This window comes from Arthrobacter sp. 10T416, assembly GCF_056394165.1.
Map to the genome: position 1 here is coordinate 1 of NZ_JBFTHI010000015.1, position 87,457 is coordinate 87,457.

Here is an 87,457-nt window from a genome sequence, read left to right on the forward strand (position 1 = left end):
CCGCTGGTGGGCAGCACGTGGTTGGACCCCGCGCAGTAGTCGCCCAGGCTCACCGGACTGTAGTCACCCACGAAGATGGCGCCGGCGTTGCGGATCCGGGCCGCCACACCGGCGGCGTCGGCGGTCATGATTTCGAGGTGCTCGGCAGCGTAGGCGTCGCAGGCAGCGATCCCCTGCTCCAGGTCCTCAACCAGGACGACGCCGGATTGCGGTCCGGAGAGGGCCTGCCGGACCCTGGCGCTGTGCTTGGTGGCGGCGGCCTGGACCTCGAGCTCGTCCCGGACTGCGGCCGCGAGGGCCTCGGAGTCGGTGAACAGCACGGAGGCGGCCTGCGGATCGTGTTCGGCCTGGCTGATGAGGTCGGCCGCGACCAGCGACGGGCGTGCTGTGGCGTCGGCCAGGATGGCGATCTCGGTGGTGCCCGCCTCGGAGTCGATGCCCACGGCGCCCTTGACCAGCCGTTTGGCCGTGGCCACGAAGATGTTCCCGGGCCCGGTCACGACGTCGACCGGGTCGATGCCGGGCCCGTCCTCCGCTCCCCCGGGAATACCGTAGGCGAAGGCGGCGATGGCCTGGGCGCCGCCGATCGCATAGACCTCGTCGATGCCGAGCAGGCATGCGGCCGCCAGGATGGTGGGGTGCGGCAGCCCGCCAAAGTTCTTCTGTGGCGGCGAGGCCAGGGCGATGGATTCGACGCCGGCTGCCAGCGCCGGGACGACGTTCATGATGACCGAGGACGGGTAGACCGCCAGGCCGCCCGGGACGTAGAGGCCCACGCGGGCCACCGGAACCCAGTTCTGGCTCACCACGGCGCCCTCGCCGAGTTCTACGTCGGTGTCCGCCGGGCGCTGGGCGTCGGCGAAGCGCCGGGCCCGGCGGATGGACTCCTCAAGCGCGGCGCGCACGGCGGGATCAAGCCCGTCCAGGGCTGCCTTCAGCGCCTCCGCCGGGACCCGCGGATGGGACTGTTCCACGCCGTCGAACGCCAGCGCGAGCTCACTGAGCGCCGCGAAGCCCCGCGACCGGACCGCGGTGATGATGTCCTGGACCTTTTGCTCGGCGTCGGCCACGGTGCCGTGCTGCGCCCGCGGAACGGCGGCCCGCAGCCCCGCGAGGGAGAGCCGCTGGCCGCGCACGTCGACGGTGCGGAAGTCTAGGGTGGGGGCTGTGGGCGCGGCGGCGGAAGGGACGGTGCTGTCAGCAGATGGGGTCACTCGTCCATTTTACGCGCCGCTGCGTTGGCCTCCGGACGCTGCTACGCGGCGCAGGGCCGCCCGCGGTTCAGGCGTCCGGTCCCGGTCCGGGCTCGGACTTGGCAAAGACCGTGGAGAAGAAAATCGCGAGGGCGATGGCGGCTGGCCAAATGACCAGCATGGCGTAAGCCCGGAGCGAGAACGCGATGCTGGCGCTGGCCGAGGTGTCCTCGGCCGCGCCCCAGATGCTGCCCGCCAGAACCCCGGTCCCCCACGCCAGCAACGCGCCGGCGGCGCCGGCTGCGACGGCCAGGATCACCGTCGCAGTCCCCAGCCGGGCGGGCCGGTTGCCGGCGAGGAAGACCCCGGACAGGCAGCCTGCCAGCAGGAACAGCCCGGCGAGGACGAGGTCCCGGGGCAACCAGGCGGCGGGGTTGCTTCCCGCCCCCAGCGCCGGGTCCCGGGTGATGAGGTTCAGGCCCGTGGGTGCCAGCAGCCACCACAGCAGCCCGACCGGAACACCGGCCGCAGCGATCACGGCCAGCGCCCGCCACGGAACGCGGTGGAAGTCCGGGCCGGGCACAGCGGAGCCCGGGGCGCCGTCGTGGTGGTCAACGGGAACGTGCACCGCGGGTTGTGTCATGCAACAAACCTTAACAAAGGTTTCCGGGCCGCAGGACATTACACCGGCGCCCGATACGTGACGCCCGGATGACTAAATGGTGAAGGCCGAATACCGCGGGCCGCCCTGCCGGAATACGCTGGCAGTGAGTACCAGTCGCAAGCGCAGGGAGATGAACCACAGTGGCATCAGCCGAAGAAGCCTTTGAAGGAACTTTCAAGGAGATGTTCCGCCGGCACGCGGCGGGCGTCGCCATCATTACGGCGAACCTGGATGGCGTGCCCTACGGTTTCACTGCAACCTCGGTAGCCTCCCTGTCCGCCCGGCCGCCACGCTTCACCTTCAACATGGCCCGCACCTCCAGCTCCTGGCCCGCGGTGGCCAACTCCAGCTATATCGGCGTGCATATGCTGGGGCTGGAGAACCAGGAACTCGCCGACCGCTTCGCAAGGACCCGGAACCGCTTCGAGGGCGACCACTGGGAGCTCGGCCCGCACGGGGTCCCGGTCCTCAAGGACGTGTCCGGCTGGCTGATCGGCAAAATCCAGATGCGGCTGTCCTTTGAGAACAACGCCGTAGTAGTGGTCGAGGTGGTCGACGGCGCCATCGGCGGCGAGGGCGCCCCGCTGCTCTATCACGGGGGCAGCTACAGCCAGCCCGTGCCGCTCGATTACGAGATCTAGCCGGTAGGCGGGCCTAGCTGTCCAGGCAGGTCGGGCCGAGGAGAACCTTCAGGTCCCCGAACAGGGACGGGCTGGGGTTGACGCGCAGGTGCACGGGCAGGCCCATAACCTCCACGCGGGAGTCGCCGTGCAGGTGCAGCCGGACCTCCGACTTGCCGCGGTGGGTCCGCAGCACGTCACCGAGTTCGTTGACCACGGCCTCGGTGGCCTTGTGCGTCGGCATGGTGATGACCAGGGGCCCGTCGAGGCCCTCGCTGAGGTCCGGCACGGAGAGTTCCATGCAGTTGAGGGCGACGGCGCCGTCGTCGCGCCGCTGCAGCCGTCCCTTGACGACCACGATCAGGTCCTCGGCCAGGACGGAGGCGATCGGCCCGTAGACCTGCCCGAAGAACATCACCTCCACGGAACCGCCGAGGTCCTCGATCTCGGCGCGGGCGTAGGCGTTGCCACTGGCCTTGGCGATGCGCCGGCTCAGCGAGGTGATCATGCCCGCGATGGTAATGATGGCGCCGTCGTGCGGTCCGTCCTCGGCGATGATCGAGGTGATCGACTGGTCGGCATGCTGGCTGAGGAGGCCTTCGAGGCCCTGCAGCGGGTGGTCCGAGACGTAGAGGCCGAGCATGTCCCGTTCGAAGGAGAGTTTGTCCTTTTTCTCCCACTCGGGCAGCTCGGGAATCTCGATGCTCAGCGAGGACTCTGATTCGGTGTCGTCGATGCCCGCGAACAGGTCGAACTGCCCGATGGCCTCGTTGCGCTTGAGCGTGATCACCGAGTCGATGGCTTCTTCGTGGATCATGGCCAGGGCCCGGCGGTGGTGGCCCAGGGAGTCGAAAGCGCCGGCCTTGATCAGCGATTCGATGGTGCGCTTGTTGCAGACCACCGCCGGGACCTTCATCAGGTAATCCTTGAAGGAGGTGTACGCCCCTTCGCGTTCGCGCGCGGCCACCATGGCGTCGACGGCGTTGGCACCGACGTTGCGGATGGCACCCATGCCGAAGCGGATGTCGTTCCCGACCGGGGTGAAGTTGAGCGCCGATTCGTTGACGTCCGGCGGCAGCACCGTGATGCCCATCCGGCGGCACTCGTTGAGGTAAATGGCCGATTTGTCCTTGTCGTCCCCCACGGAGGTCAGCAGTGCGGCCATGTACTCCGGGGCGTAGTGCGCCTTCAGGTACGCGGTCCAGTAGGAGATCACACCGTAGGCCGCCGAGTGCGCCTTGTTGAAGGCGTAGTCGGAGAAGGGCAGCAGGATGTCCCACAGCGTCTTCACGGCGGCCATGGAGTAGCCGTTGTCCTGCATGCCCTGGGAGAAGCCGGCGAACTGCTTGTCCAGTTCCGACTTCTTCTTCTTGCCCATGGCGCGGCGCAGGATGTCGGCCTGGCCCAGGCTGTAGCCGGCGAGCTTCTGCGCCACGGCCATCACCTGCTCCTGGTACACGATCAGCCCGTAGGTGCCGCCGAGGATTTCGGCCAGCGGTTCCTTCAGCTCCGGGTGGATCGGGATGACCTCCTGGATGCCGTTCTTGCGCAGCGCATAGTCCGTGTGCGCGTTGGCGCCCATGGGTCCTGGCCGGTAGAGGGCCAGGACGGCGGAGATGTCTTCGAAGTTGTCAGGCTTCATGAGCTTCAGCAGTGACCGCATGGGGCCGCCGTCGAGCTGGAACACGCCCAGGGTGTCGCCTCGGGCCAGCAGCTCATAGGATGCGGCGTCGTCCAGCTCCAGGGATTCGAGGTCCAGCTCGATCCCGCGGTTCATGGTGATGTTTTCGAGGGCGTCGGAAATGATGGTCAGGTTCCGCAGGCCCAGGAAGTCCATCTTGATCAGGCCGAGGCCCTCGGACGTCGGGTAATCGAACTGCGTGATGACCTGGCCGTCCTGGAACCGGCGCATGATCGGGATGACGTCGATGATGGGGTCCGAGGACATGATCACACCGGCGGCGTGGACGCCCCACTGCCGCTTCAGGCCCTCGATGCCGAGCGCGGTCTCGAAGACCTTCGCGGCTTCGGGGTCCGTGGAGATCAGCTGCCGGAAGTCGCCGGCCTCGCCGTAGCGTTTGGCCTCCGGGTTCTGGATGTCCGCCAGGGGGATGTCCTTGGCCATCACGGCGGGCGGCAGCGCCTTGGTCAGCGTCTCGCCCATGCTGAAGGGATAGCCGAGCACACGGGAGGAGTCCTTGAGGGCCTGCTTGGTCTTGATGGTGCCGTAGGTGACGATCATGGCCACACGCTCGTCACCGTACTTGCGTGTCACGTAGTCGATGACCTCGGAACGGCGCCGGTCATCGAAGTCGACGTCGAAGTCAGGCATGGAGACGCGGTCCGGGTTCAGGAACCGCTCGAAGATCAGGCCGTGGTGCAGCGGGTCGAGGTCGGTGATGCGCATCGCGTACGCCACCATGGAGCCGGCACCGGAACCACGGCCGGGGCCCACGCGGATGCCGTTGTTCTTGGCCCAGTTGATGAAGTCGGCCACCACCAGGAAGTAGCCGGGGAAGCCCATGGATGTGATGACTTCCAGCTCATAGTCGGCCTGCTGGCGGACCTTGTCCGGAATGCCCTTCGGGTAGCGGTAGTGGAGTCCCTTGTCCACTTCCTTKACCAGCCATGACGTCTCGTCCTCACCCTCGGGGCAGGGGAAGCGCGGCATGTAGTTGGCGCCGGTGTTGAACGAGACTTCGCAGCGCTCGGCGATCAGCAGTGTGTTGTCGCAGGCGTCGGGGTGGTCGCGGAACAGCTCGCGCATCTCCTGCGGGGACTTCAGGTAGTAGCCGCTGCCGGAGAAGGCGAACCGTGAGCCGCCGTTGTCGTAGGTCGGTTCCAGCAGGGTGGACCCGGACTGGATGGCCAGCAGGGCCTCGTGCGCCTTGGCGTCGTGTTCGTGGGTGTAGTGAAGGTCGTTGGTGGCCACCAGGGGCAGGTTCAGTTCCTTGGCCAGCCGCAGCAGGTCGCCCGTGACGCGGCGCTCAATGTCCAGGCCGTGGTCCATGAGTTCGCAGAAGTAGTTCTCGGCCCCGAAGATGTCGCGGAACTCGGCTGCGGCCTCCACGGCCTCGCGGTACTGCCCCAGCCTGAGCCGTGTCTGGACTTCGCCGGACGGGCAGCCGGTGGTGGCGATCAGGCCCTCGGAGTACGTGTTGAGCAGTTCCCGGTCCAGGCGGGGCCATTTGCCGAACACCGAGTCCAGGGAGGCAATCGAGGAGGCCCGGAAGAGGTTCCGCATGCCGGCGTTGTTGTAGCTCAGCAGGGTCATGTGGGTGTAGGCGCCACCGCCGGAGATGTCGTCCTTGCGCTGGTTCTCTTCGCCCCAGCGCACCCGGGTCTTATCCGTGCGTGCGGTGCCGGGCGTGACGTAAGCCTCGACGCCGATGATCGGCTTGATGCCCTTGTCCGTGGCCCGTTTCCAGAAGTCGAACGCCCCGAAGAGGTACCCGTGGTCCGTGGTGGCCAGGGCGGGCATGCCCAGCCGTTCGGTCTCATCGAAGAGTTCCCCGAGGCGCGCCGCACCGTCCAACATGGAGTACTCGGTGTGGTTGTGGAGGTGGACGAACGAGTTGTTGCTGGAAGTCACCGACTCATTCTAGTGCCGGGTGCGGACACTTCCGTGCCCGGCACGGCGGCCGGTCACGCCTGGCCTGACTCCAGTACCTCGAGGGCGTACTTGAGGTCTTGCGGGTACTCGCTGGTCACCGTGACCCGCTCCCCCGTCCGGGGGTGGTCGAAGGACAGCTGCCGGGCGTGCAGCCACTGCCGGGTCAGGCCCAGGGTGGCGGCGAGCCGAGGGTCCGCCCCGTACGTCAGGTCGCCGGCGCAAGGGTGCCGGAGGGCGGAGAAGTGCACCCGGATCTGGTGGGTGCGGCCCGTTTCCAGGTGCACCTCCACCAGGGAGGCCTTGCCGAAAGCTTCGAGCACCTCATAGTGGGTCACCGAGTCGCGGCCGTCTTCAATCACCGCGAAGCGCCAGTCGTGGCCGGGGTGGCGTCCGATCGGGGCGTCGATAGTGCCGGCCAGCGGGTCCGGCAGGCCCTGGACGACGGCGTGGTACACCTTGTCCACGGTGCGCTCCTTGAAGGCCCGCTTGAGCGCCGTGTAGGCGTTCTCGGTTTTGGCGACCACCATAACGCCGGAGGTCCCGACGTCGAGCCGGTGGACGATGCCGGCACGTTCGGGCGAACCGGAGGTGGAGATCCGGTAGCCGGCGCCGGCGAGGCCGCCGACGACCGTCGGCCCCACCCAGCCCGGCGACGGGTGGGCAGCGACCCCAACGGGCTTGTCGACGACGACGAACTCGTCGTCATCGAGCAGGATTTTCAGGCCTTCCACAACTTCCTCCACGACTTCCAGGGGGTCCCGGCGCTCCGGGACGACGACGTCGAGCCCGACGCCGGCGCTCAGCTTCAGGGACTTGCCCACGGCCTTGCCATGGCTGCTGACATTGCCCTCCGCGATCAGCGCGGCGGCCTGCGACCGGGAGATGCCCATAAGTTTCGCCAGGCCTGCGTCCACCCGGGCCCCGGTAAGTTCTTCGGGCACGGTGAAGTGCCGGGCGGCGTTTTGCGCCGGCACTGCGTCAGACATTGTGGTCCCGGGCAGCCGGCGGGGCGGCTTTTTTGTCCTGGCCGCCGGTCACCCGTGAGCCGTCCAGGGTGATGCCGCGCAGCGTGAGCAGGCAGATGATCACGACGGCGGAGACAACCGCGGAGTCGGCGATGTTGAAGATCGCAAAGTTGGGCAGCTGGATGAAGTCCACCACGTGGCCCATCGCGAAGGAGGGCTCGCGGAACAGGCGGTCAGTCAGGTTGCCCAGCGCCCCGCCAAGCAGGAGGCCCAGCGCCAGGGCCCACCAGGCAGAGCCGAGCTTGCGCAGCTGGAGCAGGATCGCGACGGAGACCGCGGCCATGATGATGGTGAAGACCCAGGTGACGTTCTCGCCGATGGAGAACGCGGCGCCGGAGTTACGGATGTAGTACCAGTGCAGCAGCGGAGGAAGAACGGGGATCCGCTCCCCCTCGGTCATGGTTTCCGTGACCCAGAGCTTGGTCAGCTGGTCGAACGCGTAAGCGAACACCGCGAACCCGGCGAAAAGGGTGAGCAGCGTCGCCCGCCGCGGCCTGCGCGTCGGCAAGACTTCCACGGGAGCGGGCTGGGCGGCGTCCGCGGGCTGGGCGGCGTCTGGGGTTGGTGCGTCAGTCATAGTGCTTTCGTTCCGGTGCCGGTGGTGGCTGAGGCGTACCACCGGCGGGCGCTTCCCGCGAGGGAGGCCGGGAGGCGGCGGTTAATGCCAAAAGCCGGTGGCGGAGGAGTCCTCTGCCACCGGCTTTCAGAATACGGGTAAAACGTCCTAGTTGGCTTCGACCTCGGGGGCCGCCACCGAACCACGGGCGTCCAGGTCGCGCAGCTGGCCTTCGATGTAGGCCTTCAGGCGTGAGCGGTAGTCGCGCTCGAAGCCGCGGAGCTGCTCGACCTTGCGTTCCAGCACGGAGCGCTGCTGCTCGAGGGCACCAAGGATCTTGCGGGACTTTTCCTGCGCGTCGTTGACCAGGCTGCTGGCCTCGATCTGCGCTTCGGCGATGATCTTGTCGCGCTGCTGCTCGCCGTCGGAGACGTGCTTGTCGTGCATCTGCTGCGCCATGGCCAGCAGGCCTGCGGCGGACTCGGCGGACGCGGTGGCGGCGACGGGAGCCGGGGCTGCTGCCGGGGCGGGAGCCTTCTCGGCTTCCTTCTTCTTTGCGGCTTCAGCGGCTTCGGCGGCCTTTGCTTCGGCTTCTGCCTTGGCGCGGTCTTCCTTCTCGGCCTTGACGGGTGCAGGCACCTTCTCCACAACGGGAGCGCCAGCGGCGGAGCTGGCGGCCGTGCCGGAACCGGCTTCGGCGAGCTTCTTGCGGAGCTCGTCGTTCTCCTGGTTCAGGCGTCGCAGTTCGACGACGATCTCGTCCAGGAAGTCATCAACTTCGTCCTGGTCGTAGCCCTCGCGGAACTTGGTCGGCTGAAAGCGCTTGTTGACAACGTCTTCTGGCGTCAAAGCCATCTGGTCACCTCGTTGGTCTAGTTAGTCAGTAGGCCTTCCGGCCGTCAAAACTACGGTACCTAATATGGTCTGGTTCCTCTAATTCAACACCGCAGTGTCAAACCGGAGTTTTTATCTTTTTGGCCGGCGGTCGTGGTCCGCCGGCCGGTCATGTGGCGATCGGCTGCGCGTAGGTGAAGTACCTGGCGATTCCCATGGCCACGGACACGGCCAGGAAGAGCACCAGGAACGCCAGGTCCAGCGAGATTCCGCCGAGCCGCAGCGGCGGGAGGATCCGGCCGAGCAGTTTGAGGGGTTTGTCTGTGACGGAGTAGACAGTGTGGGCGGTGACGAGCGCTACACCGCGCGGACGCCAGCTCCGGGCGAACATCTGAACCCAGTCGAAGATCAGCCGGATGATCAGGGCCACGAAAAACAGCAGCAGCGCGATATAGATGAGTCCGAAAACAATTCCCATGAGTTAGCTCATATCTCCATGATCATTCCGGATACCGCAGTAGCCTGACTGTTTGCGCATCTATTCCACCACGTCTATTCCAACACGGATCCGTCAGCACGGATGCCAGGCAGGTTTCCCTGCCTGGCATCCGAACCGGAATCCCGGACTAGCTTTGGTTGAAGAAGGAGGCCGTCGTTTCGCTGGCCTTTTTGTCGTCGCCAATCACTTCGACGTACGACGGCGAGAGCAGGAACACCTTGTTGGTCACCCGTTCGATGCTGCCGCGCAGGCCGAATACCAGGCCCGCGGAGAAGTCGACCAGGCGCTTGGCGTCGGCTTCGCCCATGTCGGTGACATTCATGATGACGGGGATGCCGTCGCGGAAGCTCTCACCGATGAGCTTGGCATCGTTGTACGACCGGGGGTGGATCGTGGTGATCTGCCGGAGGCCGGTGGTTTCTTCGCGGCTCGCGGCCGCTCGCTTGATCGGTGTCACGGGTGCGCGGTATTCCTCTTCAGCGGCGTAGGGCTCGTCCCGGGGGGCTTCGCGGACGGGGGCCGGGGCGCGGCGCTCCTCGCGGTCGTGCTCCAATGAATCGTCCTCATCCTTGTGCAGTGTGTGATGCTCGGACTCGTAGTGTTCGTCGCCGTCAGCGAGCCCAAGATAGATCATTGTCTTGCGCAGAGCGCCAGCCATGGTCGACTCCTAATCGTGTCCGTGTGCGGGCCGCTTAGTGAACTGACAGTACTGGAGTCACTGACCTGAATCACTTCATTGGAATCCCCGCCATTACCTTCCAATACGTTGAACCTACCCCAACGCCGGGCGCGGACCGAGAATATCGGAGCCAATTCGAAGGTGTGTCGCTCCGAAACGGATGGCCGCCTCCAGATCCTGGCTCATCCCGGCGGAAATGCCCGTGGCCTGCGGATGGTCGGCGCGGAGCCTGGCGGAGATCCCCGCGAGTTTTTCGAATGCGGCGTCCGGGGCGGCGCCCAGCGGCGCGACGGCCATCACGCCGGCCAGCCGCAGCCCGGCGGCCGAGGCCACCAGTCCGGCCAGCGCCGGGACGTCCGCAGGCAGCGCCCCGCCGCGGTGGCCGTCGGCGGCGTCGTCGAGGCTGACCTGGATGTAGCAGTCGAGGTTGGCGCGGCCGGTGCGGTCCTGCTCGGCGAGCACGGCCTTATCCAGCGCGGTGACCAGCTGGGCGCGGTCTACGGAGTGCACGGCGTGGGCGTACTTCACGACGGACTTAGCCTTGTTGCTCTGCAGCTGGCCGATGAAGTGCCAGCGCAGCGGCAACTCGTGCAGGCGGGCGGCTTTCCCGGCGGCTTCCTGGTCGCGGTTTTCCCCCACGTCGGTAACGCCGAGCGCCGCCAGCCGGGCGACGTCGTCGGCCGGGTGGAACTTGGTGACAACAATCAGTTGGGGCGCAGGGCCCGGCCGCCCGGCGCCGGCTACCGCCGCGTCGATCCTCTGCCTGACAGCCTCAAGCTTTCCGCGCAGCTCGGCGAGCCGCGGGTCGCCGTTCGCGGCGGGCGCGGTCACGTCGTTGCTCCCGTTGCCGCGGGCGCCGTCCAGACCAGCCCGGCGAACCGGCCCGTCTGGTTGTTGCGACGGTAGGAGTACAGGTCCGCGTCCTCCAGCGTGCAGCCGCCGGAGTATTCGACGCTCACTCCCGCTGCCTCCAGCTGGCTGCGCACCCCTGCGGGCAGGTCCAGGCCGGGCGTGCCCTGGGAGGTGGTGCACCAGGCTTCCGGGACAACGGCCGCGACGTCAGCGCGCATCCCCTCCGGAACCTCGTAGCACTTGCCGCAGATGGACGGGCCGATCCAGGCGCTGATGCCCGTGGCTCCCAGCGCCTGCATCTGCGCCACCGCCGCGGGCACAACCCCGGCAGCCAGGCCGGGCCTGCCAGCATGGACAACACCGAGCACCGGGGCGCCGGCAGCGCCCTCCCCCGCGAGCACGATCGGTACGCAGTCCGCCACCATAACGGCCATTGGCTGGCCGGTGGAGACCATGGCGTCGGCGGTTGGCGCCGGACCCTTGCCGGACTCCGGTGCAGGCTGCCCGGCCGGCAGGACCGCCACCTCGCGGCCATGGACCTGGTTCATGTACTGGAAGGTGCGGGAGCCCAGGCCCGCGGCCTGCTCAAGTGCCCTGCGGCGCTGATGCACCGCCTCGGGGCCATCCCCGACATGGAGCGCCAGATTGCCTGCTCCCACGTCAGTGAACGCCACCCAGACGCCGGGCCGTACCTCCGCTTGCCATGAGAACACTTAGTGCACCATCCCTGTGGGAGGCGGAATCATCATAAAAGCCATACCAAACACCGTAACCCTAGAAAGCACCATGGCACTGCCGGAGGCAGTGCCATGGTGCTGATTGCTGCTTGCTGAATGCAGGCCCGGGACTACTTCAGGAAGTCGGGCACATCCAGGTCGTCCGAGTGGCGGCCGGAGAGGTCCGGCTCGACCACGGAAGGCAGGTCGACGTCGAACCCGGAGTCCGCCGGAACAGCGGAGGGCCGCTGCTGGCCCCAGTTGCTCAGTCCGGAGGCGCCGACGCCGGCATGCATGGGCTGCGCCGGTGCCGAAGCGGGGGCCTGGGCGGGTGCCGGGGCAGCTGCCACCGGACGCGCCGGAGCCGGCTGCGACTGGTCCATGGACGGCGACGTGGCCTTGACGTCGTCGAAGCCTGCGGCGATCACCGTTACGCGGGCCTCGTCACCGAGGGCGTCGTCGATCACGGCGCCGAAGATGATGTTGGCCTCCGGGTGTGCCACTTCCTGCACCAGGCGGGCGGCTTCGTTGATTTCGAACAGGCCGAGGTCCGAGCCACCTTGGATGGAGAGCAGGACGCCGTGGGCGCCATCGATGGACGCTTCGAGCAGCGGCGAGGCGATGGCCAGTTCCGCGGCTTTGACCGCGCGGTCTTCGCCGCGGGCCGAGCCGATGCCCATGAGGGCGGAACCTGCACCCTGCATCACGGACTTGACGTCGGCGAAGTCGAGGTTGATCAGGCCGGGGGTCGTGATCAGATCGGTGATGCCCTGAACGCCGGAGAGCAGGACCTGGTCGGCGGAGCGGAAGGCATCCAGTACCGATACGTTGCGGTCGCTGATGGACAGCAGCCGGTCGTTCGGGATGACGATCAGGGTGTCGACCTCGTCGCGCAGGGCGTCGATGCCGGCTTCGGCGGAGCCGGCGCGGCGGCGTCCCTCGAAGGTGAACGGGCGGGTGACGACGCCGATTGTCAGGGCGCCGAGGGAGCGCGCGATGCGGGCCACGACGGGCGCACCGCCGGTGCCGGTGCCACCGCCTTCGCCTGCGGTCACGAAAACCATGTCTGCGCCCCGGATGACCTCTTCGATTTCGTCGGCGTGGTCCTCGGCAGCCTGCCGGCCAACCTCAGGATTCGCACCGGCTCCCAGGCCACGGGTCAGCTCACGTCCGACGTCGAGCTTGACGTCGGCATCGCTCATCAGCAGCGCCTGCGCGTCGGTGTTGATGGCGATGAATTCGACGCCACGAAGACCGACCTCGATCATTCGGTTGACTGCGTTCACGCCACCGCCGCCGATGCCGACGACCTTGATGACGGCCAAGTAATTCTGCGGAGCTGCCACGTTACGTGTCCCTTGTTCGTGTTCTATTGCGAAAACTGATGGAGTTGGGCTTGAGACCTGAACCTTAACCTTCGAGTTGAAGGTTAGAGTTATGTCAAGTAACTCTTGTTGTGACGCTATTTCCTATGCCGAGGACATTCAATAACCGGCTCCGCGTGTCGCGGGAATACCCGGTAAATGCCGCTCTGTTTCTGTTGCCGTGCTTGTTTGCCGCCCTGCGGGGCGGACCGTGTTCCGGCCCGGCACCCTTTGCACTATCGCCCGTGCAGGGCCGAATGTAAGGAATCGCCGGCTACCGGGTTACCGGGTGCCTGGGCACGCTGACGTCATAGATCGCCACGGGGTTTTTCGGATCTGCCGGGACCTTGAGGAGTGCCGCCAGCACCCGTGCCTTCAGTTCCTTGTCCCCCGCATTGCCCCACACAATCGTCTGCCCGTCCACGAGCTTGAGCTCGACGGCGTCCGCGGACTTCGCCGAGGCGTCGGAGAGCCGGGCCAGGACATCCGGCGGCAGGGCCCCAAGGACGGCCGTGATGGCGTGGAAGAGATCCTTGGCCAAAGCGCCGCGGCCGGCGTCGATGACCGGAAGCTTCACCGTACCGGGGTCCTTGGTGGTGCTGAGCTGGATGCCGTCAACATCGACCAGCTGGTAGGCATCCCCCTTCTTGACCAGCGCCACGGGAACTCGCTCGGTAATCCGGACCTGGAGTGTTGACGGCGGCCGGGCCTGCGTGGTGACGGCCTTGACCTGCACGAGCGGCCGCAGCAGCGCGGTGACCTCGTCGTCGCTGATCTGTGTCAGGGGTTTCCCCTGCAGCGGCGCCAGGGCGGCCGTGACCTTTTGGGTGGTCAGCATCCGGTTGCCTTCGACAGTCACGGTGCGCACGGCGAGCCACGGCGAATACAGGGCCGCCGCCACGATGGCCGCGATTAGCACAGCCACCACGCCGACGGTGGTGAGCACAATCCGGCGCCGCCGCTTGGCCCTCGGTTCCGGGAACGCCAGCACATTGCCGCGCTGCGGTCCCGGAGTGTTCCCGCCACCGTTGCCGGTGGCCGCCACGTCCGGTCCTGCTTTCGAGGCGGAGATGACCTCATCGTGTCCCGTGTGGGGCCGTCCGGTGTCCGGTCCCCGCTGGCCTGAGGGGTAGCCGGGCCGCCGCGAACTAGTCACCCGGTGCCTCCGCCGTGAGGGCCTCGACAATACGCGGGCCATACGCGGTGACGTCGCCGGCGCCGGCTGTGAGGATGATGTCCCCCGGCGCTGCGGCGTTGACGACGGCGGAGACCGCATCCGTGCCGGCAACGAGCCGGCCGCCGGCGCTGAGGTGATCGGCGATCAGCTGGCTGGTCACTCCGGGAATGGGATCTTCGCGGGCGGGGTAGATGTCCAGGACCAGCGCGGTGTCGGCGGCATTGAGTGCTTCCGCGAATTCGTGCGCGAACTCCCTGGTCCGGGAGAACAGGTGGGGCTGGAAGAGCACGTGCACCCGGTGTTCGCCGGCCACGGAGCGTGCCGCGGCGAGGGCTGCCCGCACCTCGGTGGGATGGTGGGCGTAGTCGTCGTAGACACGGATGCCGCGCCCGCTGCCTTTGTATTCAAAGCGGCGCGAGGCGCCGGAGAAAGTAGCCAGCGCGCCGGCGGCGGCCGCCGGGGCGATGCCCAGCTCAAGCGCCACGGCGAAGGCGGCGGCGGCGTTCAGCGCGTTGTGTCGGCCAGGCACCTGGAGGTCGACGGCGAAGCTTCCGGCTGGTGTGGAGATCCGGACGTCGCCCGGGCCGCCGTCGTGCAGGAGCACGTCCGCATCCGGCGCGGTCCCGTAGAGGACCACGCGGGTGGTGCCCCGCTCCCGGGTGCGCAGCGCCAGGGCACGGGCGCCGGCGTCGTCGGCGCAGGCCACCAGCAGCCCGTCGGCGGGCAGCAGCTCCGTGAAGCGGTCAAAGGAGGCATAGACGGCCTCGGCGGTGCCGTAGTGGTCCAGGTGGTCCGGTTCGACGTTGGTGACCACGGCGATCTGCGGGCGGTAGTTGAGGAAGGAGCCGTCCGATTCGTCGGCCTCGGCGATGAACACCGGGGACGTGCCGGACGCGGCGTTGACGCCGAGCGCCGGGACGTTGGCGCCGATGGCGAAGGACGGATCCAGTCCGGCGCCCTGCAGGAGCACCGTGATCATCGAGGTCGTGGTCGATTTCCCGTGGGTGCCGGCCACTGTGACGGCCGTGTCCTGCGCCATCGTGGCGGCCAGCGCTTCCGAGCGGTGCAGCACCGGGAGCCCGGCGTCGCGGGCCGCGGCGAGTTCGGGGTTGTCCGGGCGGATGGCCGAGCCGGCGACCACCGTCTGCGCGTCGCCCAGGTGCGCCGCGTCGTAGCCGACGGCAATCCGCGCCCCGGCCGCGGCGAGTTCGCCCATCACCGGGAGGTCTTTGGCATCCGAGCCGCTGACCGGCACACCGCGGGCCACCATAATGCGGGCGACGGCGGACATGCCGACGCCGCCGATGCCGATGAAGTGCACGCGTCCCAGCGAGTCCTGGGTGTGCGCCGTCGGCGGGGTGCCGTTCTGGGCCTGGGTCATTGCTGTACCGCTTCCTGCCTGCTGTTCAGTGCTGCTTCGTGTTCAGTGGTGCTGGTGTTCGTGTTCAGTGTTCGTGTTCAGTGCCGGCCGTTCCCGGTGAGGTCCGGGGCGTGGAGCGGGCCGCGTCGAGGACCAGGTCCGCCATCCGCTTGTCGGCGTCCCGGACACCGAGCTTCTCTGCGGCCGCCGCCATTCCGGCGAGCCGGGCGCCGTCGCCCAGGAGCGKGATGACGTGCTCGCCGATCCACGTGACGTCGAAGCCGCTGTCCTCGACCAGGAGCGCGGCGCCGGCGTCCACCAGCCCGGCGGCGTTCAGCGCCTGCTCGCCGTTGCCGATCGGGAGCGGGACGAAGACGGCGGGAACGCCTACCGCGGCGACCTCGCAGACGGTGGCGGCGCCGGCGCGGGCCAGCAGCAGGTCCGCGGCCGCGTATACCAGTTCCATGCCGTCCACGTACTCGACCTGGCGGTAGCCGGGTGCGGCCAGCGGTCTGCCCTCGGCGTCGTGGACGGTCTTGCCGCGGCCGGTGATGTGCAGTGTCTGGATCCCGGCCTCGGCCAGGGCGGAGACAGACGCGGCGAGGGCGCGGTTAATGCTTTGCGCGCCGGATGACCCGCCGGTGACGATCAGTGTGGGCTTGTGCTGGTCCAGTCCGAGGGCGGTGCGTGCGGCCTCACGGGCGGCTGTGCGGTCCAGGCCGGAGATCTCCCGCCGCATCGGCATCCCGACGTGCCGTGCCCCGGGGATCTTGGTCGCAGCAAAGGCCACGGCCACGTGCCGGCTGAGCCGGGCGCCGACGCGGTTCGCGAGGCCTGCCCGGGTGTTCGCCTCGTGCACCACGATCGGGATGCGGCGGCGCCGGGCGGCCAGGTACATCGGGGTGCAGACGTAGCCGCCCACCCMGACCAGGACATCCGCGCGGGCGTCGTCGAGGATCACCCCGGCCTGCCGGACGGCACCGGCAAGTTTTCCGGGCAGTCGCAGCAGTTCCATCGATGGTTTACGTGGGAAGGGGACCCTGCTGATGGTGGCCAGTTCCAGCCCTTCGGCCGGCACAAGCCGGGCTTCCATCCCGCCGGGGGTGCCGACGGCCAGGAGCTGAGCCTCGGGCCGGACCTCCCGGATGGCTCCCGCGATGGCGAGCAGCGGGCTGATATGCCCGGCGGTACCGCCGCCGGCGAGGACGACTGACAGGGACGACTCGGTCTTCATGGAGGCTAGGTACGCTTTCGTGCGGGGTTCTTAGGGGCGGGGTTTCGCGTGCCGGACGCCGGGCCCGGGCTGCGGGGTTTAGCCGGGGCCTTCGGGGCCGGTTGCTTGGCGGCCCGTCGGGAGGCCGCCTGCTTGCGCAGGACCGTGGCGAAACCGGCCGGTCCGAACTTGATCAGCTTTTTCGGTTGCATGGTGGGAGCCATCTGGGCGCGGGCCAGGGATAACACTACGCCGATGGCGCACAGGGACATCAGCAGCGCCGAGCCGCCGTAGGAGATAAACGGCAGGGGCACCCCGATCACGGGCAGCAGGCCGGTGACAACGGCCATGTTGACGGTGGCCTGGCCGAGGAGCCAGACCATGATCGTTCCGGCGAGGACGCGGTGGAAGAGGTCCTGCTGGGCCACAACGACCCGGTAGATCGCGGTGCCCAGGACGGCGAACAGGGCCAGGACGACGATGGTGCCGATGAGGCCGAGTTCCTCGCCGATGATCGCGAAGATGAAGTCGTTGTGGGCTTCCGGGATCCAGCTGTATTTCTGCCGGCTTTGGCCCAGCCCGACGCCGAACCAGCCGCCGGAGGCGAGGCCGTAGAGGCCGTTGGTGGACTGGTAGTTCAGGTCGGAGCCGTCGGCACAGGTCTGGCCGGTCCAGGACAGGATGCGGCACATGCGGTTGGGGCTCGTGACAGCCAGGATGGCTGTTCCGATCGACAGGGCGGCTCCGGCGATGGCGAACAGGTAGAGGCGGACCCCGGCGAAAAACAGCCCGGCGGCCATGATGATCATGACGATCATCGCGGTGCCGAGGTCGTTACCGGCGAGGATGAGGCCCAGGATGGCGGCGGCGCCGGGGAAGACCACCGGAACCAGGACGTGCCGCCATTCGCTGAGGTACCGGGCCTTGCGGTTGAGCACGGTGGCCATCCAGAGGGCCAGCGCGAGCTTTGCCGCCTCGGAGGGCTGGAAGGTGAAGGGGCCGACGTCGATCCAGTTCTGGTTGCCGAGGGTGCTGCGCCCGACCAGGAGGACGAGTCCAAGCAGGATGACGGCCAGGATCATGGCCGGCCACGCGACGCGCTTAAGCCACACCACGTTCACCCGTGAGAGCACCAGCATCACAAAGACGCCGATGGCCGCGAAGAGTCCCTGTTTGAGGGCGGCCGAGTACGGCGACTCCCCCGCGGCGATGGCTTCCACGCTCGAGGCGGAGAGCACCATCATGATGCCGATGGCGGTGAGCGCGAGGGTGGACCCGAGAATGAGGTAGTACGTAGACCCGTTGCGGGACGTGCCGGTGCCTTCCAAGGCCGCCCAGAAGCGGCGGTGCCAGCCCAGGACGCGGGCGACGGGTGCTGTTCCCCCGGCCGTTTGGCCGGCGCTCCGGCCTGCTGGCGTGCGTATTGCGTTAGCGGCTTTGTTAGCGGCTGCTTTTTTGCCTGCTGCTGATGCGCCTGCGGCGGGCGGCGCCGCAGCGGGACGGGTGGGCGTGCTGACCATTGCTACTCCTCGGTGGTCTGAGCCTGCCCTTCCACGAGCTCGCGGACAGCTTCGATGAAGGCGTCGCCACGGTGAGCATAGGAAGAGAACTGATCCATGGATGCAGCCGCCGGGGCCAGGAGCACAGTGTCCCCCGAGGTGGCCAGCTGTGCTGCCGAGGCAACGGCCCGTGCCATCACAGTCTCGCCAAAAATCGGCGAGGGGCCTGCGTCGGCGTGGGCCGTTTCGGCAGTCTGCACGTCTTCAGTGTCGCCCTTTGCCTGGCCGATCACGGGGACATCGGGCGCGTGTCGCTGGAGCGAGGCCAGGAGTCCGGCAGAGTCCGCACCGATCAGCACCACGGCCTTGAGCCTGCTGGCGTTCTCGCGGACCAGTGAGTCGTAATTCACGCCCTTGGACAGGCCGCCGGCGATCCACACCACGTTCTGGAACGCGGCGAGAGACGCTGCGGCGGCGTGCGGGTTGGTGGCCTTGGAGTCGTTGATCCAGAGCACGCCTTCGTGGCGGGCCACCGGCTGGATCCGGTGGTCCCCCGGCAGATAGTCCTGCAGTCCCTGGCGCACGGCGGAGGGCTCAACGCCGTACGCGCGCACCAGGGCAGCCGCGGCCAGGGCGTTGGCCACCATGTGCCGGGGCGCGACCGGGCCAAGGTCGGACACTGCGGCCAGTTCGGCGGCGCTGTCCTTGCGCTCCGGGATGAACGCCCGGTCCACAAGCAGTCCCTCAACGACCCCCACCATGCTGATGGCGGGGGTAACGGTGGTGAAGCCCACGGCGCGGCAGCCCTCCACGACGTCGGCGTTCTCGACCATACGTTCGGTTTCGATCTGCTCGGCGTTGTAGATACACGCCTTCTGTGTCCGCTCGTAGACCTTGGCTTTGTCAGCCAGGTACGAGTCGTACGATCCGTGCCAGTCCACGTGGTCTTCGGCGATGTTCAGGCACACGCTGGCGACCGGGGACACCGAGTGGCTCCAGTGCAGCTGGAAGCTGGAGAGTTCGACGGCGAAGACGTCGTACTCCACCGGATCCCGGAGGGCATCAAGGATGGGGGTTCCGACGTTGCCGACGGCGATGGCCTTGAGTCCGGCGGCCTGCAGCATCGCTTCGGTCAGCCCGACGGTGGTGGTTTTGCCGTTGGTGCCGGTGATGGTGATCCAGTCGGCCGTCTTGCGCCCTGCGCGTTCGCGCACGCGCCAGGCGAGTTCGACGTCGCCCCATACGGGGATGTGCGCCCGCGCGGCGGCGGCGAGCAGCGCCTGGTCGGGCCGCCAGCCCGGGGAGGTGACAATGAGTTCGGGTTTCTGGCCGTCCACGGTGGGTACGGCGTTGACGGCGTCGGCTCCGAGGAGCACGCCGGCCGCGCCGACAATCGTCAGGGTGTCGGCCTGGGCGCGCGCTGTGGCGCCGTCGGCGGCGTCCACTACCACCACGCGGGCACCGAGTTCGATCAGGGTGTCGGCGGCGGCGAAACCGGAGATGCCGATTCCGGTGACCACCACACGGAGCCCGGACCAGTCCGCGTCCCAGCTGGTCAGGCCCTCGAGCCGGGGCGAGGTTGCCAGCGGTTCAGGGATCACACCGCTCACAGGAGCACCACCCATTCGGCGTAGAAGATGCCGAGGCCGGCCGCGACGAACAGGCCACAGAGAATCCAGAACCGGACCACGACGGTGACTTCCGCCCAGCCCTTGAGCTCAAAGTGGTGCTGCAGCGGGGCCATCTTGAAGAAGCGCTTGCCCTTGGTGACCTTGAAGTAGCCGACCTGGATGATGACCGACAGGGTGATCATCACGAAGAGGCCGCCGATGAAGGCAAGGAGCAGTTCGGTCCGGGACAGGATCGCGAAGCCGGCCACGGCGCCGCCGATCGCCAGCGAGCCGGTGTCCCCCATAAATATCTTCGCCGGCGAGGTGTTCCACCAGAGGAACCCAACCAGGGCGGCGCTGAGGATGGCGGCAAGCAGGGCGAGGTCCAGCGGGTCCCGGACTGTGTAACAGCCGGCGCCGGCCTGCCGCGGTGAGCCGCAGGACTGGTTGCTCTGCCAGATCCCGATGAGGGTGTAGGCGCCGAAGACCATCACGGAGGCACCGGCGGCAAGGCCGTCCAGGCCGTCCGTGAGGTTCACGCCGTTGGTGGCCGCGGTGACGATCAGGTTGGACCACAGCACAAAAAGGATGGCGCCCACAACCGTGCCGCCGAAGGCGAGGTTCAGCCACGGGATGTCACGGACCAGGGAGATCTGGTAGGACGCCGGGGTGACCTTGTTCTCGTCCGGGAAGTTCAAGGCCAGGACGGCGAAGATGATGCCGACGGCGGCCTGCAGGATCAGTTTGGCCTTGGCGTTGAGGCCCAGGCTGCGCTGCGCGGAGATCTTGATGAAGTCGTCCAGGAACCCGACAAGGCCCATGCCGACCATAAGGAAGAGCAGCAGCAACGCGGAGGCGGACGGGCCCGGCGAGCGGGGGTTCATCATCCACATCACGAGGTGCGTCAGCCCGTAGCTGACCAGCACGGCCACCACGACGACGGTGCCGCCCATGGTCGGCGTGCCGCGCTTGGTGTGGTGGGAGGTGGGCCCGTCATCGCGGATGAACTGGCCGTAACTCTTGCGGACCAGGAACCGGATAAACAGCGGGGTGCCCAGGAAGGAAAGCAGCAGGGCCAGTCCGGCGCCCATCAGCAGTGCGATCACAGCAGTGCGCTCCCTTCAGTGGCGGTTCCGGGTAATGCTATCCGATCGCCCAAATGGCGCAGCCCGATGCTGTTGGAGGATTTGAAGAGGACCAGGTCGCCCGGCTCGAGCTCGGCGCGCAGGATGTCATAGGCCTCATCGACGTTTTCGGCGAACAGGCACTCGTCGCCCCAGGATCCTTCGTTGACCGCGGAGACGTAGAGCGCCCGGGCCTCGCGTCCGATGACGAGCAGTCGGGAAATGTTGAGCCTGACCACCTGGGTGCCGACGGCGGTGTGCTCGCGGATGGAGTCCTCGCCGAGTTCGAGCATGGCCCCGAGCACAGCCCAGGTGCGCCGGCCGCGGCCGAGGTCCGCGAGGGTCCGCAGCGCTGCGCGCATGGACTCCGGGTTGGCGTTGTAGGCGTCGTTGATGATGGTCACGCCGTCGGCCCGTTCGGTGCGTTCCATCCGCCAGCGGCTGGCGGCGGTCTGCGCGCTGAGCGACGCGGCGGTGCCGGTACCGGGAATGCCGGCGGCGTGGGCGGCGCCGGCGGCGGCCAGGAGGTTGCCCACGTGGTGTGCACCGATCAGTTTGGCCGACACGTGGTGGCGCTCGGTGCTGCCGGGCAGCTGCAGCTCGAATTCGGGGTTGCCTTGGGCGTTCAGCTCGACGTCGTCGGCCAGGACCAGCGCATTCTGGCCGCTGCCGGTGCGCTGGGCGGAGAAGCCGAGGACCGTTGCGGAGGTCCGTGATGCCATGGCGGCCACGCGCGGATCGTCGAGGTTCAGGACGGCCGTGCCGTCCGCGGGCAGTGCTTCGACCAGTTCGCCCTTGGCCTTGGCGATGTTTTCGACCCCACCGAACTCGCCGGCGTGGGCTGTTCCGACGGCCAGGACGACGCCGATCTCCGGGCGGACCATGTCCGCGAGGTAGCGGATGTGGCCGATGCCGGTGGCGCCCATCTCGATGACCAGGAACCGGGTCTCGTAGCCGGCGCTGAAGACGGTCAGCGGGACCCCGACCTCGCCGTTGTAGGAACCCTGTGGGGCCACGGTGGTGCCGTAACCGGAAAGAATCCCTGCCAGCAGGTCCTTGGTGGTCGTTTTGCCGGCGGAACCGGTGATGCCGATGACGGTGAAGGCCTCATTGCCGGCGGCGCGGTGCGCCCGGATCCGGCGGACGGCTTCGGCGGCGAGGGCGCCCATGGCCAGGACGGAGTCCTCGACGACGACGGCCGGGTACGTGGACCCGTCCGGGGCGGCGACGTCGCGCTCGACGAGTGCCAGCACGGCTCCGCGTTCAAAGGCGGCCGCCACGAAATCGTGCCCGTCTGCGGTTTCTCCGGGTTTGGCCACGTAGAGGGAGCCTGCCGTGGCTTCGCGGGAGTCGGTCACCACGGAGCCGGGGGTGATGCCCGGTTCCGCGGCCAGCCGGCCGTTGGTAATTTCGGCGATTTCAGCCGCAGTAAATGCAATCATCTCGGTTTAGGACTCTATCCGCTGGTCATCGAGAACGGTGAATCCTCGTGCTGTCAAGGCGGAGCGGAGCTCCACCCGGTCATCGAGCGCCAGGTTGACGCCCTTGACCTCCTGCCAGACCTCGTGGCCGCGGCCGGCAACCAGGATGGTGTCGCGCGAGTCCGCCAGTTCCACGGCCTTGCGGATGGCGGCGTCGCGCGGGAACACTTCCAGGACGGTGCAGGCGAGGCCTTCGCCGGCCTGGGCCTCGAGGGCTCCGGCGAGCACGTCAGCGCGGATGGCGGCGGCGTCCTCGTCGTGTGGGTCGTCGTCGCTGACAATCACGGTGTCGGCCAGGCGGGCGGCGATGGCGCCCATGGCCGGCCGTTTGCTTTGGTCGCGCTGGCCGGTCGCGCCAAAGACGATGATGACCTTGGAACCCGGCTCCGGGGAGCGCACGGCTTCCAGGGCACGGGCGAGGGCGTCCGGGTTGTGCGCGAAGTCGACGACGGCGGCCGGCTCCGTTGCCACGAGCTGCATCCGGCCGGGCACGGCGACGGTGAACGGGTCGGCGCTGTCCAGAGCGGTCTGCACCTCGGCCGGGGAGGTACCGCCAGCGATGACCATGGCCGTGGCGAGGGCGGCGTTGGCGACGTTGAAGCTTCCCGGCAGCCCGGTGTGGACCCGAAGCTCGGTGCCGTCGCGGTGCCGCAGCCCGAAGTCGGTGCCCAGGCCGCGCGGCCGGGGATCGACAACGGTCCAGTCCGCCGCCGTGCCGCCGGCGTCCGTGGCGAGGGTGCTGACGGGGATGCCGGCGCCGGCGGCAAGCTTCCGGCCCCATTCGTCGTCCACGGTCACGACGGCGGCGCGGGCGCGTCCGGCGGTGAAGAGCTGCGCTTTGGTCCCGAAGTACTCCTCCATGCTCCCGTGCAGGTCCAGGTGGTCCTGGGTGAGGTTGGTGAAGCCGGCCACGTCGAACTCCACGCCGTCGACCCGGTGGAAGGCAATGGCGTGCGAGGAGACCTCCATGGACGCGGCGTCGAGCCCGCGTTCACGCATCAGCGCCAGCAGGGCGTGGACGTCGGTCGACTCGGGGGTGGTGAGGAGGCTGGGGATCGGTTCGCCGCCGGCCAGGATCTCGATGGTTCCGATCAACCCGGTCTTCTTGCCGAGCGCCTGGAGCAGGGAATTGATGAAGTACGTGGTGGTGGTCTTGCCGTTGGTCCCAGTCACCCCGAACAGGGCCGGCGCCGGGGCGTCTGCCGGCCGGCTCCGGTAGATCAGCGCGGAGAGGCGGCCCACCAGGCTCCGCGGCTCCTCGGCGAGCAGGACGGGCACGGAGATGTCGTTGGAGAGAGCCAGCAGGCGCGCGCCGGCGTCGTCCGTCAGGACCGCGGCAGCACCTGCGTCGACGGCGTCCGACACAAAGTCCGCGCCGTGCCGGGCCGCGCCGGGCAGAGCGACGTACAGGTCCCCCGCTTCGACGGTCCGGGAGTTCAGTGAAATTCCGGTGACGGGCACGTCCGCGGAGGCACCCGGGACGACGACGCCGATCCACTCACCGATGGTTTCAAGCGGCACGGCGGCAACCGTCGAGGGCCGGAACGCCGAGGTGGAGTCCTGGCCGGATGGCGCTGGTGCCGCATCGTGGGCATTGGGCTCTGACAAGGGGATCTCCGTTGCGGTGCTGGGCAGCATGCGCCGCGCGCGGAGGATTGCCCCGCACGCAGGCCCGGCTGCGTGGAACTGGTGGGTGTTGCTGACTCGTGAAGCTGGGTGCTACTTGGCGTACTGCGGGAGCCTGACCGGCTTACCGGTGGACGGCTCAACGTTGTAGGTGCGCAGCGTCTGGCTCATCACCGAACGGAACACGGGCCCCTGGGTGATGCCGTAGATGCTGCCCTTGGGCCGCTGCAGGACAACTTCAACAATAAACCGCGGATCGTCCATTGGCGCCATCCCGATCAGGGAGGCCGTGTAGCCGCAGAATCCGGACTTGCCGTCATCACACGGGGATTCGGACGTACCCGTCTTGGCGCCCACGCGGTAGCCGTCGATTGCGGCGTCCTTGATCTCGCCCTCGGTGACGGCGCTTTCGAGGATGTCGCGGACCTGCTTGGCGGTGCTCTTGGAAACCACCTGCCGGCTGGGCTTCGCCGGGACTTTCTCCACGGTGCCGTCGGGGCTGATGTAGCTGTCGATCAGGCGCGGCTGGAGCATCACGCCGTCGTTGGCGATGCTCTGGTAGGCCCGGACGGTCTGGAGAGTGGACTGGGCGACGCCCTGGCCGAACAGTACGGTGTACTGCTGCCGGCCGTCCCACTGGTCGGCCGGCGTCAGGATGCCCCGGGCCTCGGCCGGGAGCCCGATGTCCGGAGCCTCGCCGATGCCGAACTTCTGCAGCCAGTCGTGCCGCTTTTCCTTGCTGATCCGCTGGCCGACCATCACCGTGCCGGTGTTCATGGAGTAACCCACGATGCCCGCCAGGGTCCGCTTCTCGGTGCCGTGCTCGAACGCGTCGGTGAACGTCTGCCCGTCCACCGTGTAGGTCGGCGGGATGATGAACTTGTCCAGCGGCTTGGCCGTGCCCTCCTCGATGGCCGAGGCGGCGGTGATCATCTTCTCCACCGAGCCCGGCTCGTACGCGGCGGTCACCGACCGGACACCGCGGTCCGCTGCGGCCACCTTGCCGGGATCATTAGGGTCCGGGGCGTTGGTGTCCGCCATCGCGATGATGTTGCCGGTCTTGACGTCGGAAACGACGATGACGCCCCACTCCGCGCTGAGCTGGTCCTTCTGGCTCTGGATGGCCTGCTGGGCGAAGTACTGCAGGTCCGAGTTGAGTGTGAGTTTGATGTCCTTGCCGTTGACGGCCGGGGTGAACTGGTCCACGCCTACCGGGATGCGCAGCCCGTCGGCGCCGATTTCGAACAGCCGCTTGCCGGCGGTGCCCTTGAGCACGTCGTCCTGGGTCTGTTCCAGGCCCGCCTGGCCGGTAGTGCCGTCCTTCAGGAAGCCGACAATCCCGCCGGCCACGGAGCCGTTGGGGTAGACCCTCTTGCTGGTGCCTTCGGTGACGATGCCGGGGATCTGGAGTTTGGAGATCCGGTCCTCGACGTCGGGCCGGATGTCCTTTGCCACGATGTAGTAGCGCTGGGTGCCGGTCAGGGCGGTCTTGAGGTCGTCCTTCTTCATGCCCAGGACGGTGGCGAGTTCCTCGATGCCCTCATCCCGCGTGATCTTCACCACCGTGTCCTTGCCGTCGACTTTGTCCAGCCGCGGGAACGTCTCGGTGTTGGTGTTGACGGTCTGGTCCACCACGACGTTGTAGCGGATCACACTGCTGGCCAGCACGGTGCCGTGGGAGTCGAGGATGCTGCCCCGTTCTGCGGGCAGTTCAATGGGCTTGAGCCGGTTCTTCAGCGCTGCCTCGGCCATGCCGCCGACGTCGAGGCCCTGCACCAGGAACAGCTTGCCGCCCACCACCAGCAGCAGCGTCAGCATAATGCCGAGCCCCAGCCGCAGCCGCCGTGTGGCGCTCGGCGTCTTGCCTGGTCGTGCCTTGCCGGTGTTTTGCGCCACGGGAGTTTCCTTGCTTCTTGCCTTGCTGGTGGTTGGTGCCGCCTGCTATTTAGCCGGGATCTTCTGGGCCGGAGCGGGAATGGTGCCGCCGTAGAGGTCCACGGCCGGTACCCGCACGGCGGGGACCTGGACTGCGGGGATCTTGGCTGCCGGAACCTTGGCTGCGACCTTGGCCGCTGCCTTGGCCACAGTGTCAGCGGGTTTGAGGTTCAGGAGCGGTTCGTTCTCCGTGGCGGAGGGAACCACGTTGACCTGGCCGGCGACGGCGGGGGCCGCGATGACGGCGCCGGGGGCGTCGCTCTTGGCGGCCGGCTTGGCCTTGCCGGACACGGCCAGGGTCGACAAGTCGATTTGGCCCTTGACCGTGGAGGCCACCATCCCGAGCTCGGTGGCTTTGGCCGCCAGGTTCTGCGGGGCGTCAAAGTTCTGCACCTGCTGGGTGAGGTCCTGGTTCTGCTTGGTCAGCGTGGACTGCGTGGCCCGCAGCTCCACCAGCTGGTACTGGGCAGAGGAGACCGAGATGTTCAGGACCAGCACGGCCATCAGGGCGAGGGCCAGGATTCCGAAGCACATCACCACGAACGGCGCCCGGCGCTTGCGCGGGACAGACCGGACGACAGAGAGCGGCGTCCGGGACTTGCGGGCGGGCGCGCCCGGGGTCAGGTCCGGAAGCGCGCGGGCCGTGGCAGCCGTTGAAACGGGGAAGCTGTTGACGGCGGCGGTGCTCATGCGGCTCTCCTGGCTTTGATACGTTCCACGGCCCGCAGCCTGGCGGAGGCGGCGCGTGGGTTTTCTGCGATTTCTGCTGCGGTGGGCACCTCGGTGCCCTTGGTGAGGGTCTTCAGTTCTGCCTTGTGCTCCTCCAGCTCCACCGGGAAGCCGAGGGGCGCGGAGGATTTGGAACCGGCCTGGAAGACGCCCTTGACGATCTTGTCTTCCAGCGAGTGGTAGGACATGACCACCACCCTGCCGCCCATGGCGATCGAGGCGACGGCGGCCGGAATGGCCCGCTCGAGCACCTCGAGTTCCTCGTTGACCTCGATCCGGAGGGCCTGGAAGGTCCGTTTGGCCGGGTGGCCGCCGGTCTTCGCGGCGCCGGCGGGAACGACGGCCCGGATGGTGTCGACCAGTTCGCCGGTGGTGCTGAACGGCTTATCGGCGCGTGCGGCGACGATCCGGTTGGCGATCCGGCCGGCGAACTTTTCCTCGCCCCACTTTCGGATGATCCGGACCAGTTCCTCTTCGCTGTAGTTATTAACGACGTCGGCCGCAGTCTGTCCGCGGCTGGTATCCATCCGCATGTCCAGCGGCGCGTCGAACGAGTAGGCGAAGCCGCGGTCCCGTTCATCGAGCTGCAGCGAGGAGACGCCGAGGTCCATGAGGATGCCGTGAGCTTCCGCGATGCCGAGGTCTTCGAGGACTTCGGGGATCTCGTCGTAGACGGCGTGGACCAGGTCGATCCGGTCGGCGAAGGGCTTGAGCCGCTCCCCTGCCAGGGCGAGGGCTTCCTCGTCACGGTCGATGCCGATCAGGTGCAGGTCCGGGAAGCGCTGCAGCATCGCCTCGGAGTGGCCGCCCATCCCGAGCGTGGCATCAACTGCGATGGGCGTTTCGCCGCGCCGGCGGGCCTCTTCGAATCCGGGTGCCAACAAATTGATGCACCGGTCCTTGAGGACCGGTACATGGCGTTCGGACGTGGGCTTCGCCTGGTTGGAGTCGTCGCTCATGCCTGCGTCCTTTCGTTGGAGGGGTCTCTGCGGTGCTGCGCTTCTTGGTCCAGATCCCCATCCGCGCCTACCCTGCGGCCCGCCTGGCTCCGGGGAAGTGAGCCAGGTGAACTGCCGGATGGGCGGCTGGAGATCTTGAGCAAGAAACGGTGGTGTTGCTGGTGCCGCCGGGGCTTCAGAGAATTCCCGGGATGGCGTCGTCGGTTTCCGAGAAGGCGGTTTCCTTTTCGGCCAGGTACTCGTTCCAGGCCTGGGCGTCCCAGATCTCCGCGCGGGTTCCGGCGCCAATAACGGCCAGTTCCCTGCCGAGACCTGCGTATTCCCGGAGCGCCGGCGGAATCGTCACGCGCCCCTGCTTGTCAGGTACCTCGTCGGAGGCTCCAGAGAGGAAAACGCGGATGTAGTCACGGGCTTGCTTGGAGGAGATTGGAGCCTCCCGCATCTGCTCGTGAACCCGGCCGAATTCCGCCTCACTGAAGACGTAGATGCAGCGTTCCTGGCCCCGTGTGAGAACCAGGCCGCTGGCAAGTTCCTCTCGGAACTTCGCTGGGAGGATGATTCGACCCTTTTCGTCCAGACGTGGCGAATGAGTGCCGAGAAACACGGCCCACCGCCTGTCTGTTGTAGGAAGTCCAACGTCCCCTGTGCTGCCACTACCCTCTTACGTCCTCCACATTACTCCACTTCACTCCCCCGTCAACGACATTCCGGTGTTTTTAGCGCAATTTTGGGCGTGTTGTCGGCGAAACACCCCTGATAAATAAAGGGAAGCGCGAAAAGTGGGGCGCAGTGGAGGGAATATCACCTCCAACTAGGCTTCGGGGCCGCCTCCAGCCCGGCCAACGGAGCCGAAACCAGGCCGCCCGGGGATCGATTGCTCCGTACGTACCCTTTTGGCCCCCCAAAACGGCAGATACGGAGCAGTCGATGGGGGTTAAACGGAAAAGGACCCGCCGAAGCGGGTCCGTGGTTTTCCACGTGGAAGAGGTGGTGGTGCCAAATGGAGGGGGTTAGCCGCGGGGGGTCAGGACTCGCCGCGGTGCCGTTCCTCCCAGCGGTCCTCGAGGTTGCTCATAAACGAACTGCGCGGCTTGCCCGGCTTGCGTCCGTTACCGGCCTTGGCCTTGCCGCCGGCGCTGCGCATGGTCGCGAAGTAGACGCCTGCGCCCATCACGAGGAACCCAATCACGCCCACGACGATGCTTTGCAGCGAAACGCCCAGCAACAGCAGCAGGATGCCCGCGACGGCGCCGAGGACTCCGATGACCAGATGGCGGGTGGACCAGGAGCGACCCGGATCMGARCCCATCGAGCTGGCRAACTTGGGATCGTCCTCRTGCAGCTGCTTCTCAAGTTGCTCAAGCAACTTCTGTTCGTGCTCCGAGAGCGGCATCACGACCTCCTTAAGTCGRCCAACGTCCAGAACTGACGAGGCCCTTGTCCCTTAAACCCTAACGACCGGGAGTGCCGGTTGGTTCCCTGTCCACCGTCATTGGTGAAACGGGGTTCCGCGGTTCCCTGTGAGGTGTTTAGTTGGCATGGCCGGCAACCCGAACATTTGATCCAGTCGTTCGAAATCTATGTATCTCTAAGGATAGATTGTTGCGCCCTGTTCTGAAAGACGCCGGCGGCTCATCCCGCGTCGGGACCGGGATCCAGCAGGCGGGCCGGCAACACCGCCTTGTTGCCGAACTTCCGCGTGACCCTGTCCAGCACCTGTTCGGCTGTTCGCCAGTTGTCGTCCCGGCGGTCCAGGCTRAGTTGCAGCGGCGCCTGGGCKGCCTCTTCRAGYTGCTCSGCCCKRATSCCCACGAGSCGCACSGTCATGGGCCGCTCCCCGATGGACTCGAGGAGCTGAACCGCCACACCGTAAAGCAACTGGGCGCTGTCGATCGGCGTGCTGACGGTCCGGCTGCGCGTGATGGTGGAGAAATCCGCATAGCGCAGCTTCAGGGCTACCGTGCGCGCGTGCATTCCCGCGCTGCGGAGCCGCTCCGCCGTGCGGTGCGAGAGCCTGAGCAGCTCGCGGTGCAGCAGGGCCTCGTCCGCCGTGTCGACGGCGAAGGTTTCTTCCGCTCCGATGCTCTTCTCCAGCCGGACCGGTGTCACGGGCCGCGGGTCGATTCCCCACGACAGCCGGTAGACGTGCTCCCCCGTGGCGCCCAGGATCTTCCGCAGCGACGGCAGGGGCGTGGCAGCGACGTCGGCAACCGTCCGGATCCCCATCCGTGCGAGCACCTCGACTGTTTTGGCCCCGACGCCCCAGAGGGCATTGACCGGCAGGGTATGCAGGTACGGGACCGTCTCATCCGGGCCGATCAGCAGCAGTCCGTCCGGCTTGCAGCGGGTTGAGGCAATCTTGGCAACGAATTTGCTGGCGGCGATCCCCACCGAGGCCGTGATCCCCAGTTCGCCCGCGACCCTGCGGCGGATCAGTTCGCCGATCTCCCTGGGCGGTCCAAGCCGCCGGATGGCGCCGCCGACGTCGAGGAAGGCCTCGTCGACGCTGAGGGGTTCCACGAGGTCGGTGATCGACCCGAAAATGGCCATGATCTGGCCGGAGACTTCGTAGTACAGCTTGTGGCGGGGCTCGATGATGGTGGCCGCCGGGCACATCCGGGCCGCCACCGCCATGGGCATGGCGGACTTGACGCCGAACTTCCGGGCCTCGTACGACGCCGAGAGCACCACCGAGCGCTCCGCGGGGTATCCGACGATCACGGGCCGGCCCTTCAGCTGGGGACGGCTGCGGAGTTCAACGGAGACGAAGAACGCGTCCATGTCCACATGCAGGATGCTGCTGCGCCGCAGCTCGCCCAGCTCCGCCTCGTTAGAGGGCTTCACGCCGGGCTGCCCGCCATGACGGCCGTTGCGTCTTTCGGCTTGTTCCGCACTGCCTTTATCCCCACGTAGATCTTCCTCCGGCCCCACGCAACAATCCTATGCGCAGGGACTGACTAAACTGGAGGCTGCATCCAGCGTCAACACCAGGAGGAATGTCCCCGTGAAGGTTATTGGAGAGCGCAGACGCGCCGTGGCGGCCGTGGCGGCCGCGGGCGCTTTGCTGGCCCTGGCCGCGTGCACCCCGGGTCCGGGAGCGACGGCGGCGGCTTCCTCCGCGTCGGCGTCGGCGGCCCAACCCACCGCCGAATCCTCCACGACGGCACCTCCCAGCCCGTCCGCAGAACCTGGCACCTCCGCCACCGTCGGCGCGCTGGTGGACGGCTTCCCCACGAAGCTGCTGCCGGTGATGCCGGGTGCCCAGGTGGAATCCAGCAGCTTTGACAAAACCGGCGCCCCCGCGACCGTCGCACTGGTCGCCAAGATCAGCGAGCCCGCGGCCGACGTCGTGTCCTTCTATAGCAAGAAACTCGCGGGCCTGGGGTTCAAGGCCGTACCGGGCGGCGCGGTGGGTTCGGTGGCGTCGAGGGATTACCTGCGCGGTACTAACGAAACCGTGAACCTCGCCGTCGTGGAGGCTGCCGGCGTCTCGACCTTCACCATTGGCGCCAACGTCGCCGCTGAGTCCGTCAAGTGAGCCTGGCCGAACAACTCCGGGTTGAGCAGACCGACTTTGTCGCGGCCGTCGCCGGCAAGCTGACCGATTTCCTGACCGAACGTGCCACCCTGATGTCCTCCATTTCCACGGACATCGATCCGCTGATGGGATCGATCTCCAACCTCGTCACCGGCGGCAAACGCCTCCGGGCCCTCATGTGCTACTGGGGCTGGCGGGGAGCCGGCGGCGGGGCGGGTGCCGGCGAGGTGGTCACCGCGGGCTCGGCGCTGGAGCTGTTCCAGGCAGCTGCGCTCATCCACGACGACATCATCGACCGCTCGGACACCCGCCGCGGCGGCCCCAGTGTGCACCGCCGTTTCAGCGAGCTGCACGCGAGCCAGGGCTGGGCGCTGGACCCGGAGCGCTTCGGCCACGCCGCAGCTATTCTCACCGGCGATCTGTGCCTGTCTTTCAGCGAGGAATCGTTCACGGCCATCGGCGACCGGGCAGCGTCCGGCAGCCGGGCCAGGCTTATCTTTGACCTGATGCGCGCCGAGGTTATGGCCGGCCAGTATCTCGACATCCTTGAGGAGGTCGCCGGCCCGCACCGGGACCGCGCCGGCGCTGTCAGCCGCGCCCAGTCGATTATCCGTTTCAAGTCGGCGAAGTATTCCACCGAACACCCACTGGCGCTGGGCGGTGCCCTCGCGGGCGCATCGGACGAGCTGCTGCGGGGCTACTCGGCGTTTGCTCTCCCCCTAGGCGAAGCGTTCCAGCTTCGCGACGACGTCCTGGGCGTCTTCGGGGATCCTGTCACCACCGGCAAGCCGGCCGGCGATGACCTGCGCGAAGGCAAGCGGACGGTGCTGGTCGCCTTCGCCCTGGACCAGGCGGCCCCTGCAGAGTCCGCCTTCATCGATGCCAAGCTGGGCAGCCCGGACCTGACGGCCGGCGACGTCGAGGAAATCCGCCGCATCATCATTGAGTGCGGTGCCCTGCAGGCCACCGAGGTCCTGATCGAACAGTTCGGCGCGGCCGCATTCGATGCCCTCGACCTGCTGCCGCTGGAAGAACTCCCCAAGACGGCCCTCCGGAGGCTCGCCGAAGCCGCTGTCAGCCGGACGGCCTAGTCCGCCCGCAAATCTCCGGATACGGCAAAGGCCGTGCACAGCGCGAGACGCTGAGCACGGCCTTTGTTATGGGGCCAGGGACCGCGCCTACCAGGCCATGGTCTGCGCGCGGCGCCGGATTTCGGTCTTTCGTCCTTCACGCAGGGCATCAATCGGACGCCCGCGCAGGGATTCGTCGGCAGTAAAGAGCCAGACAATGAGTTCCTCATCCGAATAACCCGCATCGGAAAGGACCACGATGGTGCCCTTGAGGCTCTCCACGGCGTGGCCGTCCTGGATAAAAGCTGCCGGCACGGAGCGAATCCGGCGGTCGCCGATCCGCACGGCCGCCAGCGCACGCTCGTCCAGCAATGCATGAACCTTGGTGATAGAGACATCCAGTTGCTGGGCTACATCGGGCAGGGGCAGCCATTCGCCCACAAGGCTTTCTACAGTACTCACGGATCAAGATTGCCATGCCGGAGAGGATTGCGCCTAGTCAGCCGCGTGCGCTGTGCGGGTCCCCTTAACGTTGACCTTAATAAAGACTACGAAAACGGGCGCTTTAATGCCCGACGCCGGGACTCCGGTTGCTCCGTGCGTCCCCCGGCCCGGCACGCGGCCGGACGACACACCAAATGGCCGTCGTTGCACAATGTCAAACAGTTCTTGTGCTATTTCGCAATTCGTGAGAGATTCGCTTAGATCACATTTGTAACTGCAGTATCTCCAGTCACACTGGTAACACCAGTAACATCCGGTCAGAGCTGCAGGGTTCGCCGCTGAGAAAGAGGATTTTTTCCCATGACGACGTCACGTTCGCCGAAGCCCAACCCGAGGCCCGGCCTCCCGCTGATCGCGGCGACGACGGCGGCGCTTCCCGCCGTCGTGCTGTCCTCCCTCGCGATCGCCCAGCCGGCCGCGGCCGAATCCCGGCCCCGCGCGATCCCGGCGACTCTCGCAGCGGCCATGAAGGCCCAAGGTGTGGCTGCAGCATCCCAGCCCTCCGCCGTGATCCCTGCGGGTTCCGTGCCGGCCACCATTCCCACGGCGTTCCGCCCGGCGAAGGTTGCCGCCCCGGCGCAGTACACCATCGCCCGCGGAGACACGATCAGCGGTATTGCCCACAAGTTCGGCCTGGACACCCACGCTGTCCTGAAGCTGAACAAGCTGCAGCCCAAGACCGTGATCTACCCGGGCCAGCGGATCAAGCTCTCCGGCTCAGCAGGCGCCACGGCGGCCCCGGCGAAAGCCGCCCCCGCCAAGGCAGCACCGGCCCAGGCCGGCGGCGCGACCTACACAGTCAAGTCCGGTGACACCCTGGGCGCAATCGCGGCCCGCCACGGCGTCAAGCTCTCCGACGTGCTCAGCCGGAACGGGCTGAACATGCGGTCCGTGATCTACCCCGGCCAGAAGATCAAGATCGGCGCCGGTGTGGCCGCACCCACCGCCCCCCGCCCGGCGGCGCCCAAGCCCGCGGCGGCTCCGGCGGCTTCCGGCTCTTACACCATCAAAGCCGGCGACACCCTCTCCGGCATCGCAGCCCGGCACGGCGTGAAGCTCTCCGCCGTGCTGTCCGCGAACCGGTTGACCATGAGCAGCATCATCTACCCCGGCCACAAACTCGTCATCCCGGGCGCCGGCACAGTCACCGCCGTAAAGCCCTCCTCGAGCCAGCCGCCGGCCACGGTGACTCCGCTTGTTCCGAGCTCGTTCCTGGGCTTCAGCTACCCGGACGCGGTGGTCAGCTCAGCGAACAAGAACAAGGCCCTGCTCAACGCCTCACCGGTGCCCACCCGCGCGCAGATGCAGCAGATCGTCTCCGACACGGCCCGCCGGATGGGTGTGACCCCGTCGCTCGCGCTGGCGTTCGCCTACCAGGAGTCGGGCTTCAACCAGCGCTCGATCTCCCCGGCCAATGCGATCGGCACCATGCAGGTTATCCCGTCCTCCGGCCAGTGGGCGTCCGAGCTGGTGGGCCGCAAGCTGAACCTGCTGGACCCGTACGACAACGCCACCGCCGGCATCGCCATCATCCGCCAGCTGGTGGCTACCAGCAAGAACCTGGACTACGCCATCGCCGGCTACTACCAGGGTCAGTACTCGGTCAACACCAAGGGCATGTACGAAGACACGAAGGCCTACGTGGCTTCGATTAGGAAGCTGCAGAAGAACTTCAGCTAGAACCGCCAGCATCGCGCGGGGCTGAGACCCCCGGCGCGTAACGATACGGGTCCGGGTTGCATGTCAATCCGGACCCGTTTCCGTGCAGAGCTTAGGATCAAAGGGTGCAGGAATACACATCGGACGCTCTCGTCGGGACCCTGGTGGACAACCGGTACCTGATTCTCTCCAAGCTGGCCCGTGGCGGAATGTCGACGGTTTACCTCGCGACCGACCAGCGGCTGGAGCGGGACGTGGCCCTCAAGGTCCTGCACCCGCACATGGCCGGGGACCCCCAGTTCCTGGACCGGCTGGGCCGCGAAGCCAAGGCCGCCGCCCGGCTCTCCCACCCGCACGTGGTGGGTGTGCTGGACCAGGGCGACGACGGCCCGCTGGCCTACCTGGTGATGGAATACATCAAGGGCCGCACCCTGCGCGACGTCCTCAAGGACAAGGGCGCACTGACTCCCCGCCTGGCCCTGGCGCTGATTGACCCGGTAGTGGAAGGGCTCGGGGCTGCCCACGCGGCCGGCCTGATCCACCGCGACGTCAAGCCCGAAAACGTGCTTATTGCCGACGACGGCCGGATCAAGATCGGCGACTTCGGCCTGGCCCGGGCGATCTCGACGTCCACCAGCACGGGCGCCCTGATCGGGACCGTCGCCTACCTCTCCCCCGAGCTTGTTATGGGGCGGCAGGCCGACGCCCGCAGCGACATCTACTCCCTCGGAATCATGCTGTACGAGATGATCACCGGCAAACAGCCGTTCGACGGCGAGGTCCCCATCCAGGTGGCCTACCAGCACGTGAACTCGACGGTCGGTCCGCCGTCGGCCCTGGTGCCCGGGTTGGCCGACGAACTCGACGAGCTGGTCCAGTGGTGTACGGCGAACGACCCCGACAAGCGTCCCGTGGACGGCAACGCGCTTCTCTTCGAGCTCCGGCATATCCGCACCAACCTCAAGGACGCCGAACTGGACCTGCGTCCGCCCGCAGCAGCGCCGCTGCCAGCGGCAGCCGGAGAGTCGCACACCGAGTTCCTGGGCGGCATCCAGCACCCGACCGAGGTCATCGGCCGCGGCAGCAACCCCACCACCGTGCTCTCGGGCCGGCAGCGGCCGGGAGCCTACGGCCCGCTGGCCACGCCGGAGGAGCACGAGTTTGGTGCCTCAGCGGCGGAGGCTGCCGGGGACTTGGCTGTGCCGGCGAGCAAGCGGGCCCAGCGCAAACAGGACCGCGACGAGGAGAAGGCCCGGCAGCGTGCTGCGGCCACTCCCAGCCGCAGCCTGCGGGCGGGCAACCCCCGCCGCCGGGGCCTTGCCTGGGTCCTGGTGCTGGTCCTCGTGGCCATCCTTGCCGCCGGCGCCGGCTGGTTCTTCGGGATGGGCCCCGGATCCCCGGGAACGATTCCCCAGTTGGCCAATAAAACCGTGGCCGAGGCTCAGCAGTTGCTCCGCACCGCGGGATTCGATTCGACCACCCGGGATGTCTTTGACGACACCGTGTCCGCGGGGCTGGTGGTGGGCTCCGAACCGCAGGCCGGAGAGGTGGTCAGGAAGTTTCAGACCATTTCCCTGAACGTTTCCAAAGGCCCCGAACTCTTCCCCCTGCCGCAGCTGACCGGCAAACGGCTCGACGCGGCGAAAACGGCCCTGAATGGTGCCGGGATGACGCTTGGCCCGGTGACCGAGAGCTTCGACGAAACCGCAGCGGCCGGAACGGTGCTGGTCCAAAAGCCCGCCAAAGGCACGCCCGCCAAGCACGGGACGCCGGTGGCCCTAACGGTGTCCAAGGGGCCGCGCCCCATTCCGGTGCCCGATGTGCGGGGCAAGGACCAGGACGCCGCGGTGGCGGCTGTGGAAGCCGCGGGGCTCAAGGCCGTCGTCGCGCCGGAGCCGGTCTTCAGCCGGGACGTGCCCAAGGGCGCCGTGGCCGGCCAGGATCCGGCGAACGGAAACCTCACCAAGGGCGGCTCGGTGACGCTGACAGTTTCCAAGGGCCCGAAGTTGGTGGAGGTTCCGAGCTTTATCGGGAAGCAGGCCACCGAAGCCCGGGACGCGTTGGAGCGGCTCGGTTTCAAGGTTGAGATCAACAACATCCTCGGCGGGTTCTTCGGCACGGTCCGCGCCCAGGACCCCGTGGACACCCGGGTGCCCGAGGGGTCGACGATCACCCTGACGGTGGTCTGAGCCGGCAGGCCGGCTGCCCCGCCGGACGCCCTCGCCGGCAGAAAAAGCTCCGCCCCGGCTGAAACCAGCCGGGGCGGAGTTGTCTCTGAGCGTGGTGCCAGCCGGACTCAGCTCTTGGACGGGATCAGCGCTTAGACAGGGCGCCGGCCACCAGGAACGCCATCTCCAGGGACTGCATGTGGTTCAGGCGCGGGTCGCAGACCGACTCGTAGCGGTCCAGGAACGCGTCCTGGTCGATCGGGTCGGCACCGCCGAGGCACTCGGCCACGTCGTCGCCGGTCATTTCCACGTGCAGGCCACCGGGCACGGTGCCCAGGCCGTGGTGGACTTCGAAGAACCCCCGGACCTCATCGATGACGTCGTCGAAGTTTCGGGTCTTGTAACCGTTGGGCGAGGTCACCGTGTTGCCGTGCATCGGGTCCGTGACCCAGAGGACCTGGGCGCCCGAATCGGTGACGCGCTCGACGATGGCGGGCAGCTTCTCGCGGATATTGCCGGCGCCCATACGGGTAATGAACGTCAATCGGCCCGGTTCCCGGTTCGGGTCAAGCTTGTCGATAAGGCGGAGCGCATCATCACCGGTGGTCGACGGGCCCAGTTTGACGCCGATCGGGTTGCGGACGCGGGAGAGGAAGTCGACGTGGGCGTGGTCCAGTTCGCGGGTCCGCTCCCCGATCCAGAGGAAGTGCGCCGACGTGTCGTACGGCAGGCCGGTCCGCGAGTCGATCCGGGTCAGGGCACGCTCATAGTCCAGCAGCAGGGCCTCGTGGCTGGCGTAGAACTCCACCCGCTTGAGCGCCTCAAAATCCGCGCCGCAGGAGGACATGAATTTGATGGCCCGATCAATGTCGCGGGCCAGCGACTCGTAGCGGGCGTGCGCCGGGTTCTCGGTGAACCCCTTGTTCCACTGGTGCACCAGGCGCAGGTCCGCGAAACCGCCCTGGGTGAACGCCCGGATCAGGTTCAGGGTGGACGCGGACGTGTGGTACGCCTTGAGCATCCGGCTGGCGTCGTGGGCGCGGGACTCCGGGGTGAAGTCATAGCCGTTGACGATGTCGCCGCGGTACGCCGGCAGTGTGACGCCGTCGCGCGTTTCATCGTTCGAGGACCGCGGCTTGGCGAACTGGCCAGCCATGCGGCCCATCTTGATCACGGGCATCGCGGCACCGTAGGTCAGGACCACCGCCATCTGCAGGATGGTCTTGACCCGGGCACTGATCTTGTCTGCCGTGGCGGCCTCGAAGGTCTCCGCGCAATCACCGCCCTGCAGCAGGAACGCCTTGCCCTGCGCGGCCGCGGCGAGCCGTTCACGAAGAATGTCCACCTCGCCGGCGAAGACCAGCGGCGGCAGCACGGAGAGTTCCTTGACCGAGGCGCCAAAGACGTCAGGATCGGACCAAGTGGGCTGCTGCGAGGCGGGCAGCTCCCGCCAATTGTCCAGCCCCGGATAGTTGGCGGCGCCGCTCTGGGCCGTGCTGGTGAAAGCCGTGCTGGTGAAGGGCGAGCCCGTAAGGGCACTGGCAGCCGGCTGGGAGTTGTGCAGGGACGTCGAGGGTGCAGATAGCTCAGTCACCCTCTAAGGATAGTTGTCCCGGCCCCGAACGGCCTGCCCGCCGTCATTGACTGCCGGGTATCCGTCACACAGCCCAGTTACGCAGTCCAGTTACGCAGTCCAGTTACGCAGTCCAGTTACACAGTCCCGGGCGCCCCGGGGCCCTCGGGCGATTCGGGCACCTCAGGTTCCTGCGCGGGACCGGCTTCCGGCGCCCCGCCGGTCTTTCCGGCCAGCCGCAGTTTGACGACGGCGGCGTACTCGTCCACGTATTCCTGGCCGGAGAGCCGCATGAGTTCGTACATGATTTCGTCCGTGACCGACCGCTGGATCAGCCGGTCGTCCTCCATGCCGTAGTAGCGGCTGAAGTCGAGGGGCTCGCCAAAGATCATCCCGATCCGCCGGATGTTCGGCACGCGTTTGCCGATGGGCTGGACCTTGTCGGTGCCGATCATCGCGACCGGAATCACCGGAACCCGGGCCTGCAGCGCGAGCCGGGCCACCCCGACTTTTCCGCGGTACAGGCGGGCGTCCGGGCTGCGCGTTCCCTCGGGGTAGATGCCCAGGAGCGAGCCGTTCTTCAGCACGTCCATGCCGGCGTCCAGGGACCGTGCGGAGGCCGCACCGCCGGACCGGTCCATAGGCAGCTGGTTGGTCAGGCGAAAGAACGCAGCCGTCAGTTTGCCTTTAACGCCCTTGCCCGTGAAGTACTCGGACTTGGCCAGGAACACCACGGGCCGGGGCACCATCAACGGCATAAAAATGGAGTCGGAAAAGGAGAGGTGGTTGGAGGCCAGGATCGCGGCGCCCTGGCCCGGAACGTTGTCCAGGCCCTTCACCCACGGCCGGAACAACAGCTTCAGGACCGGCCCAAGGACGAACGTCTTCATGAACCAATAAAACACGTGGTGGACCTCTCCGGCAGGCGTCTGGCCGGCCCTTCTGCGGGACCGGCCGGGACTTCAATGACACCCTACTCTAGTGAGTTTTGTCGCGAACAGTGACACGATGGGCACATGAGCGAAAGCAGCACTCCGATGACGCCTGCCGCTTTCACCTACCCCGGCCACGGCGCCAACGCGTCCACCGGCGTGGCGATCTGCCACGGCTTCACGGGCAGCCCCCTGAGTGTGCTGCCCTGGGCCGAGCACCTCGCCGCACAGGGCTTCGCGGTCTCTGTCCCGTTGCTCCCCGGACATGGCACCGACTGGCGCGACCTCGCCCGGCACGGCTGGCAGGACTGGTACGGCGCTTTCGAGGCCGCGTACCTTGACCTGGCCGCCGGCACCCGCTTCTGTTTCGTGGCCGGGCTGTCCATGGGCGGGACCATCGCCCTGCGCACCGCGGCACGGCACCGGGTCGCCGGGGCCGCCGTCGTCAATCCGGGACTGAGCTTCTACGACCGCCGGGTACGTTACATCGGGCTGCTCAAGTACCTTCAGCGCACCATCGTCCCGCTCCAGGAAACGGAGTCGACGGCGGCGAGCACCCAGGATGGCGACTACTCCCTGACGCCGCTGGCGGCCGTCCACCAGTTACGCAAGCTCTTCACCGCAACGCTGCGCGAGCTGCCCGCTGTCGACGCCCCTACCCTGGTGTTCAAGTCCGACGTCGATGCCGTGGTGCCGCCGTCCTCTCTTGCGCTGCTCCGGCAGCGCCTCGGCTCCCGGGATCTGACCGTGGTGCCGCTGCCGGCCAGCGGCCACGTTGCCACCCTCGACGTCGATGCCCCCACGATCTTTGAACAGTCTGCCAGCTTCTTCCAGGCGCACGCCGCCGCGCCGGGCGCCCCCACCGCACCCACCCAGCCCCAACTGACGGAGCAGCCATGAGCACAGCCCCCGACCACTCGCCGTTCAGCAGCCCGTTCACGGGCTCCGGCCCCCGGACCGGCGTGGTGGTCTCCCACGGCTTCACGGGCAGCCCGCACGGCGTCCGGGCGTGGGCGGAGTCGCTGGCCGCAGCGGGGTACGCGGTCCGGATGCCGTTGCTGCCCGGGCACGGCACCAGCTGGCAGGAACTGGCCCGGACCCGCTGGCAGGACTGGCATGCCGGGATTGACGCCGCTTACCAGGAACTGGCCGCGGAGTGCGACCACGTGGTGGTCGCTGGCCTCTCGATGGGCGGCGCCCTGGCGCTGCGGCTGGCCGCCACGCGCCCGGTTGCCGGTGCCGTGCTGGTGAACCCCGGGTTGGTCATTGACGATCCCCGGGCTCCGCTGGCCGGAATCCTCAAGTTTGTCCTTAAGAGCACCCCGGCCATCGCCAATGACATCCTGATGGCGGGCGTTGATGAGGGGGCCTACCCGCGGACCCCGGTGGCGGCCGCGCACGAGTTGAACAAGATGTTCAAGGACACCGTGCGGCTGCTCCCCCGCATCACCGCCCCGGTCCGGGTCTACCGTTCCACCGTGGACCACGTGGTCTCCGACGCGAGCATCGCCGCGCTGCGCCGCGGACTGGGCAACGCCCCGCTGGAGATCATCCCGCTGGAGAACAGCTACCACGTGGCTACCATGGACAACGACGCGCCCCAGATCTTCCGCGGCACGGCCGAGTTCATCCGGTCCGTTGTGGAGGGACACACCCCCGGCGCCCCCAGCGCCAGCCAGAAAGAAACGGCAGATGACTAGACCCGATCCGGATTCCCAGGACTCCAGCGCCAACCAGGACGACGCCGTCTGGCTCGACCTGGTGGCCCGTCTGGAGGCAACGGATTCCGGTGCCGGAACGCATGGGACGCTGGACCCGCAAGGTCCCGGAGCTCCTGCGGCCCGGACCTTCCGGGACTTCGATCCGCTGGGCCTGGCCGTCCCGCCGGCAGCACCGGAGTCCGGCCGGCCGGATTCCCCCGCTGGCGCCGGCGAAGCGGGGGCGGACCGCGGGTCCCTCTCCGGCCCGCGCGACTATGAGCCGGATGACGACGACGGCGCGTTCGTTCCGGAAGAACCGCCGAGCCTGGCCGGAGCCGACCCGCTGACGGTGCTCGCATGGCTCGGCGCGGTGGGCGGCCCGATCGCCCTGTTGCTGTCCGCCATGTTCTGGCGGTCCGCGCCGCTGCTGGCCGTGGTGGGCATGGTGGTGACCTTCGCGGCGTCGGTGGTATTCCTGATCATGAAGCTGCCGCAGGAAAAGGACGATCACGACGACGGGGCGCGGGTCTAGCCGGTCCTGCACACAGCCGCATGCCGTGGGGTCCGCGGCAGGGCGCCTAGTTGCGCATCCGGCTGCTGACCCTGGAGAGGTCCGCGGCGCCGATCAGTCCGGCGTTGGGGCCCAGGGCCGCCAGTTCTATCCTTGCCGCGGGGCGGAAGCCGCGGCCGGTCAGGTTCCGCGCGAACGCGCGCCGGGCCGGGGCCACCAGCAGCTCGCCCGCGTCGCAGAGTCCGCCGCCGACGACGAAGGTGCCCGGGTCCAGGGAGGCCGCCAGGTTCGCCAGGCCAAGGCCCAGCCATTCCCCCACATCATCGAGCAGCTCCCGTGCCGTGGGATCCCCGGCCTTGGCCAGTTCGGTGACAATGACCCCGGTGATGAGTGCCGGGTTGCCGTCCACGGCTTTCAGCAGTTCCTGCGCCACCGGAGAGTTCGCCGCGGCCAGTTCCCGGGCCTCCCGGCCCAGGGCGTTGCCGGAGGCGTATTGTTCCCAGCAGCCCCGGTTGCCGCATTCGCACCGGTGCCCGCCGGGCATGATGATCTGGTGGCCGAATTCCCCGGCCACCCCAAAGCGTCCCCGTTCCAGCCGGCCGTCCATCACCATGGCGCCACCGATCCCGGTGCCAAGGGTGATGCACACCAGCCGGCTCTCGCCGCGTCCGGCCCCAAACCGCCACTCGGCCCAGCCTGCGGCATCGGCGTCGTTGGTCAGCAGCACGGGACGGCGCAGCAGCCGCTGCAGGTTCTCCCGGAGGGGTTCGTTGCGCCACGCCAGGTGGGGGCTGAAGAGCACGGTGGCGCCGTCGAGATCCATCCAGCCGGCCGCTCCGATGCCAACCGATCCGATCCGGTGCCCCTGGCCCAGCTCCGCCACAAGATCAACGATGACCTGTTCGACGGCGCGCGGGTCGCTGCCCGGCGTGGACCGGTTGGCCTGGCTCAGGATGCGTCCCTCGGCGTCCACCACCCCGGCCGCCACCTTGGTTCCGCCGATGTCGATGCCGATGGCGAGGCCCTTGCGGCCGAGCCGGAGATGCCCGCGGAACGGTCCTGCCTCCGGCGTGCCGGCGAAGCGCTGGTTCCTGTGCCGCCAGGCGGCGGTCCTGCGCTGCGGTCGGGGCTGCTGGGCCGGTGTTGGAGTATGCATCGTTCCCTATTCTAGGGCCCGTCCACCCGGTCACGGCCGGGGTCCGGGGACGCCGCCGAGTGGCGGTCCGGAGGCCTTGACCGTAAAGTTACTCGCCAGTAGGTGAAGTGGGACACACCCCTCGGGGCCCGCATACTACTGTTAGTCGTACCCCCTAGCGGGTCAATGGATATCAAAGGAGCTATCGTGCGAGAAATCAGTGTCCCGCCCCTGGTCACCGTCCCCCCGGAAACAAACGTGACGGACCTGGTCCTGCGCCAGGCTGCCAAGGCGTCCAACCCCGCCCTGTTCTCCCGGCTCGACGCCGCGGGCCAGTGGCAGGACATCCGGGCCACCGACTTCCTGGCCGATGTCTCCCTGCTCGCCAAGGGCCTGATGGCCAGCGGCGTGGGTGCCGGCGACCGGGTGGGCATTATGTCCCGCACCCGCTACGAGTGGTCCCTGGTGGACTTTGCCATCTGGTTTGCCGGCGCCGTCTCGGTTCCGATCTACGAAACATCCTCCCCGTCTCAGGTGGCCTGGAACCTGGGTGACTCCGGTGCCGTCGCCGCGTTTGGCGAATCGGCCCACCACGAGGACATCATCCGGCAGGCCGCCACGTCCGAGGGCCTGACCGGGCTGCGGCACGTCTGGCAGCTTGAGGGGGACGCCCTCGACGAGGTCCGCGCCGCCGGCTCGGCCATTACCGACGCGGAACTCGAAGCCCGGCGCAGCCAGGCGTCCCTGCAGGATCTCGCGACGATTATCTACACCTCCGGGACCACCGGCCGGCCCAAGGGCTGCGAACTGACGCACGGCAACTTCGTGGAACTCTCCGACAACGTGCTGGCCACCTCGCTCGGCCAGACGGTCAATGAGCAGGCCAGGACCATTATGTTCCTGCCACTGGCCCATGTTTTCGCGCGCTTCATCTCGGTGCTGGCGGTGGCCGCCGGCGTGACGGTCGCGCACACCCCGGACATCAAGAACCTGCTGCCGGACCTGCAGAGCTACAAACCGACCTTTATCCTTGCGGTCCCCCGGGTCTTCGAGAAGGTCTACAACTCCGCCATGACCAAAGCCGAGGACGGCGGCAAGGGCGCAATCTTCCACCGGGCAGCTGAGACCGCCATCGCCTGGTCCAAGGCCCGGCAGGCCGGCAAGGTGGGCCTGGTGCTGGGGCTCAAGCACTCCCTCTTCGACAAGCTCGTTTACGGCAAACTCCGCGATGCGATGGGCGGCCACGTGGCCCACGCCGTATCCGGCGGCGGACCGCTCGGGGAGCGCCTCGGCCACTTCTTCCAGGGCATCGGGCTGCAGATCCTCGAGGGCTACGGCCTGACCGAAACCACCGCCCCCGTCACCGTCAACACGCCGTCGCTGATCAAGATCGGTACCGTCGGCGCGCCGATCCCGGGGAACGCCGTCAGGATTGCCGAGGACGGGGAAATCCTGGCCAAGGGCGTCTGCGTGATGCGCGGCTACTTCAACCGCCAGGACCTGTCCGCCGAAGCATTTGTGGACGGCTGGTTCCGCACCGGCGACATCGGCCAGCTCGACGAACAGGGCTTCCTGACCATCACCGGGCGCAAGAAGGAAATCATCGTCACTGCCGGCGGCAAGAACGTGGTCCCGGCCCTGCTCGAGGACCAGATCCGCGCCGACGCGCTGGTCTCGCAGGTGCTCGTGGTGGGAGATAACCGCCCGTTCATCGGCGCCCTCGTAACTCTCGACGAGGAGGCCCTCCCGGGCTGGCTGCAGCGCCACGGCCTCCCGGCGTCGACCACCCTGGCCGAGGCCACCGCCCACCCCGCCGTCAAGGCCGCCGTCCAGGAGCTCATCAACCACGCGAACCAGTCCGTGTCGCAGGCGGAGGCCATCAAGTCCTTCCGGATTGTGCCCTCCGACTTCACCGAGGCTTCCGGGCACCTGACGCCCTCCATGAAGGTCAAGCGCGCCCAGGTGATGAAGGACTTCGAGAGCGTCATCGAGGAAATGTACTCCGCGAAGCGTCCCACGCACGCCTAGGCCGAGCGTCGCAGGGCAGTACAGCACAGCACGGCAACGCACAGCACAGCACAGCAAAGAAGGGCTCCCCCGGCAAAAGCCGGAGGAGCCCTTTCGTCTGTGCGCTCTGCGCCTGGCCCTTCTAGGCCCGGCCGGGCGTTACTCCACGACCAGCAGCAGGTCCCCGCCCTGGACCTGTTCCACGGCGCCCACGGCGAGCCTCGAGACAGTGCCGGCGACCGGCGTCGTGATGGAAGCTTCCATCTTCATGGCTTCGATGGTCGCGACGGTATCGCCGGCGTTGACCTTGTCCCCGGCCTTGACGGTCAGGGTGACGGCGCCGGCGAACGGTGCGGCCACCTGGCCCGGCTGGGAGGCGTCGGCGCGCTCGGCGGCCTTGACGTTGCTCACGACGGACCGGTCACGGACCACCACGGGCCGGGACTGGCCGTTCAGGGTGCACATGACCGTGCGCATGCCCTTCTCGTCGGGTTCGGACACGGCCTCGAGCGAGGCGATCAGRCGGACGCCCTTCTCCAGCTCGATCTCGTGCTCGGCGCCGCGCTGCAGGCCGAAGAGGTAGTCGCGGGTGTCGAGGACGGAGAGGTTGCCGTACGCCTCCACGCTCTTCTGGTAGTCCTTGGTGGGACCGGCGAAGAGCAGCCGGTTGAGGGTCTGCTGCACCGTTTTGGAGTCGCCCTTGAGCGCGGCGCTGTCTTCGGCGCTGAGCTCAACGTCGCGGACCTTGACGCTGCGGCCCTGCAGCGCCTTGGTCCGGAACGGCTCCGGCCAGCCGCCGGGAGGATCGCCGAGTTCGCCGGACAGGAAGCCGATCACGGAGTCCGGGATGTCGTACTTCTGCGGGTTCTCGTTGAAATCGGCCGGGTCGGCGTTGAGGCCCACCAGGTGCAGGGCGAGGTCGCCCACCACCTTCGATGACGGGGTGACCTTGACCAGCCGGCCCAGGATACGGTCCGCGGAGGTGTACATGTCCTCGATGGCCTCGAACCGTTCGCCCAGTCCCAGCGCGATGGCCTGCTGCCGCAGGTTGGAGAGCTGGCCGCCGGGGATTTCGTGCCGGTAGACCCGGCCTGTGGGGCCCGGCAGTCCGGATTCGAACGGGGCATAGACCCGCCGTACGGCCTCCCAGTAGGGCTCCAGGGCACACACGTTCGCCAGGCTCAGCCCGGTGTCGCGCGGGGTGTGGGCCAGCGCCGCGACCAGTGCTGAGGCGGACGGCTGGCTGGTGGTGCCGGCCAGGGACGCGGATGCGACGTCGACGGCGTCCACTCCGGCATCCACGGCCGCCAGCAAGGTGGCCAGCTGGCCGCCGGCGGTGTCGTGGGTGTGCAGGTGCACCGGGAGGTCGAACTTCTCCCGCAGGGCGCTCACCAGCCGGGCGGCGGCTGCCGGACGCAGCAGTCCCGCCATGTCCTTGATGGCGAGGATGTGCGCGCCGGCGTCGACGATCTTCTGGGCCAGGTCCAGGTAGTAGTCGAGGGTGTAGAGCTTTTCCTCCGGGTCCAGCATGTCCGCGGTGTAGCACAGGGCGACCTCGGCCACGGCCGTGCCGGTGTCGCGGACGGCGCGGATGGCGGGGGCCATCTGGTTGACGTCGTTCAGGGCGTCGAAGATCCGGAAGATGTCGATGCCGGTCGCGGCGGCCTCATTCACGAAGGCCACCGTCACCTCCTCCGGGTACGGCGTGTAGCCGACGGTGTTCCGGCCGCGGAGCAGCATCTGCAGGCAGATGTTGGGCAGGGCCTTGCGGAGGGCGGCCAGGCGGTCCCAGGGGTCCTCGCCGAGGAAGCGCAGCGCGACGTCGTAAGTCGCACCGCCCCAGGCCTCGACGGAGAGCAGTTCGGGAAGCATCTTGGAGACAGCGGGGGCCGCGGCCACCAGGTCGCGGGTACGGACGCGCGTGGCCAGCAGGGACTGGTGCGCGTCACGGAAGGTGGTGTCGGTGACAGCGACGCCCTCCTGGCCGCGGAGGGCCTTCGCGAAGCCCTCCGGCCCGAGTTCGAGCAGCCGCTGCCGCGACCCTGCGGGGGCGTCGGCATCCTCGAGCGCCGGCAGCTTGTCCGCGGGGTCGGTGTGCACCGTGAGCTCGCCGTTGGGCTTGTTGACGGTGACCTCGGCGAGCCAGGTCAGCAGCTTGGTCCCGCGGTCGGCGGAGACGCGGGCCTTGAGCAGTTCCGGGCGCTCGTCGATGAACGAGGTGGCGACGTTGCCGGCCACGAAGTCCGGGTCGTCCAGGACGGCCTGGAGGAAGGAGATGTTGGTGGACACACCGCGGATACGGAACTCGGCCAGGGCGCGCCGGGCGCGGGCGACGGCAGTGGCGTAGTCGCGTCCGCGGCACGTGAGTTTGACCAGCATCGAGTCGAAATGCGGGCTGATCTCGGCGCCCGAGTACACGGTTCCGCCGTCGAGCCGGACGCCGGCGCCGCCCGCCGAGCGGTAGCCGGTGATCTTGCCGACGTCGGGCCGGAAGCCATTGGCCGGGTCCTCTGTGGTGATGCGGGACTGCAGTGCGGCGCCGTTGAGCTTGACGGTGTCCTGGGACAGGCCCAGGTCAGCCAGGGTCTCCCCCGAGGCGATGCGCAGCTGGGCCTGGACGAGGTCGACGTCGGTGACTTCCTCGGTGACCGTGTGCTCAACCTGGATGCGCGGGTTCATCTCGATGAACACGTGCTGGCCGGCCCGTTCACCCACAGTGTCCACCAGGAACTCGACAGTGCCGGCGTTGACGTAGTTCAGGGCCTTGGCGAACTTCACCGCGTCCCGGTAGAGGGCCTGCCGGATACCCTCGTCAAGGTTCGGCGCCGGCGCGATTTCGATGACCTTCTGGTGGCGGCGCTGGATGGAGCAGTCGCGTTCGAAGAGGTGCATGACGTTGCCCTCGGCGTCAGCGAGGATCTGGACCTCGATGTGCCGCGGCCGCAGGACAGCCTGCTCAAGGAACATCGTGGGGTCGCCGAACGCCGCATCCGCCTCGCGCATGGCGGCCTGCAGGGCCTCGGGCAGGGCCTCCCGGGTGTCCACCCGGCGCATGCCGCGGCCGCCGCCGCCTGCGACGGCTTTGGCGAAGATCGGGAAGCCGATCTCGTCCGCGGCCGCGATGAGTTCGTCGAGGTCCTTGGACGGCTGGCTGGACTTCAGGACCGGGACGCCGGCCTTGCGGGCGGCCTCCAGGGCGGCCACCTTGTTGCCGGCCAGCTCCAGGACCTCAGCCGGCGGCCCGACGAAGGTAATGCCGGCGGCGGCCGCGGCGCGGGCGAGGTTCGGGTTTTCGGAGAGGAACCCGTAGCCCGGGTAGATGGCGTCAGCCCCGGCCTCTTTCGCCACGCGGACCACCTCGTCGACGTCGAGGTAGGCCCGGACGGGATGGCCCTCTTCGCCGATCAGATATGCCTCGTCGGCTTTCTGGCGGTGGATCGAATTACGGTCCTCGGTCGGGAACACTGCAACGGTCTTGGCACCCAGCTCGTAGCTGGCCCGGAAAGCACGGATCGCGATTTCGCCGCGGTTAGCCACCAGAATCTTGGAAAACATACTTCTCCTGCATCATTGCGGGCGGTTCGGTAAGTGGTCACAGTTTCTAGGACTGGTGTGCGCAAACACAAATCATTGTGGTGCCCGTCACAGCATTATGCGTCATTTCCGCGGCAGACGGCAGATCGGCGCCGATCCGGGCTCCCGGGGCCTGTTCGGGCCCCCGCCGGAGAGGATGAGACGGGTTAAGGCGCCCGGTCCACATATGATGAGTTGGTGGGTGGCGTACGCACGCCCCGGTCCGGAGGAACGCACGGGCCGGCATGACCCAGTCTCGGCAACCGGCGTTAGGTATTGGTTTTTCAAGTGCAAGTAGTCAGCATCAGCAGCCTCAAAGGCGGGGTCGGCAAGACATCCGTGACAACCGGACTGGCGTCGGCAGCACTCGCAGCCGGCATCCCCACCCTCGTGGTCGACCTGGACCCGCATGCGGATGCCAGCACGGCCCTCGGCGTCCGCCCCGACGGGCAGCTGGACATCGGCCGGATGATCAAAGCGCCGCGCAAGGCCCACCTTGCCGAGAACGTGGTCCCCAGCGGATGGGTGGAGCACCTGGCCGGCGCAACGGCCGACGGCGCCGCGCCGGTTCTCGATGTGGCCATCGGCTCCGCATACACCGGCATCTACGACCGGCCGGACCTTGGCCGGCGCGATCTGCGGCGCCTCTCCACGGTCCTTGCCAGCGTGGGGCACTACGACCTGGCCCTCATCGACTGCCCGCCGTCGCTGAACGGCCTGACCAGGATGGCCTGGTCTGCCAGCGACAAGGTGGCCCTCGTGGCCGAACCGGGGCTGTTCTCCGTGGCCGGCACCGAACGCACCATGCGCGCCATCCAGCTCTTCCGGCAGGAGTTCGCGCCCGCGCTGGCACCGGCCGGCATTGTGGCCAACCGGGTGCGGTCCGGCTCAGCAGAGCACACCTTCCGGCTGGCCGAGATGCAGTCCATGTTCGGCGAACTGCTGCTCACCCCGCACATTCCCGAACAGGCGAACTGGCAGCAGATCCAGGGCGCCGCCCACTCGGTCCACCACTGGCCCGGTGACTCCGCCAAGAACGCCGCCGCGCTGTTCGACAGCCTGCTCGCCAATGTGATGGGCACCAACACCGCCGGTGAACTGGCGGCGGCTGGTACGGTCCGCAACCGCAGCCAGCGCTAGCCCCGGCCGGCCCCGGCGATTAGGCCAATACAACCGGCAAACAAAAAAACAGGCAAACAAAAAACGCGGGGCCACAGTGTGGCCCCGCGTTTTTAGGTGGAATTTTGGGCTGTGCTAGCCGATCTTACGGGCGGCCCGGCGCTTGCTGAGCTCGTCGTCCGGGAAGGACTGGTCCGCAGCGTGCTCGCTCGGGAGGGCTGCTAGGCTTCCTTCGACTTCGCGCCAGACACGGCCGACGGCGATGCCAAAGACACCCTGGCCGCCCTGTACCAGGTCAATGACCTCGTCCGCCGACGTGCACTCGTAGACGCTGGCACCGTCGCTCATAAGGGTGATCTGGGCGAGGTCCTCGACCCCGCGTTCACGGAGGTGCTCAACCGCCGTGCGGATCTGCTGCAGCGAAACGCCGGTATCCAGGAGCCGCTTGACGACTTTCAGGACCAGGATGTCGCGGAAACCGTACAGACGCTGGGAGCCGGAGCCGGCGGCGCCGCGCACGGCAGGTTCGACCAGCCCGGTACGGGCCCAGTAGTCGAGCTGGCGGTAGGTGATGCCGGCCGCCTTGCACGCGGTCGGGCCACGGTAGCCCGCGTCCTCGTCCAGGACGGGAAGATCCTCGGTGAAGAGCAGGCCTTGGGCACCGCTTGCGGGCACAGCAACGCCTGCCGTCGAGGCCTGCTTGAGCTCGCCTGCTTCGCCTTTCGGACTCACGTGGATCCTCCTTGTCATGAGTTCCCGCGGGAACTTGCAGCAACGCCGCGGTATCCGGGACAGGCAACGGACCAAGACCGCACGTGAATGATCCGTGAAGTTTCGGTTCCGGCTGCACTTTCCAGTGTGACTTGCACGGCTGTTGTATGCAATGGGAACTTGTACCTCCGACGTTAGGCCTGCCGGGGCCGAAGGTCAAAGACGTTGGGGCTATTGCCGGGGCGTGTCGAAAGTTTCGACCTCGACTTTAAGCTTTGGGGCGTGTCAGCCGGCAAAATCTTCCGGTTCGACGTCGTCCAGGAACTCACGGAAGCGGCGCAGCTCCCCTTCTTCGTCGACGGCGGGACCCGGCTGGGCTTCCTCGCCGTCGTCGTGCTCAGTGATCCGCACGCCCGCTTCGTCCATCACGGCGTCCGCACACCAGATCCGGCACTTGGCCCGCAGGGCCAAGGCCAGCGCGTCCGAGGCCCTGGAGCTGACGGTGGTGCCGTCCTCGAACTGGAGCTGGCCGTAGAAGATGTTGTCCTCGACCGCGACGATGTTGACGCTGACGATCGTGTGGCCCAGGGCCTCGACCACATCGACGAGGAGGTCGTGGGTCATGGGCCGGGGCGGGACCACACCCTGCTGGGCGAGGGCAATCGCGCTGGCCTCCGGGGTGCCGATCCAGATCGGAACGTGCCGTTCGCCGTGCATCTCCTTGAGCAGTACCAGCGGCTGGTTGGAGGGCAGTTCGATCCGGACGCCAACGATCTCCACCTCAATCATCAGCTGTCCATCCTTGAGATGCGGTCCTGGACCAGGGCGCGGTGCAGCGACAGGCAGAGTTCGCTGATTTCCCGGGCGGCCTCGGCAGCGCGGGCGTGCGAGGCTGCGTCCTTCCGCGATGTCAGGGTGGCCACGGCGCGCTCCACCAGGCCGAATTCGCGGTCGGCGGCGGCCTGGAAGGGCCTGAGGTGGCGCGGTTCCAGGCCATGGCCCTCCAGCTGGACGCAGGCGCGGGCAACTTGCAGGGCGTGCTCGTCGAACTTTCCGTTGACGTGCCCGATCAGGCCGAAGCTAAGCAGGGATTCCAGCAGGGGCACACTCGCCCCGGACTCGGCACGCAGCTGTTCGGCGGTGAGCAGGCGGACCCGGTGGTTCAATTCGGCGGCAAGCTGGTCCGAGACGATCCGCGGCGACACCGTCACCCCGGGCGGGAGGTTCTCGGGCCGTTCCCCGCGGTCAATTGCGTCGAGGTAGTCCTTGATGACCTTCAGCGGCAGGTACTGGTCCCGCTGCAGGGCCAGCACAAAGCGCAGGCGTTCGACGTCGCTCTCCGAATACTGCCGGTACCCGGCGGGGGTCCGCTGCGGGTTAATGAGTCCCTTTTCCTCCAGGAACCTGATTTTCGACGCGGTCATGGAGGGGAAGTCGTCGCTTAGCTGAGCCAGGACTTCCCCGATGTTCAGGACCTGGGGTCCGCGCCGCTCGGCTTGTGCCATCGCCACAGGCAGCTACCCCGATATCAGACGTTGCCTGCGGTACGGGCAGGGCTGAGGTAGAAGGTGAGCCGGAACTTGCCGATCTGCACCTCGTTACCGGACTTCAGCTCCACGCTGTCGACACGGTCGTGATTGACGTAGGTGCCGTTGAGGCTCCCGGTGTCGACGACCTCGAAACTGCGCGCCGTGCGGCGGAATTCGACGTGCCGGCGCGAGACCGTGACGTCGTCGAGGAAAATGTCGGCGTCCGGGTGGCGGCCCGCCGTCGTGGTGTCGGAGTCCAGCAGGAACCGGGCGCCGGCGTTCGGGCCGCTGTGGGCCACCAGCAGGGCGGAGCCCGCCGGCAGGGATTCAATCGCGGTGCGTTCCTCGACCGAAACCTTCGGGGTGAGGGTCGGCTCGTCGCGGACGGGGGTGAGATGGATCGATGTGGTCTCCGAGGCATTCACTCCACCCGTGCCGTATCCACCGGTGTCGTTCTGTCCGTGCCCAACCATTGAGTCCTCCTCATTCGTTGCAGGTGTCCCCCCTGCAAACAACGCATGCCGTCCGGAAACGCCTGGCGGATCCGGTAGTCAGCCCCCGGCCGGTACTGCGCCCAGCAACCGCTGCGGCCACCAACTCCTGTGGCCTACAACTGATGTGTCCAGTAACACGGCCCGGAGACCTTCCCTTTAGCCTACCTGCTGTTCGTACTCCGATGCACTGAGCAACGACTCGACGGCGTCGGCCTCTGCGAGCTTGATTTCGATCAGCCAGCCCTCGCCGTACGGATCCGAGTTAATCAGGGCCGAATCAGTGTCCAGTGACTCGTTGCGGGCCACCACCTCGCCGCTGACCGGGGCGTAGATGTCGCTGACGCTCTTGGTGGACTCGACTTCGCCGACGACGTCGTTGGCCTTGACCTCGGTGCCGACTTCCGGCATCTGGGCGTAGACAACGTCACCCAGCGCGTCCTGGGCGAAGTCGGTGATCCCCACCCGCACCACGCCGTCGGCATTGGGGGCGGAAATCCACTCGTGTTCCGCGGTGTAGGACAGCTCTTCGGGAATGTTGCTCATGACGGGCCTTTCGTCGGGTCAATCACCTGGGTCGACGGCGGCCGATCGAACGGGCCGCCGCTGAAAGTATAGGCATATCCGCCCGGGGCCCGGCAGGACTCTGGCATGATGGGGCCATGGCAGCACGTGCACGCGTTCGGGTCGGAACTGCCCATGCCTGAGCTCCCGGAAGTAGCGGCCCTGGCGGCCTTCCTCGACACCCGGCTGCGCGGTGCTGTGGTGGCGAAAGTCCAGATTGTCTCCTTCGCCGTGCTGAAGACCGCGGATCCGCCGGTCTCCGCCCTCGAAGGCACGACAGTGACCGGGGTTCGCCGGCACGGCAAGTTCCTGGACGTGGAAGCGGACGGGCTGCATCTGGTCTTCCACCTGGCCCGGGCGGGCTGGGTCCGCTTCACTGACTCCCCCACCGGCGCGGCGCTGAAGATGGGCGGCGGACACCTCGCGGCGCGGCTCTCGTTCTCGACAGGGACGGGCCCGGTCGACCTGGACCTTACGGAGGCCGGGACCAAAAAGAGCCTGGCCATGTATGTGGTCCGGGAGCCCGCCGACGTGCCCGGTATCGCGGCGCTCGGCCCCGGTCCTTTCAGTCCCGGGTTCGACGTCGACACCCTTGCCGGGATCCTGTCGTCCAGTTCGCAGCAGATCAAGGGTGTACTGCGCAGCCAGGGCATCATGGCGGGCATCGGGAACGCGTATAGCGATGAGATCCTGCACGCGGCCAAAATCTCGCCATTTGCGATCGCGGGCTCCCTGGAACCCGAGGTGGTGCGGCGCCTTTATGACGCCATCCACGATGTCCTCGGCGCGGCACTGGCGGAGGCAAAGGGGAAACCGCCGGGTGAGCTGAAGGATGCGAAGCGGAGCCACATGCGGGTGCACGGGCGGGCCGGGCAGGACTGCCCGGTCTGCGGGGACACCGTCCGGGAAGTGTCGTTTGCGGACACAGCGCTGCAATATTGCCCCACCTGCCAGACCAAGGGGAAGATCCTGGCGGACCGCCGGACGTCGAGGTTCCTGAAGTAGGAACTGCCCGCGCGGGCGGCGGTTCGGCGTCGGGGTCCGTTGCGCGAAACAGAAAACCCCGCCACTCCGTTGCCGGAATGCCGGGGTACTTTCTTGTTGGTCGGGCTGACAGGATTTGAACCTGCGACCCCTTGACCCCCAGTCAAGTGCGCTACCAAGCTGCGCTACAGCCCGCTGGTTCCGCCGTTCTCCGCTCACCATGATTTCCCTTGTTTGACCAAAAGAATTCATCCGAGCAGTCCGGCCGAACCACCTCCAAAAGCTTACACGATTCCGGAGGGTGCCCGTGACACTTTGACCATGTCACGGGAACTTTTCCCTCGGCGGGTGCCGGAACTAACGCTTCTTGCCGCGCTTTTCCCGGACCCGCATGTTGACCTCGATGGGCGTGCCCTCGAAGCCGAACGTTTCCCGGAGCCGGCGGGTGATGAAGCGGCGGTACCCGGGATCGAGGAAGCCGGTGGTGAACAGCACGAACTTCGGCGGGCGGCTCGAGGCCTGGGTGCCGAAGAGGATGCGGGGCTGCTTGCCGCCGCGGACCGGGTGCGGGTGTGCCGCGACCAGTTCGCCGAGGAACGCGTTCAGGCGGCCGGTGGGGATGCGCTTGTCCCAGCTCTCCAGGGCGGTATCCAGGGCAGGAACCAGGCGGTCCTTGTGCCAGCCGGTCTTGGCGGAGATGTTGACGCGGGGAGCCCAGGCCACGTGGGCCAGGTCCTGTTCGATTTCGCGTTCCAGGTAGGTGCGGCGTTCGTCGTCGAGCAGGTCCCACTTGTTGAACGCGAGGACCAGCGCGCGGCCGGATTCGATCGCCAGCTGCAGGATGCGGACGTCCTGTTCGCTGAGGACCTCGTCCACGGCGAGGAGCACAACGGCCACCTCGGCCTTTTCAAGTGCGCTCTGCGTGCGCAGGGAGGCGTAGAAGTCCGCGCCCTGGGCCATGTGCTGGCGGCGGCGGATGCCTGCCGTGTCCACAAAACGCCAGGTGCGTCCGCCGAGTTCGATGAACTCATCGACCGGGTCGCGGGTGGTCCCGGCCGTGTTGTCGACGACGACGCGTTCGGAACCAGCGAGCTTGTTCAGCAGTGAGGACTTTCCGACGTTCGGGCGGCCGATCAGGGCGATCCGGCGGGGGCCGCCGGTGCGCTCCAGGCCCTCAATCGTGGAGAACTCAGGCAGGGTGTCCATCACGTGGTCCAGCAGGTCGGCAACGCCGCGGCCGTGCAGGGCGGACACCGGGTACGGCTCGCCGAAGCCAAGGCCCCACAGGGCGGCCGAGTCGGCCTCCTGGACGAAGTCGTCCACCTTGTTGGCCACCATGATGACCGGCTTCTTGGACTTGCGCAGCATCTTCATAACGCCCTCGTCCGTGGCGGTCGCGCCAACGGCGGAGTCCACCACGAACAGCACGGCATCGGCGAGTTCCACGGCCATCTCGGCCTGCTCGGCGACGCGGGCGTGGATGCCGCGGGCGTCGTGCTCCCAGCCGCCGGTGTCCACAACGGTGAAGTTCCGGCCGTTCCAGTGTGCCGAATACATCACCCGGTCGCGGGTGACGCCGGGAGTGTCCTCGACGACGGCTTCGCGCCGGCCGAGAATGCGGTTGACCAGGGTGGACTTGCCAACGTTCGGGCGGCCGATGATGGCCAGGACCGGGTCGAGCCTGACCGGACCGTCAAAGTCCTCGTCCTCGTAGCGGCCGCTGAGGAGGGCCGCGTCGTCCTCGTCGAGGTCGTAGTCGTCCAGGCCGGCCCGGAGGGAGGCCGCGCGGAGCTCGGCTTCCTCGTCGTCCAGTGCGGCGAGGTTCTCAGCCACCTGGTCCGTGCCGGTGGGCGTGTATTCGTCTTCGCCGGCGCCAAAATGGCCGGGGGTTTGAGTCGTATCGCTCATTGCACTTTCCTTAGGTGGTGATCTGCCGGCGTCCCGGCTACTGCTGTCTGAAGTTCTTGCGGGGAATCCGCGTCGGGCAGGCGCTGCCCGCTGCACCGGACCGTGTCCTGGACGTGCCGCGCCAGGGCGGCCCGAATCTCGGTTCCCACCCTGTCCATTGAAGCACGCCCGGTCTCTCCGGGCCTGCGGCTGACGGTGAGGGCCGGGCCGAAGCTGACGTGCAGCCGGCGGCCGGGACGGGGAACGGTGTTGAGGTGCTCGCCGCTGATCCGGGTTCCCAGGATCGCGACCGGGATGACGGTGGCTCCGGAGTTCAGGGCGAGCCACGCCACCCCGTTGTTGATGCTGGCTGCCTCGCCGCTCCCCCGGGTGCCTTCGGGAAGTATCCCAACGCACCGTCCGGCGTCGAGCACTGCCTTGGCCCGCTGCAGGGCCGCCCGGTCACCGGACCGGTCCACGGCCAGCTGGCCGGAGACCGTAAGGACCCGGCCGAGGAAGCCCTTGAACATCTCCCTCTTGACGAAGATGTGCATTGGTCGCGGCGCTGCCCCGAACATCACGGGCCCGTCAAGGAAGCTGATGTGGTTGCCTGCGAAGATCACCGGCCCGGCCGCCGGGACGTTGGCGCGGCCCTTGATGGCGGTCCGGTACACCACGTGGTCCAGGATCCAGCCGATCGGCCGGCTCCAGGCCATGGTTCCGTGCAGGAACCACCGCCCCGGCAGCCGTCCCGCGCCGGAGGCCTCAGTCACGGGCCAGGACCGTGTGGTTGATGACCCGGTGCACAATCCCGAGGGCCGCGTCCACGGTCTGGGCGAAGTCGAGGTCCGAGGAGTCCAGGGTCACCACGCCGTCGGCGGCCTGGGTGAAGTTCACCACGGTGGAGTCCTTGGCGTCGCGGGCGGTGACCTGCGCGGCGAGCTGCTCGGCGTTCTGGCTTCCGCCGAGCTGGATGCCGCGGCGGCGCAGCCGGGCCTCCTCGCTGGCGGTGAGCAGCATCCGGACCTCTGCGTTGGGCGCGACGACGGTGGTGATGTCCCGGCCCTCCACCACCATGCGGCGGTGGTGCTTTTCGATCAGCTCGCGCTGCCGGCGGATCAGTTCGGTCCGGGCGCCGAGGGTGGTGGCGATGGCACTGACCGCCGAGGAGATGGCCGGTTCGCGGATGGCCTCGGTGATGTCGACGCCGGCGACGCGGACGTACTCTTCCTGCGGGCTGGTGCTGATCTCGAGCTGGAAGCCTTCAGCCGCAGCTTCGATGGCTTCACTGTCCGCGAGGTCCATGCCGCTGTCCAGGCAGAACCAGGTCAGCGCCCGGTACATGGCTCCGGTGTCGAGGTACGCGAGCCGGAGCCGGCGGGCCACCTCCTTGCTGACGCTGGACTTGCCGGAGCCGGAGGGGCCGTCAATGGCCACCACCAGGCTCTTGCCGGGGCGGACGACGTCCACCGTTTCAATGAGTTCCTGGGTCATTACTGGAGTACCCGCCATCCACGGTCGTTGAGGGCTTCAATGAGCAGTTCGTGTTTGTTCGGCAGCACGGAGAGTTCCACCATGCCGACATTCTGTCCTGAGGAGTGATCCAGCCTGAGGTCCTCGAGGTTGACGCCGATTTCGCCGATCTCGGTCAGGAGCCGGGCGATCTGGCCGGGCGTGTCGTCCACCAGGACGGTCAGCCAGGAGTAGGCCTGCGGCGGTCCGCCGTGCTTGCCCGGGATCCGGGCCTGGCCGGCGTTGCCTTCGCTGATGAGCTGGGCGAGGTCCAGCCGCGCACCGGGCGCTGAGGGGTCCTCGAGGGTGCCGATCAGCCGGTTCAGGTCCTCGCGGACACCGTGCAGGATCTCCACGACCTTGCCGGCGTTGGCGCCGAGGATCTGCACCCACAGCGTGGGATCGCTCGCCGCGATCCTGGTGACGTCACGCAGTCCGTTGCCGGCCAGCGACAACGCATGCAGAGGCGTTCCCTGCAGCCTGCTGGCGACCAGGGAGGACATCACCTGCGGCAGGTGCGAGACCAGGGCCACGGCTTCGTCGTGTTCGTCGGCGCCAAATTCGGCGACGACGGCGCCCAGGTCACTCGCCAGGGCGCGGGCGGCCTGGAGGGCGTCGGGCCGGGTTTCGTCAGTGGGGCACAGCACCCACGGCATCGAGGTGAACAGTTCACCGCGGGCCGCGACCGGGCCGGACTTCTCCCGTCCCGCCATCGGGTGGGATCCCACGTACCGGCCGAGGTCGGCGCCGCGTTCGCGCAGTTCCGACTGGATGCCGGCTTTGACGCTGGCAATGTCCACCACAATGGCGTCGGGGTAGTCCGTGAGGGCACGGGCGACGACGTCGGCGGTGACGTCCGGCGGCGCTGCGACCACCACGAGTTCCGGGGATTCGCCGTCAAGGCGCGCCAACGGCAGGCCGGCGCCGATGTCCACGGCGACGGCCTGGTTGGTGGGCGACGGGTCGGAGAGGAACACGGCGACGCCGCGGCCCCGCAGTCCCAGTCCGATGCTGGTGCCCAGCAGTCCCGTGCCCACGACGACGACCGGCCCGTTCAGGTGGCCGCGGCCGTGGGTGCGAAATGCGGACATGCCTTAGAGCCCCACGGACGCCAGCAGGTGGCCGACTTCCTGCTTGCCGAGGTTGCGGATGCTGCCCTGGCGCTGGTCGCCGAGGCCGATGGGACCGACCTTGACGCGGACCAGGCGCAGCACAGGGAAACCGACGGCGTCAAAGAGGCGCCGCACGATCCGGTTCTTGCCCGAGTGCAGCACGACCTCGATCAGCACGTGGCCCGGGGTGGAGTCGACGAGCTTGAAGGAGTCCACCGAGGCGATGCCGTCCTCAAGTTCGACGCCGGCCTTGAGCTGGGCGCCGACGCCCTGCGGGAACGGCCCGCGGACCTGCACGAGGTAGGTCTTGGGCACTTCGTAGGAGGGGTGCGTGAGCCGGTTGGCGAGTTCGCCGTCGTTGGTCAGCAGCAGCAGCCCTTCGGTGGCGACGTCCAGCCGGCCGACGTGGAAGAGCCGTTCGCCGTGGTGGTTGCGCACGAAGTCGCTGATGCACGGGCGGCCGTCCGGGTCCTCCATGGTGGAGACAACACCCTTGGGCTTGTTGAAGACCATGTAGACCATGTTTTCGTCCAGCTGGATGCGCAGGCCGTCCACGTGGATCACGGAGGTCTTGGGGTCCACGCGCATGCCGAGCTCGGTGACGACCTGGCCGTCGACCTCGACACGGCCTTCAGCGATCATCTCCTCGCAGACACGCCGCGAGGCGACGCCGGCGGAGGCCATGACTTTCTGGAGCCGGACGCCGTCGGCGTCGTGCAGCTCGGACTGCGGCACGGGACCGCGCGGGCCACGCTTGCGGGTGGGCTTACGGACGGGACCGAGGTTCTGGCCGTAGCGTTCGCCGCCGAAGGCGCTGGAACCGGGAGCTTTGGCCGCGCCGGCGCCGATGCGCGGCTTGGGCTTGAGCGCGCCCGGAGTCCCGGGGGCTTTCCCCGCGCCGGGCTTGCGGTCTGCTGCCTTGCGGGCAGGGGCCTTGCGGGCTGCGGGCTTGGCACCGCTCCGGCCGGCGTCCGGGGCAGCGCCGCCGGGGTTCAGGTCCGGATCGACGAAAGCCTCTTCGCGCGGCTTGGGCCGCTTGAACGGCCGGTCCCCGCCGCCCTTGGGGAAGTCGCGCTGGCCGCGGCCGGCGCCGCCCGCACCCTGGGTGCGAGCTGATTGCTGTCCGGCGCCGGTGCGTCCGGAACCGTTACGTGGTGAACTCTGGCGTCCCGCCTGTGTCATGACCCGTCCTTCGTTTGGTGGCCCGCGGCGGCTGCCTCACGGCAGTCCCCCACCGGCCGGGCAAATAGTTCTGCCCTGGTGGATTTTCAGTGCGCAGGCAGTGGACCTGCCTACATTCTTCCTGCATCGTAAAACTCTGCTATGCCTTCGAGCCCAGGAAGATGGGGTGAAAGCTGCGGCAACTCAGCCACCGAGCCGATTCCCATGCGTTCGAGGAAATACGACGTCGTGCGGTACAGGATGGCCCCGGACTCAGGATCGTTTCCCGAATCCTCAATCAGGCCGCGCTGTGTCAGCGTCCGCACCACGGAGTCAACGTTGACCCCTCTAATTGCGGACACCCTGGCCCTGGAGACGGGCTGGCGGTAGGCGATGACGGCGAGCGTTTCGAGTGCCGCCTGCGTCAGCCTGGCTGTTTGGCCCTCCAGCACGAATCCTCCGACGATGTCGGCGAACTCGGCGCGGGAGTAGATCCGCCAGCCTCCGGCGATGTTCCGCAATTCAAAACCCCGGGGGGCGGTAGGTTCCGCATCCGGGGCATTACCAGTATAGCCGTTATACTCCCGCTGCAATTCCTGCAGCAGGGAGTCGACGACGTCGACGGTCAAGTTCAGGCCCGCGGCCAGTTCCGGGGCGGTGGCCGGCTGGTCGATCACCATCAGCACCGCCTCGAGCGCGGCGCGGGCGCCGCCGGGCAGTTCCGTGAGGTCTGGACCCTCTGCTCCGGTGGTGTCGGCGGCGGCGCTGCCAGGTGTTGCGGTCACGGTTGCTCCTCGTATTCTTCGCTCAGCTTCTCGCTGGTCCAGTCCGGATCGTCGGCAGTCCAGTGCACGGACAGTTCACCCAGGGGGAGCAGCTGGTCGAAGGCCACGGCCTTGTCACGGAACATCTCAAGCAGGGCGAGGAACCTGGCCACCACCACGAGGGTGGATTCGGCGTCTGCAATAAGTGCCCGGAACGTCAGGGCCGACCCCAGCCGCAGCCTGAGGCCGATGATTTCGGCCTGTTCCTTGACGCTCACCGGCGTTCCGTGCAGGTGCGCCAGGCCTACCTCGGTGGGGGCGGCCTCCTTGGGCGTGAGGGCGGCCTCGGCCAGGGCGGCGAACTGCTGCGGGGTGTGTTTCCAGACCAGGTCAGGCAGCATGGCGGCGAAGTGTTCCTCCAGGGCTACCTGCCGCGGATAGCGGCGCCCCTCCAGCTCCAGGGTGGTGCCCATGAGGCCGGCGACCTGTTTGAAGGCCCGGTACTGAAGCAGGCGGGCGAAGAGGAGGTCGCGGGCTTCGAGCAGGGCGATGTCCTCGTCGTCCTCGACTTCACCGGCGGGGAGCAGCCGGGCGGCCTTGAGGTCCAGGAGGGTGGCGGCGATGACCAGGAATTCGCTGGCTTCATCCAGCGCCCAGTCCTCCCCGAGCTGCTGCAGGCCCTTGGTGTATTTGATGAACTCATCGGTGACCGTTGACAGCGCCACCTCGGTGATGTCCAGCTGGTGCTTGGAGATGAGTCCCAGCAGGAGGTCGAAAGGCCCGGTGAAATTGGCCAGCCGGACCTCGAATCCGGTCTTTTTCCCGGGCGGAGCCAGCTCCGCCGTCGGGGTCACTGTCGCCGCCACGGCCCTGCTTAGGGCGCGCCGCCGCGCGAGATCAGCTCTTTGGCCAGGCGGCGGTAGGCGTCGGCGCCGGCGTGGTTGCCGGCGTAGCTGGTGATCGGTTCGGCCGCGACGGTGGCGTCAGCGAACTTGATCGAGCGTTTGATGACGGTTTCGAAGACTTTGTCCCCGAACGCCTCGACGAGCCGGGCGATGACTTCGCGGCCGTGCAGGGTGCGGGCGTCGTACATGGTGGCGAGGACACCGTCCACCTGGAGGCGCGGGTTCAGCCGGTCCTGGACCTTGTCGATGGTCTCGACCAGCAGCGCCACGGCGCGCAGGGCGAAGAATTCGCAGATCAGCGGGATGACCACGCCGTGGGCGGCGGTCAGGGCGTTGACGGTGAGCAGGCCCAGCGAGGGCTGGCAGTCGATGAGGACGACGTCGTAGTCGTCTTCGACTTTCTTCAGGGCCCGGTCGAGGACCTGTTCGCGGGCAACTTCGTTGACCAGCTGGACTTCGGCGGCCGAGAGGTCGATGTTCGCCGGCAGCAGGTCCACGTTCTCGACGCCGGTCTTCTGGATGGCGTCCCGGATGTCCACCTTGCGGTCCATCAGCACGTTGTAGACGGTGAGGTCCAGTTCGTGCGGGTTGGTGCCCAGGCCTGCGGAGAGGGCGCCCTGCGGGTCGAAGTCGACCAGCAGCACGCGGCGGCCGTATTCGGCCAGGGCGGCTGCCAGGTTGATGGTGGACGTGGTTTTACCCACCCCGCCCTTCTGGTTGACCATGGCAATCACGCGCGCGGGGCCGTGGGATGACAGCGGCGCCGGCTCCGGGAATTCGCGGAGGGGCCGCCCGGTGGGGCCCATGATGGCGTCGTCCAGGTCGAGCTCGGTGCCTTCCAGAGTGGCTGAACCCTGTTCGCTGCTCACGTATCTATCCACACTTTCGATGACGGTGATGTTTTAGTGCCCGATCCTGTTGGCTGCTGTGTTCTGCCCACGGGCTGCCGGAGCGGATCGTTATTCCTCCCAAGGTTACAGGCCCCGACACGGTATTCGACGGACCTTGACAACCGCCGTTCCGCGCGCCTTGACCTTCTGGTAGAGGTCGAGGGTTGCCGCAAGCCGGGCCGGCAGGACACAGAAAACCGCCCGGACGCGGGTGCGCATCCGGGCGGTTTCAGTGCGTGCGGGCAGGTGCTCAGGCGTTGGCCGGAACGGGCCGTGCCGTCTCGCCGGCCGGCTGGGCGGCGGGCTGCTCGCTGGCGTGGCCGGCGATCATGGTCTGCTCGTTGAACGGCTCGGCGCCGGAGAGGACACGCTCAACCTGGCCGCCGTCGATCTCCTTGACCCACGTGCCGATCAGGACGGTGGCCACAGCGTTGCCGGTGAAGTTGGTCAGTGCCCGGGCCTCGGACATAAAGCGGTCGATGCCGACGATCATGCCGACGCCGCCGAGGAGCTCGGGGCGGTGGGCCTGCAGGCCGGCCGCCAGGGTGGCGAGGCCGGCGCCGGTGACACCGGCGGCGCCCTTGGAGGCGATGATCATAAAGACCAGCAGCGAGATCTGGGCGCCGAGGTCCAGCGGTGTGCCCATCGCGTTGGCGACGAACAGGGAGGCCATGGTCAGGTAGATGGCCGTGCCGTCGAGGTTGAAGGAGTATCCGGTGGGAACGGTCACGCCGACCACCGGCTTGGACACACCGAGGTGTTCCATCTTCGCGATCAGGCGGGGCAGGGCAGCCTCGGAGGACGACGTGGAGAAGATCAGCAGGTATTCGCGGCCGAGGTACTTCATCAGGCGGAAGATGTTGACGCCCGAGACCACCTGGAGCAGGCCGCCCAGGATCACGACGATGAACACAGCACAGGTGATGTAGAAAGCAACCATCAGGGTGGCCATGCTGATGATGGCCTGCACGCCCGTGGCTCCGACGACGGCGGCGATCGCACCGAAGGCGCCGACCGGGGCGAGCCACATGACCATGATCAGGATGCGGAAGACCAGCGCCTGGCCGTGGCCGATGGCCTTCAGGATCGGGGTGCCCTGGGCGCCCATCTTCTGCAGTGCGAAGCCAACCAGGATGGCGGCGAGCAGGGTGGGCAGGACGGGGATGTCCGACGGGATGATGCCGAGCAGGAAGTCGACGGTGCTGTCCGTGGCGGCCTTCTTGTTGGGATCGTACGGGGCGAGCTTGAGCCCTTCACCCGGGTGGATCAGGTTGCCGACAACCAGGCCGATCGCCAGGGCGAAGGTGGACATAACGATGAAGTAGCCGAGGGCGAGGCCGCCGACCTTGCCCACCGTGGCAGCCTTGGCGATGGAGCCGATGCCGAGCACGATGGTGCAGAAAATGACGGGAGCGATCATCATCTTGATGAGCTTGATGAACCCGTCGCCCAGCGGCTTGAGCGACTTACCCACCTCGGGGAAGATCAGGCCCACCAGGGCGCCGAGGACGACGGCGACGATGACTGCAATGTAAAGGTAGTGGGACTTGTCCAGCCCCTTGCGCTTTTTGACCGGCGCCGCGGCGACTGCCGCTGACTCTCCTCGTTGAGAGGCCATGGTGTTCTCCTTGGATAGGCTGGACTGTGATGCGGCTTGGGGTTCGCATCACGTCCGTTCTGCGTGTTCCTCCATCATTGGGGATGAAGTGACGCGCATCACCGTTGCGTTCATATTGGTCATGGAGGGTGCTGATGATCCACCACTGGAGCATCGCGCGCAGGCTCTTTGTTGCCCACCTACTGTTTATGCTGGCCCTCACCGCAGTTGTTGGCACGGCGACCTTTGTGGACGCCCGGGACCACGCCTATGACGAGGCCGGCCGGCGGATGGCCGGGATCGCCACGGCGGTGGCGGACAACCCCCTGGTCCTCGAGGCGGCGAGCGCCCCTGATCCCAGCGCCAGGCTCCAGCCCTACGCCCTGAAGGTCATGCGCGACGCCCGGGCGGACTTCATCACCATCATGGCGCCGGACCGGACGCGCTGGACCCACCCGCGCAACGAGGAGCTCGGGAAGCCGTACATCGGCTCGATCGATGCCGCGCTGCAGGGCCAGGTCTTTACCGAAATCATGGCCGGCACCCTTGGCCCGTCGGTGCGCACGATTGCCCCTGTCAAGGACGCGGACGGCAAGGTCCGTGCGCTGGTGGCGGCCGGCGTCACGGTGGGGACGGTGGACGTGGCGTTTTCGGGCCGCCTGCCCGCCCTGCTGGCCATCGCCGTCGCCCTCCTGGCTGGCGGCTCCGTCGCGTCCTGGCTGCTGGGACGCTACCTGCGCCGGGTTACCCGGGGCTGGGGACCGGAACAGCTCGCGCAGCTCTTCGCGTACTACGAGTCGGTGCTGCACTCGGTCCGGGAGGGTGTGATCCTGATCGATCCGCGGGGCAAGGTGGTCATGTACAACGACCAGGCCGCGGCGCTGCTCGGGGTCCCGCCGCGCCCGGTCGACGGCGGTGCGGTGGCAAGCGGTCCGGCGGATGGCGGTGCGGCAAACGGCCGCGGACAGGGGGCCTTGGCCCTCGCGGAACTGCCGCTGGCCCCCAGCCTCAAGGAACTCTTCGAATCCGGCCGGACCGCGCAGGATGAAATCCACCTGACCGGCCCGCGGGTGCTGGTGGTCAATCAGGGCCCGGCTGTGGGGCCGCGCTCCCCCGCGGTCAGGCAACGCCTGGGGTCGGCCGGTCCTCCCGTATACGGCACCGTTGCGACAATCCGGGACCGCACCGAGATCGAGTCGCTCGGCAGCGAACTGGAAACCATGCGAACCCTCTCCGACGCACTGCGGGCCCAGACCCACGAGCACGCGAACCGGCTGCACACCCTCGTGTCCCTGATGGAACTGGGCCGTGGCGGCGAGGCCCTGGATTTCGCCACCAAGGACCTCGAGCTCAGCCAGCGCCTGACAGACGACCTCGTCAGTTCCATCGAGGAGCCGGTACTCGGCGCCCTCGTTATGGGCAAGGTGGCGGAGGCCCACGAACGCGGCGTGGAGCTGACCCTCACCACGGGCGGGTCGACGGCGGTCACCGGGCTGGCCGTCCAGGACCTGGTGGCCATCCTCGGGAACCTGCTCGATAACGCGATCGACGCGGCAGCGGACGCGCCCCCGCCCCGGCTGGTGGAGCTCTCAGTCGTAGCCGGGGACGGTGCCCTGGAGATCTCGGTGGAGGACAGCGGCCCCGGCATCGACCCGGCCGCCGTGGAGGACGTTTTCCGGCACGGCTTCAGCACCAAGGCGTCCGGCCCCTTCGGTCGCGGACTCGGACTGGCGCTGGTCCGGCAGGCGGTGCAGCGGCTGGGCGGTAGCATGACAATCACCAGCCCGGCCGGGGCACTGTTCCGTGTCACGCTGCCGACGGCGCCGGCAGCCGCGGCGGATCCAGCCGGGACAACAGAGGAACAGCAATGAGCGATATCCGCGTACTCGTCGTCGAGGACGAACCGATCGCAGCGGCAGCCCACGCCGCGTACATCGGCCGGCTGGTCGGCTTCACCCTCGCCGGCTCCGCCCCGGACGGGCAGTCCGCGCTGCGCCTGATGACGGACCTGTCGGCCGCGGGGCAGCCCGTGGAACTGGTCCTGCTGGACATGAACCTGCCGGACCTGCACGGGCTGGATATCGCCCGCCGGATGCGCGCTGCCGGCCTCTTCGCGGACATCATCGCGATCACCGCCGTCCGCGAACTGTCCATTGTCCGCAGCGCCGTGGCGACCGGCGTCGTGCAGTACCTGATCAAGCCGTTCACCTACGCGACGTTCGCGGACAAGCTCCGCAGTTACCGGCTGTTCCGCGAGCAGCTCGCGTCCCCGGGGGCCGGAGGCACCGGACCCGGCGCGTCCCAAAGCGACGTCGACCAGGCGTTTGCGAGCCTGCGCGCACCATCGGAGCTGCCCCTGCCGAAGGGCCTGTCAGGGTCCACTCTGGAGTCCGTGCGGGAGTTCATGAAGCTGCAATCGGGGGCGGTGTCGGCCAGCGAGGTTATGGACGCACTCGGGATGTCGCGGGTGACAGCACGCCGCTACCTCGAATATCTCGCAGACGCCGGCACGGTGTCCCGCACCGCCCGCTACGGCGCGCCCGGGCGGCCGGAGAACGAATACCGCTGGAGCCGGCCCGGATCCTAGGCGGGCCGCTCCCCCGCGGCGCCCGGGCGCAGGGTCTCCAGGAGCTGGTCTATCACCCCGGCGTCCTCAATGGTGGACGGGACCACGTAGTCGTCCCCGTCGGCGATCTGGCGCATGGTTTTCCGCAGGATCTTTCCCGACCTGGTCTTGGGCAGCGCGTCCACCACGGTGACGTGCTTGAAGTCCGCCACGGCGCCAATGTCACGCCGGACCAGGGCAACCAGGTCCTTGACCAGCACTTCCTCGGGCACGTCCACCCCGGACTTGAGCACCACGTACCCACTGGGGCGCTGGCCCTTGAGCGGGTCGGCGAGCCCGATCACGGCGCATTCGGCGACGGCCGGGTGCTGGCCGATCACCTGCTCCATGGCCCCGGTGGAGAGCCGGTGCCCGGCGACGTTGATGATGTCGTCCGTCCGGCCCATCACAAACAGGTAGCCGTCCTCGTCCCGGTAGCCGGAGTCTCCGGTGGCGTAGCAGCCTTCGAAGGCCTGCAGGTAGGAGGAGATGTACCGCTCATCGTTACGCCAGAGGGTGGTGAGGGTGCCCGGCGGGAGCGGCAGTCCCAGCACAATGTTGCCCTCGGTGCCCGGCTCAACCTCCTGCCCCGCGCCGTCGAGGATCCGCAGCCGGAAACCGGGCATGGGAACACTCGGCGACCCGGCCTTGATCGGCAGCCCGTCCAGGCCCCGTGGGTTGGCGCAGATGGCCCAGCCCGTCTCGGTCTGCCACCAGTGGTCCACCACGGGGACGCCCAGGATTCCGGACGCCCAGTGGAAGGTGTCCGTGTCGAGCCGTTCCCCGGCGGCAAAGAGGGTCCGCAGACTGGAGATGTCGTACTGCTCCAGCAGCCTGGCCTCGGGGTCGGCCTTGCGGATGGCCCGCAGCGCCGTCGGGGCCGTGAACAGTACGTTGACCTTATGGTCCTCGATGACGCGCCAGAACGCGCCGGCGTCCGGGGTGCCGACCGGCTTGCCTTCATAGATCACCGTGGTGGCGCCGGCCAGCAACGGCCCGTAGACAATGTACGAGTGTCCGACCACCCAGCCGACGTCGGAGGCTGTCCACATCACATCGCCCGGGCCGACGTCGTAGATGTTCTCCAGCGTCCAGCTCAAGGCGACGGCGTGGCCGCCGTTGTCCCGCACCACTCCCTTGGGCGTCCCGGTGGTCCCGGAGGTGTAAAGGATGTAGAGCGGATCCGTGGCCAGGACGTCCACCGGAGCGGCGGGCTCAGCGGAGTCCATGGCGGCATCCCAGTCGAGCCAGCCGGGGTGGTCAGCGGCCGAGGCGGCGAAGCCGTCCCTGGCTTTGACCAGGACAGGGGTTCCGGGGGTGCCGGCGAGCTCGAGGGCTTCGGCGACGGCGGGCAGGTACTCGATGCGCCGGGACGGTTCGATCCCGCCGGAGGCTGTGACGATGGCGGCGGGTGCGGCATCGCGGATCCTGGCAGCGAGCTCCTTGGGCGCGAAGCCTCCGAATACCACCGAATGGATGGCTCCGAGCCGGGCCGTCGCGAGCATGGCGATGGCGGCCTCCGGGATCATCGGCATATAGATGACCACACGGTCGCCCTTGCCCACCCCCTGGTTGCGCAGCGCCCCGGCGAACCGGGCCACGAGGTCCGTCAGTTCGGCGTAGCTATAGCGCTGCTGGGTGCCCAGCATGGCGGAGTCGTAGATGAGGGCGTCCTGTGCACCGCGGCCTTCCGCCACGTGCCGGTCCAGGGCGTTGTAGCAGGTGTTCATGACCCCGTCGGGGAACCAGCCGTAGAGTGGGGCGCGGCCGGAATCGAGGGCCTTGGTGGGCGGGGTTGTCCAGGTGACTTTGCCGGCGGCTTCCAGCCAGAAGGCTTCCGGCTCGCCGATGCTGCGCTCGTAGCTGTCCCGGTAGTTTGCGGTGTCCATAAGCTGATCCCGTCCACGACGATGTGATGCAGCTAATGGTAGCCGGGCACATGGCCCGCCACAAGAGGTTTGTATACAGCGAGCGCCGATACTCTCGATTTTGGCAGGAAATACGGCTGCACTCTGGGCCTTTCGCGGAACTGTGTATACACTGGGGTGGTCAGCCGAGGAAGGAGACCAGTATGCGCGCCAGCGACAAGGCCTACGCGGCCCTGCGCGAGGACATCATTGAATGGCGTCTGGCTCCGGGTACGGTCCTCGCCGAAGTGGAACAGTCCGAGCGGCTTGGCATCTCGCGAACCCCGCTCCGGGAGGCGCTCAGCCGGTTGACCGCTGAGGGGCTCACGACGACGGCGGGCGGCCGCGGCGTCGTCGTTACCGACATCTCCCTCGAGGACATCGACGAGCTCTTCGAACTCCGCGAAACCCTGGAGGGCAAGGCCGCCAGGCTGGCCGCCGAGCGCGGCGACGCCGCCACGTTCGAACAATTGCGGCGTGAACTCCTGGACGCACCCGAGCTGATCAACAGCGCCGATCCGGCCCGGCACGACTACTACAGCCTGGTCGGGCGGCTCGACACCGCCATCGATGCCGCGATCTCCAACTCCTATCTGGTGCAGGCCATGCGCAGCCTGCGCGTCCATCTGGTCCGGGTCCGCCGGCTCGCCGCCGACGACGCCGAGCGCCTCACCGCCGCGGCCGCCGAGCATGCCGCGATTGCCGAGGCGATCGCGGCCGGCAACCCGCGGCTCGCCGAAGCGGCCACCACCGTGCACCTGCACCGCAGCCTTTCCCACGTCAAAGCCACCCACGTACCTCACTACAAGGAGAACCATGGTTAAGGAACACCACGTCCGCGTTTACAAGAGCGAGGAAAACCTGGCCCGCGAAGACCAGCTCGCCCACAAGATCGCCAAGGTCGCGGCGGATCCCGTTGCGGTCTCCGACGAGGTCACCGACATGGTGATCAACCGGGTCATCGACAACGCCTCCGTGGCCATCGCCTCCCTGAACCGCGCTCCGATCGTCGCAGCCCGCGCCCAGGCGCTCACCCACGGCCCCAGCACGGGCGGCCAGGGCGCCAAGGTCTTCGGCATCGAAGAGCGGGTCTCGCCGGAGTGGGCTGCCTGGGCCAACGGCGTCGCTGTCCGCGAACTCGATTACCACGACACCTTCCTGGCCGCGGACTACTCGCACCCGGGCGACAACATCCCGCCGATCCTCGCCGTCGCCCAGCACGTGGGGGCCAGCGGGCAGGACCTGATCCGCGGCATCGCCACCGGCTACGAAATCCAGGTCAACCTGGTTAAGGCCATCTGCCTGCACAAGCACAAGATCGACCACGTGGCCCACCTCGGCCCATCCGCCGCGGCCGGCATCGGCACCCTGTTGGGACTGGACGTCGAAACCATCTTCCAGTCCGTCGGCCAGGCCCTACACACCACCACAGCCACCCGGCAGTCCCGCAAGGGCGAGATCTCCACCTGGAAGGCCCACGCGCCAGCCTTCGCCGGCAAGATGGCCGTCGAGTCGGCCGACCGCGCCATGCGCGGCCAGACCTCCCCGGTGCCGATCTACGAGGGCGAGGACGGCGTCATCGCATGGATGCTCGACGGCCCGGACGCCAACTACACTGTTCCGCTCCCCGAGGACGGCGAAGCCAAGCGCGCCATCCTGGACACGTACACCAAAGAGCACTCCGCCGAATACCAGGCGCAGGCGTGGATCGACCTGGCCCGCAAGCTGCACGGCGAACACCCCGAGGTCACCGACCCGGCCAACGTCGAGTCCGTGCTGATCAAAACCAGTCACCACACGCACTACGTGATCGGCTCCGGTGCCAACGATCCGCAGAAGTACAGCCCGACGGCCAGCCGGGAAACCCTGGACCACTCCATTCCCTACATCTTCACGGTGGCCCTCCAGGACGGAGCCTGGCACCACGTGGATTCCTACGCCCCGGAACGTGCCGGCCGCGCGGACACCGTGGAGCTGTGGCACAAGGTGACCACCGTCGAGGATCCGGAGTGGACGCGCCGCTACCACTCCCTGGATATCGCCGAGAAGGCTTTTGGTGGTTCCGTCGAAATCACGCTCAAGGACGGCACGGTCATCACCGACCAGATCGCGGTCGCCGACGCGCACCCGCTCGGTGCCCGTCCGTTCGCGCGGGAACAGTACGTCAACAAGTTCCGCACCCTGGCCGCCGGACTGGTGGCCGAGGACGAGATCGAGCGTTTCCTCGCCGCGGCGGCGCGTCTCCCCGAGCTGGCCGCCGGCGAGCTCGACCAGCTGAACATCAAGGCAGCCGACGGCGTGATCGACCTGGCAGCCGCACCGAAGGGACTCTTCTGATGTTGTATTCGAAGACCACTCCGGAACAGAAGCGGATCCGGTTCCGGGAACTGCTCGCGTCCGGGACCATCCAGCAGTTCCCCGGCGCTTTCAACCCGCTGTCCGCGCGGCTGATCGAGGAGAAGGGGTTCGCCGGGGTCTACATCTCCGGCGCCGTCCTGGCCAACGACCTTGGCCTACCGGACATCGGGCTGACCACGCTCACCGAAGTGGCCACCCGGGCCGGGCAGATCGCCCGTATGACGGACCTCCCCTCGATCGTCGACGCCGACACCGGCTTCGGCGAGCCGATGAACGTGGCCCGCACCGTCCAGGAACTTGAGAACGCAGGCCTGGCCGGGCTGCACATCGAGGACCAGTTCAACCCGAAGCGCTGCGGGCACCTCGACGGCAAAAACGTCGTGGACCTGGACACCGCCACCAAGCGGATCCGGGCCGCTGCGGACGCGCGGCGGGATCCGAACTTCCTAATCATGGCCCGGACCGACATCCGGGCCACCGACGGCCTTGAGGCGGCACAGCAGCGGGCCCGGGCCCTGGTTGAGGCCGGTGCGGACGCGATCTTCCCGGAGGCCATGAAGGACCTCAGCGAATTCCAGGCCATCCGCGACGCCGTGGACGTGCCGATCCTTGCGAACATGACCGAGTTCGGCAAGAGCGACCTGTTTACGGTGGATGAGCTGGCCGGCGTCGGCGTCAACATGGTGATCTACCCGGTGACGCTGCTCCGTAGTGCCATGGGCGCTGCTGAGCGTACTCTGGAATCGATCCAATCCGACGGCACCCAGGAGGCCCAGGTTTCAAGCATGCTCACCCGTGCGCGTCTCTACGACCTCGTGGACTACGAGGCCTACAACCGTTTTGATACCGGGGTCTTCAACTTCCAGATCCCAGGTGTCTGACTCACCACCGGACCGCCGGCCCAGGCCGGTCAACAGGCGTTAGGAACAAAGGAGTTTCAGCATGGCTGAAAATGAGATCAAAAAGGGCCTTGCCGGCGTCGTGGTGGATTACACCGCGGTGTCCAAGGTCAACCCGGACACCAACTCGCTGCTCTACCGCGGCTACCCCGTCCAGGAGCTGGCCGCCAAGTGCAGCTTCGAGGAAGTGGCCTACTTGCTGTGGAACGGCGAACTGCCCACGGCTGAGCAGCTGGCCGAGTTCACCGCCCGGGAACGTGCCGGCCGCGCCCTGGACCCGGTGGTCAAGCAGGTTATCGATGCCCTGCCGCTGACCTCTCACCCGATGGACGTTTGCCGCACGGCGACCTCGGTGCTCGGTGCCCGGCACCCGCTCGCCGAGGATTCCTCGCGCGAGGCCAACATGGCCAAAGCTGTTGACCTGTTCGCGGCGATGCCGGCCGTGGTCGCCTACGACCAGCGCCGCCGGCACGCCGAGGGAAGCCCCATCGAACCGGTGGCCCCGCGCGACGACCTCGGCTACTCGGCCAACTTCCTCTGGATGTCCTTTGGTGAGGAGCCGGTGCAGGAGGTCGTCGAGGCTTTCAACGTCTCGATGATCCTCTACGCCGAGCACTCCTTCAACGCCTCGACCTTCACGGCCCGGGTTATCACCTCGACGCTCTCGGACCTGCACTCGGCAGTTACCGGAGCSATCGGCGCGCTCAAGGGGCCGCTGCACGGCGGTGCCAACGAGGCGGTGATGCACACCTTCGACGAGATCGGCATCCGCCAGGAAGAGTCGCTCGAAGAGGCTGCCGAGCGTGCGAAGGCGTGGATGGAGGATGCCCTGGCACAGAAGAAGAAGGTCATGGGCTTCGGCCACCGCGTCTACAAGCACGGCGACTCCCGGGTTCCGACCATGAAGGCGGCCCTGGACAAGATGATCGCGCACTACGGCCGTCCGGAACTGTTGGGCCTCTACAACGGGCTCGAGACCGCCATGGACGAGGCGAAGGCCATCAAGCCCAACCTTGACTACCCGGCCGGCCCGACTTACCACCTGATGGGCTTCGACACCCCGACGTTTACGCCCCTGTTCGTGGCCAGCCGGATCACCGGGTGGACCGCGCACATCATGGAGCAGCTGGATTCGAACTCGCTGATCCGTCCTCTGAGCGAGTACAACGGCGTCGAGGAACGGCACGTCCCGTAGTAGCGAGCCGTAGCCGGCCGCGGCACCACAAGCCGGCTACCGCATCAAACGCCAGGCACTAAAAAGCGCGGGCCGCCCACCTTTGAAGGTGGACGGCCCGCGCTTTTTGCTGTTATCCCTGCATCTGCAAGCTGAGGATCATTGCCTTGAGTTTTTTGTACTCCGGGGACTTCAGGTAATCCTTGGCTTCGGCCATCGTGTTGAAGATGGGATCGTCGTGCCCGGGGCTTTGGTGGGTCCGGTCGGCGAAGGCCAGCGTGCCCTTCGGCGCACCGGACGCGAAGGAGTACATGAGGCAGCTGTCCTTGATTTGGCCGCTCACCTTGTCCACCAACCCAACCTGGTAATCGAAGGCGCCCCCGTCCGCCCGCATGTCCAGGACACGGAAGGAGAACCGGACTCCTTGCGCCTTGGCCCACGGCGCATCCAAAGCCGGTGCGGAGTCCAGTTCAGTCATTTTGTACGGACCCGGGCCGCAGGCGCCGCCGACGCCGCCGGTGACGCCGTGGTACAGCTCAGCCACCTGCATCCGGGCTTCGTTGAAGACGATGATGGAGGTTCCCGGGTAGCCGGCCGGCCGGTCGGTGGATTCCTCCGCCGTCCAGCGGTCGGGCAGCTGGAAGGAGACCCCGGCGGAAGGGCTGACGTACCGGCCGTTGACCACCGCGGCTGTGGCCGTATCCGTTGCGTGCGTCGCGGTCGCTGATGACGGCGACGGCGTTGCGGCTGCGGACGTCGCCGTGAGGGTCGACGGCGGCGTGGTCGGCTCCCTTGAGGCCGTGGGTGCCACGACGGACGCGGTCGATGCCGCAGCCGGGGCCGGATCGGTTGACCGCATGTTTGCGGCCACGGCAATACCGCCACCGACGGCCGCAAGGGCTAGCACAACGATGGCGACCGCCCACGGCCAGCGCCGGCGTCCCCCGGAGTTCGACGAATCCTCGTCGAAGAGCTCCCCGTCCGGATAGTCCTGATTGTTCGCGTTCATGCCCTGCCCTCAAAGTGGTCGGTGTGCTGCTTGTGGCCTGGCGGAGTGATGGATGGGTTGCCGCGGCGCAGTGTTCGAACCTCAGGCTACCGGCCACGTCACGGCATTGCGGGCAGCGCCAGGATCACGTTTTCGCATCACCGGATTCTTGTCTTTGTGCGTGGGAGACCCGTGTTTGCTGTGTCCGGCATCCGGCATCCGGTATCCGGGGCGGGGCTAGTCAGGGCGTTTACGCGGGTTCACTCAGGCGGATGGCCTTGGCGGGATGGGTAGCGGACGGAGGCCACCGTTTCGTTGTCCTCATTGAGGACCACCACGACGTCGATCGTCTCGCCGGCCAGCGCCAGGGGCAGCCAGTGTTCGGCGTCCTGCCACATCCGCGCCAGCGGAAGCTCCGCGACGGCGAACCATTCGGGCGCGATCTCCCGGCTGTCGGCGGGTTCGCCGCTCCACCGGCGCGTGGTGAAGAGCCTGCAGGCCATGTTCCATTCGGGCCGGGCAGGGAAGACGAACTGCACCTGTCCGGCGTCGGCGAGGTCCTGCTGGCGGACCACCACGCCGATTTCTTCCCAGACTTCCCGGACCACTGCCTCGGCGTCGGTCTCACCCGGTTCGACGTGGCCGCCGACGCCCACGATCTTGCCTGTGCCGAACCCTGTCCGTTTGAGGCCAAGGAGCACCTCGGCGCCGCGCTGTCCGTAACGAAGCAGGAAGCACAGGGTGACGGGTGTGAAATTCATGTGCACCAGCCTAGCGCCGCCGCCATCGGCTCCCCCTACTTGCCCGCCGGACCGTCGCCGACTAGCCGGGGCCGCAGCTGGACCGGGATCCCAATAGCCGCGAATTGCTTGTCCATGGCTTGCTGCGGGGTGAGCCCCTGGTTGTTAGTGGCCTGGAATTCCCAGTTGAAGACACTGGACCAGATTTGCTGGTAATCGACCAGGAAGCGGCCGTTCTGCAATTTGCCGATGTTGAACCAGGCGTTGCCGCCGTCGAGGTGCATGGCCTTTGCCCCCTCGTCCGAGGTGGAGTAGGCCAGCCAGCCGTCCGCGCAGCCGAGCACTGTGTAGTAGCGGCGTTCATTGGCGGGAACCGGGATGATGGCCCGCTGCTGGTCGCTTCGCTGCTGATCGACGTTGGCCATCGTGCAGGCAACACCGCCCGTGGTCAGGGCTGCGGGGGCGCTGGTCGCCGGGGCGGTGGTTGGCGACGCAGGAGGGCGGGAGGCCGGGGCGCTGGGCGACGGAGTGGCGGGCGCCGTCGTCGGGATACCTGACTGGGCCGGACTGGGCGCCGGGGGCGGCGTCAGGGTTCCGCCAACGACGACGGCGGCGATGACCGCCGCGGCGGCCACAAGGGTGCCCGCCACGGCGCGCAGCCGGTTGCGCTTTGCCGGGACGCGGTGGGCCAGGTGCACGACGTCGGGGTCCGAGGAGGACACGAGGGAACGGACCGAGTCGTTGCCCGGAGCGGCGCCTGGAACTCCTACCCGTGGTTTGGCATCTTTCATGAGCTCTTCGATGCGGTCCATGGCTAGTCCTTCCGTTCGGTCATGAGATGGGATGGGGCCGCTTTCGCGAAGGCCTGGCGGGCACGATGGAGGCGGACTCCGGCGGCGGAAGGTGAACATTCCAGGGCGGCGGCAAGTTGAGCAGTGGTCAGTTCGTCCCAGTAACTGAGCATCAGCACCTCACGGTCGCGTTCCCTGAGCCGGACCAGGACTTCCGCGACGGCGGCGCGCTGTTCGGTGTTGGGACCCGGCGTGTGATTGCGGGCCTCGTCCTTGAGCCGCTCAATAAGTTCCTGCCGCCGGCGCCGGCCCTTGTACTCGTTGCCGATAACGTTCCGGGCCGTCGCCAGCAGCCAGCCAATGCCCGGCGGCTCCGCCAGCTGCTTTTCCCAGGCGATCCGGAAGACGTCCGCAGCCAGCTCCTCGACGCGGCACCGGTCACTGAGGCGGCAGGCAATGTAGCGGTAGACCTGCGCGGAATGTTGTGCGTGCAGGTCAATAAACGCTTGCTCTTTGGCAGCCAGCATGGTGCTTCCCCCGGGCATTGAATGACTTCTTCCTGACCACTATGTGTCCCGCGGCGGCCAGTTTCTTACAGGAAGCGCCAAGAATTTTTCCCGGCTCTGCCTTTCCGTCTACCGCACGCAGGCAGGACTCGATCAGGTTGGCTGGAACAGCCACGCTTCCAGCCAGCTCTCCATCGTCATGACCCGCTCCGGATGCTCCGGCGCGCCGACGTCCCCCGCCAATAGCCCGTCCACCGCCAACAGCCCGGGCGGCCACACCGGCGGTTCCCAGTCCTGGTGTTCGCTGCGGTAGTGCCGGCCGGTGGGTGAAATCCAGCCGGGCGGGCCGGTCCGGGTGGCGCCGGCGGGCTTCCAGGCCGTTCCGTGTTTAAGGCGGTGGTGCTTGGGACACGGCTGGCCCAGGTTGCTGATCCCGGTGGTTCCGCCGTCTGCCCAGGCGAGGACGTGGTCGGCGTCGTTATCCAGCGACTGGTTGTTGCAGCCGGGGAACGGGCACTTCCCGTCGCGCAGCCGCAGCCAATGCCGCATCGCCCGCGGAACCCGGTAACTTGTCCGGCCGATCTCCAGCGGTGCCCCATCACGCGGATCGGTCAGGACCCGGTAGAACGACTCCGCACCATCGGCGACCAGACGCCGTGCCATCGATGCTGGAATCGGACCGTACCCGTCCAGAAGTGCTGGCTCGTCGGTAACACCTACGAGCGAGAGTGCCGGGACGGTGACCAGGACCTGGGCCCGTGGTGACGGCACACCAGCGACATCACATCCTGCGCGGGTGTCCAGCAGGCAGGTGGCCGCGATGTCGGCGCGCAGCTGGCTCAAGGTCCGGGTTTCGCCAGGGCTTTGGAGGGCGCGGGCGGCCGCGGTGGTCCGTTCCCAGATCCCCGCGGCCGTATCCGCCGGCAGGTAGGCCGAGAGCCAGGCCATCCCGTCCCTATCCGGGCAGTACTCCAGCCGCCGGTCAGCGGCACTTTTGGTGTGGCGTGTTTCGATGCTCGCCGGGTGGTGGCGTTCACGCCAGGTGCGGACCTTGGCCCGAAACCGGCCCGGCACGAGCTCTCCGGCCGGACACCCGCGGGCGTGGTCGGGCGCGCCCATGTCCAGGAAGTGCGTCTCCAGCGCCGACGCCCCGGCCGGCCCCAAAACCGCAGCCTCGTCGGTCATGATCCGGGCATGCTGCCACGAGATCAATCCGGATTGGAGGGCTGCCAGTGTCAACGGCAACGACGTCGTCAGAACACGGGCCTCCGCCAATACGGATCCGGCGCTGCGCTCGCTGACGGACAGCACACACGCGACCTCCGCAATCATTGCCATTTCCCGCATGGTGCACTCCCGCGGTGAGTCGTCCGGGGGAGCCATCGCCGCAACCGTACGCGCATACTCCGCGGCGAACCGGACTTTCAGGGCCGCAAGCCGCGCCTCCAACCGGGCAACTTCTGCGAGCCCGTCCAGGCATCCGTCGGCCAGGTCCCGCAACGGATCCCCATCCCTCGGCTCCAAGCCGGTACCAGCAGGGGTCTCCCCCGCCGCTGTCAGGTCAGCCAGCGCGGCGGCGGACCGGGCGACTTCTGCCGCCGCCGCCTCGACCTCCGCACTGAAAGCCACACCGCTTTTCATACCCCCAGCATATGAACGACCACCGACAATAACGGAAGACTCAGCGGGCCTGACGGCCGGCCGGGATCGGAGAACCCCGCGGATCTGAGGGCCCACCGGGTTACCGGCACCACCGGGTTAGCGGCACCATCCGCCGGCAGCACCGGGCCGCCGTCGAAGCTACAGCCCTAGCCCAACGCCCTCGGGTGCGCGGCGGCGTAGATTTCGCGCAGGGTGTCGGCGGTCACCAAGGTGTAGACCTGCGTTGTGGTCACGGAAGCGTGGCCCAGGAGCTCCTGGACAACGCGGACATCGGCCCCGCCCTCGAGCAGGTGGGTGGCGAACGAATGCCGAAGGGTGTGAGGCGAGACGTCCTTGGTGATGTTGGCCTTGTCAGCGGCCGCTTTGAGGATGGTCCAGGCGCTTTGGCGGCTGATCCGGCCACCCCGGGCGTTCAGGAAGAGCGCCGGCGTTCCTTTTCCCTTGGTGGCCAGCAGCGGCCTCCCCCGGACCAGGTACGCGTCCAGCGCACGGGCACCATAGGACCCCAACGGCACCATCCGCTCCTTCGAGCCCTTACCGAACAACCGGACGATCGCCGGGCCACCGGACGCTGGATCGTTCTCACCCTGCAGCGATATGTCGTCGACGTCGAGACCCACGGCCTCGCTGATGCGCGCCCCCGTGGAGTAAAGGAATTCGAGCAGGGCACGGTCCCGGAGCCCGGTGGGCGTGTCGGTTCCGGCGGCTTCCAGGATGCGGGTGACCTCGTCGACAGTGATGGCCTTGGGCAGCCGCTTTCCGGGCATGGGCGGGTGCACGTCGCTGGCGGGATCCGTGGGCGTGAGGCCTTCGAGCGCCCAGAATTTGTGCAGTCCACGGACGGCGACGACGGTCCGCGCCGCCGACCGCACGCCCAGGGCGGAGCCCCCGTCGGAGCCGTCGGAGAGCGCCTGCACGAAGGCAGTCACGTCGCGGCGGGTGATCTCTTCCGGACGACGCCGGCCGGCGCCGGCCAGGTGCCGGGCGTAGCGGGCCAGGTCGCGGCGGTAGGCGGAGAGCGTATTGGCGGCCAGGCCCCGTTCGACGCCCATGTGCTGGAGGTAATCAGTGATGGCCCGGTCGACGGCGCTCGGCGGCCGGGGCGGTTCGGGCACCGCGGCGGGCGGTTCGGCTGCCAGCAGACCTGTCATCAGCGCTGGCTGGGGTGGGCGGGCCACGGCGCGCCGGCCGGGCGAAGTCCTTGGTAGCCGTCAGCGCGGGCCGCGGCTGCTGCGAGGACGCCGACGACGGCGGACGGGTTGTGCAGGCGTCCCTCCAGGACGGCGGCGACGGCTGCATCCAGCGGCAGCCAGTGCAGTTCGATTTCCGCTTCCTCATCGGTGCGGACGTGGAGTTCGTGACCCGGTACGTCGCTCAGGTCTCGGGCCAGGTAGATGCGGATGGCCTCGCTGGAGGACCCGGGCGAGTTGAAGAAGTCGGCCAGGACGTTCCACGTCCCCGCCACCAGGTCGGCTTCCTCGGCAAGTTCCCGGGCCGCGCCAACCACGAAGTCCTCGCCTTCGACGTCGAGCAGTCCGGCCGGAATTTCCCAGAGGGCCATGCCCACGGGGTGCCGGTACTGCTTGATCAGCAGGATCTCGCCGTCCTCGTTCATCGGGAGGACGGCCACGGCGCCGGGGTGGTCGATGTAGTCCCGGACCAGGGGTTCGCCGTCGTCGCTTAGCTGGAAACTGTCGCTGACCACATCCCAGATCCGGCCCTGGTAGACCTTCTCTGATGACAAAAGACGGCGCGGGCTCGGCTCATCCGAAACCTGCTGTGCAGCATGGGGAGTCTCAGACTTACCGGGCATCGCGCCGTCCTTTGATTCAGTTGCGGTTTACTTTGACTCTGCCGCGGCGGCCTTGGAAGCAGCCTTGCCGGTGGCGGCTACCGGCTGACCGGTGCCGTGCTGGTGGTCCAGGGCGGCCTTGACCAGCCCCGCGAACAGCGGGTGCGGGCGGGTGGGCCGGGAGCTGAGCTCCGGGTGCGCCTGGGTGGCCACGTAGTACGGGTGGACTTCGCGGGGAAGCTCTACATACTCCACCAGCTTGCCGTCGGGCGACGTTCCGGAGAACACCAGGCCCTGGGCGGCGATCTGCTCGCGGTACTTGTTGTTGACCTCGTAGCGGTGCCGGTGGCGTTCGCTGACCGTGGTGGTGCCGTAGGTTTCGGCGATGACCGACCCCTCGTCCAGCTTGGCCTCGTACAGGCCCAGGCGCATGGTGCCGCCGAGGTCGCCCTTGCCGTCAACGATGTCGAGCTGCTCTTCCATCGTGGCGATCACCGGGTACTTGGAGTCCGGCTCGAATTCGGACGAGGAAGCGCCTTCGAGGCCGACCACGTTGCGGGCGTATTCGATGACCATGCACTGCAGGCCCAGGCACAGGCCGAGGACCGGAAGCTTGGATTCGCGGGCGTACTTCAGGGCGCCGAGCTTGCCCTCGAGGCCGCGGATACCGAAGCCGCCGGGGACGCAGATCGCGTCGACGCCGGCCAGGGACTTGACCGCGCCTTCCGGGGTCTCGCATTCGTCCGAAGGGACCCAGCGGATCTTGACCTTGGTGTTGTTCGCGAAGCCGCCGGCACGCAGCGCCTCGGTCACCGACAGGTAGGCGTCAGGCAGGTCGATGTACTTGCCGACGAGGGCGATCTCGACCTCGTGCTTGGGGTTGTGGACGGCCTCGAGGAGCTTGTCCCAGCTGGTCCAGTCAACGTCCTTGAACGGCAGGTCCAGGGCACGGACGATGTAGGAGTCCAGTCCTTGGGAGTGCAGCGTCTTCGGGATGTCGTAGATGCTGGGCGCATCCGGGCAGCCAATCACGGCGTCGATGTCGACGTCGCACATACGGCCGATCTTCTCGCGCATCGCCTGCGGCACTTCGCGGTCCGAACGGATCACGATTGCCTCGGGCTGGATGCCGATGGAGCGCAGGGCGGCAACGGAATGCTGCGTCGGCTTGGTCTTCAGCTCCTGTGACGGCCCGATGTAAGGCACCAGGGAGACGTGCAGGAAGAACACATTATTGCGGCCGACGTCCTGGCGCACCTGGCGKGCGGACTCGAGGAACGGCTGGGACTCGATATCGCCGACCGTGCCGCCGATCTCGGTGATGATGACGTCGGGCGCGTTCTTGCCCTCAGCGGGCAGCCGCATGCGGCGCTTGATCTCATCGGTGATGTGCGGGATGACCTGGACGGTGTCGCCGAGGTACTCGCCGCGGCGTTCCTTGGCGATGACCGTGGAGTACACCTGGCCGGTGGTGACGTTGGCCGAGCCTTCGAGGTTCTCGTCGAGGAAGCGCTCATAGTGGCCGACGTCGAGGTCCGTTTCGGCGCCGTCGTCAGTGACGAAGACTTCGCCGTGCTGGAAGGGATTCATCGTGCCCGGATCCACATTCAGATAGGGATCGAGCTTCTGCATAGTTACAGACAGGCCGCGTGCCCGCAGGAGGTGACCGAGGCTCGAAGCCGTCAGTCCCTTTCCGAGCGAGGACGCCACACCACCGGTTACGAAGATGTGTTTGGTCGTCTTGGACGAGCCCGGGAACCGGGAATTTACACGGGAATTTGATCGCTGCACCACGGAGTTCGAGCCTATCATCAATTCGGTCTTTCTTGGATCGCTAAAACGCCGTTGTGATGGTCATCCCAGTCACCGCCGGCCGCCAAAGGGGCAGCCGACCGGCCTGCGGGCCGCCGGGCTGTGACCGGTAGCCGCCGGCCGGCAGTCACGCCTGCTGCGGAAGGAGCTTGGCGTCGTCGAGCAGTTCCTGGGCGTGGGCCCGGGCGGATTCAGAATCTTCCTGGCCTGCCAGCATGCGCGCCAGTTCGCGGACCCGCTCGGCCTCGTCGAGCAGCGTCACGTCGCTGGAGGTGAAGCCGGAGGCAGTGGCGCCGTCGGCGCCGCGCACGGAGGTCTTGGTGACCCGGATGTGCTGGTCGGCGAAGGCCGCCACCTGCGGCAGGTGGGTGACCACGAGGACCTGGACATGCCGTGCCAGCATGGCCAGCCGGCGGCCGATTTCGACGGCGGCACGGCCGCCGACGCCGGCGTCGACCTCGTCGAAGACAAACGTCGGCACCGGGTCGACGGCGGCCAGCACCACCTCGATGGCGAGCATCACGCGGGAGAGCTCACCGCCGGAGGCGCCCTTGCCCAGCGGACGGGCGGGCGCGCCGGAGTGCGGCTGCAGCAGGAAGGAAATCTCGTCGGCGCCAAAAAGGCCCAGCTGCTCCCCCGGGTCGACATTGATGACCAGGGTGGCATCGGCCATGGCCAGGGCGGTCAGCTCGGCGCTGACCCGGCCGGAGAGGTCCTTGGCGGCCTTCTTCCGGGCCTTGCTGATGGCCGCGGCCTGCTTGCGGAGGTCCGTCTCCGCCCGCGCCACCTCGGCGTCTAGCGCCTCGATCCGGGTGGAGTCGTCCTGGAGTTCCTCGTAGCGGGCGCGGGACTGCTCCGCCCAGACCAGGACCTCGTCGATGCTCGGTGCGTATTTGCGGACCAGCTTGGCCAGCGCGGCGCGGCGGTCCTCAATTTCGGCCAGCCGTTCCGGGCCCTCCGTGTCGAGCGCGGCCTGGTAGCTGGCCAGGTCACCGGCGATGTCGTTGAGCAGGAAGCCCACTTCCGCCAGCCGGGTGGCCGCGGAGCCCAGTTCGCTGTCGTGTTCGGCGACGTGCTCCAAGGTTCGTTTCGCGGCGTCCACCAGCGTGGTGGCATCGGCTTCTTCACCGAAGTCCTCGGCGATGAGGGCCTGATGGGCTGCGCTGGCCGCGATGCGGAGCTCTTCGACGTTGGCGAGCTTCACGGCTTCGGCCTTGAGTGACTCATCCTCCCCGGGCTGCGGGTCGACTGCGTCGATTTCTGCCAGCGCCGCCTCGAGGGACTCCGCCTCGCGCAGCCGTTCACGGGCCGCGCTGCGGAGTTCGTCCAGCTCGGCCTGGCTGGCCTTCCAGTGGCCGAAGAGCTCCTGGTAGGCAGCCAGGCTGCCGGCGAGGTTCTCCCCCGCGAACTTGTCCAGGGCTTCGCGCTGGGCCACCGGGCTCTTCAACCTGATCTGGTCCGACTGGCCGTGGACCACCACCAGCGTCCCGCCGATCTCGGCGAGCACTCCCACCGGGGCCGCGCGGCCGCCGAGGTAGGCACGGCTGCGGCCGTCGGCGCCGACGCTGCGGGCCAGCAGCAGTTCCGCGCCGCCGTCGAACTCCTCCACCTCGGCACCGGCTTCACGGGACCTGCTGATGGCGGGATGGCCTGCGTCGAGCTTCAGCACCGCCTCGGCGGACGCACTCTTGGCGCCGCTGCGCACGGCACCGGCGTCGGACCGTGCCCCCAGCAGGAGACCGACGGCGGTGACCACCATAGTCTTGCCGGCACCGGTTTCGCCGGTCACCACGCTGAGGCCAGGGCCCAGGGGCAGCGTCGCATCCGTGATGACGCCGAGGTCGCGGATTCTAAGTTCTTCGAGCATGGGTCACTTCGCAGTCGAGGGGTCGGTGGGCGCGCCGGGGTCTGCGTGTTGCGGCCCTGCTTTTGGCGGGGTGGACGGCGGCGGGGTGGACGGCGGCGGGGTGGGCAGCGGCGGGGTGGGCAGCGGCGGCATCGGCCGCGGGGTGCGCACCACCGGGACCGGCCCGGTATGGATCGTGCCGGTCTGCGGCACCGGACCGCGCCAGCCCTGGATGGGCAATTCGAACTTGCGGACCAGACGGCCCGAGAACGGTGTCTGGTGGGTGCGGGCCAGCCGGACGGGGGTTGCCGAGCGGGTCACCTCCACGCGGGCGCCGGGCGGGAGGTCCACGGAGCGCCGGCCGTCGCACCACAGCACGCCCTGGGCGTCGGTGCGGTTCAGGATTTCCACGGCGAGCCGCGATCTGGGCGAGACCACCAGGGGCTTGGCGAAGAGGGCGTGGGCGCTGATGGGCACAATCAGCAGGGCCTCCACTTCCGGCCATACCACCGGTCCGCCCGCGGAGAAGGCGTAGGCGGTGGAGCCGGTGGGGGTTGCGAGGACCACTCCGTCGCAGCCGAAGGACGTCAGCGGGCGCTCGTCCACCTCGGTGACCACCTCAAGCATCCGTTCCCGGTTGCCCTTCTCGATGGCGGCCTCGTTCAGCGCCCAGGTGTGCCAGATTTTGTGACCGCGGACCCAGACCTGCACGTCGATGGTCATGCGCTCTTCCACGGTGTACTGCCGGCTGGCAATCCACTCCACGGTCTGGGCGAGGTCTGCTCGTTCGCTTTCGGCGAGGAAGCCGACGTGGCCGAGGTTGACGCCCAGCAGGGGCACATCCACCTCCCGCACCAGTTCCGCGGCGCGCAGGATGGTCCCGTCGCCGCCGAGCACCATCACAAGCTCGACGTCGGGAAGCTTGACGTGGTCGTGGAGCACTTCGACCGGCTGGTCCAGCCGTCCGAAGAACCGGACCATGTCGCCGAGTTCGGATTTTTGCATCACGGGGACGATGCCGGAGGCATGCAACTGGGCGCACGCTTCCCAGGCGGCCTTGAGGGACTCCTCGCGGCCGGTGTGGGCAAGGATGAGGACGCGCCTGCTCATCGGGTTCCGCCTTCTAGTGCTTCTCGTGCTGTTCTGGCCAGATCGTTCCGAGTAACGCAGCAACGGCTGCGTCCCGCTCCTCGATCTTAGGCAGGTCTGTCCGGTTCCCGCGCTTTATCCACAGGAAGTACTCGACGTTTCCGTCCTGGCCGGCCAGCGGGCTCTGGGCCAGCCCCTGCAGTTCCAGGCCTGCATCCATCGCGGCGGCCGCCACTTTGGTCACTGCCAGGCGGCGCTCCCGCGTGGAGGTGACCACGCCCGTGCGGCCCAGCCGGTCCTTGCCGATCTCGAACTGCGGTTTGACCATCAGCACGAGGTCGCCGCCGCGGACAGTGCACGCCGCGAGAGGCGCCACCACGAGGGTCAGGGAGATGAACGACAGGTCGGCCACTGTCACCGCCGCCGGGCCGCCGATCTCTTCCGGCGTCATGTAACGGACGTTCAGGCCTTCGTGGACGGCCACCCGGGGGTCGTGCCGGATCTGCGGGACCAACTGGTCATGCCCGACGTCGACCGCCACGACGTGCTCCGCGCCGCGCCGCAGCAGCACTTCCGTGAAACCTCCAGTGGAGGCGCCCGCGTCGAGGCAGCGTTTGCCGGAGACGTCGACGGCGGGGAAGGCGTCCAGCGCGCCGGCCAGTTTGTGGGCGGCGCGGCTGACGTATTCGTCTTCGCTGGTGGTGGCTACCTCCAGGGCAGTTCCGTCCTGGACCTGCAGGGACGACTTGGCGAGCACGTCGCCGCCGGAGCTGACTTTTCCTTCACCGATGAGCCGGGCAGCGTGGGTACGGGATCTCGCCAGCCCGCGGCTGACAAGTTCCTGGTCAAGCCGGGTCATCGGTAGGTGCCCCCCGCCGCTGACCCGGAGACGTCTTCATTCAGCGCCGCCGCGAGGTCGTCGTGCAGACCGGAATATACCTCGCCGTGGGCGGCAACCGGCAGCTCCGGCAGCTCCCCGAGGCGTGCCAGGAGGGAGTCGACGGTCGGATCCCCCACCGCGGTCTCCCCCGTGTGTTCCGGCCAGTCAACGCCGGCGCCGGGATTTTCGGGGCCGGCAGTCTCCTGGCGGGCGTCAGTAAAAGGGTTCTGCTCGGTCATGCTGTCCAGTCTAGTGATCCAGCCACTCAAGGCCGGGCGCAAGGGCTGTGGACGTCTCAGGGTTCGCGGCCCACCAGGCGGCACAGGCTGCACGCCAGGAGTCGAGGTCCGCCGGGTCACCGCTGACACGCACGGTAGTGCCCTCCACGGACGCCGTCGCCGCGCCGCAGCGGTAGTGGCCGCCGTCGTCGTGCTCCACAGCCGGGTAGGGCCGGTAGAGGTCGGTGAGGTCGTTGATCAGGAAGGTGGGCCGCTCCATGGTTCGGGCGGCGAGGACTGATTCACGCGTGTCGACGCCGGTCAGCACGGCCACCGTGGCGAAGCCGGCGTTGTTGCCGCCGAGGATGTCCGTGTCCAGCCTGTCACCGACAACGAGCGGGCGGTCGGCCGCCAGCCGTTTGGCGGCTGCGTGGAAGAGCGGCGCCTCGGGCTTGCCGGCCACGAGCGGCTGCCTCCCGGTGGCGGCGGCGACGGCGGCAACGAGGGTGCCGTTGCCGGGGGCGATGCCGCGGGCCTGGGGAATGGACATGTCGGTGTTGGTGGCGACCCACAGGGCGCCTGACGCGACCACGTAGGAGGCCTCGGCGAGGTCCTTCCAGCCGAGGTCGGGGTGGAAGCCCTGAACCACGGCTACCGGGTCCTCGGCCTCGCTGCGGACGGGGACCAGGCCGGCGAGTTCTATTTCGCGGGCCAGGGCGTCGCCGCCGGTGACCAGGACGCGGGCACCGGCGGGCAGCATTGACGCGAGCAGCTCGCCGGCGGCCTGCGGCGAACTCACCACCTGCTGTTCCTCGGCCGGGGCGCCGAGGTCGCGCAGGTGCTGCGCCACTTCGGCCGGCGAACGCGAGGCGTTGTTGGTGACGTACCCCAGTCCGACGCCGATGCCTGCCAGCCGTTGCAGCGATTCCACAGCGCCGGGAATGGCGTGCGGACCGGCGTATACGACTCCGTCGAGGTCGGACAGGAGGGCGTCGAACCTGGAGATCAGCTCAGCGTCGGCCATGAGGGATCAGTCCTCCGCGCGATCCGGGCGGTGGGTGTCCTCGGAGCCGAAGTCGTCGGCGTCGGAATCGTCGGACTCCAGCTCGTCGGCTTCCACGGAATCCTGATCCGATTCGGCGTCGTCGGATTCGAAGAAACCAGCCTCCTCGTCATCGGAGCCGGATTCGAGATCCTGCGCGGCGGACCCGGACACGGGGTTTTCGGCGAGGCCGGCAACGGATTCGGCGCTGGCGGCCTGCGGTGCCGACTCACCGGCAGCGGCTGCCGAGTGCTCGGCGGACTGCTGCTGCAGGATCCGGCGGCGCTGTGCCTCTTCGCGGGCTTCTTCTTCCTCGTCCCAGCCGAGATCAATGATGTCCGGTTCCTCGTCGACGCCCATGCCGAGGGCGTTTTCTGCGACAACGGCCTGGCGCTGCCATTTGCCGGCTTCCGTTTCGCGGCCGACGGCGGTCAGGGCGTCAGCGTAGGCGCGGAAAAGGCGCGGGCTGTAGGAGAAGGCGCGGTTGATGTCGAGCTGGACAATTTCCAGCTCGGAGACGGCTGCGTCGAGCTGTCCGAGATCGGTGCGGGCACCGGCGGCGACAATTGCCAGTTCCACCTTTCCGGGCGCGTCGAGGTCTTTGGCTTCCTCGGAGCGAGCCATATCCAGTGCGCGGTCCGGACGGCCGAGGCCACGTTCGCAGTCGGCCATCACGGGCAGGTGCACGTTGGATCCGCTGATGCGGCGGTAGGTGCGGAATTCCCGGAGGGCCTCGCCGTAGTGGCCAGCGGCGTAGGCGGTGAGACCGACGGCTTCGCGGACTGCAGCGAGGCGGCCGCCGCGACGGCTGGCGGCCAAAGCGTGCTGGAACGCGAGCTCCGGCTCCTCATCGAGCAACCGGCCGGCCATCACCAGGTGGCGCGCGACCCAGGAAGCGCTGTTTTCCTCGAGAGTCTTGATCTGGTGCTGCGTTGCGCGGTCCAGTTCCTTGCCCGTGACGTCCTCGTCGATCTGGGGCGAACGCTCACGGTCGGGCCGGTTGGCGCTGCGCAGGTCCTTAGCGTTCGGCTCGCGCACGGGGCGGTCCTCGGCGCGGTCGCGGCCAAACTGCCGGGGCCCGGAATCGCCGCGGTCGAAGCTGCGGGCAGGACGGTCGTCGCGGTTCCCAAACGGCTTGCGGTTATCTCCGCCGCTGAAGGGTTTGCGGTCCCGGTCTCCACCGAAACTGCGGCGCTCACCACCATCACGCGACGGACGATCACCAAACGGCTTACGATCCCGATCCCCACCAAAACTCCGGCGCTCACCACCATCACGCGACGGACGATCACCAAACGGCTTACGATCCCGATCCCCACCAAAACTCCGACGCTCACCACCATCACGCGACGGACGATCACCAAACGGCTTACGATCCCGATCCCCACCAAAACTCCGACGCTCACCACCCTCACGCGACGGACGATCACCAAACGGCTTACGATCCCGATCCCCACCAAAACTCCGACGCTCACCACCCTCACGCGACGGACGATCACCAAACGGCTTACGATCCCGATCCCCACCAAAACTCCGGCGCTCACCACCATCACGCGACGGACGATCACCAAACGGCTTACGATCCCGATCCCCACCGGTGAACGGCTTACGGTCGCCTTCGCTACGGGGCGGCCGGGAGCCCTCGGTACGGTCATCCCTCGAACGGAAGCCCCTGGGATCGCCGCCAGAGTTGTTAGCGCCGCGGAATCCCCCGCCGCCGGAGTTCCGTCCCCCGCCGAAGTTGCCGCGGTCTTTGCCGCCGCGGTTGCCGTCGTTGTGCTCAGCCATGGTGGATTCCTCCTGTTGTGAGCTGACCACTGGCGCAATCGCAGCCGCTCTATTTCCGTGTTTCGTTTCCTACGCAACCCGAAATCAAGCGCTTCGAAGTCCGTACATCTCTATCAATTCTAGGCGAGCCGCCCCGGCCGGGCTAACGGATGCGCGGATTCCGGCCCTGCGGTGTTACGTCTCACAGGGCAGCGCCGGCGTGGACCGGCGTGCGTCCGTGGACCAGCGACTTGGTGCGGGGTACCTGCCACGATATGGGTGGTTAAAGTGGGAGAGCCTCCAACCTTGTGGTTGGAGGCTCTCGACCTGTAATAGTGTTCCGGCGGTGACCTACTCTCCCACACCCTCCCGGGTGCAGTACCATCGGCGCTGTGGGTCTTAGCTTCCGGGTTCGGAATGGGACCGGGCGTTTCCCCCACGCTATGACCGCCGTAAC

The 87,457-nt window shown here is 67.7% G+C and carries 77 protein-coding genes, 1 tRNA gene and 1 rRNA gene; 18 read left to right on the forward strand and 61 right to left on the reverse strand.

Going from position 1 to position 87,457, the window contains the following annotated elements; translation table 11 throughout:
• Together hisD and AC1DBE_RS14280 are read right to left on the reverse strand one after the other, a co-directional pair.
• Positions 1 to 1,214 (reverse strand): histidinol dehydrogenase (gene hisD / locus AC1DBE_RS14275; protein ID WP_476970939.1); only part of this gene is annotated, 1,214 nt, incomplete at its 3' end.
• A gap of 67 nt (positions 1,215 to 1,281) precedes the next feature.
• Positions 1,282 to 1,836, reverse strand: coding sequence for a hypothetical protein (locus AC1DBE_RS14280; protein ID WP_476878705.1), 555 nt, complete (start codon positions 1,834 to 1,836; stop codon positions 1,282 to 1,284).
• A 203-nt stretch (positions 1,837 to 2,039) separates the two neighbouring features.
• On the opposite strand from AC1DBE_RS14280, the gene AC1DBE_RS14285 reads away from it, so the two are divergent.
• Complete coding sequence (locus tag AC1DBE_RS14285) at positions 2,040 to 2,498, forward strand: flavin reductase family protein (RefSeq protein WP_476878714.1); 459 nt, start codon at positions 2,040 to 2,042, stop codon at positions 2,496 to 2,498.
• 13 nt (positions 2,499 to 2,511) lie between these two features.
• On the opposite strand, the gene dnaE is transcribed toward AC1DBE_RS14285, so the two are convergent.
• The 23 genes from dnaE to dinB form a co-directional block, all read right to left on the reverse strand.
• Entirely contained in the window at positions 2,512 to 6,069 is a 3,558-nt protein-coding gene (dnaE, locus tag AC1DBE_RS14290; protein WP_476970940.1) for a DNA polymerase III subunit alpha, read from the reverse strand.
• A gap of 53 nt (positions 6,070 to 6,122) precedes the next feature.
• Positions 6,123 to 7,076 (reverse strand): RluA family pseudouridine synthase, encoded by a 954-nt coding sequence (locus AC1DBE_RS14295; RefSeq protein WP_476970941.1) that lies wholly within the window; start codon positions 7,074 to 7,076, stop codon positions 6,123 to 6,125.
• Positions 7,069 to 7,692 carry a signal peptidase II gene (gene lspA, locus AC1DBE_RS14300; protein WP_476970942.1) on the reverse strand — a complete coding sequence of 208 codons (624 nt, stop codon included), beginning with the start codon at positions 7,690 to 7,692 and terminating at the stop codon, positions 7,069 to 7,071. Before lspA ends, AC1DBE_RS14295 begins: the two co-directional genes overlap by 8 nt.
• A gap of 147 nt (positions 7,693 to 7,839) precedes the next feature.
• Positions 7,840 to 8,526, reverse strand: a complete 687-nt coding sequence (locus tag AC1DBE_RS14305; RefSeq protein WP_476880245.1) for a DivIVA domain-containing protein — start codon at positions 8,524 to 8,526, stop codon at positions 7,840 to 7,842.
• 148 nt (positions 8,527 to 8,674) lie between these two features.
• Complete coding sequence (locus AC1DBE_RS14310) at positions 8,675 to 8,983, reverse strand: YggT family protein (RefSeq protein WP_476880244.1); 309 nt, start codon at positions 8,981 to 8,983, stop codon at positions 8,675 to 8,677.
• A gap of 148 nt (positions 8,984 to 9,131) precedes the next feature.
• Positions 9,132 to 9,662 (reverse strand): cell division protein SepF, encoded by a 531-nt coding sequence (locus AC1DBE_RS14315; RefSeq protein WP_476970943.1) that lies wholly within the window; start codon positions 9,660 to 9,662, stop codon positions 9,132 to 9,134.
• Positions 9,663 to 9,776: 114 nt separating this feature from the next.
• On the reverse strand, positions 9,777 to 10,514 hold the full coding sequence (locus AC1DBE_RS14320) for a YggS family pyridoxal phosphate-dependent enzyme (protein WP_476970944.1): 738 nt from the start codon (positions 10,512 to 10,514) through the stop codon (positions 9,777 to 9,779).
• Positions 10,511 to 11,248: a purine nucleoside phosphorylase YfiH/LACC1 family protein gene (locus AC1DBE_RS14325; RefSeq protein ID WP_476970945.1), complete on the reverse strand. Its 738-nt coding sequence runs from the start codon at positions 11,246 to 11,248 to the stop codon at positions 10,511 to 10,513. Before AC1DBE_RS14325 ends, AC1DBE_RS14320 begins: the two co-directional genes overlap by 4 nt.
• Before the next feature lie 134 nt (positions 11,249 to 11,382).
• A complete protein-coding gene (gene ftsZ, locus AC1DBE_RS14330; RefSeq protein ID WP_476970946.1) occupies positions 11,383 to 12,597 on the reverse strand; it encodes a cell division protein FtsZ in 1,215 nt (404 codons plus the stop codon).
• 292 nt (positions 12,598 to 12,889) lie between these two features.
• Positions 12,890 to 13,771: a cell division protein FtsQ/DivIB gene (locus AC1DBE_RS14335; RefSeq protein ID WP_476970947.1), complete on the reverse strand. Its 882-nt coding sequence runs from the start codon at positions 13,769 to 13,771 to the stop codon at positions 12,890 to 12,892.
• Entirely contained in the window at positions 13,764 to 15,173 is a 1,410-nt protein-coding gene (gene murC, locus AC1DBE_RS14340; protein WP_476880238.1) for a UDP-N-acetylmuramate--L-alanine ligase, read from the reverse strand. The genes AC1DBE_RS14335 and murC overlap by 8 nt, the downstream gene beginning before the upstream one ends.
• Before the next feature lie 64 nt (positions 15,174 to 15,237).
• A complete protein-coding gene (gene murG / locus AC1DBE_RS14345) occupies positions 15,238 to 16,386 on the reverse strand; it encodes an undecaprenyldiphospho-muramoylpentapeptide beta-N-acetylglucosaminyltransferase (protein WP_476970948.1) in 1,149 nt (382 codons plus the stop codon).
• Positions 16,387 to 16,391: 5 nt separating this feature from the next.
• Positions 16,392 to 17,885, reverse strand: a complete 1,494-nt coding sequence (gene ftsW / locus AC1DBE_RS14350) for a putative lipid II flippase FtsW (RefSeq protein ID WP_476970949.1) — start codon at positions 17,883 to 17,885, stop codon at positions 16,392 to 16,394.
• 2 nt (positions 17,886 to 17,887) lie between these two features.
• Positions 17,888 to 19,489: a UDP-N-acetylmuramoyl-L-alanine--D-glutamate ligase gene (gene murD, locus AC1DBE_RS14355; protein WP_476970950.1), complete on the reverse strand. Its 1,602-nt coding sequence runs from the start codon at positions 19,487 to 19,489 to the stop codon at positions 17,888 to 17,890.
• Positions 19,471 to 20,580 carry a phospho-N-acetylmuramoyl-pentapeptide-transferase gene (gene mraY, locus AC1DBE_RS14360; protein ID WP_476970951.1) on the reverse strand — a complete coding sequence of 370 codons (1,110 nt, stop codon included), beginning with the start codon at positions 20,578 to 20,580 and terminating at the stop codon, positions 19,471 to 19,473. The genes murD and mraY overlap by 19 nt, the downstream gene beginning before the upstream one ends.
• Positions 20,577 to 22,040: a UDP-N-acetylmuramoyl-tripeptide--D-alanyl-D-alanine ligase gene (locus AC1DBE_RS14365; protein ID WP_476970952.1), complete on the reverse strand. Its 1,464-nt coding sequence runs from the start codon at positions 22,038 to 22,040 to the stop codon at positions 20,577 to 20,579. The genes mraY and AC1DBE_RS14365 overlap by 4 nt, the downstream gene beginning before the upstream one ends.
• Positions 22,041 to 22,046: 6 nt before the next feature.
• The gene (locus AC1DBE_RS14370) at positions 22,047 to 23,687 is read right to left on the reverse strand and encodes a UDP-N-acetylmuramoyl-L-alanyl-D-glutamate--2,6-diaminopimelate ligase (protein WP_476970953.1); all 1,641 of its coding nucleotides are present in this window, start codon (positions 23,685 to 23,687) and stop codon (positions 22,047 to 22,049) included.
• A 111-nt stretch (positions 23,688 to 23,798) separates the two neighbouring features.
• The gene (locus AC1DBE_RS14375) at positions 23,799 to 25,601 is read right to left on the reverse strand and encodes a peptidoglycan D,D-transpeptidase FtsI family protein (protein ID WP_476879846.1); all 1,803 of its coding nucleotides are present in this window, start codon (positions 25,599 to 25,601) and stop codon (positions 23,799 to 23,801) included.
• 45 nt (positions 25,602 to 25,646) lie between these two features.
• The gene (ftsL, locus tag AC1DBE_RS14380; RefSeq protein ID WP_476903471.1) at positions 25,647 to 26,330 is read right to left on the reverse strand and encodes a cell division protein FtsL; all 684 of its coding nucleotides are present in this window, start codon (positions 26,328 to 26,330) and stop codon (positions 25,647 to 25,649) included.
• A complete protein-coding gene (rsmH, locus tag AC1DBE_RS14385; protein ID WP_476903472.1) occupies positions 26,327 to 27,328 on the reverse strand; it encodes a 16S rRNA (cytosine(1402)-N(4))-methyltransferase RsmH in 1,002 nt (333 codons plus the stop codon). Before rsmH ends, ftsL begins: the two co-directional genes overlap by 4 nt.
• Before the next feature lie 175 nt (positions 27,329 to 27,503).
• Complete coding sequence (gene mraZ, locus AC1DBE_RS14390) at positions 27,504 to 27,932, reverse strand: division/cell wall cluster transcriptional repressor MraZ (RefSeq protein WP_138769645.1); 429 nt, start codon at positions 27,930 to 27,932, stop codon at positions 27,504 to 27,506.
• A 420-nt stretch (positions 27,933 to 28,352) separates the two neighbouring features.
• The gene (locus tag AC1DBE_RS14395) at positions 28,353 to 28,721 is read right to left on the reverse strand and encodes a DUF3040 domain-containing protein (RefSeq protein ID WP_476903473.1); all 369 of its coding nucleotides are present in this window, start codon (positions 28,719 to 28,721) and stop codon (positions 28,353 to 28,355) included.
• Between the two features lie 239 nt (positions 28,722 to 28,960).
• Complete coding sequence (gene dinB / locus AC1DBE_RS14400; protein ID WP_476970954.1) at positions 28,961 to 30,172, reverse strand: DNA polymerase IV; 1,212 nt, start codon at positions 30,170 to 30,172, stop codon at positions 28,961 to 28,963.
• A 160-nt stretch (positions 30,173 to 30,332) separates the two neighbouring features.
• On the opposite strand from dinB, the gene AC1DBE_RS14405 reads away from it, so the two are divergent.
• Complete coding sequence (locus AC1DBE_RS14405) at positions 30,333 to 30,866, forward strand: hypothetical protein (protein WP_476903474.1); 534 nt, start codon at positions 30,333 to 30,335, stop codon at positions 30,864 to 30,866.
• The gene (locus AC1DBE_RS14410; protein ID WP_476880640.1) at positions 30,863 to 31,957 is read left to right on the forward strand and encodes a polyprenyl synthetase family protein; all 1,095 of its coding nucleotides are present in this window, start codon (positions 30,863 to 30,865) and stop codon (positions 31,955 to 31,957) included. The genes AC1DBE_RS14405 and AC1DBE_RS14410 overlap by 4 nt, the downstream gene beginning before the upstream one ends.
• An 87-nt stretch (positions 31,958 to 32,044) precedes the next feature.
• On the opposite strand, the gene AC1DBE_RS14415 is transcribed toward AC1DBE_RS14410, so the two are convergent.
• The gene (locus AC1DBE_RS14415) at positions 32,045 to 32,398 is read right to left on the reverse strand and encodes an Rv2175c family DNA-binding protein (protein WP_476970955.1); all 354 of its coding nucleotides are present in this window, start codon (positions 32,396 to 32,398) and stop codon (positions 32,045 to 32,047) included.
• 342 nt (positions 32,399 to 32,740) lie between these two features.
• On the opposite strand from AC1DBE_RS14415, the gene AC1DBE_RS14420 reads away from it, so the two are divergent.
• Both AC1DBE_RS14420 and AC1DBE_RS14425 read left to right on the forward strand, forming a co-directional pair.
• The gene (locus tag AC1DBE_RS14420) at positions 32,741 to 34,120 is read left to right on the forward strand and encodes a lytic transglycosylase (RefSeq protein WP_476970956.1); all 1,380 of its coding nucleotides are present in this window, start codon (positions 32,741 to 32,743) and stop codon (positions 34,118 to 34,120) included.
• Between the two features lie 104 nt (positions 34,121 to 34,224).
• On the forward strand, positions 34,225 to 36,288 hold the full coding sequence (locus AC1DBE_RS14425; RefSeq protein ID WP_476970957.1) for a Stk1 family PASTA domain-containing Ser/Thr kinase: 2,064 nt from the start codon (positions 34,225 to 34,227) through the stop codon (positions 36,286 to 36,288).
• Positions 36,289 to 36,412: 124 nt separating this feature from the next.
• Here the strand turns inward: AC1DBE_RS14425 and AC1DBE_RS14430 are convergent, their stop codons facing one another.
• Positions 36,413 to 37,831 (reverse strand): class II 3-deoxy-7-phosphoheptulonate synthase, encoded by a 1,419-nt coding sequence (locus AC1DBE_RS14430; protein ID WP_476970990.1) that lies wholly within the window; start codon positions 37,829 to 37,831, stop codon positions 36,413 to 36,415.
• A 146-nt stretch (positions 37,832 to 37,977) separates the two neighbouring features.
• A complete protein-coding gene (locus AC1DBE_RS14435) occupies positions 37,978 to 38,745 on the reverse strand; it encodes a lysophospholipid acyltransferase family protein (protein WP_476970958.1) in 768 nt (255 codons plus the stop codon).
• A gap of 111 nt (positions 38,746 to 38,856) precedes the next feature.
• On the opposite strand from AC1DBE_RS14435, the gene AC1DBE_RS14440 reads away from it, so the two are divergent.
• Genes AC1DBE_RS14440 through AC1DBE_RS14450 form a run of 3 tightly spaced genes read left to right on the forward strand, consistent with a single transcriptional unit; the run spans position 38,857 to position 41,004 of the window.
• Positions 38,857 to 39,672 carry an alpha/beta hydrolase gene (locus AC1DBE_RS14440; RefSeq protein ID WP_476970959.1) on the forward strand — a complete coding sequence of 272 codons (816 nt, stop codon included), beginning with the start codon at positions 38,857 to 38,859 and terminating at the stop codon, positions 39,670 to 39,672.
• A complete protein-coding gene (locus AC1DBE_RS14445) occupies positions 39,669 to 40,472 on the forward strand; it encodes an alpha/beta hydrolase (protein WP_476970960.1) in 804 nt (267 codons plus the stop codon). Before AC1DBE_RS14440 ends, AC1DBE_RS14445 begins: the two co-directional genes overlap by 4 nt.
• Positions 40,465 to 41,004: a hypothetical protein gene (locus AC1DBE_RS14450; RefSeq protein WP_476970961.1), complete on the forward strand. Its 540-nt coding sequence runs from the start codon at positions 40,465 to 40,467 to the stop codon at positions 41,002 to 41,004. The genes AC1DBE_RS14445 and AC1DBE_RS14450 overlap by 8 nt, the downstream gene beginning before the upstream one ends.
• 46 nt (positions 41,005 to 41,050) lie before the next feature.
• On the opposite strand, the gene AC1DBE_RS14455 is transcribed toward AC1DBE_RS14450, so the two are convergent.
• Positions 41,051 to 42,139 (reverse strand): ROK family glucokinase, encoded by a 1,089-nt coding sequence (locus AC1DBE_RS14455; RefSeq protein ID WP_476970962.1) that lies wholly within the window; start codon positions 42,137 to 42,139, stop codon positions 41,051 to 41,053.
• 186 nt (positions 42,140 to 42,325) lie between these two features.
• On the opposite strand from AC1DBE_RS14455, the gene AC1DBE_RS14460 reads away from it, so the two are divergent.
• Positions 42,326 to 44,146, forward strand: coding sequence for an AMP-dependent synthetase/ligase (locus AC1DBE_RS14460; protein WP_476970963.1), 1,821 nt, complete (start codon positions 42,326 to 42,328; stop codon positions 44,144 to 44,146).
• 138 nt (positions 44,147 to 44,284) lie between these two features.
• On the opposite strand, the gene AC1DBE_RS14465 is transcribed toward AC1DBE_RS14460, so the two are convergent.
• Positions 44,285 to 47,680: a pyruvate carboxylase gene (locus AC1DBE_RS14465; RefSeq protein ID WP_476970964.1), complete on the reverse strand. Its 3,396-nt coding sequence runs from the start codon at positions 47,678 to 47,680 to the stop codon at positions 44,285 to 44,287.
• A 306-nt stretch (positions 47,681 to 47,986) separates the two neighbouring features.
• Here AC1DBE_RS14465 and AC1DBE_RS14470 point away from each other — a divergent pair, with 306 nt between their 5' ends.
• The gene (locus AC1DBE_RS14470; protein WP_476970965.1) at positions 47,987 to 48,838 is read left to right on the forward strand and encodes a ParA family protein; all 852 of its coding nucleotides are present in this window, start codon (positions 47,987 to 47,989) and stop codon (positions 48,836 to 48,838) included.
• A 114-nt stretch (positions 48,839 to 48,952) separates the two neighbouring features.
• On the opposite strand, the gene AC1DBE_RS14475 is transcribed toward AC1DBE_RS14470, so the two are convergent.
• The 5 genes from AC1DBE_RS14475 to gcvH form a co-directional block, all read right to left on the reverse strand.
• Positions 48,953 to 49,549, reverse strand: a complete 597-nt coding sequence (locus tag AC1DBE_RS14475; RefSeq protein WP_028275903.1) for a MerR family transcriptional regulator — start codon at positions 49,547 to 49,549, stop codon at positions 48,953 to 48,955.
• A gap of 264 nt (positions 49,550 to 49,813) precedes the next feature.
• Complete coding sequence (locus tag AC1DBE_RS14480; protein ID WP_476879790.1) at positions 49,814 to 50,317, reverse strand: bifunctional nuclease family protein; 504 nt, start codon at positions 50,315 to 50,317, stop codon at positions 49,814 to 49,816.
• Complete coding sequence (gene ftsR / locus AC1DBE_RS14485; protein ID WP_476879789.1) at positions 50,317 to 51,033, reverse strand: transcriptional regulator FtsR; 717 nt, start codon at positions 51,031 to 51,033, stop codon at positions 50,317 to 50,319. The genes AC1DBE_RS14480 and ftsR overlap by 1 nt, the downstream gene beginning before the upstream one ends.
• Before the next feature lie 23 nt (positions 51,034 to 51,056).
• Positions 51,057 to 51,530, reverse strand: coding sequence for an FHA domain-containing protein (locus AC1DBE_RS14490; protein ID WP_476879788.1), 474 nt, complete (start codon positions 51,528 to 51,530; stop codon positions 51,057 to 51,059).
• Between the two features lie 177 nt (positions 51,531 to 51,707).
• Positions 51,708 to 52,094 (reverse strand): glycine cleavage system protein GcvH, encoded by a 387-nt coding sequence (gcvH, locus tag AC1DBE_RS14495; protein ID WP_476879787.1) that lies wholly within the window; start codon positions 52,092 to 52,094, stop codon positions 51,708 to 51,710.
• A gap of 153 nt (positions 52,095 to 52,247) precedes the next feature.
• Here gcvH and AC1DBE_RS14500 point away from each other — a divergent pair, with 153 nt between their 5' ends.
• Entirely contained in the window at positions 52,248 to 53,117 is an 870-nt protein-coding gene (locus AC1DBE_RS14500) for an Fpg/Nei family DNA glycosylase (RefSeq protein WP_476970966.1), read from the forward strand.
• A gap of 97 nt (positions 53,118 to 53,214) precedes the next feature.
• On the opposite strand, the gene AC1DBE_RS14505 is transcribed toward AC1DBE_RS14500, so the two are convergent.
• From AC1DBE_RS14505 to AC1DBE_RS14550, 10 genes are all read right to left on the reverse strand, one after another.
• A tRNA-Pro gene (locus tag AC1DBE_RS14505) sits at positions 53,215 to 53,291 on the reverse strand.
• Between the two features lie 162 nt (positions 53,292 to 53,453).
• Positions 53,454 to 55,004: a ribosome biogenesis GTPase Der gene (gene der / locus AC1DBE_RS14510; protein WP_476903876.1), complete on the reverse strand. Its 1,551-nt coding sequence runs from the start codon at positions 55,002 to 55,004 to the stop codon at positions 53,454 to 53,456.
• Positions 55,001 to 55,699: a lysophospholipid acyltransferase family protein gene (locus AC1DBE_RS14515; RefSeq protein ID WP_476879887.1), complete on the reverse strand. Its 699-nt coding sequence runs from the start codon at positions 55,697 to 55,699 to the stop codon at positions 55,001 to 55,003. The genes der and AC1DBE_RS14515 overlap by 4 nt, the downstream gene beginning before the upstream one ends.
• 49 nt (positions 55,700 to 55,748) lie before the next feature.
• A complete protein-coding gene (gene cmk / locus AC1DBE_RS14520) occupies positions 55,749 to 56,477 on the reverse strand; it encodes a (d)CMP kinase (RefSeq protein WP_476879882.1) in 729 nt (242 codons plus the stop codon).
• A complete protein-coding gene (locus AC1DBE_RS14525; protein WP_476970967.1) occupies positions 56,477 to 57,586 on the reverse strand; it encodes a prephenate dehydrogenase in 1,110 nt (369 codons plus the stop codon). Before AC1DBE_RS14525 ends, cmk begins: the two co-directional genes overlap by 1 nt.
• 3 nt (positions 57,587 to 57,589) lie before the next feature.
• A complete protein-coding gene (locus AC1DBE_RS14530; protein WP_476970968.1) occupies positions 57,590 to 58,789 on the reverse strand; it encodes a pseudouridine synthase in 1,200 nt (399 codons plus the stop codon).
• A 110-nt stretch (positions 58,790 to 58,899) separates the two neighbouring features.
• Positions 58,900 to 59,553 carry an SMC-Scp complex subunit ScpB gene (gene scpB, locus AC1DBE_RS14535; protein WP_476879885.1) on the reverse strand — a complete coding sequence of 218 codons (654 nt, stop codon included), beginning with the start codon at positions 59,551 to 59,553 and terminating at the stop codon, positions 58,900 to 58,902.
• The gene (locus tag AC1DBE_RS14540) at positions 59,550 to 60,398 is read right to left on the reverse strand and encodes a segregation and condensation protein A (protein ID WP_476970969.1); all 849 of its coding nucleotides are present in this window, start codon (positions 60,396 to 60,398) and stop codon (positions 59,550 to 59,552) included. Before AC1DBE_RS14540 ends, scpB begins: the two co-directional genes overlap by 4 nt.
• 8 nt (positions 60,399 to 60,406) lie before the next feature.
• Positions 60,407 to 61,306 (reverse strand): ParA family protein, encoded by a 900-nt coding sequence (locus AC1DBE_RS14545; protein ID WP_476903877.1) that lies wholly within the window; start codon positions 61,304 to 61,306, stop codon positions 60,407 to 60,409.
• A 271-nt stretch (positions 61,307 to 61,577) separates the two neighbouring features.
• Positions 61,578 to 62,945, reverse strand: a complete 1,368-nt coding sequence (locus tag AC1DBE_RS14550) for a cation:dicarboxylate symporter family transporter (protein WP_476880421.1) — start codon at positions 62,943 to 62,945, stop codon at positions 61,578 to 61,580.
• A gap of 134 nt (positions 62,946 to 63,079) precedes the next feature.
• On the opposite strand from AC1DBE_RS14550, the gene AC1DBE_RS14555 reads away from it, so the two are divergent.
• Both AC1DBE_RS14555 and AC1DBE_RS14560 read left to right on the forward strand, forming a co-directional pair.
• Positions 63,080 to 64,795, forward strand: a complete 1,716-nt coding sequence (locus AC1DBE_RS14555; protein WP_476970970.1) for a sensor histidine kinase — start codon at positions 63,080 to 63,082, stop codon at positions 64,793 to 64,795.
• Entirely contained in the window at positions 64,792 to 65,511 is a 720-nt protein-coding gene (locus tag AC1DBE_RS14560) for a response regulator (RefSeq protein WP_476970971.1), read from the forward strand. The genes AC1DBE_RS14555 and AC1DBE_RS14560 overlap by 4 nt, the downstream gene beginning before the upstream one ends.
• On the opposite strand, the gene AC1DBE_RS14565 is transcribed toward AC1DBE_RS14560, so the two are convergent.
• Complete coding sequence (locus tag AC1DBE_RS14565) at positions 65,508 to 67,418, reverse strand: propionyl-CoA synthetase (RefSeq protein ID WP_476970972.1); 1,911 nt, start codon at positions 67,416 to 67,418, stop codon at positions 65,508 to 65,510. The two genes, AC1DBE_RS14560 and AC1DBE_RS14565, sit on opposite strands and share 4 nt — an antisense overlap.
• 182 nt (positions 67,419 to 67,600) lie before the next feature.
• Between AC1DBE_RS14565 and AC1DBE_RS14570 the strand changes: the two genes are divergently transcribed.
• From AC1DBE_RS14570 to AC1DBE_RS14585, 4 genes are all read left to right on the forward strand, one after another.
• Positions 67,601 to 68,260 (forward strand): GntR family transcriptional regulator, encoded by a 660-nt coding sequence (locus tag AC1DBE_RS14570; RefSeq protein WP_476970973.1) that lies wholly within the window; start codon positions 67,601 to 67,603, stop codon positions 68,258 to 68,260.
• A complete protein-coding gene (locus AC1DBE_RS14575) occupies positions 68,253 to 69,773 on the forward strand; it encodes an MmgE/PrpD family protein (protein WP_476970974.1) in 1,521 nt (506 codons plus the stop codon). The genes AC1DBE_RS14570 and AC1DBE_RS14575 overlap by 8 nt, the downstream gene beginning before the upstream one ends.
• Positions 69,773 to 70,675, forward strand: coding sequence for a methylisocitrate lyase (gene prpB / locus AC1DBE_RS14580; protein ID WP_476880108.1), 903 nt, complete (start codon positions 69,773 to 69,775; stop codon positions 70,673 to 70,675). The genes AC1DBE_RS14575 and prpB overlap by 1 nt, the downstream gene beginning before the upstream one ends.
• A gap of 61 nt (positions 70,676 to 70,736) precedes the next feature.
• Complete coding sequence (locus AC1DBE_RS14585) at positions 70,737 to 71,888, forward strand: bifunctional 2-methylcitrate synthase/citrate synthase (RefSeq protein ID WP_476970975.1); 1,152 nt, start codon at positions 70,737 to 70,739, stop codon at positions 71,886 to 71,888.
• Between the two features lie 112 nt (positions 71,889 to 72,000).
• Here the strand turns inward: AC1DBE_RS14585 and AC1DBE_RS14590 are convergent, their stop codons facing one another.
• The 14 genes from AC1DBE_RS14590 to AC1DBE_RS14655 form a co-directional block, all read right to left on the reverse strand.
• Positions 72,001 to 72,876, reverse strand: coding sequence for a hypothetical protein (locus AC1DBE_RS14590; protein ID WP_476970976.1), 876 nt, complete (start codon positions 72,874 to 72,876; stop codon positions 72,001 to 72,003).
• 239 nt (positions 72,877 to 73,115) lie between these two features.
• Complete coding sequence (locus AC1DBE_RS14595) at positions 73,116 to 73,616, reverse strand: 8-oxo-dGTP diphosphatase (RefSeq protein WP_476970977.1); 501 nt, start codon at positions 73,614 to 73,616, stop codon at positions 73,116 to 73,118.
• A gap of 35 nt (positions 73,617 to 73,651) precedes the next feature.
• On the reverse strand, positions 73,652 to 74,407 hold the full coding sequence (locus tag AC1DBE_RS14600) for a hypothetical protein (RefSeq protein WP_476970978.1): 756 nt from the start codon (positions 74,405 to 74,407) through the stop codon (positions 73,652 to 73,654).
• A gap of 2 nt (positions 74,408 to 74,409) precedes the next feature.
• On the reverse strand, positions 74,410 to 74,931 hold the full coding sequence (locus tag AC1DBE_RS14605) for an RNA polymerase sigma factor (protein WP_476880105.1): 522 nt from the start codon (positions 74,929 to 74,931) through the stop codon (positions 74,410 to 74,412).
• Between the two features lie 114 nt (positions 74,932 to 75,045).
• Positions 75,046 to 76,533 carry an HNH endonuclease signature motif containing protein gene (locus AC1DBE_RS14610; protein ID WP_476970979.1) on the reverse strand — a complete coding sequence of 496 codons (1,488 nt, stop codon included), beginning with the start codon at positions 76,531 to 76,533 and terminating at the stop codon, positions 75,046 to 75,048.
• A gap of 167 nt (positions 76,534 to 76,700) precedes the next feature.
• Positions 76,701 to 77,705 (reverse strand): site-specific tyrosine recombinase XerD, encoded by a 1,005-nt coding sequence (gene xerD / locus AC1DBE_RS14615; protein ID WP_476970980.1) that lies wholly within the window; start codon positions 77,703 to 77,705, stop codon positions 76,701 to 76,703.
• Positions 77,705 to 78,367, reverse strand: a complete 663-nt coding sequence (locus tag AC1DBE_RS14620; RefSeq protein WP_476970981.1) for an NUDIX domain-containing protein — start codon at positions 78,365 to 78,367, stop codon at positions 77,705 to 77,707. The genes xerD and AC1DBE_RS14620 overlap by 1 nt, the downstream gene beginning before the upstream one ends.
• Positions 78,368 to 78,394: 27 nt before the next feature.
• Positions 78,395 to 80,158, reverse strand: a complete 1,764-nt coding sequence (locus AC1DBE_RS14625; RefSeq protein ID WP_476970982.1) for a CTP synthase — start codon at positions 80,156 to 80,158, stop codon at positions 78,395 to 78,397.
• 127 nt (positions 80,159 to 80,285) lie between these two features.
• Positions 80,286 to 82,025, reverse strand: coding sequence for a DNA repair protein RecN (gene recN / locus AC1DBE_RS14630; RefSeq protein ID WP_476970983.1), 1,740 nt, complete (start codon positions 82,023 to 82,025; stop codon positions 80,286 to 80,288).
• 3 nt (positions 82,026 to 82,028) lie between these two features.
• On the reverse strand, positions 82,029 to 83,114 hold the full coding sequence (locus AC1DBE_RS14635) for an NAD kinase (RefSeq protein ID WP_476970984.1): 1,086 nt from the start codon (positions 83,112 to 83,114) through the stop codon (positions 82,029 to 82,031).
• A 13-nt stretch (positions 83,115 to 83,127) separates the two neighbouring features.
• Complete coding sequence (locus tag AC1DBE_RS14640) at positions 83,128 to 83,952, reverse strand: TlyA family RNA methyltransferase (RefSeq protein ID WP_476970985.1); 825 nt, start codon at positions 83,950 to 83,952, stop codon at positions 83,128 to 83,130.
• The gene (locus AC1DBE_RS14645; protein WP_476970986.1) at positions 83,949 to 84,212 is read right to left on the reverse strand and encodes a hypothetical protein; all 264 of its coding nucleotides are present in this window, start codon (positions 84,210 to 84,212) and stop codon (positions 83,949 to 83,951) included. Before AC1DBE_RS14645 ends, AC1DBE_RS14640 begins: the two co-directional genes overlap by 4 nt.
• Before the next feature lie 10 nt (positions 84,213 to 84,222).
• Positions 84,223 to 85,215 (reverse strand): HAD-IIA family hydrolase, encoded by a 993-nt coding sequence (locus AC1DBE_RS14650; RefSeq protein ID WP_476970987.1) that lies wholly within the window; start codon positions 85,213 to 85,215, stop codon positions 84,223 to 84,225.
• Positions 85,216 to 85,221: 6 nt separating this feature from the next.
• On the reverse strand, positions 85,222 to 86,091 hold the full coding sequence (locus AC1DBE_RS14655; protein WP_476970988.1) for a hypothetical protein: 870 nt from the start codon (positions 86,089 to 86,091) through the stop codon (positions 85,222 to 85,224).
• On the opposite strand from AC1DBE_RS14655, the gene AC1DBE_RS14660 reads away from it, so the two are divergent.
• The gene (locus tag AC1DBE_RS14660; protein WP_476970989.1) at positions 86,056 to 87,042 is read left to right on the forward strand and encodes a hypothetical protein; all 987 of its coding nucleotides are present in this window, start codon (positions 86,056 to 86,058) and stop codon (positions 87,040 to 87,042) included. The genes AC1DBE_RS14655 and AC1DBE_RS14660 overlap by 36 nt on opposite strands.
• Positions 87,043 to 87,338: 296 nt before the next feature.
• On the opposite strand, the gene rrf is transcribed toward AC1DBE_RS14660, so the two are convergent.
• Positions 87,339 to 87,455 (reverse strand): 5S ribosomal RNA (gene rrf, locus AC1DBE_RS14665).
• Positions 87,456 to 87,457 lie beyond the last annotated feature (2 nt).

Coding starts and splice junctions, on each gene's coding strand:
- AC1DBE_RS14600 (WP_476970978.1), bottom strand. CDS start 74,407: ATGGACCGCATCGAAGAGCTCATGAAAGATGCCAAACCACGGGTAGGA.
- AC1DBE_RS14565 (WP_476970972.1), bottom strand. CDS start 67,418: ATGGACACCGCAAACTACCGGGACAGCTACGAGCGCAGCATCGGCGAG.
- AC1DBE_RS14590 (WP_476970976.1), bottom strand. CDS start 72,876: ATGAACGCGAACAATCAGGACTATCCGGACGGGGAGCTCTTCGACGAG.
- AC1DBE_RS14420 (WP_476970956.1), top strand. CDS start 32,741: ATGACGACGTCACGTTCGCCGAAGCCCAACCCGAGGCCCGGCCTCCCG.
- recN (WP_476970983.1), bottom strand. CDS start 82,025: ATGCTCGAAGAACTTAGAATCCGCGACCTCGGCGTCATCACGGATGCG.
- AC1DBE_RS14295 (WP_476970941.1), bottom strand. CDS start 7,076: ATGTCTGACGCAGTGCCGGCGCAAAACGCCGCCCGGCACTTCACCGTG.
- AC1DBE_RS14525 (WP_476970967.1), bottom strand. CDS start 57,586: ATGTCCGCATTTCGCACCCACGGCCGCGGCCACCTGAACGGGCCGGTC.
- AC1DBE_RS14610 (WP_476970979.1), bottom strand. CDS start 76,533: ATGAAAAGCGGTGTGGCTTTCAGTGCGGAGGTCGAGGCGGCGGCGGCA.
- AC1DBE_RS14305 (WP_476880245.1), bottom strand. CDS start 8,526: ATGGCTTTGACGCCAGAAGACGTTGTCAACAAGCGCTTTCAGCCGACC.
- AC1DBE_RS14445 (WP_476970960.1), top strand. CDS start 39,669: ATGAGCACAGCCCCCGACCACTCGCCGTTCAGCAGCCCGTTCACGGGC.
- AC1DBE_RS14280 (WP_476878705.1), bottom strand. CDS start 1,836: ATGACACAACCCGCGGTGCACGTTCCCGTTGACCACCACGACGGCGCC.
- ftsL (WP_476903471.1), bottom strand. CDS start 26,330: ATGAGCACCGCCGCCGTCAACAGCTTCCCCGTTTCAACGGCTGCCACG.
- AC1DBE_RS14530 (WP_476970968.1), bottom strand. CDS start 58,789: ATGACACAGGCGGGACGCCAGAGTTCACCACGTAACGGTTCCGGACGC.
- xerD (WP_476970980.1), bottom strand. CDS start 77,705: ATGACAGGTCTGCTGGCAGCCGAACCGCCCGCCGCGGTGCCCGAACCG.
- lspA (WP_476970942.1), bottom strand. CDS start 7,692: ATGACTGACGCACCAACCCCAGACGCCGCCCAGCCCGCGGACGCCGCC.
- cmk (WP_476879882.1), bottom strand. CDS start 56,477: ATGACCCAGGAACTCATTGAAACGGTGGACGTCGTCCGCCCCGGCAAG.
- AC1DBE_RS14550 (WP_476880421.1), bottom strand. CDS start 62,945: ATGGCCTCTCAACGAGGAGAGTCAGCGGCAGTCGCCGCGGCGCCGGTC.
- murC (WP_476880238.1), bottom strand. CDS start 15,173: ATGACCCAGGCCCAGAACGGCACCCCGCCGACGGCGCACACCCAGGAC.
- AC1DBE_RS14480 (WP_476879790.1), bottom strand. CDS start 50,317: ATGATTGAGGTGGAGATCGTTGGCGTCCGGATCGAACTGCCCTCCAAC.
- AC1DBE_RS14450 (WP_476970961.1), top strand. CDS start 40,465: ATGACTAGACCCGATCCGGATTCCCAGGACTCCAGCGCCAACCAGGAC.
- AC1DBE_RS14555 (WP_476970970.1), top strand. CDS start 63,080: ATGATCCACCACTGGAGCATCGCGCGCAGGCTCTTTGTTGCCCACCTA.
- AC1DBE_RS14620 (WP_476970981.1), bottom strand. CDS start 78,367: ATGCCCGGTAAGTCTGAGACTCCCCATGCTGCACAGCAGGTTTCGGAT.
- AC1DBE_RS14570 (WP_476970973.1), top strand. CDS start 67,601: ATGCGCGCCAGCGACAAGGCCTACGCGGCCCTGCGCGAGGACATCATT.
- AC1DBE_RS14310 (WP_476880244.1), bottom strand. CDS start 8,983: ATGGGAATTGTTTTCGGACTCATCTATATCGCGCTGCTGCTGTTTTTC.
- AC1DBE_RS14640 (WP_476970985.1), bottom strand. CDS start 83,952: ATGACCCGGCTTGACCAGGAACTTGTCAGCCGCGGGCTGGCGAGATCC.
- AC1DBE_RS14650 (WP_476970987.1), bottom strand. CDS start 85,215: ATGGCCGACGCTGAGCTGATCTCCAGGTTCGACGCCCTCCTGTCCGAC.
- ftsW (WP_476970949.1), bottom strand. CDS start 17,885: ATGGTCAGCACGCCCACCCGTCCCGCTGCGGCGCCGCCCGCCGCAGGC.
- der (WP_476903876.1), bottom strand. CDS start 55,004: ATGAGCGATACGACTCAAACCCCCGGCCATTTTGGCGCCGGCGAAGAC.
- AC1DBE_RS14285 (WP_476878714.1), top strand. CDS start 2,040: ATGTTCCGCCGGCACGCGGCGGGCGTCGCCATCATTACGGCGAACCTG.
- AC1DBE_RS14605 (WP_476880105.1), bottom strand. CDS start 74,931: ATGCCCGGGGGAAGCACCATGCTGGCTGCCAAAGAGCAAGCGTTTATT.
- AC1DBE_RS14635 (WP_476970984.1), bottom strand. CDS start 83,114: ATGAGCAGGCGCGTCCTCATCCTTGCCCACACCGGCCGCGAGGAGTCC.
- AC1DBE_RS14595 (WP_476970977.1), bottom strand. CDS start 73,616: ATGAATTTCACACCCGTCACCCTGTGCTTCCTGCTTCGTTACGGACAG.
- rsmH (WP_476903472.1), bottom strand. CDS start 27,328: ATGAGCGACGACTCCAACCAGGCGAAGCCCACGTCCGAACGCCATGTA.
- AC1DBE_RS14440 (WP_476970959.1), top strand. CDS start 38,857: ATGAGCGAAAGCAGCACTCCGATGACGCCTGCCGCTTTCACCTACCCC.
- AC1DBE_RS14645 (WP_476970986.1), bottom strand. CDS start 84,212: ATGACCGAGCAGAACCCTTTTACTGACGCCCGCCAGGAGACTGCCGGC.
- AC1DBE_RS14490 (WP_476879788.1), bottom strand. CDS start 51,530: ATGGTTGGGCACGGACAGAACGACACCGGTGGATACGGCACGGGTGGA.
- AC1DBE_RS14455 (WP_476970962.1), bottom strand. CDS start 42,139: ATGCATACTCCAACACCGGCCCAGCAGCCCCGACCGCAGCGCAGGACC.
- AC1DBE_RS14575 (WP_476970974.1), top strand. CDS start 68,253: ATGGTTAAGGAACACCACGTCCGCGTTTACAAGAGCGAGGAAAACCTG.
- AC1DBE_RS14315 (WP_476970943.1), bottom strand. CDS start 9,662: ATGGCTGGCGCTCTGCGCAAGACAATGATCTATCTTGGGCTCGCTGAC.
- gcvH (WP_476879787.1), bottom strand. CDS start 52,094: ATGAGCAACATTCCCGAAGAGCTGTCCTACACCGCGGAACACGAGTGG.
- prpB (WP_476880108.1), top strand. CDS start 69,773: ATGTTGTATTCGAAGACCACTCCGGAACAGAAGCGGATCCGGTTCCGG.
- murD (WP_476970950.1), bottom strand. CDS start 19,489: ATGGGTGGTGCTCCTGTGAGCGGTGTGATCCCTGAACCGCTGGCAACC.
- ftsR (WP_476879789.1), bottom strand. CDS start 51,033: ATGGCACAAGCCGAGCGGCGCGGACCCCAGGTCCTGAACATCGGGGAA.
- AC1DBE_RS14560 (WP_476970971.1), top strand. CDS start 64,792: ATGAGCGATATCCGCGTACTCGTCGTCGAGGACGAACCGATCGCAGCG.
- AC1DBE_RS14365 (WP_476970952.1), bottom strand. CDS start 22,040: ATGATTGCATTTACTGCGGCTGAAATCGCCGAAATTACCAACGGCCGG.
- AC1DBE_RS14500 (WP_476970966.1), top strand. CDS start 52,248: ATGCCTGAGCTCCCGGAAGTAGCGGCCCTGGCGGCCTTCCTCGACACC.
- AC1DBE_RS14515 (WP_476879887.1), bottom strand. CDS start 55,699: ATGGCCTGGAGCCGGCCGATCGGCTGGATCCTGGACCACGTGGTGTAC.